Origin of the sequence: Specibacter sp. NPDC078709 (assembly GCF_040686795.1) — a bacterium.
GTDB lineage: Bacteria > Actinomycetota > Actinomycetes > Actinomycetales > Micrococcaceae > Specibacter.
Window position 1 is genome coordinate 55878 of sequence record NZ_JBFBLU010000006.1, and the last position, 111858, is coordinate 167735.

A 111858-nucleotide genomic window follows, 5' to 3' on the forward strand; every position below is an offset into this window, starting at 1 on the left:
GCGGTGACTTCGAAGAGCGCCTGAAGAAGGTTCTCAAGGAAATTCGCACCCGAGGCGACATCATCCTCTTCATCGACGAAATCCACACCCTTGTCGGTGCCGGTGCCGCCGAAGGCGCTATCGATGCTGCCTCGATCCTCAAGCCCATGCTGGCTCGTGGAGAACTGCAGACCATCGGCGCCACCACCTTGGATGAGTACCGCAAGCACATTGAGAAGGACGCCGCACTCGAGCGCCGCTTCCAGCCCATCCAGGTGCCAGAACCCACGGTTCCGCTGACCATTGAGATCCTCAAGGGCCTGCGCGACCGCTACGAGGCACACCACCGCGTCTCGATCACCGACGGCGCCCTGACGGCAGCTGCCACCTTGGCTGACCGTTACATCTCTGACCGCTTCCTGCCGGATAAGGCCATTGACTTGATCGATGAGGCTGGTGCGCGTTTGCGCATCCGCCGCATGACTGCTCCGCCGGAGCTCAAGGCCATGGATGGTGAAATTGCTGCCGTCAAGAAGCGCAAGGAAGACGCCATTGACGCCCAGGACTTTGAGGGTGCCGCGTCGTTGCGCGATGACGAGCAGAAGCTCATCACCGCCCGTGTCGACAAGGAACGCCTGTGGAAGTCCGGCGGACTCGATGAGATCTCCGAGGTAGACGAGGAACTCATTGCAGAAGTTCTGGCGAACTCCACCGGTATCCCGGTCTTCAAGCTGACCGAGGCCGAGTCCACGCGTCTGCTGAAGATGGAAGACGAGCTGCACAAGCGTGTGGTGGGTCAGAATGAGGCCATCAAGTCCATCTCGCAGGCCATCCGCCGGACCCGTTCGGGTCTGAAGGATCCCAAGCGTCCCGGTGGCTCGTTCATCTTTGCCGGCCCCACAGGTGTTGGTAAGACCGAGCTGGCCAAGGCGCTGGCCGAGTTCCTCTTCGGTGACGAAGATGCCCTCATCACCTTGGACATGTCCGAATACTCGGAGAAGCACACGGTTTCGCGTCTCTTTGGTGCGCCTCCCGGATACGTAGGCTACGAAGAGGGTGGACAGCTGACCGAGAAGGTCCGGCGCCGTCCGTTCTCCGTGGTGCTCTTCGATGAGGTGGAGAAGGCTCACGCCGATCTGTTCAACTCACTGCTACAGATTCTGGAAGACGGTCGCCTGACCGACAGCCAGGGCCGCGTGGTGGACTTCAAGAACACCATCATCATCATGACCACGAACCTGGGTACCCGCGATATCTCCAAGTCGATTGCCACTGGTTTCCAGTCCGGCACTGACACGCAGACCGGGTACAACCGCATGAAGGCCCGGGTCTCGGAGGAGCTCAAGCAGCACTTCCGCCCCGAGTTCCTGAACCGTGTGGATGACGTTGTGGTGTTCCCGCAGCTGACCCAGGACGAGATCATCGAGATCGTTGACCTCATGGTTGCACGCCTGGAGACTCGCTTGGCAGATAAGGGCATGGGCATCGAGCTCACGCCTGCCGCCAAGATTCTGCTCGCTACCAAGGGCTACGATCCCGCAATGGGTGCCCGGCCATTGCGCCGCACCATCCAGCGCGAGATTGAGGATCACCTCTCCGAGAAGATCCTGTTCGGTGAACTCAAGGATGGCGACATTGTCACCGTTGGTGTTGAGGGCGAGGGTGATGACGCAAAGTTCACCTTCGTAGGCAACACTAAGCCGAACATCCCCGAAGCCATCACGGCGGCCTCGGCCTAAGGCTCCAGCAGTTCTGAAGCTCTAGCTCCAACGCTCAAGCTCGACGGCGGCATCCACCCTTTGCGGGGCGGGTGCCGCTTTCGCGTGGGGAGGGGTGTGGTGGGCCCACCGCCGCACCGAGAGTTTCGGCTGACCAACGGTTTCTCTGCCCCAACGGTTCCTCTGTCCCAAGGCGCACTGGCGCAGTAGCGGATTCGGGCATAGCTTGGAAGACGTGGGCAACTTCCTGCGTCGCAAAGGCTCGCCGATTTCAGATCGGGTGGTGCCCCATGCCCACAGCTTGCGCCGGGGATCTGAAACCGAAAGGACTATGTTCTTTAGCGACGCAGTATTTGCCATCGCCATGACATTGCTGGTGCTGGATTTAGAACTGCCCGAACTGGATCCAAAGATGTCGGCGGCAGAGTTTCAAGCAGTGCTGGCGGATCAGGCGGAACCGCTGGCGGCGTTCATTCTGAGCTTTATTCTGGTGGGCAGGTTGTGGATGAATCATCACCGGAAATTTGTGGCTATCAAGAACTACGATTCCGCCTTGCAAAGCATCAACCTGTTGGCCCTGTTCTTTGTTGTCTTCCTGCCAGTACCGACCTCTCTGCTCTTCCAAGCCAGCACCCAGAGCCCGTGGCCACCCATCATTTATGCGCTGACCATCAGCGGAAGTGTTGTGAGCCTGAGCATTTTGTGGGCCCACGCGCACAGGGCCAAATTGATGCATGGCTGGGTTGATGCCGCCTTGTACAGGTTGGTGCTCCACGGCACCGACCCGGTTGTGGCCGTGTTTGCGCTGTCCATTCCCGTGGCATTCATCAGCCCCGAGTGGGCCATGTATTCGTGGCTCCTGATTTGGCCCCTGTCGGTGGTGCACGGGAAGTGGCGGCTGGCGGAATGTAACCGGGCGGTGCAGGTCCAGGAAAGCGGTGCTTCAAGGAATGACGTTCAAGAGTCATAGACTAAAACGGTGAGTTCACAAACTACTGCCCCCGTCATTGTCCTCCGGCCTGCCCGCACGGCAGACGTTCAAGCGATCAAACGCCTCGTTGCACCGCTGGCAGAGCGACGAATCCTGATCTCCAAGGAGTCGGTCACGTATTTCGAAGCCATCCAGGAATTTCTCATTGCCGAAATTGACGGAGAGATTGTTGGCTGCGGTGCACTCCACGTCATGTGGGAAGATTTGGCCGAAATTCGGACCCTGGCCACGGCAGATTCGTGGCGCGGCAAGGGAGTTGGCCGCGCCGTCGTGGAGAAACTGCTGGACAATGGCAGGGCCCTGGGCGTCAACCGTGTCTTCTGCCTGACCTTTGAGGTGGACTTCTTTATCCGCAACGGGTTCACCGTCATGGCCAATCAGAGTCCCGTCGATCCTGAGGTCTACTCAGAGCTGCTACGTTCCGCCGATGAAGGCGTCGCAGAATTCCTAGACTTGGCACGGGTCAAACCCAATACGTTGGGGAACACCAGGATGATCTGCCAGCTCTGATTCTCTCTGGAATCGCCCTACCATCTGCCGTTTTCCCCGGGTAGTGTTCAAAGTGGGCGGCAGTGAGGCCGGCCCGCACTAGCCGCTGTGATTTCGGAGGGTTCCGTCATGAAAAAGCTCATCAATGATCCCAAGACTGTAGTCAATGAATCGGTGGAAGGGTTCGGTCAGGCGCACGCCGATCATGTAACCGTCCACCCCGACCCGTTGTTTGTCACGCGCAAGGATGCACCCCGAGAAGGCAAAGTGGGTCTAGTGTCCGGCGGTGGCAGTGGGCATGAGCCGCTGCACGCAGGTTACGTGGGCTTCGGTATGCTCGATGCGGCTGTCCCGGGTGCCATGTTCACCTCGCCCACACCGGATGCGATCATCCCCGCCACCATCGCCGCAAACGCAGGCGCCGGAGTGGTGCACATTGTGAAAAACTACACCGGCGACGTGCTCAACTTTGAGACCGCCGCCGAAATGGCCGAGGCCGAAGGGGTCTCTGTGCGAACCGTCCTCGTGAACGACGACGTCGCCGTGGAAGATTCGCTGTACACGGCCGGGCGCCGCGGCGTGGCCGGCACCGTCCTGGTCGAGAAGATCGCCGGGGCAGCGGCAGAGCGAGGGGACAACCTCGACGCCGTCGCCGCCATTGGTCAGCGCGTCGTGGACAATGTGCGTAGCATGGGTGTGGCACTGTCCGCCTGCACGGTTCCGCACGCAGGTGTCCCCAGCTTTGAACTTGCCGATAACGAGATTGAGATTGGCATTGGCATCCACGGTGAGCCCGGGCGGCGCCGCATTCCGATGGAAAATGCTGACGCCATCACCGATCACTTGCTGGAACCAATTCTGGCGGACCTTAAGCCAAGCCCAGGCGAGAAGGTGCTCCTGTTCGTCAATGGCATGGGCGGCACCCCCACCAGCGAGCTCTACATTGTCTACCGCCACGCAGCCAAGGTGCTCGAAACGGCTGGTCTGGTGGTGGAGCGCTCGCTCGTGGGCAACTACATCACGGCACTGGAGATGCAAGGCTGCTCCATCTCGGTGCTGCGTTTGGATGATGAAATGACCGAATTGTGGGACGCTCCGGTGAACACTCCGGCGTTGCGATGGGGGATGTAAATGAGCCAAATTCTTGATGCTGCCTGGGCCGAGCGCTGGTTGCGGCTCTCCGCCGCGGTGATTGCGGAAAACCGGATGGCCCTGATTGAACTGGACCGAGCCATTGGCGACGGCGATCACGGTGAGAACATGGACCGTGGCTTTAGTGCCATTCTTGAAAAGCTCGACGCCGAGCCGCCCGCCACCCCCGGTGCCGCCTTCAAACTGGCGGCCATGACCTTGATGTCGAAGGTGGGAGGGGCTGCTGGACCACTGTACGGTACGGCGTTCTTACGTGCCGGAACGGCTGTTGGTGACGCCACCGAACTGGACGGGAGCATCCTCGCGGAGGCTCTGGCCGCGGCGCGCGACGGTGTTGTTGCCCGCGGTAAGGCTGAGGTGGGTGAGAAGACCATGATTGATGCGTGGACGCCTGCCGTCGACGCCGCTGCCGCCGCGGTGGCTTCCGGTTCGGAGCCGATGGCCGTATTGGAGGCTGCCGCGACGGCCGCCGAGGCAGGGGCGCTCTCCACCGATCCGCTGATTGCGCGCAAGGGCCGGGCCAGCTATTTGGGGGAGCGGGCCATTGGGCATCGCGATCCCGGCGCCGCCTCATCGGCACTCATTCTGCGTGCCGCCGTTCATGCTGCCCAGGACGCAGCATGAGCGTGGGGCTGGTGATCGTCTCGCATAGCGAAAAGTTGGCGGCCGGAGTGGTTGAACTGGCGGCCCAGATGGCCCCCGACGTGGTCTTGGCTGCTGCCGGAGGAATGGACGACGGCGGCATTGGGACCTCGCTGGAAAAGGTCATGACCGCGATGGGGCTGGCGGATACCGGTGCCGGTGCCGTGGTGCTGACCGACCTCGGCTCGGCTGTCATGACCGCCGAATCTGCCTTGGAGTTCTTGGGGAGTCCGGCAACTGTACTGCTGGCCGATGCGCCGTTGGTCGAAGGGGCCATTGCGGCAGCGGTTTCAGCCCAGTCGGGCGCTTCGGCTGACGTTGTGTGCAAGGCTGCCGAGACGGCGCTTGCCCGCACCAATCCGGTGGGCGAACCCCAGGATGCCGGGCCCCAGGATGTCGGGCCCCAAGATGCCGGGACCGATAGTGCCGTGACGGCACTACTCACTTTGATCAACCCCATGGGGCTGCACGCCCGTCCGGCGGCATCCTTGGCTGGTGAGCTGGGAGCCATGGATGTGGAAATTGAGATCAACGGTGTGGATGGGCAGTCGGTCATGATGCTGATGACGCTCGGCGCAGCGCAGGGCACGGAGCTCAACATTTCAGCCACGGGTCCCGATGCGCAGCGCGCCGTGGACCTGGTGCGTAGCCACGTGGAAGCCGGCTTCGGCGAGATCTGAGCCCGCGGCGAGCGACTCCCTCGCAGCGCTCTATCCCGGCAGGTGGTAGCCGGTTTCGGAGAGTTGGGCGAGGCCGTCGACGACTAGGCCAGCGAGAGCGCGCTCTAGCTGGGGTGCGTGGGTGTTCAGCTTGTGCAGTTTGCCCAATTCAGGGGCCACTTCGGCGTGGAGCTCGGCCGCCTCCGCATCCCACAAGAGGTCGGCATGGATGGGCGAACTGGCTGCCCGCAATACTGCCATGACAGCACCGCGCACTTGCCTGTCCGTGCCGGCCCAGGGCTGACCTTTCGGGATGTAGGTGGGCTCGGGCTGGCCGGCGGCAATCCAGGCGCACTGCTCGAAGACTGGGCATTGCCCGCACTTGGGGCTGCGGGCCGTGCAAATGACAGCGCCTAGTTCCATCACAGCGGCATTCCAGAGGACCGATTCGGCGTCGTCCTCGGGCAGCAAATTCGTTGCCAGCGTGGTCTCAGCAGCCGTAAGAGCCGGGGCGGCAAGGGCCTGGCCGATGATGAGTCGGGCGTGCACGCGGCGAATATTGGTATCCACCACCGTGGTGCGGCGGCCAAAGGCAAAGGCGGCAACCGCGGCAGCCGTGTACGTGCCAACGCCGGGAAGCGCCAGAAGTTCCGGGTAGTTGTCGGGGACGGCGCCGTCGTGCTTATCAACAATTTCCGCGGCTGCAGCATGCAAGCGCAAGGCCCGCCGCGGATAGCCGAGCTTGCCCCAGGCGCGCAGCACATCGGCGGCCGGCGCTGCGGCGAAGTCAGCAGGGGTTGGCCAACGCGCCAGCCATTGCTCCCACACCGGTTGCACCCTGACCACCGGCGTTTGCTGGAGCATGATCTCGCTGACCAGGACTCCCCACGCTGAACAGTTGCGGCGCCACGGCAGGTCCCTGGCCTCGTGCTGGAACCAGGTATTGATGATTTCGTGCAGACCGGCTGGCGGCACCTTGGGTGAAACAGCGACGGTCATGGGTTTCCTTGCAGCATGGAAAGGTGGGCGCAGTGGAGCAGTAGATTCGACGGCGGTGGAGCCTGGGTCGGTCACGCACGCTTTAGCGCCTCCAGAGTATGTTCTTCCTCCCAGCGAAGGCAATTGCAACAGTGGTATCCACTGCCGCGTCGAGGCAGGAGCGGGGGGACTGTCCTGCTCGGCTAATAAAAGAACTTGGACGTTGGCATATCTCCCGTCCAACGCTGCCTCGAATTGAGCGCGGAGACTCGGGCGTGCGTCTGGGCAGCTTCCTGGCTCTCGCAATGACACTGAATCTCAACGAACGACTCACCGCAGCAACAGAGCCGCTCAACACTGATCTGGGCCACGGCAAGGTGGTTGACGGCGTGGTTGGTCTGGGTAGGCCCCTTGCTTCGCTAGGCTTGAGTTTATGGGCACAACAGGCAACTCCGGACGCGGCAAGGGATCCTCTTCCGCGCCTGCGGGTAAGCCCGTGGCCAAGCCAGCAGGCCAAGCTACCGGGAAGCCCAAAGTTTCCGCCAAGGTGTACCGACGGCGCCGCATCGTAGCGGGCGTGATGGCACTGCTGGTCATTGCCGCCTTACTGGTTGGTGGATTCTTTGTGGCGGGATTGTTTGGTGCCAACGCCCAAGATGACACCCAGAGCGGTGCGGCAGGGAACAATAGTACCCAGCAAGCCAAGCAGCCTGCAAAGGTGGGGACACCGCCGTCGGCCGTGTGCGACGAGGCCGGGATCAAGGTCAGCGCCAGCATGGATAAGGAAAGCTACGCCGCCGAAGAACTGCCCGTCATGACATTGCAAGTGACCAATTCCGGCAAAGCCCATTGCGACATCAACGTGGGCACGAGCCAAATGGAATTCGTGATCACCAGCGGCGATGACATCATTTTCAACTCCAAATTTTGCCAGACAGAAGCCACAGATTTGGTAAAAAATCTGGCCCCGGGCGCATCGGAAAAAGCCAATATGGTGTGGCACCTGAAACGTACGGCACCGGAGTGCGCCAAAGTGGTCTCTGAACCAGGCCGTGGCGGGGCCACTTACGTTCTTGTGGCGACGTTAGGGAAATGGTCTAGCCAGAAGGTACCGTTCACACTGCAGTGACGGACAACCTGCAGTAATGGGACCGGCCTTAGCTGCGTGTGCAGTCTCGGCATCGGCCGCCGGTGGCAGTTAGAGGAAGCGGTCCAAGAGGCTGGCCTCGGCGATGCGGGAGAGGCCTTCGCGCACATTGCGGGCCCGCAGTTCGCCAATGCCATCAACCATCATGAGCTCATCAATCGTGGCTGCCATCAGATTCTGCAGGCCACCAAAGTGGTCAACAAGACGCCCGGCAATGGCGCGCGGGACAGCCTTGAGGCCCGAAACCAGACGGTAGCCGCGCGGCTGAATGATGGCGTCGAGAGAATCATGGCCAGTGATCAGGCCAACCACGCCAGCAATCAAGCTCAGGTCAATAAGATCGGCCTGATCGATCTCCTGCAAGGCGGCAACAGCTGCATCAACATCCGTTGTTTCCGGGTCAGTGTAGTCGCGGATCACCATGTCAGCGCCGGAGCCGCGCGTTGTGGAAAGCTCTTCTAGCTGGAGCGACAGCAGCCGTCCGTCAACGCCGAGTTCCAGCACGTACTGGGCAATCTCTTCGGAAATGCGTCGCACCATCTCGTGACGCTGCAAGGTGACAGCCACGTCGCGGACCGTGACCATGGCCTCGATTTCAAGTGCCGACAATGAGCTGGTCACCTGATCCAGCCGGGCCCTGTACCGTTCCAAAGTGGCCAGTGCCTGGTTGGCTCGTGCCAGCACCTTTTCTGACCCTTCCAGTACGTAGCGCAGGCCGTCAACGTAAAGGGCAATGATCTGCATGGATTGGCTGACGGAAACTACCGGGACGCCCGTCTGGATAGCGACTCGTTCAGCCGTACGGTGCCGGGTGCCGGACTCTTGGGTTTCAATGCTGGGGTCCGGGACCAATTGCACTGCCGCCCGGATGATCTTGGTGACGTCCTTGTCGCAGACAATGGCGCCATCCATTTTGGCCAGCTCACGAAGACTCGTGGGGGCAAAGTCTATGCCGATTTCAAAACCGCCAGAGCATAGGCTGTCAATGGTTTTGTCGGAACCGAGCACAATGAGTGCTCCCGTGCGGCCTCGAAGAATGCGTTCCAAACCATCACGCAGCGGAGTACCAGGCGCGACACGGGCAAGCGTGGCTTTCAAGGCCTCTTCGGGGCTGCGAATCATGGGCGGTTCCTTCTTTTCAAGCGCGGGAATCCGCACAAGTCACTGACTCTATAATACTGGGCGCCCTACACCTTTCTGGCTCGCAGCGCTGCTGGACGCGCGCATCTTGACCTATCCGTGTCTTTTCGACCAATAAAAGCTCCTAAAGGTGCAGCAGCAGCTCCGTTGCCTCGGCTATGTGCTCGATCTGCTTCACCGTGAAGTCTGGGGGAATTGGGCCGGGACCGGCAGTGCTTAGCGGTACCAGTGCGTGGGTGTAGCCCAAACGGCTGGCCTCTTGGATGCGTTGATTGATCCCTGGCACCGGGCGCACCTCGCCGGCCAATCCCACCTCACCGAAGGCGACCATCTTGGGGTGGACAATCTTGTTGGTCTTTGCCGAAACAATGGATAACGCCACCGCCAGATCCATGGCCGGTTCACTCAGTCGTGCTCCGCCAACCGTGGCCACAAAACTATCGTCAGCGTCCAACCGCAACCCGGCCCTCTGCTGCAGGACGGCCAACAACATGCCCACTCGAGTGGAATCCAGACCGCTGACCGTGCGCCGCGGCTGGGATCCCAGAGCCGGGGTCAGCAGCGCCTGTACTTCGGCGAGCAAGGGACGGCGTCCTTCCATAGTGACGGTGATGCAGGTCCCGGAAACAGGTTGCGAGGTACGGGAAGTGAAGAGGCCGCTGGGATCGGCCAGCCCCTCGATGCCGCTGTCCGTCAAGTCAAAGCAGCCCACCTCATCGGTCTGCCCGTACCGGTTCTTCACGGCACGCAACAGGCGTAGACGGGAGTGGCGTTCGCCGTCGAACTGGCAGACAACGTCCACCAAATGCTCCAGTAGACGGGGGCCGGCAATGGAACCGTCCTTGGTCACATGGCCCACGAGGAGAGTGGTCATATTCAGGCGTTTGGCGGCGGCAATGAGCGAGGCCGCCACCTCGCGGATCTGCGACACCCCGCCAGCGGCACCGTCGATCATGGCGCTACTGAATGTTTGCACCGAATCCACGATCAGCAAGGCCGGCTGTACCGCTTCAACCTGACCCAGTGCGGTGCCAAGGTCCGTCTCGGCCCCCAGATACAGGGTGTCCGCGACTGCGCCAATGCGTTCGGCCCGTAACTTCACCTGGGCTGCTGATTCCTCACCCGTCAGATATAACACCTTCTGCGGTGCCTGGCCATGGTCATTGCGGGCAAACTTTGCCGCCACATCCAGCAACAACGTGGACTTGCCGACGCCGGGTTCCCCCGCCAGCAAGATGACGGCGCCGGGCACCATGCCGCCGCCCAAGACGCGGTCCAGCTCGGGTATGCCCGTCAGATTGTGGGCGGCTTGGGAGGCGTCGACCTCGGAGATCAGCTGGGCCGGCCGCACCACCGTGGTGGCAGCGGTGGTCCTGACAGTGACGGTACCGATCTCTTCCAGGGTGCCCCAGGCCTGACATTCGCCACAGCGTCCCACCCATTTAACAGCGCTCCAGCCACATTCTGTGCAGCGGAAATTCTGTCCCGAGTTAGTTTTTGCGTTCTTTGTTGCCATGGTTCCAGCCTACTGCCGGGGGCTGACACTGGCTGGCTAGATGGCTGGCGTAGCGAGGGAGAGGGCTGGGGAAGCGGCTGGCGCATCGGGGCACACGGGTGAGGTGCCCGGCGTCGAACTTTCAGGGGCGGCTAGAGATCCGGCAGCACGGAGCGGGCCTCGGAAGGCTCCATATCTGCAGCCTCCAGCAGGTCCACCATGAGGGTTCGGAACAGCAGCACCACCGCTTCGCCCTCCATGCGCGTAATTTCCAGCGTGGAGGGGTGCAGGCGGGTGGCGATATCGGCCAGGGCGTCCCGAGCGTGGCTCAAAGTGGAACGGGACTTGGTGTCAGAGAGGGCCGCGCCCAGCTCATCCACAGCGGAAGCGGTCTCGCTGAGGACATCGGCCAGGTGCATGGATCCGGCGTCGGACAACGCTGCATTGTTGATGACACTGGCTAGCCGCCGAGCCAAGACCCGGCTTGAACGCATGGCGTAATCCACCCGCACCATCAGCTTCGCCAAGCCCTCCACTTCCTCCCGGTGACGGCGGTACATGGGTGAGAGTCGGGCGATTTCAACGGAACCGTGCAGGCCCTGGCGCATGGCGTCGATGCGGGTTTGCTGGCTGCGGGCGCGGACCAGGGCATGCCACGCGGTAGTGGAATCGTTGTAGGAAACGGCGGAGGCGCACTCCCGCAGGACGAGGGAGAGCTCGCTGAGGACTTCCTTGAGATCGTCCTTGGGCTCGCGGCGTGGATCCCGGGGGAGCAAGAATGTGGCAGCTAGCGCGAAGCAGCCGCCCACAACCGCGTCTAGGCTGCGCGTAAACGGTCCGCCAGTCGGGATGGGCAGCAACACCACAAGGAGGGATTGCAAGGCCAACTGGGTGGTGAAAATGGCGCCGCTGTCCAGGAATCGAGCCAACAGGATGGATAGGAACAGTACCAAGGCTGCCTGCCAGATGCCGGCACCGAGCCAATGCAGCAAAAGATCACCAACGGCAATGCCAATAGTGCAACCCAAGCCGACTTCCAGCACTCGGCGCAGGCGCGGGTCCCGCGAGAATCCCAACGCAATAATGGCACTGGTGGCCGCAAACAGGGGGCCTTGGTGGCCCAGCACCAATTCCGAGAAGTAGTAGGCAGACACGGCGCAGACGGCCATCACCAACGCCGGCAGAACAGAGTTGACGCTTCGGCGCAGGCCCAAGCGGGCGCGCCGCTTCAGGAAAATGACTGTTTCGGCAGAGCGGGTTGACGGTGCCTGGGCTGACTCTGGCATGGTGCCTAGTCTATGCGCCAAGAGCGGCCACCCGGTTGCAGCTACTGGCTGCTACCGGGTGCCCGCTCCCTGATTAGTGCATGATGCGCTTGGTCTGTGTGCTCAGTCCAGATCTTCGTTGAAGCGTGCCATGACAGCTGCGAATTGGCGGACCTCGCTCACCTCCCACTGGGACAGCCGGTCGAACAGTTTTTGGCGGGAACTATCCTGTGCCATTTCGAAGCGTTCGTAGGCTTCGGGAGTCAGCGCCACAATCATCGCCCGCCCGTCAGCGGGATCTGCCGTACGGGTAATCAGTCCCAGCCCTTCCAGCTGTTTCAACAGACGGCTGACGACGGCCTTGTCGGCGTCCAGAATCTGCATCAGCGTTAGCTGATGCACGGGGCCGCGTTGGGAGAGGACCATCATTGCCGAAAAGCCCATTGGCTTGAGCTCGGGATGGATGATTGCCGCTCGGGTGGCAATGCTCTTCCTGGCTCGGACCAGCAACGTTCCAATTTGTTGCTGGACGGACTTGACAGCCTCGGCCATGCTTTCCTCGTTTACTTCCGCACCGACTGTGTTGGCCGTTTTTTTTGTTTCATCCGGTGCGACGCCGCCTGATGCGCTGGGGCCGGTCATTTGCGAGCCGTGAGTTCTTCAGCGTTTGGCGTGACGGCCACGGAGGCTTCACTGACATCGACCAGCACCTGCTCGGCTTCCTGCACGAGGGAGAGGGCGGTGGCAGCTTCGGCGTCGCTCTTGGTGCGTTCCTCACGGGTCTGGCTGCTCAGTTCGAGGTTTGGCAGGAAGGCAATGGCGAGGATTGTCAGAATACTCAAGGGTGCGGCGATGAAGAATACATGTCCCACGGCATCTCCGTAGGCCGATTCGATAATGATGCGCACTGAGTCCGGCAGGCTGTGCACGGCAGGGATGTTGCCGCTGGCCAGAGCCGTAGCAATGTCCTTGCCCTTTTCGCCAAGCCCGGCGATGGCTGCCTGAAGTTCGGCAGATTTGCCGACCAACAGGTCCGCGACCTTCGTGGCCATGAGGGCGCCCAGAACCGAGACGCCGATGGTGCCGCCCAAGGAGCGGAAGAAGGCGATGCCCGAGCTTGCTACGCCGATTTCCTGTGGGGTGACAGCGTTCTGAACGATCAGCACCAGGTTCTGCATGACCATGCCCAGGCCTGCGCCAAGGATGAACATGTACAGGGATACCAGGATGAAGTTGGTGTCGTAGTGAATGGTGCTGAGAGCAAAGAGGCCCACGAGCTGCAGGATTGAACCCACCACCATGATGGCCTTCCACTTGCCTCGTTTGGAGATCATGGCACCGGCAATGGTGGAGATGATCAGCAGGCCGGCCATCATGGGGATGGTCATCAGACCTGACTGGGTGGCATTGGCGCCGCGGGCAAGCTGCATGTACTGGGCTAGGAAGACGGAGGTTCCGAACATGGACACGCCTACCGAGATGGAGGCGATTACGGACAAGGTGAAGGTGCTGTTCTGGAACATGGTCAGCGGCAAGATCGGCTCGGCGGACTTGAGTTCCACGATAACGAAGGCAATCAGTGCCACGATGGCGCCGCCCACCATCAAGAAGCTAGGCGTACTAAGCCATTCGAACTGGGTTCCAGCTAGTGTTACCCAGATCAGCAGCAGCGAGACGCCAGCGGTCATAAGGACGATGCCCGCGTAGTCAATGGAGACCTTGCGTTTGGGCTGAACCGGCAGACGCAGGGTCTTTTGAATCAAGATGATCGCGATCACGGCAAACGGCAGAGCAACGAAGAAGTTCCAGCGCCAGTTGATGGCGTCCGTGATGAAGCCGCCAATCAGTGGGCCACCCACGGTTCCCAGTGCCATGACGGCACCGAACAGGCCCATGTACTTGCCGCGCTCGCGGGGAGAAATGATGTCGGCCATGACGATCTGGGTCAAGGCCGTCAAGCCACCGGCACCGAGGCCCTGGAAGACGCGCATGGTGATGAGCATCGAGGTGTCTTGGGAGAAACCTGCAATGGCTGATGCGATGACGAAGATCAGCAATGACAGTTGCAGGAGCAGCTTGCGGTTGGTCAAGTCAGCGAGTTTGCCCCAGATGGGGGTGGAGATGGTGGTGGCCAGCAAGGTTGCGGTAACCACCCAGGTGTAGGCAGTCTGGCTGCCATTGAGGTCCGCAAGGATGACGGGCAGTGAAGTGGAGACGACGGTTCCGGCGAGGATCGAGACAAACATGCCCATGAGTAGGCCCGTCAGTGACTGCATCACCTGACGGTGGCTCATCCCTGATTCGCTCAGCACAGGAGCTGCCTTCGCGATGGATATTTTCTGAGACAAAAAAGCTCCAAAAAGTGAAGAAAATGGTTGATTGGTGTCAACTATATATAAGTGGTTGCTTCAGGACAACTACTTTTGAAGTGAGCTGCGTCAAGTTCCTAGGGCTCCGAAGGTGATGATGCCTCAAAAATGTTCTGAACGTGACCGACATCGCACGTGATTTAGGAGAATCCGCGGATCGTTAACCCTCCGTTCACCTAAGCGGGGCCATGGCTTTACCTCGGCCTCCTACTCTCGAAGAGTAATGAATCGAAATGCAACCCATCGAAGAGGTAAAAGCGTGAAGTCACTTCACATTGGCCGCGTGGCAGCAGTACTCACCGTCGGCGCACTGGCACTTACAGCATGCGGCACGGACAACGTAGTGGAATCGGGCAACGGCGGCAGCTCCTCTGCACCTGCCGGGCCCTCCGTTACCGGAACCTTGACCGGAACGGGCGCCAGCTCCATCTCAGCAGCCATGGATGCTTGGAAGGCCGGCTTCGAGTCCACGAACTCCGACGCCAAGATCCAGTACTCCCCTGAAGGCTCCGGCGCAGGCCGCAAGGCCCTCATTGCAGGCGCAGTACAGTTCGCTGGCTCCGACGCTTACCTGAAGGACGAAGAACTCGCCTCCGCCCAGGAAAAGTGCGGCCCCGATGGCGCCATCAACATCCCTTGGTACATTTCCCCGATCGCTGTCGCGTTCAACATTGAAGGCGTCAAGGAGCTCAAGCTCGATGCCGACACGATCGCCAAGATCTTCCGCGGCGACATCAAGAACTGGAACGACGAGGCCATCAAGGCCGCCAACCCGGACGCTACCCTGCCGGATCTGGCCATCACCCCCGTGCACCGCTCGGATAACTCGGGCACCACCGAGAACTTCACCGATTACTTGGCAGCAGCTGCCTCCACGGTCTGGACCGACAAGAAGTCCGGCGACTGGCCTGCAGCACTCCCGGGTGAGAACGCCAAGGGCACCTCAGGTGTCGTCAAGACCGTCACCGAGACCGCTGGCGCCGTCACCTACGCCGATGACTCAGCCGTCACCGACGCACTGGGCAAGGTTGCGCTGAAGGTTGGCGACGCATTCGTTCCTGTTTCTGCAGATGCAGCAGCCAAGGCCGTTGACGCGGCAACGATCGTTGAAGGCCGTTCGGCTAACGACCTCTCCTTGAAGTTGGACCGCGCGACCACCGTTGCTGGTGCTTACCCGGCCATCCTCGTTTCCTACGGTATCTTCTGCGCTCACTACCCTGATCAGGCGACCACCGACCTGGTCAAGGCCTTCGGCAGCTTTGTCCTGAGTGATGAAGGTCAGAAGCAGTCCGCAGAAGCCGCCAAGAGCGCGCCCCTGTCGGCTGAACTGGCTACCAAGGCCAAGGCTTCGATCGATTCCATCAGCGTCGCAAAGTAAGCGTCAGTAACTAAGCTTCAATAGAAAGTACTGAATTGTCCACCACAAAGCTCGTACCCAAAACGGGAGCTGGGCAAGCCGGGTCAGGCCGCATCGGAGATAAAGTTTTCTCCGGTGCGGCCTTGACCGCGGGTGCGCTGATCGTTGCCGTGCTGTTTGCCGTGGCCCTGTTCCTCGTTGTCCAGGCCCTGCCGACCTTTGGCGCGGCATCTGCCGACATCACCGGAGGTGAGGGGTTCTTCTCCTACATCTTCCCGATTGTCATTGGTACTCTGATCGCCGCCACGATCGCCTTGCTCATCGCTACGCCCATCGGAGTGGCGGTTGCGCTGTTCATCTCGCACTACGCTCCGCGCAACTTGGCGCGTGTCTTGGGCTATGTGGTGGACTTGCTGGCTGCTATCCCCTCGGTTATCTACGGTGCTTGGGGCGCGAGCTTTCTGGCCTCCTCACTCAAGGGACCGTACGCCTGGCTGGCCGAGAACGTCGGCTGGATTCCGATTTTTGCTGGACCTGCTTCCGGTACCGGAAAAACCATTTTGACGGCAGGCATTGTTCTTGCCGTCATGGTACTGCCCATCATTGCCTCATTGACTCGGGAGATTTTCCTGCAGGCACCCATGCTGCACCAGGAAGCCGCGTTGGCATTAGGTGCTACCCGGTGGGAAATGATCCGTATGGCTGTCCTTCCCTTCGCCCGTGGCGGCATCATCAGCGCCGTCATGCTGGGCCTTGGCCGTGCACTCGGTGAGACCATGGCGGTCGCCTTGGTGCTTTCCTCCGGACCGCTGATCGCATCCTTGATCCGCTCCGGAAACCAAACTATTGCCGCCGAAATTGCCCTCAACTTCCCTGAGGCTTTCGGATTGCGCATGCATGAACTCATCGCCGCCGGCCTGGTGCTGTTCCTCATCACTCTGGCGGTCAACATGGTGGCCCGTTGGATCATCAACCGCCACAAAGAATTCTCGGGAGCCAACTAATGGCCACGCTCATGACCGAACGCAAACGGTCCGCCCTCACCCGCGGCCGCCTGCCACGCTACACCCCCTATGTGATCGCAGCGGCGGCTATCATCATCGCCGCCGCGCTCATGTCACTCATTGGTTTCAACGCCTTTGGGTGGGGCGTACTCTCAGCTATCTTCTTCGCTGCGGGCAACGTCATCAGCTCAGCCCTAGTTGAAGGACGCCGCAAGGCTGTCGACAAGCTGGCCACGTCTCTGGTGTACGGGGCCTTCCTGATCGCTTTGCTTCCGTTGGTCTCAGTGATCTGGACCGTTCTAGTCAACGGTGTTCCCGGCTTGCTGACCTCCGGCTTCCTCAGCACCTCAATGAACGGCGTGACGGGAGCCGTCGACAATGCCGCCGTCGCGAATGGCACACCGGTTGTCGGTGGCGTTTACCACGCGTTGGTTGGCTCCGTGCTGATCACCCTCTGGGCCACCCTGATTTCGGTGCCCGTGGGTCTGATGACAGCCATTTACTTGGTGGAATACAGTGCAGACAACAAGTTCTCCAGGGTCATCACGTTCCTGGTTGACGTCATGACAGGCATCCCCTCCATTGTCGCCGGCTTGTTCGCAGCAGCCTTCTTTGCCCTGATCATGGGGCCAGGGACCAAAACCGGGTTCGTGGCCGCCGTCGCACTTTCAGTGCTGATGATCCCGGTGGTAGTGCGCTCCAGCGAGGAAATGCTCAAGATTGTGCCCAACGAACTGCGCGAAGCCGCCTACGCACTGGGTGTGCGCAAGTGGCGGACCATCACCAAGGTGGTCATTCCCACGGCGATCTCCGGCATTGCCTCCGGCGTCACTTTGGCCATTGCCCGAGTCATTGGTGAGACGGCTCCGCTGCTGGTCACCGCCGGGTTCGCCAGCAGCATCAACATGAATGTTTTTGCCGGATGGATGTCCTCGCTGCCCACTTTTATCTACACTCAGATCATGACGCCCACCTCGCCGTCGAACGCTGACCCCTCAACTCAGCGTGCCTGGGCCGCAGCTCTTCTGTTGATCATCCTTGTTATGCTCCTCAACCTTGGTGCCCGCCTGGTCGCGCGTATCTTTGCGCCGAAGACCGGCCGCTAAATTCTTCTGAACGGAAAACCCACCATGTCAAAACGCATTGACGTTAGCGATCTGAACGTTTACTACGGCGACTTCCGCGCCGTTGAGGACGTCAACATCACCATCGAAGCAAAGTCCGTCACGGCCTTCATTGGCCCCTCCGGCTGTGGCAAGTCCACCTTCCTGCGCACCCTGAACCGCATGCACGAGGTCATCCCCGGTGCCCGTGTGGAGGGCAAGGTCCTGCTCGACGGCGACAACCTGTACGGCGACGGCGTTGACCCGGTGACGGTCCGCAGCCAGATCGGCATGGTCTTCCAGCGCCCCAACCCGTTCCCCACCATGAGCATCCGCGACAACGTGCTGGCCGGCGTGAAGCTCAACAGCCGCCGCATGCCCCGCTCGGATGCCGATGACCTCGTGGAGAAGTCCCTGCGCGGCGCCAACCTGTGGAACGAGGTCAAAGACCGCTTGGAGAAGCCCGGCTCCGGCCTGTCCGGCGGCCAGCAGCAGCGCCTGTGCATCGCTCGTGCCATCGCCGTATCCCCGGACGTGATCCTCATGGATGAGCCCTGCTCCGCCCTGGACCCCATCTCCACGCTCGCCATTGAGGACCTCATCAACGAGCTCAAGGACGAGTACACGGTGGTCATCGTGACCCACAATATGCAGCAGGCCGCCCGCGTGTCCGACAAGACCGCATTCTTCAACATCGCCGGCACCGGCAAGCCCGGCAAGCTCATCGAGTTCGCTGACACGGCCACCATCTTCAACAACCCTGCCGAGAAGTCCACCGAAGATTACGTCTCCGGCCGCTTCGGATAAGCCTTCTCGCCGGGCTGACAAATCGCTCTGCGGCACTCCCACGTACGACGGCGACACGCACCACACAGGTGAGTGTCGCCGTCGTACTTGGTTAAGCCCTAGCTAGGCGGGCTACCGCCGAGCTTCCCTTTTGCGCTGGACCTAGCGTGGGTTCGGCGCAGAGTCTGTTGTGCGTCAGATCCGGCGTGAGTTTGGCGCATAAGGGAAGTGGCGCACAGGGAGACCGTGCGGGTTGCCTGGCGGCTAGGGAATGCCCGGCGGTTAGGCCAGCGGCGAGAGAGCCAGGAAGAACAATGCGCCTAGGGCCAGGCAGACCACGGGGGTGGCGATCCAGGCCCTCGCAATATGGATCAATACCCGCCCATTGGTGGCCGCGAAGCGCTGATTCGCGCCGGCCCCCGCAATGGCTGCGGTGACCGCGTGCGTGGTGGACAACGGCATGTGGAGCACCATGGCACCAATGAACAACAGCCCGGCGCTGAGCATCTGGGCCACGGAACCGCGCATCGGATCCACCCGTACCAGCCGGTGGCCCAGGGTGTAGGAGATCCGCCAGCCGCCAAACAAGGTGCCCAGCGCCAACAACACCGCAGTGAAGATCGGGACCCACATGGGCAGTTCGCCAGCCCCAATGGAACCAGCGGCCACCAGCGCGAACAGGACAACCGCCGTCGTGCGTTGGCCGTCTTGGAGTCCGTGCCCAAACGCCACAGCAGCCCCAGCTACTGACTGAAGCTGCCGGGCGCGCCGGTTGACCCTGTTCGGGGCCATGTTCCGCGCCGCCCAGGACGTGGGGTAAACCGCCACGAATCCCAGCACAAAGGCGATCAGCGGGGAGATGAGCAGCGGCAGCACAACCAGCGTGAACATGGTGACGTTGATGCCATCGAGGGGACGGTGACCAATAACGACCGAGCCCAATGATGCGCCCACCAACGAGCTGATCAGGGCATGGGTCGATGACGACGGAAAGCCCCGCCACCACAGGTAAATACCCCACAAAGAGGCAGAGATGAGAGCCGCTAGCAGCAGGATCAGACCGTCCGTGCCATTCGGGACGTTGAAAAGTTTTTCCGCAAAAATAGTTGTTAGCGCCACGCTGGCCAGGGCGCCCAGGCAGTTGAACAGGGCAGCCAACAGGACCGCGACATTCGCTGTCAGGGCGCGGGTGCGCACGGAAAGGGCGACGGCGGCAGAGGCATCGCGGAAACCGTTCAGAAACGCAAAAACTGCGGCCGAGACGATCACGGCACCGAGCAGGAACGCGATCAACCTTAGGATTCCTTGACGATGATGCTGCCCACTTGGGCAGCTACCGTCCGCATCTGACGGCTGGCTGCCGCCAATTGGTCAGACAGGCTGCGATATTTTGTAAACGTTGTGGCGCTGTGGGAATCCAGCAATTCTGCGACGACCACTCGGTGGGTGTGGTCGGCTCGTTTGGCTAGCCGCAGCACCTCCAGCCAGTAGTCCTCAAGGCCGTCCAGATCGTTGAGGGATTTCATCGCAGCGGTGGTTAGTTCCGCCTGTCGGGCGAGGATTTCCAACTGATCACTCATGCGGGTGGGAATGCGGTCAAGGACGTAGAGCTCGATCAGTTCCCCTGCTCCTGTGAGAAATTCACTGGTTTCATTCAGGAGCTGGCCCAGCGTGTAGAGGTCTTCGCGGGGGAGCGGGTTCACGAAGCTGGTGCGCATGGTGGTCAAGAGGGTGGAGAAATTTGCGGTTGATTCCGCTTCTTGCTTCCGCAGCGATTCAGTCAAGGGGCCGAAGCCAGCCCTGCCAGCGCCCAGCAGCTCTGCCAGGGTCTGTGTACCTGCCAAGATATGCTCTGACATTTGGGCCAGTGCCTGCAACCCTGCAGTCTCTTGGGGGAAAAGTCGCAACTTCACGGCGAGACCTTTGTTTTAGCGGATTGATGAGGGAAAATCCGGGCATCTCCAGGGCAAAAAAGTGGTGTCGAACCGGGAGCGCCTCTCGGCACTGGGCCGCTCTAGGCGGCTATAAAATGGAGCCCGGGGGTTCCACGGTTCGACACCGCTTTCAGTCTTCTACGTCCGGCCCCGGCTGTCAACCGGGGTATCAACCAGAGACAGTTTCAGAGAGCTGATTAGTCTAGTTCGCCCTTGCGCCACGAGGTGGCGGCACCCTCGAGATCCTCCGCGGTTCGCACCAATTGGTGGGCTTTTTTAGTCAGTGCCGAGGCATGCTCGGTGTGGGCGGCTTCACGTTCGGCGGCGAGCGTGGCTTGTCCCAAGGCGACAACTCGGCAGAACGCCGCGGAACGGTCAAGCGCAACGTCGAAGTCGCCGTCGAACGCGCCGGAAAGAATGGCGTTAGCCATGACGGTGATTTCTTCGGCGCCGGGCGGCTCGGCAACACCTGCCACAGCATTGGCCACTTGGGCTCGCTGCTGCCCGGCACGGAAGAACACGCTGATGCCTTCAGGGTCTTGCAGTGTTGCGGCCCGCAGCGCGTAGAGACGCCAGAGGGCGCCAGGGAGTGAGCGGGCCGGGCTGGCTGCCCACAATTCAGCGATGGCTTCCAGGCCCTGCTTATCTGCCAGCTTGACCAGACGCCTGGTGACGGCAGGATCGTTGCTCTCCCGGCCGCCGCTGACCAGGGCGCGGGCGGCAAGATGGGCCGCCTCGGAGACACGGGCCGGATCGATGCCCCCGGCGTAGCTTTCAAAGTCGGCCGGTGAGAACGGCACCGGCTTGTGCGGGCGGGGGATGTTGGTGGCTGGTCGATCATTCATGACACGACACTACCCCTCGCCGCCCGGCCGGGTCGAGAGAATGGGGTTCGCTAGCCAGCAATCTGTGGAAGTCTGTGGAAGACGGTGATCCCAACAGTGGCTGTGAGGAAGTAACCGTGGCGCGATTGCATTCTGGTGCTTGCCGTGCGGTAGTCTAATATGCGTCAACTTTTGCAGGGATGGAAACATTACTACGCTAGTTGTCGTTAGGTCGGGCCTTTAGCTCAGTTGGTAGAGCATCGGACTTTTAATCCGTGGGTCGCGGGTTCGAGCCCCGCAGGGCCCACCGACTTAGCCGCAGGTCAGAACCACTTTTAGTGATTCTGACCTGCGGCTCTTTTTTGTTTTGGCCGCTAACCCGGGGTTAGCGGCCAAAATGTGTGTACAGCCCGGACGTGTCAGTGGTTTCTTCTTCGAAACAGCAGATGATGCGCCGAACCGGTTCGAGACTGCAGTAGACGCGACAAATTCGCGATGTTCATCGCATTATCTGCGTTTTCAAATCCGCAATCTTCGAGTCGCCATATCTGGCCCCGAAAATGCGATTAAACAGGCCGGCTAACCCGCCAACCCGTTATCCGGCGTTTTGGTGGGGTCGGGGCCAGGTCCCGTTAGTAGCCTCGCGAAGAGTCCTCGAGCGTGCCGGCAGAGTCGAGCGCAGCGATGAACTCATCCGATGTGGTTGGCGTGGAGAACATGGGGTAATCGAATTTGACCGCGGACTCGCCCTCTTCAACGCTGGTGGCGGCTACGGCGTCGGTCAAGGTCACCACGTTGTAGCCACGCTCGTACGCTGTGCGCATCGTGGATTCCACGCAGCAGTTGGTGAGGAATCCGGCCAGTGCCACGGTCTTGATGCCTTTGGCTCGCAGGATGAAATCGAGGTTGGTGCTGCCAAAGGCGTCCAGGCCTCGCTTGCCTTCAATAACAATGTCGGATTCCTCCGGAGCAAACCTGTCCATGATTTCAGCGCCCCAGGCTCCCTTTACAAACGCCGTGGCGTCTACCACGCCCTTAAGGATGCCGTAGGGATGCTTGGCGATCTCGTTGTAACCAGGTGCAAAGCTGATGGGGGAGTGGATCACCGTGGCTCCGGCTGCCCGGGCTGCGGCCAGCACTTTCGCTGCATTGTCGAGGGTGCCGTTGGCTTCCATGGAGTCCTTGACCGCCCCGTGCAAAACACCTCCCTCAGAGGTGAAATCATTCTGGAATTCAATGAAAACTACAGCTGTTGAATCGGTGTCCACGGGGCGCTCCTTGGGCTGAGGGGAGAATTTCTCACGACATTCCTGAATCTACCGCCGTAACGCGAACATTGGTAGAGCGCGGCGAAGTGGCAAGATAGTTCCATGACTATCCATGCCCCCGCTCTTGCCCTGACCATCGCCGGTTCCGAAGCGACAGGCGGTGCCGGCGCCCAAGCCGATCTGAAGACCTTCCAGGAACTGGGCGTCTTCGGCATTGTGAACCTCACCTGCATCGTTTCCTTTGATCCCAAGAACAACTGGAACCACCGCTTTGTGCCGGTGGAGCAGCAGGTCATTGCCGACCAGCTGGAAGCAACGACGGCGGCCTATGGTGCCGCTTCCGGTGCACCCACCACGCTGGACACGGTCAAGATCGGCATGATGGGCAGCCCTGCCACCATCACCACTGTGGAGACGGCGCTCAAGGCTGCCGCGTTCAAGAGCGTGGTCCTGGACCCGGTACTGATCTGCAAGGGCCAGGAGCCGGGCCACGCACTGGACACCGATCAGGCGCTGAAGGCCCAGATTCTGCCGTTGGCCACTTTTGTCACGCCCAACCACTTCGAAGCCGAGTCCCTCTCCGGCTTGAAAATCAGCAATGTTGAAGACCTCAAGGCTGCTGCCCGCAAGATCCACGAACTTTCCGGCGCGGTAGTCCTGGCCAAGGGTGGGGTGCGGCTGGAAGGTGATGACGCCGTCGACGTTTTCTTTGACGGGGAAACGCTGGAAGTGCTCTCCGCGCCGAAGGTTGGCGAAGTTGCTGTCTCAGGTGCTGGCTGCTCGCTCGCCGCAGCCGTGACGGCCGAGCTTGCCAAGGGCGCAACCCCGCTGGAGGCGGCCCGGACTGCCAAGGCTTTCGTCACCGAGGGCATCAAGAACCGTGTGGCGTCGGGCGCACCGTTCACCGCTCTGTGGCAGGGCGGCGCGCGCGCCTAAGGAGGACCCTTTAGGAGATCGGAATTGGGCGCCGGCCAGCTGTTGCCACGGCTTGTCCGGTGTGCCAAGCTCGCTCTATGAGTGTGAACGAAACCCTGGAATCCGATCCTTTCGACGCCACCGTGCGCATGAGCCGCAATGACGCTCTGCACCGCTATGAGCTGTTCGCGGCGGAGGAATTGGCCGTGACCATAACCTTCGCGGATCTGCCCGGCCATATCGATCTGCTCCATACAGTTGGTGAGCCCGGTTTCGAAGGAAAGGGCCTGGCTAAGGTCTTGGCGCGCTATGCCTTGGATGACGTGGTGGCGTCCGGAAAACGCATCATCCCGCACTGCAGTTATGTGGCGAGGTTCCTGGCTAAACATCCGGAACCGTACCTGCAGTACACCGACTTCCCCGATTCCCTTGAGGAGGCCTAAATGGACCGCCCCGTGGCACTGATTACCGGCGCAACGTCCGGGCTGGGTGCTGAATTTGCCCAGCAGCTTGGCCGTTCCCAGCATGATTTGGTGCTGGTCTCCCGTGATGCCGCCCGCCTCGAGGTAAAGGCGGTGCGCCTGCGCAACGACTTTGGTATTGATGTTCAGATTCTGCCAGCTGACCTTGTTACGGACGACGGCGTCGCTTCCGTCAGCGCTCGGCTGACGGACCCGCAGCGGCCAGTCTCGATGCTGGTGAACAACGCCGGCTTCAGTCTGGTGAAAGCCTTCGAGAAGAACTCTGTTGAAGAAGAAACAGCGCACCTGCGTATCTTGGCTCAGACTCCTATGGAACTCACCCATGCCGTGCTGCCCGGAATGTTGGAGCGCGGGGCGGGGCGCATCATCAATGTTTCAAGCGTTTCAGCGTTTATCCCGCGCGGCACGTACGGGGCGGCTAAGGCTTGGGGTGTCAGCTTCAGCCGTTTCGCGAACCTGCGTTACGGCCCGCGCGGCGTGAAAGTAACCGCCGTGTGCCCCGGTTTTGTGCACACCGAGTTCCACCAACGCATGGGCGCTGATATGAATGGTGTGAAGCCGTGGATGTGGCTCAACGCCGAGCAAGTGGTGCGTGAAGGCCTCGCCGATAACGCAGTGGGCAAAGCGGTGTCGATCCCGTCCAAGCGCTACGCCACTCTCATGGCGTTGGCCAAGTTGGTCCCCGACAGCGTGGCTGCCGCAGCTGGCAATCGCGGGCGCTGATTAAACCGAGTTAAATCGAGAGCGTGCCATGGTGGCGAGGACCCCGAACTCTTGGGGCACTCGGCACCATGGCACGCTCTCGGCCATGAACTCCGGGGTGAACCGGGTGGGGACTACTCCTCAGACTCTGGGCGGCCCACGGTGACCGGGATACCTGTGCCTGGGGTGGGCGGCTCGTAGGATTCGTCAAAGGGCAGGTAATCCATGTCGAGCAGCGGATTCTCGTCCTGCGACTTCACCAGTTCCTGAGCTTCCTGGACAGTGGCCACGCTTGGCATGGAGCCAGGCAGGTGCTTTTGTGCAGATTCACGCAGGAAGTAGATACCCACAACGCCAATGGCGGAGGTCAGCATCAGATAGTAGGCCGGCATCAGTTCGTTGCCGGTGAGGGTGATTAGGCCCTTCATGATGAACGGAGCGGTACCGCCAAAGATGGCCACGGCAAAGTTGTAGGAGATTCCCATGCCACCGTAACGGCTGGACGTGGGGAACAACGCTGGCAAGGATGATGCCAGGTTGGAGACGTAGAAGGTTACCGGGAAGGCAATCAATGCCAGACCAAGCATGGTGGTCCAGACGGGGCCCACGGCAATGAGCATGAAGGCAGGGACGGCCAGTACCACGGTGCTCACAGCGCCAACCCAAAGTACCGGGCGGCGTCCAATACGGTCCGACAATTTACCGGTCAGTGGAATACACAAGGCCATGACGACCAAAATGGGGATGGTCAGCAATGTTCCATGGACTGGATCGTAGCCCATTGAATCCGTCAGGTAGGTGGGCATATAGGAGGTGAGAGCGTAGCCTACCGTGTTGGCTGCTGCCACAAGAATCATGGCCAGCAGCACCTGCCGCCAGTAGACCTTGACCAGATGAACCGGCCCGTTTGAGGAGTCCTCGTCGCTGGCTGCAGCGGACTTGGACGCCTCCTCATTAGCATCCAGAGTGGCCTGGAACTGAGGTGATTCCTCGATCTTCATGCGGAAGTAAATGGCAATCAAGCCCAAGGGCCCTGCGATGAGGAACGGCACACGCCAACCCCACTGCTCCATGACCTCCTGGCCCAGAGTCAACTGCAACACCGAGACCATGGCGGCACCAATGGCGAATCCCAGGTAACTCCCAAGATCCAAGATGCTGGCAAAGTAGCCACGGCGCTTGTCCGGAGCGTATTCGCTCACAAAGGTGGTGGCGCCAGCATACTCACCACCGGTGGAGAAGCCTTGAACCAGTTTGAGCAGGACCAGCAGGGCCGCAGCCCAGATGCCGATTTGCGCGTATCCGGGCAGGAGCCCCACGGCGAAAGTTGAAGCAGCCATGACCATCAAGGTCGTGGCGAGCACCTTTTGACGCCCGATTTTATCTCCGAGCCAGCCGAAGACCACGCCGCCGAGCGGCCGGGCCAAGAAGGTGGCCGCGAAGGTCCCCAGCAGGAACAAGGTCTGAACATCTGGGTCTGCCTCAGGCAGAAATACTGGTCCCATGGTGGCGATGAGGTATCCGAAGACACCGACGTCGTACCATTCCATGGTGTTTCCAACAACGGTGCCGCCCAGTGCTTTTTTGAGCATTGGGGCATCAACAATATTGACGTCATCGACGCCGAGCCGGCGTTTTTTGAGTTTGGGCACACGGGACCTTTTCGGCCGGGTATGCGGGTGATCTGCGGTGTCCTTAACACCTGGTTCCGGTTGAGTCATGCTTCGGTCTATGGGCATTTGTTCATCCCCTTAAAGGAGTTCATTTGCTTGCGACTTCCTGCTGCATCGCTACGGGCAGACCATAAATTCTAGCAGATGGGACATTCTCACCCCTGAAACGGGGTGCTGTCAAGGGCAAAAAACCCCGCCATTGCAACCAAAAATGGTTACAGTGGCGGGGTCCTTGGAACGTCCGGGCCCACGCGTCCGCAGGGGGAGGGCGTGGGGACTAGGCGTCGTGGTTTGTCTCGAGGATGGTAACCAAGGAGTCCAAAGCGGCGCCTGCAGAGTCGTCGTCGGTGCGGAGCACAACAACTTCGCCGAACTCCATGCCGAGGCTCATCAATGCGAGCATGCTGTCGGCGTCCACCGCGTCCTCGATGGGATCGCCCACGCGCGCAATGGTCACTTCGGCGTCCAGCTCGCCGGCGGCCTCGGCAAAGATCGATGCCGGGCGGGCGTGCAGTCCCACGGTGCTGGCAATGGTGGCGGTTCGTTCAATCATGATTTTCTCCTCAAGCAGGTAATGAATAAAACAAATACTGAATAAAAGTCGCTTAGAGCCCCAGCTCAGCGAGGGCCGGCAGCCCTGCCCTAACCAGCTCGCGGGCCTCGGCAGCGGAGGAGGCCCCCACCGCCCGGTATGCCAACACTTTAGCCTCGGCGAGCGAAACGGTGCGCAACACGGCAGCCACGGCCGGTAGCGCCCGCGGCGTCATGGACAAGGAACTGACTCCCAAACCGGCAAGCACGACGGCGAGGGCCGGGTCTGCGGCCGACTCTCCACACACACCAACCGGCTTGGGTGCCGACGTCTCTAGCGATGCTGAGTGCTTAGCCTGCTCGACAGCCCCTTCGACAGTTGCCTGAATCAGGGCCAGTACGGCTGGCTGCCAGGGATCATTCAGGGCCGCGAGCGGCCCCAGTTGCCTGTCGGCCGCCATGGCGTACTGGGTTAGGTCGTTGGTGCCGAGGCTGGCAAATTCCACATTGTTCAGAATGTGCCGGGCCGTGAGGGCTGCGGAAGGAACTTCCACCATGACCCCCGGAACGCGCAGTCCGGCTGCGGTGCACAGCGCGGCGAAGTCAGCTGCCTCGGCAGGTGTTGAAATCATCGGTGCCATGACCCACACCTCGGCCTGAGAAGACCCAGCGGCATCGGCTATAGCAGCCAGCTGGCGGGCCAAAACGCCCGGAGTGGTGATATCTGTGCGGTAACCACGCACACCCAGGGCAGGGTTGGGCTCGGTGGTGTCAGTGAGGAACGGCAGCGGTTTATCCGCGCCAGCGTCGAGCGTGCGCACAACAACTTTTTTGCCTGGGAAAGCCTCGAAGACACCCTTGTAGGCGGCCACCTGATCCTCGTGGCTGGGCTCGGTGCTGTTGCCCAGGAAGCAAAATTCTGTGCGCAGCAGACCCACACCTTGGGCGTTGGTGGCAGCAGCCTCCTGGGCATCTTTCGCCCCGCCAACATTGGCCAGTAGCGGGATCAGCGTACCGTCGGCAAGCTGTCCCACACCGTCAAAGACGTTCAGTAGCGAAGCCTTTTCCTGCCATACCGCTACGGCAGCATGTTCGGCATCGGCTGGTTCAGTGCTCACGATCCCGGCAGAGCCGTCCACAAAGACCACGGCGCCGTCGGCAACGCCGAGCACCCCAGCAGCGGCAACAACCGCCGGCAGCCCTAAGCTGCGAGCAATGATGGCGGTGTGTGACTGCGGCCCACCTCCTGCCGTGACCAGCGCAATGACCTTGGTGGGATCAAGGGTGGCCGTGTCAGCAGGGGCCAGGTCCTCGGCAAACAGAATGAACGGTTCGGCGGAATCAGGGATTTCCGGTGCGGGCACACCTCGAAGCACGGCCACAATACGCGAACGCACATCCAACACATCGTGGGAGCGTTCGGCCATGTAACCGCCCAAGTTGGTGAGCATCTGGGCTACCGAATCGCCGGCTTCCCAGATGGCCCGCTCTGCCGAGGTGCCGGTCTTGACCAACTTGATGGCGGCCTTGATCAGCATGGGATCGGTCGCCATCAAGGCTGTGGCCTCAAGGACGTCCTTCCCGGCACCTTCAGCCCGGCCAGCACGCTCCAGGAGCTGCTCTTTCACGCTTGCCCCAGCAGCCTTGAGGGATGCAGCGGCAGCCTCGGGCGTCGTCGAACCTTCCAACTTTTCACCAGCGGGAGGCTCGGTGAGGGCTGGCGGCATGTGCCGGACCGGGCCAATGACCCGGCCGCGGAAGACTCCGACTCCAACAAAGTTCTGCACAGTAGCTCCTTCGACAATCATGGCCAGGGCCTAGGCGGCCTGGGTGGCAGGCTGCGTTGCTGCAAGGGTATCAACGGGCTTGCGAACAGCCCAGCGTTTCAGCGCTACGACAGCCAGCGCGGCGATCACGGTGCCCACCAGGATGGACACGGCGAACATGGCCAAGTTGCCGATGGCGAAGAAGACGAAGAATCCGCCGTGGGGAGCCTGCGAGGTCACGTGGAAGGCCATGGTCATGGCGCCGGTGACCGCGCCGCCCAGCATGGATGCCGGGATGACGCGCAGGGGATCGGCAGCGGCGAACGGGATGGCGCCTTCGGAGATGAACGATGCTCCCAGCAGCCAGGCCGCCTTGCCATTTTCGCGCTCGGCGAGGGAGAAACGCTTCTTGTCGAGCACGGTGGCCAGGGCCATGGCGAAGGGCGGGACCATGCCGGCAGCCATGACGGTTGCCATGATTTCCCACGGCGCCTGGGCGGCAATGCTGCCCGCGCCGAGCCCTGCAACGGCGAATGCGTAGGCAACCTTATTGACGGGGCCGCCGAGGTCGAAGCACATCATGAGGCCAAGAATAATGCCCAGTACGACGGCGGATGTTCCGGTCATGCCCGTCAGCCAGCTGTTCAGGCCTTCAGAGAGTGAGGCAATCGGTGAGCCCAGGAACAGCAGCATGGCGCCGGAGGCGATGATGGAGCCCAGCAGCGGGATGATCACCACGGGCATGAGGCCGCGCAACCAGCGGGGGACCTTCCAGCTGCCGATCCAGTAGGCCGCGAGGCCTGCCAAGATGCCGCCCACTAGGCCGCCGAGGAAGCCGGCGCCCATGAACACGGCGACGGATCCGGCCGTGAAACCGGGTGCGATGCCGGGGCGGTCGGCGATGCCGAAGGCGATGTAACCGGCCAAGGCCGGGACCAGGAAAGCCATGGACAGGCTACCAATTTTGAATGCTACGGCACCAAGGTAGGCGCCGACGGGGCCCAGCGCTTGTTCAGGGTAGTCCGTGGGCAGATTGGCCAAGCTATTGCCGGTCAGGATCTTGTCCGCGAAGTCTGGAATCTGGAAGCCACCCAGCAGGAAGCCAAGTGCGATCAGCAGGCCGCCACCAGCCACGAACGGGATCATGTAGCTGACGCCTGTCAGCAGGACCTTCTTGACCTTGGAGCCCAGGCTTTCGCTGGAGGCCTCAGCCCTGTTTTCTGCATTCTCTTCCGCGCCAAAATGCGGCACGCGGTGGGCATTCGGGTTGTCCGAGGCGGCAATTGCCTCCTGAATCATCTTGGCTGGCTCGTCGATTCCGCGCTTCACGGGCGAACTGACGAGCGGTTTGCCGGCAAAACGTTCCTTGCCGCGAACATCCACATCAACAGCAAAGATCACAGCATCTGCGGCCGCGATTACGGCGGGATCCAACGGAGTCACAGCACCGGAACCCTGGGTCTCCACCTGCAGGTCAACACCGGCTTCCTGAGCGGCCAAAACCAGTGAATCGGCGGCCATGTAGGTGTGGGCAATGCCCGTAGGGCACGCCGTCACAGCAACAAGGCGCTTCTGACGGGTTGCGGGGGCAGCGGCGGCCCCGGCGGCGCCGGGATCGGTGGAACCGGCTGCGCCCTGAGCGACCGGGGCCGGTGTTGGCGTTGCCGCCTTAGGCTTGTCCGCCAGGGCGCCTTCGACCAGGGCAACGATCTCTGCCGGGGATTTTGCTGCGCGCAGGGCCGCGGTGAAGTCCTTCTTAATGAGGGAGCGGGCCAGCTTGGAGAGCAGCTTGAGGTGTTCGTTGTCGGCGCCTGCGGGGGCGGCGATGAAGAAGATGATGTCGGCCGGGCCGTCCTTGGCGCCAAAGTCAACAGCCGGGTTCAGGCGTGCCATGGCGAGGGTCGGTTCAAGCACAGCCTCGGAGCGGCAATGCGGGATGGCGATGCCACCCGGGACGCCGGTTGCGGTCTTTTGCTCGCGGGCGAGGGCGTCGGCGAACAGGCCTTCTACCTCGGCGGCACGGCCGGTTTTTGCGATGAGCTCGGCCAAATTGCGGATGACCGAGGTGGTATCAGTGCCGAGATTGGCGTCAAGAAGCACCAGATCATCGTTGATAAGGGTTGTCATATCAGTTCTCTTCAGCTGGGGCCAGCACCGTCACAGCGACGGTTCCGGGGGTTGTTTGTGCGAGGGAGGGAACCATGGTTCCGGGGAGGGAAGCTGCGGCCGCGCCATGCGCCACTGCTTGCTGCAGGCACGCTTCGGGGGAATCCCCACGAAGCGTTGCCAGCAGATATCCGGACAGTGCGGAGTCACCCGCACCGACGGTGCTTTTTGCCTTGATGGCGGGGCCGCGGCCATGGAAGCTGCCGTGGCTGGTGGTCAAAACTGCGCCCTTGGAACCGAGCGTCGCCAGAACAGCACCCACCCCGTTCTTGAGCAGAGTAACGGAGGCCGCTGCGGCCGCCGCCGGATCTGCCTCAAGCTCAGGTCCGGTGGAAAGGCCCGTCAACTCGGCCAATTCCTCACCGTTGGGCTTGAGTAAGTCAGGGGCTGCGCGTAGGCACTCTTTGAGTGGGGCGCCCGAGGAATCGACGGCGATGCGTGGTGCCCGCGAACCATGCGCGGCACGGACGGCCTCAATCACCAACGCATAGAAATCACTCGGCACCCCCGGCGGAAGTGAGCCGGCCAGCACGAGCCAGCCCGCGCCGTCGGACTTCTCAACGGTGAGCGCCAGGAGCTCGTTGAGCTGGGTCTGGGTGAGGACGGGGCCGGGCTCGTTGACCTTGGTCGTGGTGCCGTCGGGCTCGGTGATGGCCACATTGCTGCGCAGGGGTGCCCCGATCGGCATGGCCAGGTGGGGGATGCGCTCGAGATCCAAAGCCAGGACGACGGCGTCACTTGCGTCCCCGGGCAACAGCGCCAGCGCCTCGATTCCGGATGCGGAGAGGGCCCGGACAATGTTCACGCCCTTGCCGCCGGGATGCGCAGAGGAGGCCGTTGCGCGCTGAACCTCGCCGCGCTGTAACGGAGCAGCCAGATCGATGGTGCGGTCCAGGCTGGGGTTGGGCGTCAGGGTGAGGATCATGCGATCACGACCTTTATGTCGGCGCCGGCCAAGGCTGCGGCAAGCTCGCCGGTGGGTTTTGTGGTGGTGACCAAGATATCGATCTCCTCGAGGGTTGCGAAGCGGACAAGTGTTTCGGCGCCGAGTTTGGAGGCATCGGCCAAGACCACCACCTGCCGGGCCGCCTTGACCATGGCGGTTTTGGTGGCGGCTTCGACAGGGTCTGGGGTGCTCAGACCAAAGGCGGCGTGGATGCCGTTCGCGCCGAGGAAGGCGATGTCGGGGCGCAGTGCGCTGAGCTGTTCCGTGGCGCGAGCTCCGACGACGGCGCTGGTCAGGGCTCGGACGCGGCCACCAACGATGTCCAACAGCAGATGCGTGTTGGTGCTCAGTGTCCCGGCCATGGGGAGTGAATTGGTGATGACGAGCAGTTCATCGCCAGCGTTGGCGGGGGTCCAGGTGGCCAGCCTCTCGGCCAACGCCGCCGTGGTAGTGCCCGAATCCAGCAAGATGGAGGCCGTTGGGGCGTGCGGAATCAAGGCCAGTGCAGCTGTGGCAATGCGCTGCTTCTCTTCGAGGTGTTGGCTCTGGCGTTCGCTTAGGCTGAGCTCTGTACGCGTCAACCGGTCCACACTCACCGCCCCGCCGTGCACGCGGCGGAGCTTGCCCACTTCTTCCAGCGCAGCCAGGTCGCGGCGAACCGTCTCTTGGGTAATGGAAAACAGTTCTGCCAAGTCATTGACGCCAACCCTGCCTTGGGCGCTGACGAGTTCGGCGATCCTGCGCTGCCGTTCCTCCGCAAACATGTCATTTCCTTCCGGTGGTGGGCGGCCAGCCTGATTTTTCTTGGCTGCCCTACTCCCGTGATCCGAATCACAGCTGTTGTTTCAGATGACTTTATCTGTGTTTATCTTCGATTGTCAACATCATTCCCACATAAACACAGATGCGGGTCTGTTTTGGGGTTTATGTTTGCTGTGGGTGGGCCTGTTGGGGGCCTGTTGGACTGGTCAGGCCCACGGGGCGCTTCGAACCGTTAGAAAAGGTCGTTTTGAACCGTCAAAGCGACCTTTTCTAACGGTTCGGCGAGGAAGCCCAATGAGGGAACCTGGCGAGCGGGTAGTCTGACCGCATGGAAACTGTTCTCTGGTCCCACCCGGAAGCTGAGCGAGCCGGGAAGCCGTTGCTGCTGATGCTGCACGGGTACGGTTCGGATGAGTCCCGCATGAGCGCGGTATTCAAGGACCTGCCACGGGGATTCGTGTGCGCCGCGCCGCGCGCACCCATGGACATCGCTGGGGATTACGGCTGGTTTTTGCTGGACTATTTTCTGGTCAACGACTTCGCCGCGGTGGTGGGAGCCGCTACGAAAGTCCTCGCATGGCTGGATACCGAGATGGTCCGCCACAAATTCAGCTCGGTCTCAGTGCTGGGATTTTCACAGGGCATGGCCATGGCAACCACATTGATCAGGCTGCGTCCGGACATGTTCATGACCGGCGTAGGACTTTCAGGCTTTGCTCTGAATAATGAACTGCTCGCCACCATGGAGCCGCTTGAGCGCAAGTTGCCGTTTTTCTGGGGTCGCGACGTTGCGGATCTTGTCATCAACCCCGACGCTACGGAGTTCACCTCCGAATGGTTGGCCGCCAACACCGATCTGCAACAGGCGCGCTACGACGCAATGGGCCACACTATGCGGGCGGACGAACTGGCCGATGTCTCCTCCTTCCTGACAGCGAACGTGCCCGGCTCCTTCACACCGAGCAGCTAGGAGAAAATCATGACCGGTCAGGCAAACGGTTTTGAGCACATCATCGGTCCGGGTGGCGAGGTCACCATCACCCATCATGGCCGCAAAGCCACCACCCTGCGCGGGCCGATGGCCCAAAAATTCTTGGTTGATCTACTCACCGCCGAGCCTCAGGAGCTCAGGGCCCGGCTGACCGGAAACTATCGCCGCGGCAATGAACGCACAGCAAAGAACCACCCGCGGAACTCGGATAACCGGCGCTAAACCTGACCCGCGCTGACGCCCCCAACAGTAAAAGCAGCCGAATGTCGGTGCGCAGTCAATCAAAAGGTTGATGGCCGGCGTCGTGCGGGTCAATACGCTTCAAAGAAAGGCCCGAACTGGGGCCCAGTAGCGAAGGAAACCTCATGAAGAAGCTCTTTTACTCGGCGTTTGCGTACATGGTTATCGGGGTCCTCTCCGGCCTGTTCTACCGCGAATTCACCAAAGGCAAGCAGTTCGACGGCTTCACCCAGCTCTCCGTAGTCCACACGCACCTACTCACCCTCGGCTTCATAGTCCTGCTCATTGTGCTCATCCTGGAAAAGTTGTTCACGCTGTCCAAATCGCGCCTGTTCAACTGGTTCTTCTGGCCGTACAACGTCGGCCTGATCCTGACCGCGGCCATCATGGTGGTCCACGGCATGCTGCAGGTCAACGGCACCACCGACGTCTCCGCAGCCATCCCCGGTATCGCGGGCCTGGGCCACATCCTGCTCAGCGCCGGCATGGTGTTCATGTTCCTGGCCCTGCGCACCCGCCTGTTCGCCCCGGCCGTGAAGGTCCCCACTGTGAAGCACGACGACGGTACTCCCGTAGCGCTCGCAGGCTAAGTCTGCGCGGGGCTGGCTGCGAATCCTGGGCCTAGAGTGGATTTCCTGACGGTTTGGTTTTCCTGACAGTGAACTGCCGCAAAGATCCGCAGAGGGCCGTTACGCTGGAGGCAAAGAGTTGGGGGCAAAAGAGGCAGGGGAGAACATGGCCAACAAGGATCTCAATCACGGGGTCATGGCGCAATCGCCGGGCTTCGCTAAACAACGTGGTCCGGTGAACCCGGCCGTTCAGATGGCAGCGGGTGCTGCATTCGATCCGAGTGGAAAGCCCACGCCTGCCGTCCATGGCATGCTACTTAAGGCTGTGGAAGTGCAGCGGCCGCTGGTGCTGGCCAACTTGCGCCGGCTGCGCAAACGGTACCCAAACGCCACCGCCTACGAGCTCAGCCAGCGTCTGGAACGGGACTTCCTCAATGGTGTCAGTAGCGGCGGGGCTGCCGTTGGTGCCACTGCCATCATCCCTGGCATAGGCACCGTGGCGGCGTTGTCCATTTCCGCCGCGGCAACCGTGGTCTTCCTGGAAGCCACGGCGCTTTACGCGCAATCCATTGCCGAACTTCACGGAGTGCGCCTGGCGAATCCGGAAAGCGCTCAGGTCACGGTCATGGCCATTATCTTGGGCGAAGAAGGCCAAGCCATGCTGCAGGGATTGACTGGGCATGCACTGGGAACCGGCAAGACACCCATGCAAGCTTGGGGCAAGACCGTCAGCAAGAACTTGCCGCTGAACACCATCAAGGGTCTCGTGGCACCTATGCAGAAAATGTTCCTGAAGAAGATGGCGGTCAAGGGCAGCGCCTCGGTGGTTGGCAAAGCTCTGCCCTTTGGCATTGGTGCAGCCGTGGGTGGCGTGGGCAACTACATGATGGGCAAGGCAGTTATTGCCTCGGCCACCCGTGCCTTTGGCCCGGCGCCCATGATGATTCCGCAGGAACTGCTAGCCGAGCTTGAATCCACAGCCAAACTCCCCAAGCCGCCGAAGGAACCGAAGCCCCCCAAGGAACCGAAGCCGCTCAAGCCCGGCAAGGCCCCCAAAGCCCTGAAATCCCCCAAAGCCCCGAAAGCACTAAAGCTGCCGAAGCGGTGACTGCTCCGCTAGCCGAACACCAGCGTGGCTACAGTGAAAATCGCCAGCCCTGCGAGTGAACCAACCACGGTGCCGTTAATACGGATGAACTGCAGATCCTTGCCCACCTGAAGTTCGATCTTCTCGCTGGTCTCCACAGCGTCCCAGCGTCCAACTGTGTCGGTGATCAAGGAGGTGATCTCGTGCTTGTAGGTGCCCACGAGGTAGGCGGCAGCGTCGGCAATCCACTTGTTGACCTTGTCCCCAAGGTCCATGTCGGAGACCAGACGGGCTCCGAAGTCCTGCACCGCCGAGGTGAATTTCAGGCGAAGTTCTGACTGTGGATCATCCACGGCGTCCGTTAGCGCCGTCTTGATGGTCTCCCAGGTTCGTCCAGCCAATTCCCGAACCTCAGGATCCCCGAGAACCTGGGCTTTGATACCTTCAGCCTTGGCGATCATGGCCGGATCATGCTGCAGTTCCTGGGCGAGGTCCTTCAAATAATTATCGAGCTGCTGGCGGACCTCGTGGTGAGGATCGTTCTGGACTGCGCGGGCAAACTTGTAGATTTCCGCGTGGATCTTATCCCCTACCAGGCCGTCCACAAAGACCGGAACCCAACTGGGGGAGCGGTCGGTCACCAGACCGGAAATGGTGTCGTGGTTGGCTTGGATCCACGTGGTGGACCGGTCAACGAGTAGGTCCACTAGGGCATGGTGGTGGCCTTCGGCAAAGATCCGTTCCGCGAGCTTGCCCACGGGTGGGCCCCACGGTGGTTCCAACACATGTTTGCGGACCATAGACTCGATGACGTCTTGGATGTCCTCGTCCTTCAACACCGAGATGGCGCCTCGCAGCGCGGCAGCACCCTCGGTGGTCACCCGCTCGGCACTGGCCGGTTTGGATAGCCAGCTGCCCACCTTCTGGGCGATCTGTGTGGAGGCCAACTTCTGCGAGACTACCTCTTCGGAGAGGAAGTTAGTTTCCACAAAGTCAGCAAGAGAGGCACCAATCTCATCCTTGCGGTTGGGGATGATGGCGGTGTGCGGAATCTTGATACCCATGGGGTGTTTGAACAGAGCCGTGACCGCAAACCAGTCGGCCAGCGCACCAACCATGCCGCCTTCGGCAGCGGCCCGAACATACGCCAACCAGGGAAAACGGGGCTGTAGGGCAAAGGCGAAACAGAACACCACAGCCATGAACAGCAGCAGGCCCAGCGCAATATTCTTCATACGCTTGAGCGCTGCGGCCTTCTGAACGTCCGGATGCTGGGGTGGAACTGACTGCTCGAGCCTTCGTGTTTGCGCCATGGAGTAAGCGTAGCGTGGAGCCATGACAGTTCAGATCTACGCGCACCGCGGTTCCAGCGCCGCCTTCGCCGAGCATACTCGCGCCGCGTATTTGCAGGCCCTCGCTGACGGTGCTGACGGGGTTGAATGCGACCTTCACCTCACGGCGGACGGGGAACTTGTCCTGCTACATGACGATGATGTGGCGAGGACGTCCAACTCGGCAGGGTCGGTGGCAGAGCTGACACTGGCCCAGTTGCGAACCCTCGATTTCAGCAGCTGGCACGGCGTCGTCATCCCGCCCGACTACGGCACCATTGCTACCCAGCTCCTGACCTTGCCTCAGCTTTTGGAGCTGCTGGCCGCTGCCGGGCGCCCCATTGCCTTGGCGCTGGAATTCAAATACGGGGCCACGTTCAAACCGCAGCTGGTCGATGCCGCGCTCAAGACGTTGCGCAGCTTCGGCTGGGACTCTGAAAAATCCAGTGCCGGAAACATTCACGTTTCCTTCATGAGCTTCCACCCCGACGCCGTGAAGCACCTCGCCGCGCAGATCCCCGCCGCGCACCTCTGCCAGTTGCTCGAAAACGTCCAGGTGGCCGGTGTCCGTGAGGAGTTGGACATGGGTGCCATCACCGGGCGCACCGCGGCTTTTCTGATGCGCCGAGCCATGGCCGAAGGCGAAAGGTTAATTGACGACGGCGTAGCTCAACTCGCCGGACCCGGCGTCGAGTACCTGCGTGCTCACCCGGGCAACGCTGCTCGTTGGGTTGCCGCCGGACGGGTGCTGCGGGTGTGGACCGTGGACACAGCGGAGGATCTAGCCTTGTGCCTGGCAGCCGGGGTTGAACAGGTCACCAGCAATAGGCCACGCGAAATTCGGGAGCTGCTGCGCTGATCCCTGAGCGAGTCCCTGAGCTAGTCCCTGCGCTGATCCCTGAGCTGATCCTGCGACAGGCCCGACAGGCTTGGCTGACTCGGCAGACCTTGACGCCATGTGATTGCATGGAAGCATGGCATCGCGAATTGAAGACTATGCACTGTTGTCCGATCTGCACACCGGGGCCCTTGTGGGCCGCGATGGGAGCATTGACTGGTTGTGTTTTCCGCGCTTTGACTCACCGGCGGTCTTTGCCGCCCTGCTGGGTACGAGCGACCACGGCCGGTGGCTCATGGCGCCCACACACCCGGAAGCCGCTGTGGCGAAACGCTCCTACCGGGGGCGAACCTTCGTGTTGGAAACGCTCTGGGAAACCCCTGAAGGCACCGCCCGCATCACCGATTTCATGCCGGTGGGAGACCGCCGGGCTTCCATTGTCCGCCGGATCGACGGGGTCAGTGGCCGAGTAGAAATCGGCCAGAAAATCACCGTCCGTCCCGGCTACGGCAAGGTTTTGCCGTGGGTTAGGCGCATTGACGAAGCTGATGGAAGCGAAGCAATCGTGGCCGTTGCCGGACCAGACGCACTGGTGCTGCGCGGCGCTGAGCTGCCCCACGCCGTCGACCATCAGCACAGTGGAACTTTCTTAATCGCTGCCGGGGAGAGGGTGGAGCAGGAACTGATTTGGTACCCGTCGCACCGCCCCGTCCCCACGCCCATCGACACGGAGCGGGCGCTGGCCGAGACCGTGAATTACTGGGACAAGTGGGCCGCCCGCTACAACCAAGACGGCAAATATGCGGCCATTGTGGAGCGCTCGCTGTTGGTTTTGCGTGCGCTGACGCATGAGGATACGGGTGGGATTGTCGCGGCACCCACCACCTCGTTGCCGGAAGATTTTGGTGGCGCACGGAACTGGGATTACAGGTTCTGCTGGCTGCGTGATGCAGCGTTGACGCTCGAGGCCATGCTCACCCACGGCTATGCCGAAGAGGCGCTGAAATGGCGCGACTGGTTGCTGCGCGCCGTGGCCGGAGATCCGGAAGATCTGCAGATCATGTACGGGCTCGGCGGTGAACGTGATCTCACGGAGGGCGAGTTGAGCCATCTGCCCGGCTACGAGGGTGCGCTGCCGGTGCGGATTGGCAACGGCGCCGTGGGGCAATACCAGGCAGATGTTGTAGGTGAGGTGCTGGTGGCGCTGGAGAAGCTGCGTCTGGCCGGCGGGCATGAGGACCACTTCTCCTGGCCCTTGCAGCAGGCCATGCTGGGATTCGTGGAGAAGCACCTGAATGCCAAGGATCACGGCATTTGGGAAATGCGCGGGGACCAGCTGCACTTCACACATTCGCGCGTCATGATGTGGTCCGCCTTCGACTGTGGCGTGCGGGCAGTCCGCGACCACGGCTTGTCCGGCCCTGTTGAGCGCTGGGAGGAACTGCGCAGTCAGCTGCATGCCGAAATCATGGAGTTCGGCTTCAACAAGGAACTCAACACGTTCACCCAAACCTATGGTGGCACAGCTACCGACGCCTCATTGCTGGTCCTGCCACAGGTCGGTTTCGTAAGCTATAGCTCCCCGGAAATGCTGGGCACGGTGGATGCTCTGGAAGCGGAACTGGTAGATGCTCATGGTTTGATCCTGCGCTACCGAACGGAAACCGGGCTGGACGGGCTGGCACCCGGCGAGCACCCGTTCCTGGCCTGTTCCTTTTGGCTGGTTGAGCAGTACGCCCACACTGGCCGCCGCAAGGACGCCGTGAAACTGATGGATACTTTGGTGGGACTGGCCAACGATGTGGGCCTGCTCAGCGAAGAGTACGACATGGGGCAGGGTCGCATGGCGGGAAACTTCCCGCAGGCTTTCTCCCATCTGGCTTTGGTCCGTGCCGCAGATGCCCTCCACGGCACCGAGCACCTGAGCTTGTCCGACGAGCCGATCGACACCCACACCATGCCCATCGTTGTGCCGTCATGATCATGCCGTTATGAGAGGAGCTTCGGGGCGGGCTCTGGGGGCACGGTCGTCGTTCTTGCAAGGGTGCTTGACGTTCTTGCCATGCGGACCAGGGTGAAGCTGTGAGCTGCAGCGTGACACTATGGGCTCATGAAACTTAGCGAGTCACCGGCGGCCAAAATTGGTGCGTCGATCTCGATCGCCACAGGACTGTACGGGATCTCCTTCGGCGCACTTTCGGTAGCCTCAGGGCTGACGCTCTGGCAGACCATGGCGCTGAGCCTGCTGCTCTTTAGCGGTGGCTCTCAATTTGCGTTCATCGGTGTTGTGGCGGGCGGTGGATCGGCCGTGGCGGCCATGAGCGCCTCGGCCCTGCTGGGCATTCGCAACGGGGTTTACGGTATGCAGATCAATGCGCTCCTGCGGCCCACCGGCTGGCGGCGTTTTGCCGCTGCCCACGTCACGATTGATGAATCCACCGCCACGGCCACCGGGCAGAGCGATCCGGTCGAACAAAAGCGCGGCTTCTGGGTGGCTGGGCTGGGTATTTTTCTGCTGTGGAACATCATGACCTGCGTGGGAGCTCTTGTTGGTGCCGCGCTGGGAGATCCCAAACAGTGGGGGCTCGACGGTGCAGCCGTGGCAGCGTTTCTGGGCCTGTTGTGGCCTCGCATCAAGTCATTCCAGCCCGCAGCCATTGCCGTGGTGTGTGCGCTGGTGACCCTTTTAGCGGTTCCTTTGGTGCCGGCCGGGGTGCCCATTTTGGTGGCTGCTGTGGTGGCCGGGCTTATTGGCTGGTTCCGCCCCGCTAAGGATAGCGGTCATGACGATGACGGCATGGAGCCGGACCTTGACCCATATAAGCACGACGCCGGAACCTTGCCCGTGCACGAATCTGGCCTTCGTAGACACAAAAGTGGACACAAAGAGAGCCACAAAGGGATGGAACTATGAGCCTGTGGTTTTGGCTGTTGGTTGCGGCAGTATTGGCTTACGCCACTAAGTTACTGGGCTATTTGGTGCCGGCAAAAGTGCTGGATAATCCCCGAATGTCGCACGTGGCCGGGACGCTGACCATTGGCCTGCTCGCCTCACTGACCGTGGTGAATGCGGCCGCAACTGGTACCTCTGTGGTGCTTGACGCCCGAATAGGCGCGTTGCTTGCGGCGGCAGTGGCGCTCTGGCTCAAGGCACCATTTTTGGTGGTGGTCCTGGCTGGCGCTGCTGCCGCCGCGGGGCTTCGATTACTTGGTTGGCCCTGAACCGTACGGGTTCTGGTTGGGATCCTGCGGCTGGCCGTAAGGCTGGTTGGGATCCTGGCCGTACTGAGGCTGCGCCTGGGCCTGACCGTACTGCTGAGCGTTAGGATCCTGGCCGTACTGAGCGTTGGGGTCCTGCTGGCCGTACTGCTGAGCGTTAGGATCCTGGCCGTACTGTGGCTGCGCCTGGGCCTGAGCGTATTGCTGGTTGTACTGCTGGCCGTACTGGTTGGCGTACTGCTTCTGCGCCGGGCTCAGATAGGACGGGCCGCGGTACTGGGCATCGCCGTAGGAGAGGATAGCGGCAAAAACCACCGGGAGGAAGATCAAGCCAACGGTGAAGCCCGTTTCCTTGCCGAACGACTTGGACATGTCGTTCAGGATGACAATCATCATGTAGATGTTGAAGTAAGGGATAAGTAGGAACCAGAAGTGGGACTCCGGGCGACCCACCATCTTCACCATGATCCACGTGTTGTAGAACGGGATATAGGCCTTCCACTTTGGATGCCCTGCCTTGGCAAAGGCGCCAGCCCAGACAATTCCGTTAACCACCAAGGCGATGACAAAGAAGAGGAAGTAGAGGCCCATCATGAGCATGATGACGGCCATAGCTTCAGAAGAAGTCATGGTGCTTTCGTAGTTGTAATCGTAGTTGTAGGTGTCCGGTGTTGGCGCCAGCGGAAGGGCGCTAAGAAGAGAGGCAAGCATGCCAGCAACTTTATCTGCATCCAGACAATGCACCAATGGGGTGAAGTACCCATAATGGAAGCTAACCCCAAGTTCCCTAGAAAGCCCCATCAACTCTTAGCAACCCCCATCGATTTCAAGACACTCCCAGAACGGAAACTTTCATGATTGTGGCCTTTTCAGTAGCGCCTAGCGGCAACCCCTTGGATGCCCCTGCAGGAACAGGCGACGAGGCATCCGTCCATACGGCTGTTGCAGCCGCAGTCAAAGTGGTCCGCGAGTCCGGTCTGCCCAACCGCACGAGCTCCATGTTCACCGAAATTGAGGGTGAGTGGGACGAGGTCATGGACGTCATCAAACGTGCCACCGAGGCGGTAGGGCGTTACGGATCCCGAGTTTCCCTGGTACTGAAGGCAGACATCCGTCCCGGCCACACCGGCGAACTCACTGGCAAAGTGGATCGGCTGGAAGGCGCGCTGGACGCTCTGGGCGAGTGACCGGCGTCGTACGTGAGCAGGTGCATGAACAATGCGAAGGGCAGTCCATGACTGAGGCTCGAGAAGTGGCCCGGCGAGAGCTCTGGGCGGCGGTCGCTGCAATCCCGGGATTGGCCGAGGGGTTGAAGCTAAGCCAGGAGGAGCTGTGGACCGAAAATCCCTGGTTGTGGCACGTCAACGGGGACGTTTCGTACACGGTCGCAATTGATGACAACGGTCTTTTTCTGCTCACAAGATTCGATCGAGGCCAAGGAGAGCCGGCATTTCGGAGCAATGATGCGCGGGCGTGCGTTGCCAGCATGGTGCTCCAGTGGCTCAGCGGTTCCAATGATTTCTATCCCGGCCATTCTCCCTACGAAGAAATTCCTCGGATTTTTGAGGTCTCAGAACACCATGAGATCGACGAATTTGGCCGTGATTGCTCCGTCATTCGTTGGCACTGGGGTGAGGGATCCTGGGCGCAATCCTGCGGGGCTTACTCGTTGCTCAACGGACTAAAGTGGGCGTGGATCTTCACCGCTAGTGACAAGACGATTGCCAATGCGGCTTCCTTTCCGGACGGCTTTCCACTGTTCCTGCCTCATCCGGGGCCCAGGCTGGAAACTCCCCCGGGAGATCTCTCGAACTTGAGCCTTGAACGGTGGCAGGCGTGGCGTTCAGCTCGGACGGCAGCTGGGGAGGTGCAAGGCGCCGGGCCGGAGCAAGGTGCTGGTGCCGGTGAAGCGCAGCTTTGACTGCGGCTACGCTGGCAGGGTGACTATTTTGCCGCACGCCATGCACTACCTGAGCGAAGTGACGCCCTGATGGGACGTAAACGAGTACCCAAAAATGGTGCTGTCGAACCCGAATCGGCGCTCAAGGGAGCGCCGAAAGGTCCCGTAGCCGGTAAGTTTCAAACGGACACCGGCACGGCCGAGCTGATCCCCGACGGCGACAATCCCAATGGCTGGCTGCTCATGCTCAACGGGGTCCAAAGCTCCCACGTGGACTTGGCAGACCCCCTGCGTCTGGACTTTGAGTACATGCGGTGGATCATGGAGCTCGTTCACGACAGGTGGCCGGCTGGGGAGAAGCTGCGCACCCTAAGTCTGGGTGGTGCTGCGTGTGCCATGCCGCGCTACCTTGTAGCGGCCTATCCCAACTCTCGCAATGTGGTGGTGGAGATCGACGGCGCGCTGGCCAGTTACGTCCGCGACTGGTTCGATCTGCCCCGGGCACCGTTGCTGAAGATCCGTGTGGGTGAGGCCCGTGAGGTGACTGAATCTCTGACCGAAGCCAGCCGGGATCTCATCATTCGGGACGTTTTTAGCGGCTCCAAGACACCGCATGCACTGACCACAACCGAGTTCACAGAAGCGGCCCGAAAGGTACTTATTCCTGGTGGCGTATATGTTGTGAACTGCGGTGACGCGCCAGCATTGACTACCGCACGGCGGGAAGCTGCCACCATTGCAGCAGCGTTTGAACACACCGTCATCATTGCCGATCCGGCCATGCTCAAGGGGCGGCGCTCAGGCAATATCATCATCGCCGGTAGCGATGCTCCACTGGGCGACGGCGCGGGACTGCCACGAAACCTGCTCGGCGGAGCCATGCCCGCCCACCTCTGGGACGATGCCAAGGTCCGCCAGTTCGGCCGCAGCTCTGTGGTGCTGAGCGACGATGTCTTATAGGCCGGGATTCTGGCTCTGAACACTCACCGGTGGCGGGCGGTCAGCGGGAGGAGGAGACCGGCGTCGAACGTGTCTGTTCTGTCGAGTCTGTAGCGCCGGCCGCAGAGGGGCTTTCGTCAACGAGCACGGCGCGCTCCTTGCCCTTGCCGCGTACCCCGAGTTTAAAGGCGAGCGTCAGCAGGACCAGCCAGAGGGCGCCAACATAGAGGGCCACGCGGGTGTCGGCGTACACGCCCAGGAGCACGATCACGCCCGCCATGAAGAGTGCCGTCAGGATTGAGGCGAGCGGCCAGAGCGGGACCGGGAATGCGGAGGGGGCCAGCGCGTTGCGGGCGATCTCGCGCTTCATGGCCACGTGCGACGCCAGGATCATGATCCACACCCACACCGTGGCGAAAGTGGCGATCGAGGCTATAAGCAAGAAGACGTCCTCGGGGATGGTCGCGTTCAAAACCACGCCCACCAACAGTACGGCGGTCATCAGCAGCACGGTCATCCACGGTACACCGCGCTTAGAGATGCGGCCAAAGGCGGCGGGTGCGTGACCTTGCGCAGAGAGGCCGAAGAGGACGCGACCGGCACCGAAAATATCGGAGTTGATCGCCGAGAGTGCGGCGGTGATAACGACGGCGTTGAGGATGTGCGCGGCCAGTGGGATGCCCAGAGAGTCAAAGATTTGCACGAACGGACTGGTTTCGCCGGTAATTTCGTTCCAGGGGATTAGGCTCATCAACACGCCCAAGGTCAGTACGTAGAACAGCAAGATACGGACCGGAACGGTGTTGACGGCTGCCGGGATGGACTTGCCGGGGTCCTTGGCTTCGCCGGCCGTCACGCCGATGGTTTCAATGCCGCCAAAGGCAAACATGACGACGGCGAACGCGGCCAGGAGCCCCACCCACCCGTTGGGCATGAAGCCGTCGTTGTTCACCAGGTTGCCCAATCCTGAAACGGCCTGCGCGCCTTCCATCTGGAAGCCGAAGACAATGATGGCTGCGCCACCGGCGATCATGGCGATAATGGCGGAAACCTTGATGAGTGAGAACCAGAATTCCAGCTCACCAAAGACCTTGACGCTGAGTAAGTTGATGGCGGCGAGGAAGAAGATGATGGCCAGAACCCAGATCCAGCGCGGCACGTCCTGGAACCAGAAGCCCATGTAGATGCTGAAGGCCGTCACATCGGCGATGGCGACGATGGCCATTTCGAACACGTAGGTCCAGCCGGTGATGAATCCGGCTAAGGGGCCCAGGTAGCGGCTGGCATATTGGCCAAAGGAGCCGGAGACGGGGTGCCGGACAGCGAGTTCACCCAGAGCGCGCATCACCATGAACACGGCTGCGCCGGCAATGATGTAGGCCAGCAAGACCGCGGGGCCTGCCTTTTGGATGGCACTTGAGGAGCCGTAGAACAATCCGGTGCCGATGGCTGAGCCCAACGCCATGAAACGAATGTGGCGGGCAGTCAGGCCGCGGGTCAGGACGGATCCTTGGGAGTTCATGAGTGGGCTTTCTCACGTAGCACAGCAAGTGGGCTACGACACTGTTAAGGCAAAAGGGGTGGCGATGGTCACGAATTTGCCGAATTTTAGGCTGAAAGTGCCCGATAAATCCCGAGAATCTGGGATTTCAGACTCCAATATTCTATATTGTTCAAAGAACTATGGCGATTTGAGCCAATGATGAGGGGACCATGACAACCAACGACCGCAAACCCTCCAAGGTGCCAGCTGCAGAGAACACTTTGCGCATTCTGAAGCTGCTTTCATCCAAGCGCGGACCCTTGGCAGCCTCCACCATTGCCACCACTTTGGAGCTGCCCCGCTCCAGCGTCTACCACCTGCTCGGTGTCATGGAGCAAAGCGGCTTCGTCATGCACCTGCATGAAGAGCAGCGCTACGGGCTCGGCGTCGCAGCCTTTGAGCTCAGTAGCGCCTACTCTCGGCAGGAACCTCTGTCCCGGTTGGGTCGCCCACTGCTTGCTTCGCTCGTGGACAAGATTGGCGAAAGCGCGCACCTGGCCGTTCTGCATGGGCGCGATGTTTTGTACATTGTGGAGGAGCGGGCCAAGAACAGGCCGTCTCTGGTGACCGATGTAGGGGTGCGGTTGCCCAGTCATCTCACAGCCAGTGGTCGGGCAATTCTGGCGGCCCTACCTAAATCACAGGTCCGGGCGCTCTATCCCAATGCGGCCGCGTTCAGCTCGCTGACCGAGGTGCCCAACCCCATCATCAAGTACTCCACCTTGTCCGGTCACTTGGATCAGGTGCGGATTCGCGGTTACTCCACTGAGAGTGGGGAAGTCAGTGACGGCTTCGGTTCGGTTGCGGCTGCCGTGACCGATCACCTCGGCTGGCCGGTTGCTGCTGTCGCCGTGACATTCCTGGACGAAAAAGTGCCGGTAGAGCAGCGGATCAAGTTGGCTGAGCGCGTCGCCAAGGTGGCCGGGGAGCTTTCCACAAGGATTTACGGCCGCCGCGAGGGTTGACGCGCTGCTGGGCCGGCGGGCCAGGCTGCTCGGGGTGCGTCGGGAGTAGTGCGAAGCCGCGGCGGCATGTCTGGAATCCCGGATACCCCGAGCTGAATAGCGCTGATTTCCATGCGGATAGGGGGAATAGTGGGGATCAAGATTGCCACAACAAAAGGATCCGCAATGACTGCCGCCCAGCCCCAAGAAGTCACCCTCTCCGCAACAGGGGTCACCCCCGAGGACGTCATCGCCGTGGCCCGCCACAATGCCAAGGTGGTGATCAGCGCCCAGGCGCTGGCCGGCGTCGAACGCGTCAGGGAACATATTGAGAAGTTGGCGCACTCCGAGACGCCCGCCTACGGTATTTCCACGGGCTTCGGGGCGCTGGCAAGCCGCCATATTCCGGCGGAGATGCGCACACAACTGCAAAAATCGCTCATCCGCAGCCACTCTGCAGGCATGGGGCCGGCCGTGGAACGCGAGGTGGTGCGCGCGCTGATGTTCCTGCGCGCCAAAACTCTGGCCAGCGGCCGGACCGGCGTGCGCCCGGTGGTCCTGCAAACCATGGTGGACGTGCTCAACGCCGGCATCACGCCAGTGGTCCGCGAATTCGGCTCGCTCGGCTGCTCGGGTGACCTGGCGCCGCTCTCACATTGCGCCCTAGTGCTCATGGGTGAGGGCGAGGCGGCAGGGCCCGACGGCGTCATCCGCCCCGTCCCGGAACTCCTCGCCGAGGCTGGCATCACGCCGGTGGAACTGGCCGAAAAGGAGGGCCTGGCGCTGGTCAACGGCACCGACGGGATGCTTGGAATGCTGCTCATGGCGATCGCCGACCTGCGTCTCCTGCTGACCACCGCTGATATCACCGCCGCTCTCAGCGTCGAAGGGCTGCTCGGCACCGATCAGGTGTTCGTGCCCGAGCTGCACATGGAACTGCGCCCCCATCCCGGCCAGGCCGCCAGTGCCGTGAACATGCTGGCTGTGCTGGCCAATTCGCCGATCGTGGCCTCGCACCGCGTGGGGGATTCCCGTGTGCAGGACGCCTACTCGCTGCGCTGCGCCCCGCAGGTGGCCGGCGCCGCTCGCGACACCGTGGACCATGCGCTCATGGTGGCCACCCGCGAACTTGCCGCCGCGATCGACAATCCCGTGGTGCTGCCGGATGGCCGGGTGTCCTCCAATGGCAACTTCCATGGGGCGCCGGTGGCGTACGTGCTGGACTTCCTTGCGATCGTCTCGGCCGACGTCGCCTCCATCGCCGAGCGCCGCACCGACCGCATGCTGGATCCCGCCCGCTCGCACGGCCTGCCCGCCTTCCTCGCAGGCGATCCCGGCGTCGATTCGGGCCTCATGATTGCGCAGTACACGCAGGCCGGTCTGGTCTCTGACTCCAAACGCCTGGCCGTCCCCGCTTCCGTGGATTCCATCCCCAGCTCTGCCATGCAGGAGGACCACGTCTCCATGGGCTGGCACGCCGCCAGGAAGCTGCGTAAGTCCGTAGAAAATCTGCGCCGCGTCCTCGCCATTGAGCTCGTCACGGCCACCCGCGCCATCGATATGCGCGCATCCATGTCCGACGGCGTACTGGTCCCCGGCCCGGCCGGCGCCGCTGTGATTGAGCTGCTTCGTGCCACGGTTCCCGGCCCGGGCAGCGACCGTTTCCTCTCGCCGGAACTTGAAGAAGCGGACCGTCTGGTGGGCTCTGGCGCCATCCGCGACGCCGCAGAGACAGCCACCGGCCCGCTTAACTAGCCCGTGCTCGCGCGGTTCTAGTCCCGCCGCTCATCGAGTTGCCTCTAAACGTTGATGTTGCGGCGGCAAAATATCAACGTTAAGTGTCACATCGATCTGGCGGAGCGGCGCCCGCCCCTGTAAAAATTCCCCTTCGATTACTCTCGACAGTCCAAGCCCTGCGGTGTTTAATGTTTGGTACGTTGTGATTCAAACGTATATTCGAATGGAATCTTTTCTTGAAACTCTTCCGTCTGGCCATCCACCACGCAAAACCATACTGGGCCTGGGTTGTGGCCGTGCTGGTGCTGCAACTCATTTCCACCATCGCGGCACTGTACCTACCCAGCCTCAATGCCCAGATCATTGATCAGGGCATCTCCAAGGGCGACACCGACTTCATTTGGTCAACCGGCGTCACCATGATCGTGGTGTGCTTTGTCCAGGTAATTTCGGCCATTGGCGGCATTTATTTCGGTGCCCGCACGGCCATGGCCATTGGCCGGGACCTGCGCCGTGAAGTCTACTATCGGGTCAATGCCCTCGGCGCCCTGGATGTGAGCCGCTTTGGCACGGCCACGCTGATCACGCGCAATACCAATGACGTCCAGCAAGTCCAGATGCTGGTGCTCATGGCGTTGAACTTTATGGTTTCCACGCCCATCATGTGCATTGGCGGGATCATCATGGCCCTGCGCGAGGATGTGGGCTTGTCGTGGCTGCTGTGGGTGTCCGTGCCGCTGTTGTTCATTGTGGTGGGCTTCCTGGTGGTCAAGTTGCTGCCGCTGTTCCGCGAAATGCAGGACCGGATCGATACCGTCAATGGCGTACTGCGTGAACAGATCACCGGCATCCGCGTCATCCGTGCCTTTGTTCGCGAGAAGTTTGAGGCGCAGCGCTACCGCGAAGCCAACTTGAACCTGACCCGTGTTTCGGTGCGTGTGGGCAACTTGTTTGTGCTCATGTTCCCCGTCATCATGATGATCCTGCACCTGGCCACCGCCGCCGTGCTGTGGTTTGGTGGGCACCGGGTCGACTCCGGATCCATGCAGGTGGGTTCGCTCACCGCGTTCCTGCAATACCTGCTGCAAATCCTGGTCGCCGTCATGATGGGCGTCTTCATGGTCATGATGATTCCCCGCGCTGCCATCTCCGCAGAACGCCTCGATGACGTGCTCACGGCCGAGCCGAGCCTGACCGTGCCCTCGGCTCGAGAGCTCCCGGTGACTCACGCCGTCGAATTTTCATCGGTGTCCTTTGGCTATCCAGGGGCCGAGCGGCCCGTTCTGAATAACGTTTCGTTTACCGCTGAGGCGGGAAAAACGACGGCGATTGTCGGCTCCACCGGTTCCGGCAAGTCCACGTTGTTGAACCTCATACCCCGCCTTTTTGATCCGCAGGACGGTTCGGTGCGCATTGGTGGCGTGGACGTCAACGAGCTCAGCCGCAAGCAGTTGGCGGAATTGGTGGGCCTGGTGCCGCAGAAGCCGTACCTGTTCTCTGGATCTGTGGCGTCCAACCTGAAGTTTGGCCGCCCCGACGCGGACGATTCCGAGCTGTGGGAGGCCCTGCGGGTGGCCCAGGCCAAGGACTTTGTGGAGGAGAAGCCCAAACAGCTGGCCTCACCTATCGCCCAGGGCGGCACCAACGTCTCCGGAGGGCAACGGCAGCGGTTGTGCATCGCCCGTGCGCTAGCGGCCCGCCCCCGCATTTACCTGTTCGATGATTCCTTCTCGGCGCTCGATGTGGCCACCGACCAGAGGCTGCGTGAATCCCTGCATGGCGCCACAACCGGGGCCACCATGATCATTGTGGCTCAGCGCATCTCCACAATCCGGGAGGCCGATCACATCATTGTGCTCGACGGCGGCGAAATAGTGGGCGCTGGCAGCCACGAAGAACTGCTCGAGAGTAATGAAACGTACCGCGAGATTGTTGAATCTCAGCTCAGCATTGAAGGAGTTTCCTGATGGCGCGCAAAGCAAAGGACACGAAGTCCTTGGAGCAGGCGCCCGAGCCAGACGCGCTGGACGAAGAGCTGGTCCCCGAGTACAAGCCCAGCGAGGCTGACGGGGACATGTTTGGGGGCACTCCCGCCAAGAAAGCCGAGCACTTCTGGCCGTCAGTGAAGCGGCTCGTTGGGTTGCTGCGCCCCGAGCGATTCATGTTTTCCGTGGTCATCGCCCTGGTCACAGCCTCCGTGGTGCTGACAGTCATTGCCCCCAAGATCCTGGGGCAGGCCATGGACGTCATCTTCAACGGAGTGATCGGCTCGCAGTTGCCGGCGGGCGTTCCGCTCGAGACGATTATTGCGGGGATGCGCGCCGAGGGCAACAATCAAATGGCTGACATGCTCGCCAAAACCAACCTAGTGCCGGGCGCCGGCATCGACTTTTCCCAGCTGAGCCGGCTCATCATCATTGTGTTGGCACTGTATATGGTGGCCTCAACACTCATGTGGCTGCAGGGCTACCTGCTCAACGCCCTCGTGATGCGTGTGGTGTTCCGCCTCCGCGAGGACATTGAACGCAAGCTCAACCGCCTGCCGCTGGGCTACTTTGACACCCGGCAGCGCGGGGACTTGATGTCCCGGGTGACCAACGACGTCGACAATATCCAGGCTGCACTGCAACAGGCGTTCTCGCAGCTGGTGCAATCCGCACTGACGGTCATTGGCATCGGTGTCATGATGTTCATCGTCTCGTGGCAGCTGGCCCTGATTGCGCTGATTGCCCTGCCGCTGTCGGCCATCATTGCCGGTGTCATCGGCACGCGCTCGCAGAAGCTCTTCGCTGCCCAGTGGAAACACACGGGCTCCCTCAACGGTCACATTGAGGAAACCTTCTCCGGTCTGGAACTGGTCCGTGCTTACGGCCGCGACGAGGAAATGCTGGCCGAATTCGACGACCGCAACGATCACCTGTACAAGGCAGCCTTCGGTGCACAGTTTGTCTCCGGCATGATCATGCCAGCCATGCAGTTCGTCTCCTACCTCTCCTACGTGCTGGTCGCCGTCGTGGGTGGATTGCGCGTGGCAACGGGCGGCATGACGCTCGGTGATGCCACCGCGTTCATCCAGTACTCGCGCGAGTTCTCCCAGCCCATTGGCGAGATAGCCGGCATTGCCAACATGATCCAGTCCGGTGTGGCATCGGCCGAACGAACCTTTGAAATTCTCGACGCCGAAGAGCAGGAAGCAGAGGAGGACTCGGAGCTATTGCCCGCTCAAACCGACGGTCAAGTGCAGTTTGAGAACGTCTCCTTCAGCTACTCGCCTGACACCCCGCTGATCCGTGATGTCTCCTTCACGGTGCAACCGGGCCAGACAGTGGCCATTGTTGGTCCCACCGGCGCCGGAAAGACCACACTGGTGAACCTCGTGATGCGCTTCTATGAGCTCACCGGTGGGCGGATCATGCTCGACGGTGTGGACACCCGTGAGCTGTCCCGCGAGCAGGTGCGAGCCCAGGTGGGTATGGTGCTGCAGGATGCGTGGCTGTTCGAGGGCACCATCCGGGAAAACATCCGCTACGGACGGCTCGACGCCACGGACGAAGAAATCGTGGCCGCAGCCGAGGCCACCATGGTGGACAGGTTCGTCCGGCAGCTGCCCGACGGCTATGACACCGTGATCGACGCCGACGGGGGCACCGTCTCGGCCGGCGAACGCCAGCTGCTCACGATTGCCCGCGCCTTCATCGCGAAGCCATCACTGCTGATCCTAGACGAGGCCACGTCCTCGGTGGACACCCGCACGGAGCTGCTGGTCCAGCACGCCATGGCGGCACTGCGCACGGACCGGACCTCATTCGTCATCGCCCACCGGCTCTCCACTATTCGCGACGCCCACACCATCCTGGTCATGGAAGACGGCGACATCGTCGAACACGGCAACCACGAGGAACTGCTCAAGCGCCGCGGCGCCTACTACAAGCTGTACATGACCCAGTTCCAAGGCGGTCACGATCTGGAAGACGAAGTCGCGGCCGAGGTCCACTAGTAGCCGGCGGCCCCGGCCAATTTTCGCGCCCGTCCCCCATAAATGCGCCCCGTCTACCGGGCGCATTTATGGGGGACGGGCGCATTTCTTGGTGGGGAGTCGCCTTAGCGCAGCAGGGTGTCGATCAGGCGGGCCGCTACTTTGGCTGTGCGGTTGTCGATGTCGAACTCGGGGTTCAATTCGGCGACGTCGAAGTGGAAGAGTTTTCCGCTCGCGGCCACTTGGCGGCACACAGCGGTGATGACTGGCAGCGGCACCCCGTAGGCCGCGGGGGCGCTGACGCCGGGGGCCACGGCGGATGGCAGCACGTCCAGGTCAATGGTCAGGTACACGATGTCCACGGTCTCCAGGAATGACGCCACGAACGCCTCTGTGCGCTCGGCCGAACAGTCCTCATCCAGCAAATACTTCACGTCTAAATCGTCTGCCGTATCGAACAGAGCCCCCGTATTGTTCGGTTCACTGATGCCCACGACGGCGTAATTGAGTTCCCGACCAGCGGCGGCTTCGGCGCGGGCCATCTGCAGAAACGGTGTGCCCGAGCTGGGTGCCGGGGCGTCGCGCAGGTCAAAGTGGGCGTCCAGGTTCAGCACACCCAGCCGTGCACCGTTGGCTACCGCTGCGGTTCCGGCCACACCCAGATAGCTGGCAAACGCGGTTTCGTGGCCCCCGCCCAAGACCACGGTGAGGTGTCCGTCGTCGAGCATGGCGGTGACGGCAGCGCCCAAGCGGGTCTGGCCATCCTCCAGCGCGTCGCCAATGACCACCATGTCCCCGGCATCGGCCACTGAACGGGTGCCGTGGTAGGCGAGTGAGCCCAGTGCAGTGCGGATCGCGGCCGGGCCAGTGGCCGCGCCGGTACGCCCTAGGTTGCGGGCCACGCCGGCGTCGGAACGGAAACCGATGAGCGCGGCCGGGCCGGGAAGTGTGGCGTCCAAGGAATCATCCTGGGCGGGTGCGGCTGTGGTGGATACCGCCTGCCACCAACGGCGGTGGGCGGGGGAGTCGCCGTCGTTCCTTCCAGCCCAAGGGGTGGGCGGCACATCAACGGCAAATGAAGAAAGTGAAGAAAAGGTCATGGTTCCAGCGAACAGCACCGGGGCGCACAATGCCAGCCCGGGAGTAAAGGCAGCGTCTGGCATGGCAGAAAAAACGAAAGGTGAGCAGTGCGCAATGGTCAAGAAAAACATTGTGCACTGCCCACCTTTCGAGGCGGCGGAGCGGGGGGAGGAGCGGGTTAGTTGACCCCGAACATGTCCTCAATGACGCCGATGCCGAAGAACAGCATGAACGCTGCGGCAACGGCCCACATCAACGGGTGGACTTCCTTCGCGCGGCCCTGGAACAGGCGGATCAACACGAACGCGATGAAGCCGGCGCCGAGGCCGTTGGCGATCGAGTACGTGAACGGCATGAGCGTGAATGTCAGGAAGGCCGGGATGCCGATGCCCCAGTCGGACCAGTCGATCTTGCCCACCTGGGAGACCATCATGAAACCAACCACTACGAGGGCGGGGGCCACGGCTTCGAAGGGGACCAGTTTGATCAGCGGGGTGGCGAACATGGCTAGCAACAGGAGCAAACCGGTGACAATTGAGGCCAGACCCGTACGGGCGCCTTCGCCAATGCCGGCGCCGGATTCTACGTAGATCTGGTTGGAGGAGGCAGCTGCGCCACCGCCGGCGATGGCACCGAAGGCATCTACGAGCAGGACCTTGTCCACGTCGGGGATATTGCCGTCCTTGTCCATGGTGCCAGCCTCTGCGGCCAGACCAACCATGGTGCCCATGGCGTCAAAGAAGATGCTCAGCAATATCACAAAGGCCAGCAGCACAGCAGCCAGGGCGCCGAGTTTGGAGAACGCACCGAAGAGGTTGACATGGCCGATCAGGGACAGATCGGGCCAAGACCAGGCTGAGAGCTGCGGGGAAACCAATGACCAGCCCTGCGGGTTGTTGGTGGTGCCGTCGAAGGACGGGCCAATGTGCAGCGTCATCTCAAGGATGTTGGCCAGCACAGTGGAGATGAGGATTCCGATCAGAATGGCGCCCTTGACCTTGCGCACCACCAAGCCGATGGTCAGGATCAAGCCGACCAGGAACACCAACGTGGGCCAGCCCATGAGCTTGCCGTCAAAGCCCAGACCAACGGGAACTGTGGTGCCGGCAACGTCGGGGATGCGACGCACAAAGCCGGCGTTGACCAGACCGATCAGCGCAATGAACATGCCGATGCCCACCACAATGGCCGTCTTCAGTCCCTCCGGAACAGCCCGGAAAACGGCTGTGCGGAAGCCTGTCAGCACCAGAATGAACATGGTGATACCGGAGAGGACCACCAAGCCCATAACGTCAGGCCAGGTCAGGCCCGGGTTGGTGGCAACGGTGACGGCGATGAACGCGTTGACGCCCAAGCCGGCGGCCAGCGCGAAGGGGTGTTTGGCCCAGGCACCCATGAGGATGGTCAAAATACCGGCCACGAATGCTGTCACTGCGGCAACGCGTTCCAGACCCAGCACTTCACCGGTGGAGTCGGCGCCGCCGAGGATCAGCGGGTTGAGCACCACGATGTAGCTCATCGCGAAGAACGTGGCGAAACCGCCTCGGATCTCCCGCGAGTAGTTTGAGCCGCGCTCAGTGATCTTGAAATATTTGTCGACCGCTGACAGCCTGACATCCGTTTTGGTAGCCATGTAAAGAGCCCTCCGGGCAAAGTGATATGAAATTAAGTTATTCGAGGAAATACTAGCTGGTCATGCGGTGCTGCAAGATAGTGGAGCAGCTGAATTTCTGCCATGCCAGGAAGTACGACGCCGGCCCGCACCGTAGCGTCGATTCCGCGCCTGTGTGCCGCCCTTGTTGGGCAAACTCCCATAATGGTGGGATAGCGTGAGGTGGCATTCCCCAACGATTTAAGGACGATCTGCTGTGATTTCTCCCGTCAGCCACCGTGTGGATGAGACGAACATGACATCAAAAAAACTGCTGCGCCGCTCTTTGGCGGGTATATTGGCGCTTTTGCTTGTTTTCTTCGGCACGGCCACGGCAGCTTTTGCTCACGATGCCGTGACAGAAACGTCCCCGTCTGATGGTTCTACTGTGGCTACCGTTCCGGCTGAAATTCAGATTACCCTGAGCAACACCCCGGCCGTGATTGGCTCCCAAATCCTGGTGCTCGATGAGGCTGGCACTAACTGGGCTTCTGGTGATGTGCAGGTTCTGGATAAGGCGGCCACTCAGGCGCTGCGTTCGGGAGCTCCGGCAGGCAAATACACGGTGCAGTGGCGTTTGGTGTCTTCCGATTCCCACCCCATCGAGGGAACGTTTAGCTTTACGGCGACCGCTGCCGGATCCGGCTCGGCTGCGAGCACAGGCGCGGGTGCAGGAGCTGGACCGGTTGTGTCCGTCCAGGCCCAGCCGGAACCACAAGCGGAACCCGTTCCGGATAGCTCAGCGGTGCCGTGGAGCATTGTTGGGTTGGTGGTTGTGCTGCTCGGCGTGGTGGTGGCCATGGTGGTTGTTGCCCGGCGCCGGCTTTCGAGCGAGGACTAGTTTTGCCACAATAAATTCTCAACGTATAGGCCAGTGGCCAGCCCCGAGGCTTGCCGCTGGCCTATTTGATGTGTGAGTTGTTGTGTGAAAGCTCAGGCGGTCGCGGCCAAGGAACCCGGTTCCAGTGCGGCAATGCGGGCAGAAATGGACTGGCTGGCCCGCTTGGCCTGATGCAAGATTTCCTGGGTGGTGGGCAGGGCAAGATCGCCCACGCCCACGAGGTAAAGGCCAAGAGCATGCATACCCGTGCGGACCTCGGTGGCGGTGGTGACACCTGCACCATGCAGAACTTTGCGCAATTGGCTTAGCGCACCCCGAGTAAAGACAATGCTGTGAGCGGTGAGGGTGCCCGAAGTTGTCAGTATCCGCCATTGACGCTGGGCCATCTCGTCGCCGTTGTGGTGGGTGAAATCCAGGGCCTGAGTTGCCGGGCGGATATCCATCTCATGGCGCCGGGCATAGTGCTCCAGAAGCCGAACGATCTCGCTACGTTCGTTCAAGGCAGCCAAGCTGATGCCACCTGTGGTGGGCGGCGTAGCGGAGTGTTTCAGAGGGACGGAGCTGTCCACCACAATGGTCTCAACGCCCTGCCTGTTGAGCTCGGTTGCAATGGCTAGAGCAGAGAATCCAGAACCAATCACTACGGTGGTGGTACTTTCAGCGGTGGTTCCCCGCGGAGCAACCGCGTTTGTGGTAGCTGCGCCGGCGGTTTGACCCGGCATTGTCATGGCCCGGGGCAGGGCAGTTTTTATCGCAGCCATCATGGCAAATGCCTCCTCGAACGGTAGGAGAATTCACGGGCGGCACAGGCCAAGTAGGGCTGCGCCGAAGGGCGGTTGAAACGATGAAACGTCTAGGGCTCGTCCTGAAACTTGAGGCCTAAAATCAGGGCAGCACTCGATCTAAATAGGCGTTGCGAAACACCTTTTTGGGATCCAGAACATCCCGAACAATACAGAACTTTTCTAGATCTGGGTAGAGCTCTATAAAGTCCTTCGATTGGAGGAAATGCCACTTGCCCCAGTGCGGTCTGCCCGAGTGTGCTCGGAAGATTTCTTCGGCGGCTCGGAAGTACTCGAAGGGCGAGGATTTTACGTGCTGGTGGATGGCGATGTAGCCACTGTCGCGGTGATTGGCCGTGGATAGCGCTATGTCATCTGCCGCCGCACTGCGAACCTCCACAGGGAAGGAAATCTGCAGGCCGCGGCGGGCGATCATGGCCTCGAGCTCAGCCAGTACCGTTGGGATTTGTGCCAGTGGCACGGCGTACTCCATCTCCCTGAAACGCACCGTCCGTTGCGTGGCAAACACCTTGTGTGAGGCATCGCCAAACTCCCTGTTGCCTGTCAGTTTGGCGGCCATCTTGTTGATCCCGGGGATCGCCGAGGGTACCTTCGCAGAAAAATTGCACAGGGCCGAGAACGCCGTGTTGGAGACCAACACGTCATCCACCAAACGCGAGGCCGGGGACAAGGAGCCCACCCCCTGCGGCAGCCCGCCTGGTGGATAGCGGGTATTGGTCTTGGTCAGGGCCAGCTCGGTGTGCGGAAACCAATAGAACTCAAAGTGGTCGCGGGTGGCGTTGCGTTCGGCGAGTGACTCCAGAACGGCTGGAAGCGGCTCCGGCCTTTCCACGGCATGGAGCATGAAGGAGTCCACACAAGCCAAGGTGACTTCAACAATGATTCCAAGTGCGCCAAGCCCCACCCGGGCCACCGCGAACAAATCTGGATTCTCGGTGGCGGAACAGCGCTTGAGTTCACCTGTCCCGGTGACAATCGTCAGGGCCCGGACCTGGGTGGCAATGCCGCCAAACTTCAGGCCGGTGCCATGAGTACCAGTGGAGATGGCGCCGGAAATGGATTGCTGGTCAATGTCACCCAAATTCTCCATGGCGAGCCCATACGGTGCCAACAGAGCAGGGATCTCGTGCAGCCGGGTGCCGCCTGCCACGGTGGCCAGTTTCGCCTCCCTGTCGACCCGCAGCAGTCCGCTGATGCCGTCGAGGCGCAGCTGGACGCCAGAGGTCAGGGCAATATCGTTAAAACTGTGCCCGGAACCCACAGCTTTGATGGTGACACCGCTTTTGGCCGCAGCCATGACCAGGGCCGAGACCTCGGCCACCGTGCTGGGCAGGGCCACGGTGCTGGGTCGGCAGCGCTGGTCCCCGGCCCAATTCCGCCACTCACTCATACGAACGTTTTCCCTTCCCCGCGATAGGTGAGCGCCCTGCCCACCCTTTGGCCGCCGTCGAGCATCTCAAGAGCGTCAACATGCTCACAGATCTCCCCAGACTTTGCGTGCCGGAACCACACCTTCTCACCCAGGCTCAACGTGGCGGCCGCTGCCCCGCGCAGAGGTGTCTGAACTTCACCGGCGCCCTCTGTGCCCACGAGCGACAACCCGGCCGGGTAGACGGCCACGGGGGAGCGGTCAGGGCCTGCGGGACCGGAGGCAATCCAGCCTCCGCCCAGAACGGTCACCATGTCCGGTGCCGGGCGCCTGACCACAGGCACGGCAAATCCGACGGCGTGGGCTGGGGTGAAGCGCGAATAGCCATCGAAGAGGGTGGGGCCGAAGAGTCCCGACCCGGCTGCCAGCTCTGTCACGGAAGGATCGCCGGCGGTCAGTTCCAGGCTTCCGGTGCCGCCGCCGTTGACGAACTCGAGATCGTACACATTGCGTACAGCAGCGACAACGGTGGCGCGGCGGTCCATGATCTCGGCCATGGACGAACGCTGGATTTGTTGGAGGAGCTGCGACTTGGCCACATCTGCCACCTTGTTGCCCGTGTGTGGGGTGTCCTGCAGGCCAGCAATTTGGGCCTCATAGGCCATGATGCCCACGAGTCGGAAGAGCTGGGCGCCGCCAGCACGGTGGCCGGCGATCGCCAGTGCCAGGCTGATGGCATCGGCGCCGGTCCGCACGGGCGAGCGGTACACGCCAATGTGCCCCAGGGCTCGCCCTGCGACCTTGGGCCGCCAAGAAGCATCCAGATCCAGGCAGAGGCGGAGCGGGAGTACTGGGTGCAGGTCTGCCAGCGTTGCCACCATCCAGTCCAGTTGCTCAGTGGAATCCACCATCAGTGTGATGCGGGCGCAGGCTTGGGGATTGGCCGCGAGGGCGAGCAGGGCTGCGGCGTCGGAAGTTGGGTAGGCCACCACAATGTCGGTGAAAGCGTCAGAGGGATCTGCGGCGAGCCACAACGCCTCCGGCAGGGTAAATCCGAGGATCCCGGCAAAGCCTGGCTGGGCCAGTACGGCTCGCAAAATCTCTTTACTGCGGATGGATTTGCTGGCCACCCGGATAGGCTTGCCCGCAGCGCGACGCAGCAGGGAGCCGGCGTTCAGGGATAGCGCGGGAACATCCACAACAGCTAAGGGCGCCGACAACTCGGCGCAGGCAACATCAGCCTGCGCCCAGAGAGCATTCTGGGTGCCGGAATCTGCCTCCGGCTCACCGCGCAGACCGCGCGCTACCGCCGATTCAAGCAGTTTCAACATGGTTAACCACCCTCCTACTCGCGAGTAATGCCCACTCTGTCACATGTGCGCGGCCAGATGTATAGATGGCAGATGATGTCATCTTCGGCGCTCGCCGCACCGCAACTTGACGTGCATCACTGAACCCGCAATAGTCACAAGTACAGGCCGCGACGGTGAGGCAAACGATGATTCTTTGTCTCTCCTGTACGTATGAACTAGGAGGCGCACGATGACCAGTCAAGAGCAATCACCGCAAGGCGCAGCGCACCAGCCCATCCCCGCACCGACAGGGATTGTGGTCGGGATCGACGGCTCCCAGCAGAGCAACTGCGCCCTGATCTGGGCTGCCCGGCAAGCCAAATTGCGCAAAGTTCCGCTGCATCTTGTCACCGCCTACACCGTCCCTATCTTCGCCGCCTCAGGCCTGGATGGCGGCTATGCAACTGTTGACGATGACGTCATTCGCCAAGGTGCCGAGGCTGTCCTTCGCGAATCGGCTGCCAAGGTAGCCCACCTAGACATTGAGATGGATGCCCGGGTTGAAAATGGCGACGCCGCAGGCGTGCTGCTGGACCTGAGTGAAACCGCTGAACTGTTGGTCTTTGGTTCACGCGGGCGTGGCGGTTTCATTGGCAGGCTTCTGGGTAGTGTTAGCTCCGCCCTGCCGGCCCACGCAAAATGTCCCACCGTTACGGTGCCCCTGAGCTGTGCCCCACGGTTGGAAGAAGAGCTAGAGCCAGGAACAGCTAAAACCAGTGTTGAGCTGGAAAAAGTTATCACCGTGGGCGTCGATGGTTCGGACCAGGCCCGGTACGCGGTTCTCGTCGCAGCTGAACAGGCAGAGCGCACCGGCTGCATGCTGCGGATCATCTGCGCCGTCCAGCCGTACACCGGATCGTTGGCGTGGATGCCCGCTCCGGTGGACCGAGACGCCTTGTTTGCTGAAATTCAGGAACAGTTGGACGCCGGTGAAAAGTGGTTGCGCAATCACTTTCCGAAGCTGCCCATTGAGGTCAATCTGCTGGAAGGCTCTGCCGTTGAAGCTCTCGTGAAGGCCACGGAAACCACGGAACTGGTGGTCATGGGAACCCGTGGCCGCGGCGGCTTTGCCGGAATGATGCTCGGCTCCACCACGGACGGGGTGCGGCACCACGCCAAGGGTCCGGTCATGGTGGTCCGGGACAGGGAAGATCCCCGTCAAGAGGACCGTTCGGCATTTGGTCCCCTGCTGCAGGCCTAATTTGCTGCGGTCCTATGAGCCTGCAGGCCTATGGAAACTGGTAGATGCTTAAAACGCCGTGGGGCCCTTCCGAATTGGAAGGGCCCCACGGCGTTTTTGGTGAGCTAGCTGCGCTACTGCTAGATGATCTAGTTGCGTTAGTACCTAGCAGCGTACGGGTACAGGCTCATGTAGTTGGGGACCATGTCCGACAACCTTGTGACGGCCACGGGCTGGCTTTCGTTCAGTGCCTGGACCACCTGGCCGTTGCCAATGTAAATGGCCACGTGGCTGAAACGGCCGTTGCCATCGTGGTTGAAGACCAACAGGTCACCGTACTGCATCTGCGACAGCGGAACCCGCACTGGGGCAGCCCAGAACTGGTCTGAGCCTTGGCGCGGCACATACTTTCCAGCTGCAGCGAAGGATTGCTGCACCAAACCTGAACAGTCAAAGGCGTTGGGTCCGTTGCCACCCCACTGGTACGGGCTGCCAATTTTAGACATGGCGTAGTTGACCATGACCTGGGTGTAACTGCCTGTTGGGGGAGCAACGGGCGGAGCGACAGGCGGCTTGACCGGTGCGACCGGTGCCGGAGTGGTGGGTGGCGGTGTTGTCGGTGCGGGCGGTGCTGGCGGCCTGGGCGCATTTGTGGCAGGCGTGGTGGGGGCTGGAGGCCTCGGTGCGCTCGTGGCCGGAGTTGTGGGAGTTGCAGTGACCGGTGGCTTAGGTGCTGACGGCGCTGGCACTGCAGGAATGACCGGCGGATTGCTTCCGGACACTGGTGGGCGGGCGGGCGCCGGCGTGTCCCCGGATGACTCAATCTGCTGTTTCAAAGCTTCCTCACGGGCCTTCTGCGCCAGCGCATCAACCCTGGCACCTTCCAGTTCCACTGTGGTGTTGTGGAGGCTGGCGAGCCTTTGCAGGAGAACATCTCGTTGCGACTGGTTTTGTGCCACGACGGCGGCCTGGGCGTCGGCGGCTCCCTGAGCTAAGGCGCGGGAAGACTCGGCGGCTGCAGTGGCCTGCGCAGCGGCAGTGCTTGCGGCCAGGGCCTGTGCGTCCAAAGCGGCAGAGGTGGAGGCGGCCGCTTCGGCTGATGCGAAGGTGTTGGCCCGGTTGGAACTCAGAGCCATGAGTGTGGAGGCCTGATAGAGGGCGTCATCACTCTCATCGCTGGTTAGCAGTGTTTGGACGCTCAGTCCTACGCCGCCGGACTTATAGAGATTGCCTGCCAGCTGCCCCAACTGCTTTTTGGCTTTGCCGTGCGCACTACGAGCCGCCTCGGATTTCGCGCTAGCGGTTTCGGCCTCGTTCCGACGCTCGTCCAGAACTACCAAAGCTTCCGTGTAGGCATCACTGGCGCCCAGGGCAGCCATACTGGTGGCCTGCAGTCGGTCATTGGCCGAGGACAGAATAGCTTCGAGCTCGGCAGCGGCTGCAGCGGTGGCCGCTTCAGACTTCTTGGCCTGAGCGATCTCATCTTCACTGGGGATGGATGGAAGGTGAGGTTGCGGCGCAAACTTTTGGAACGCCGTCGAACTTAATGCACTTGCGCTGACTGCGCCGGACACGCTGAATGATGTTTGCGAAGCTGGTGCGGCTGTGACGGGAGAGATGACTGCGGCCGAAGCCAAGGTGGCACATGCCAAGGTGGCGGTGCCGCGAAGTAAAAAGCGCATACTCATCCAAGGGCCTCACAGTGGTTAGGAGCGTTACATGATGCGGTTTTCACGCCGCGGGCCGGAGTCTGGTGACTCACAGCTCATTTACACAGCTATCCCAGACCCTACGGCCCCACAGATTGCTTTGGCAACATGAGAAACACCATTCACATGAACCACACCAGTGTCATTTAGCCCCAGCCCAAGTCGTGTAGTCGCTCGTCGCTGATGCCGAAGTGGTGGGCGATCTCGTGAACCACTGTCACAGTGACTTCGTGGATGACCTCTTCGCGGCTGTGGCAGATGTCCAAAATGGGCTGCCGGAAGATGGTGATCCGGTCCGGCAATGAGCCGGCTTCCCACCAAGAATCCCTTTCGGTCAACGGTGTTCCCTCATAGAGGCCCAGGAGTACCGTGTCTGGATGTTCGCCGTGGGCCGGCTGGTAGTCATCGGCGATGAAGATCGCCACATTGTCCATTTCGGCGCGGATATCGGCGGGAATCCGGGCAATGGCAGCCTGGACTGCGGCGTCAAACTCCTCCTCGCCCATGCTGAAAGGGAGAAAGGAGGGAATGCCTGCCAAGGGGTTGTGATGCATGACTCAAGCCTAGTGACTTATTGGTGGCTTGGCCGCGTAAATACTGGGTTTTGCGTCTGTGCGCCCACGATTCTGGTGCTTGCTGGGCGTCATTTTTTGGCTCCCGACCTCGATTGAGCGCTGCGTGGTGAATGTTCGTTTTGTGTTCTGAGCAAATAGGACCTATAGTTTTTGAAGTCCACTTCGGACCAATGCGGTGGCAACAACGCAGAGGATAAGAAGCTGACTTAGGCCCCCATCGTCTAGCGGCCTAGGACACCGCCCTTTCACGGCGGCGGCACGGGTTCGAATCCCGTTGGGGGTACTTGCGAGTGAGTGGTAAATCAGCTGGAAAAAGGCTGGTACGCTATAACTCGTGAAAATCACACGAGAGTGTTGATAGCAACAAAGGCAGTAAATGTATGGCCCTGTAGCGCAGTTGGTTAGCGCGCCGCCCTGTCACGGCGGAGGTCGCGGGTTCGAGTCCCGTCAGGGTCGCTTTGGTTTTCTTGACTAGTGCAAGAGGATCTGGTGACGAGATTTTCAGATCACCAAGGCTCTGTAGCTCAGTTGGTAGAGCGTTCGACTGAAAATCGAAAGGTCACCGGATCGACGCCGGTCGGAGCCACCAGTAAGACCCCGAGGAATCGGGGTCTTTCTCATTTAAGTGCCTTAGTGGCCGCTAACCCGGTGGCCCCTCTATCGCCATCCTCGAGTTGCCATGTCTGGCCCCGAAAATGCGATTAAACGGGCCATATCTGACGACTCGAGTGCGGCATCTGAGGACTCGCGTGTGGCCAAGGTCTCTGTGGCACCCCCAGCTAGCCAAAATGGTGTTTTATGCCACAATGGCCATTAGGGTCGGCTTCATCTTGGCTGACCGTGGGCTTCAAACTGGGGGTCTCCATGCGATCGAAACGATCTTTGCGGCAAGTATTCCTTTTATTGGTAATCCTGATTATGGGATCTTTGACCGCTACCGGCTGCTCCTTGATCCCCGGTGTTGGTGATCAGAGCAGCGACTCCGGTAGTGGCACGGATGCGGGCCAGCCCCGCGACATAGGCACGGACATAGGCACGGACACAGGCCAGTCGGACACGGGTGCAGACACTGATCCGGACACACTAGCCACAGAGCTGGGTGACTTGGGCGTCCTAGGTGGCAACGCCGAAGCCTGCGTCAGTGTGACGGCGGTGGTCATCACCGGCAGTACCTTGGCATTCCTGGCGAAGATTGACCCGAGTGGCGAGAGCTCCCAGAAAATGGCTGATCAAGTGCAAGAGTCCATGAAGAAGGTTCCGGCAGAGATTAAGGGTGATCTGGAGAATCTTCTGAAGGTCATCAATGACTCAGCCGTCGACGGCAAGACCTGGGACGATACCAAGTTTCAAAAGGCCATGGAGCCCATTGGTGCCTGGGCCAAGAAGAATTGCGGAAGCGAGTAATTGGTCCGGATAAATACGTCAGTGGCGGGGCTACTCACGGTGGCGCTTAAGGCCTGCGGCGTTGCCCCCCAACATTTGGGTGAATAGGCTTACCGTAAAGGAAACAGAAAGGGCGCGTTGATGGACTCGCACTACAAATCTTCACAAGATCCTGCCCCCGCCAATCCCGTACAGGGTGAAGGACGAACAGTCATCGCAGAGACGGCTGTCGCCAAGGTGGTGGGCATTGCTGCCCGCAATGTTCCGGGAGTTCACGCACTCGGTTCCGGAGCCTCACGATCCATCGGTGCCATTCGCGAAGTGGTAGGTGCTACGGATCTCACTCAGGGTGTCAGGGTTGAGGTCGGCGAATCGCAAGTGGCCGTAGACCTGGTGCTCATGGCTGAATACGGCTACCCCCTGCAAACACTGGCCAATTCGGTCCGGGCGGCTGTCTACACGGCGGTTGAAGAGTTGGTGGGCCGCGACGTCATTGAGGTGAACATTGAGATTACGGATGTGTTCATCCCGTCTGCGGACGCGGAGAAGCCCGCGCCACGGTCCCGTCTGACGGACCGTTTGAGCAGTGCCAAATCCGCTGTCACAGCTCCCGCAACAGCCACGGGGTTCGCCCCCGTGGCACCGCAGAACAGCGATTCAAGAGAAGCCGAGGAACAGCTGTGAATCTCAGTGTTGTCTGTGCAGCGTTTGGTGCGTTCCTAGCATTTATGGCCTTTGCCTTCGGCTTTTGGGGCTTCGTCATCAGTGCCCTCTTTGTCGCTGTGGGGGCCTTCATAGGCCGGGCCGCCAGCGGAAAACTTGATTGGCGCGGTGCCCTCGATGCGCTCACGGGCCGCCGTTCGTCGTCGTGAGTGAGAAATCGGTGCCCACCCCCGAGCGCGATCTCGCGGGACACAACCGCATCAGCACGCAGGCGTTGACCTCGGTTGCCAAGGCTGCTGCGGCAGAAGTCCTCGCCGCCCCTGCCGCCCAGGTGCGCGTGAGCTGGAATGACGACGACGGATTGTTGGCGCTGTCTATTTCCTCGGCTATGGGTGCGCTCCCCTTGAGTACGGTCGGCCGTGACCCCGTCCGTCTCGCAGCGGCAGGGGGGAGCGTTTTGAGCCGCGCGACCGCAGCCAAAGCCAGCATCCTGAAACAGGTTGAACATCTCAGTGGCTCGAGCCTGAGTCGGGTTGATGTGCGGATTTCCGGACTGCTGCTGCGCGAAGACGGGAGAGTTTCATGAGCGAGTCAGCTCAAGAACGTCCGCGGAACTTGGACCGGCAGATTCTGCGCCGGGAGACCCATTCGGCGCGATCCGGTGCCTCCGTTATCGCTGCCATCGTGGTGGCAGCCGCAGCACTGTACTTCATGTTGGAATCTGTGCTGGCCGCCTTGGGTCAGCCCACCTGGCTCGCCAGCCCAGGGACAATGCTGCAGTTGCTCGTCGATCTTCCAGGGGACATCCCGCGGGTTCTGCTTGGGGCAGCCGGTGTGCTGCTGGCTCTTTTTGGGCTGATCTTTTTCTGCCATGGGATCCTCCCCGGCCGGCGTGCGCGGCACGTGCTGAACCATCCGCGGGTTGCCATTGTGGTGGACGACGAAGTGGTTGCCTCGGCTCTAGCTAAAGCTGCCCGCATGGCTGCGGGGGTGACCCGCGAACAGGTCATGGTGGTTGTTTCCGCCCGCCAGGTGCAGGTCAATGTGCGGCCCACATCAGGGTCCCTTCTCTCGGAATCGCACATCAAGGGCGCTGTTGAGGCGCAGCTCGCTGACATGGGCTTGGATCCGGTGCCCGCCGTGAGCGTGAAACTGGCTGAAAGTGGGGTGATCGGCGTATGAACGGCACACCACGAGGACTGAATAGGTTCCTACTGACACTGATCGGCCTGATTTTCATGATTGCCGGGGCCGGTGCTGCAGTTCTCGCCGCAAGCCCCGCTGCGGCCCGCTGGTGGCAGCGATACGCGCAGGCGCAGCTGGACTGGTTGTTGGATCTGGAGGCTCGCACACGGCTGCTGTTGACCTCGCAGAGCTGGATTTGGTTCGCCGTGGCGCTCTTCTTCTTGATCGTGGTGATCGTGATGATCTCCTGGATCGGCAATCAGGGCAAGGGCCGGGCGAGCACTTTGCTGGACTACCAAGGAAACCCGGACGACGACGGAGCCGCCGGAGCGGTTAGGCTCAGTTGCGCTGTGGCTGAGCAAGCGCTCAAGAGTGCTCTGTTGGAACGCACAGACCTTGTGGGCGTCACTGTCACAAGTTATGACTTCCGTAAGCGGACCGCCATCAAGGTGAGGGTTTTGCCCCGCCAAGGAGTCTCTCCCCATCTGGTGGCCGGTGAAATCGCAGAGCTGGTGGCTGCCTTGGATGAGCTGCTGGGCTTCGAAGTTCCTGTACTACTCAGCATCGGCAGCGGCGCGAGGTCACGGTTCACTAAAGCCGAACGAGTCCGCTAGTCTCTTTTCATCATCACCCTTGGGAGTTTCTGGCTTGGGGGCCCTACCGCAAAGCATCAAGGAAGGCATCATGACCGAGAACAACGCAGCCAACGGCGGAGCAGAAGCAGTCGACAAGGCCAAGGAATTTGCGGCAGACGCTGTGGATAACGTAAAGGATTTTGCCGGAGACGCCGCCAGCAAGGCTAAAGATGTAGCAGCCGATGCAACTGAGAACATCAAGGAATTCGCCGGGGATGCTGGCGAGAACATCAAGGAATTCGCGGAAGACGCAGCCGAGAATGTGAAGGAATTCGCGGAAGACGCAGCCGAGAATGTGAAGGAATTCGCGGAAGACGCTGTGGAGCACGCCAAGGGACTTGGCGCCAAGATCGCTGGTATTTTCAAGCACGATAAGTAATAACCGCAGCTAAAAACGGCTTCACCAAGAGACCCCACCACCGCCCCTGTCGCATTGGCAGCACAGGGCTGGAGTGGGGTCTTTTGGGTTCAGTTGGAGCGTGCCAGCTGCCGCACCGGCATCCAACGGTTTGCTAGCCTGCGGTAGGCTGCCGCGGCACCGGTGAGGTCCCCGTCAGCTAGGCATTGCAAGCCCATGTGTACATCGGCGGGGGAATCGTCCGGATGGACTCGCTGGGCCACCGGGCCGTAGTCCAACTCCACCACCCCGGCGTCATTGAAACCGGCCAGCCAGTGGCCTAGATCCTGTAGCTCCTCAAAGAGATCCAGTTCTGGTGCCATGGCGGACAACATGCCCAAAGTTCGCTCCACTCGGCCTAATGCGGTGACGACTGGCACCTGGATCCGCACCGTCAGGACGCGTCCGTTGGCCTCCACCACTTCCATGCGGTCATTGGCATATACCAAAATGAACCAGCTGAACGGGATGCCCCAGGTCGAGGTTCGGGTCTGCAGGGGCAGTTCAAGATGGCTTGCCTTTGAGGCATGCTCCAGCTGCCGCCTCCACTCATCCTGTGGCAGCATCAGCGATGCCAGTTGCCTCAAGTTTCCCGAGAGTAGCTCGGTGGCGCTAGCAATGGAGCGGGCCACCATCTGGTTGGGCGCATACAAGGTCGGTTCGCCCGCGCCCATGGTGAGCACGCGCACCCGGTCTCCCGCCGGCGTCGGAAGTCGGTTGGGGTTGGGGCGACTCACCCGGCTGAGGGAATCGGCCAACTCACTGGCATCGATGCTGATTCCGTTCTGCTCGGGGACGAGCAGGCCCTCAATATATGCGAATTCAGAGAGTGTATATGCCTCACGGGGTAAGTAAATGCGCAGGCTGGAGACAAAGGGAAGCTGAACGCCGCCCAAGTACAGCCCGCTATTCATGGCTCAGCCCAGTTCAACAATGACCGGGGCATGGTCCGAGGCGCCCTTGCCCTTGCGTTCTTCGCGGTCAATTTCGGCGCCAGTCACGCGCCCGGCCAGAGCGGGGGAGGCCAGCGTAAAGTCGATGCGCATGCCCTCCTTTTTCGGGAACCGCAGCTGCGTGTAATCCCAATAGGTGTAGACGCCGGGGCCCGGGTGCAAGGGGCGGACGACGTCGGCAAAACCTGCCGCTTCAAACGCCGAGAACGCTGCCCGCTCAGGTTCGCTGACGTGGGTGAGGCCTTGGGTGCGGAAAAAGTCGATGTCCCAGACGTCGTCGTCCTGGGGCGCGATGTTGAAGTCGCCCATGAGGGCGATCTGGGCGTTGGGGTCCTGTGCCAACCAGCCGGCGGCCTGGTTTTTGAGCTCGTCGAGCCACTGCAATTTGTAGGGCATGTGCTCGTCGTCGAGGGCGCGCCCGTTGGGCACGTACAGGCTCCAGATACGCACCCCGTTGCAGGTGGCACCAATGGCCCGGGCCTCCTGGACGGGATCCTTGCCACCCTTGCCAAAGGCAGGCTGGCCGGAGAACGTCCGCTCCACATCCTCGAGGCCAACGCGGGAGGCAATGGCTACGCCGTTCCACTGGCTGAAGCCAAAGTGGGCCACCTCGTAACCGTTGTTTTCAAAGAGCTCCCACGGGAAGTTCTCGTCCTTGCACTTGGTTTCTTGGATGGCCAGAACATCCGCGTCGGTCCGGCGCAGCCAGTCCTCTACGCGGTCGGCACGGGCACGCAGGGAGTTCACATTCCAGGTAGCAATCTTCACCCCTCCAAGCTATCAAGTTAAGGGCTCGGAAGGCGCTGCTCAGCGGTGCCGTTGCGGTGGGGTGGAGGTGCCGTGGCAGTGGTGTTGCACTGCCACATCGGCGCTGTGGCGGCGGAAATTGTGGGGAGGGACACTATCCCAGGGCGGATGAAGTTGCCTAGGGTTACAAAGCTGTAACGCTTGCTTCGCCGTGCAGCTGCGGTGTCACAGCGTGTGAGATGTCGCTCGGATAGGGGCTAGAACGATCATATTAAGCTGATAGCGAAATTGTCTCTGTTAGCGTGGAAGGCGAACCAGTAGACCGACAAGCCTGCGGGCAACTGCCACAAAGCTGCGTGAACATGACGAATCATGCTCACCCGGGGAGTGGCAGCCAGACACAGGCCGTCGAACTGGCGGTAGGGATAGCTTCCCGATTCTTGCCTTGAACAGCAAGACCGTCTTTCCTTGCTGCCCCGCCGGGGCGTGCGGGGAAGCGAAGAGTTTGACGCGTAACAACGCCTGCAGCACGAGATCACCAATTGCGATCGTTTAGGCCACCGTCACAGCGGGCCCTGAACGTTCGTGTAGATGGATACTACGTGTACGAATCCACAGACAACGTGACAAGCGAGCCGAAAATTGCGTCCGAATCCGGGCGCAAGCCGGCTCAAAACGACAACCACAACGACAACGACAACGACATTGCACTGAGTGTCAGCAATGTTTACAAAGTCTTCGGCAAACGACCCGCCGAAGTCATCAAGCGACTCAAGGGCGGCAAGAAGCGCGAGGAACTGTCCGCGCTGGGAACTGCTGCCGTCATCGACGCCTCTTTCGAGGTTAAAAAGGGCGAGATCTTTGTGGTTATGGGGCTTTCAGGCTCCGGAAAATCCACGCTCATCCGCACCCTCAATGGTCTCTGGGCGCCCACCGAAGGTTCCGTTGTGGTCGGTGGCACCGATATTTCCAAGATCAGCGACAAGGAATTGCGTCGAGTTCGTCAGCAGAAAATCTCCATGGTTTTCCAGCACTTTGCACTCATGCCGCACCGAACAGTCGTCGAAAACGCCGCTTACGCACTTGAGGTGCAAGGTGTGGCAAAAGCTGAGCGATTGGCCCGGGCCGAGAAGATCCTGAACTTGGTGGGCCTTGAAGGTTGGGGCGCCAAGTACCCCGGTGAGCTGTCCGGCGGCATGCAGCAGCGCGTTGGCCTGGCCCGCGCATTGTGCGCCGAGACGGACATCCTGCTCATGGACGAGGCGTTCTCCGCACTCGATCCGCTGATTCGTCGCGAAATGCAGGAACAGCTGGTGCTGTTGCAGTCCGAGCTGGAGAAGACCATCATCTTCATCACGCACGACCTCAACGAGGCCATGTTCCTGGGCGACCGGATCGCCGTCATGCGTGACGGTGAGATTGTGCAGATCGGCACCCCGGATGAGATCCTCACCAGCCCGGCCAACGATTACGTTGCCGCGTTTGTGCAGGACGTCGACAGGACCCGCGTGCTCACCGCCGGTGGTGTCATGGAGCCTGCGCTGGCCGTGGTCAACCTGTCCGGCGGGCCCCGCAACGCCCTGCGCACCATGCGCGATCTGCAGGTTTCGGCCGCCTTTGTGGTGGACCGCCGCCGCAACTACCTGGGCACCGTCCGTGACCGCGATGTCATGAAGCAGGTTGAGGCGCACAGCGCCGATCTCTCTGCCGTGATTCGCGACAGCATCGAGCCGGTCAGCCCGGACACTGCCCTGAACGATCTCTTCGGCCGTGCCGTGGAGAGCCCCATTCCCTTGCCGGTAGTGGACGACGCCGGACGGCTGGTGGGTGCCTTGCCGCGAGTGACGCTGCTGGCCGCCTTGGGCAACGTCCCCTCCACCACGGGCGAATTCCCCGTGGTGGATACGGCCGTGGCGCCCATCCCCGAACAAGTAGTCACCGAAGCGCTGGCTAAAACCGAAGGAGACGCATAGTGGAACCGATTTTTAGGATTCCCCTGGGCGACTGGGTGGAAGTGGGCCTTGACTGGCTGATCACCACGCTGGATAGCGTATTCGTCTTTATCAGGGCAGTTTTTGTTGGCGCCTATGACAGTCTTGACTGGCTCCTGACAGCTCCGCCCTACTGGGTGGTCATCGTGGTATTCGCCGCGATTGCTTGGTGGGCCAGCGGCTGGAAGTTGGGCGTTGGTACCCTGGTGAGTTTCGCTGTCATTGTTGGTGTGAACCAGTGGGACAACGCCATGCACTCCTTGGCACTGGTCGCCATTGGCACCATTGTTGCCGTGGTCATCAGCGTTCCACTGGGTATCTGGGCAGCGAGATCAGACAGGGCATCCTCGATCATCCGCCCCGTTTTGGACTTCATGCAGACCATGCCCGCCATGGTTTACCTGATTCCGGCTCTCGCCATGTTCCGGGTGGGTGTGGTTCCCGGCATTATCGCCACGATCATCTTTGCCATGGCCCCCGGCGTCCGGTTTACGGAACTGGGCATCCGCGGTGTGGATAAGGAAGTGGTAGAGGCTGGGCACGCTTTCGGTTCCAGCCCCACACGCATCCTGTTCCAGATCCAGTTGCCCTTGGCACGGCCCACCATTATGGCCGGCATCAACCAGGTCATCATGTTGTCGCTGTCCATGGTGGTTATCGCCGGCATGGTCGGCGCCCCCGGATTGGGTGCGGAAATCGTTCAGGCGCTGAACCGCATTGATGCCGGGAAGGGCTTTGAAGCAGGTATTGCCGTGGTCATTGTGGCGATCTTCCTGGACCGGGTGACGGCCAGCTTCGGCACCAATTCCACTCGCAAGACCAACAAGGCCGACAAGGCCCGCAAGGTCGGCAAGACAGACAAGGTCGGCGTGGCCGCGTAAACGTAGTTCAACAGTTGATACAAAGCAATCGGCGGCAGCGCTTTGCAGCTGCCAATGGAAGGAATGAATCATGAAGAAGAAATTTTTGGGTGCAGTCGCCATGGCGGCAACACTGGCACTGGGTTTGACCGCTTGCGGCTCCGGCTCAGGAGAAGCAGCGACCGTCGAAAACGGTGACAAGCAGGATTTGAAGATTGTCGTGTTCAACGGCTGGGATGAAGGCGTGGCCGCATCCGAGCTGTGGAAAGCAATCTTGGATAAGAAGGGCTACAAAGTAGAGCTCGAATACGCTGACGCTGCTCCTGTCTACTCAGGCCTGTCCACCGGTGACTACGACGTGGTCCTGGACACTTGGCTGCCCATTACTCATAAGGAGTACATCGACAAGTACGGCGACAAGATGGTGGACCTCGGCGCATGGAACGAGGACGCCAAACTCACGATTGCCGTGAACGAGGACGCTCCCATTGACTCCTTGGAGGACCTGGCTGCTAACGCCGACAAGTTCGGTAACAAGATCATCGGCATCGAGCCCGGTGCAGGTCTGACCCGGGTCACCACCGAAGACGTTATCCCCGGTTACGGTCTGGACAAGATGGACTACATCACCTCTTCGACCGCCGGCATGCTGTCTGAGCTGAAGACGGCAACCACCAAGGGCGAGAACATCGTTGTCACGCTGTGGCGCCCACACTGGGCCTACGACGCTTTCCCGGTGAAGGATCTGAAGGATCCGAAGGGCACGCTCGGCGAGGCTGAAGGCATCCACAGCTTCTCCCGTCTGGACTTCGACAAGGACTACCCCACGTTGGATGGTTGGCTGAAGAACTTCAAGATGGACTCCGAAACCCTGTATTCCCTGGAGAACGTCATGTTCAACGGTGACGGCAGCGACGACTACGCTCCCATCGTGGAGAAGTGGATCGGCGAAAACCAGGATTACGTGGACGGCCTCACCAAGTAGCCCCACCCCTCCCGCGCGCCTCTAGGGACGCTATCGCACCAATGGTGTGTTTTTCAGGAACGCTATCTCACTTCAAGTGCGATAGCGTTCCTGCATTTAAAGCCATTGCTGCCCTAGCGTTTCGGGTGCCGGGCTATTTCCACCAGGTGTCGAGCAGGGACACCGGAACGGTTCGCTTGTGCCGGCTGCGCAGGAAACGGCCTTCGATGCCCGCAGCGGCTGCCTCACTGACGTCCTTACCTTCGAGGTAGTCGTCAATTTCGTCGTAGCTGATGCCGAGTTCGTCCTCGTCGGTGCGGCCAGGGACGCCGTCGAGGAGGTCAGCGGTTGGAACCTTTGCCCACAGCTGCTCCGGGGCGCCGAGCTCGCGCAGCAGTGCCCGGTTCTGACGCTTGTTCAGGGTGTACAACGGAAGGATATCGGCACCGCCGTCGCCAAACTTTGTGAAGAAACCCGTGACGGATTCTGCAGCATGGTCAGTTCCGATGACCAGCAAGTTCTCTTGCCCCGCCAACGCATACTGGGCGATCATGCGGCTGCGAGCCTTGATGTTTCCCTTGTTGAAATCAGTGACATCTTCTGTGGCCGTCGTGGCGAACTCAGCCTCGAAGCCGTCCACGGCCGGGGCAATATTGAAGGTCCGCTCAGTTTTGGCGTTGATGAACTTCAACGCTGCTTGGGCGTCATCTTCATCGTGCTGAACTCCGTAGGGGAGGCGCACTGCGATGAAGTTCGCATCAATGCCCTCCGCTGCAAGTTCTTCCACAGCTAGCTGTGCCAACCGGCCTGCAAGAGTGGAATCCAGGCCACCGCTGATACCCAGCACGTAGCCGTTAGTACCCGTCGCCTTGAGGTAGTCCTTCAAAAATTGGACCCGTCGAGTGATTTCCCCGGCCGGTTCAATCATCGGCTGGACGCCAAGTTCGTCAATGATTTGTGCTTGTAGTTCTCGCATGTGACTAAGCGTATCCCGTGCATATTTCGGCAGTGTTGCGTGCGCCCAATTAGAATGGATCCCATGACCTCCACACTTGCTGCTGACCGTGCCCGCCTGCTCGAACTCGTCAAGGAACTCGCTGTTGTCCGCGGCAAGGTAATCCTCTCCTCCGGCAAGGAAGCCGATTACTACATCGACCTGCGCCGCATCACGCTCCACCACGAAGCTTCCCGGCTCGCCGGCCGCGTCATGCTGGCCATGTTGGACGACGCCGGCATCGAGTTTGAGACGGCCGGCGGCTTGACCATGGGTGCAGACCCCGTCGGCACAGCCCTGATGCATGCAGCTGGCGACGCAGGCCGCAGTATTGACGCATTCGTGGTCCGCAAGGCGCAGAAGTCCTACGGTATGGGCCGTCAGGTTGAAGGCCCTGGCGTCGATGGGCGCAAGGTTGTTGTCTTGGAAGACACCTCCACTACCGGCGGATCAGCTCTGACCGCCGTCGAAGGTGTGCGCAAGGCAGGCGGCAACATTCAAGCCGTGGCCGTGATCGTTGACCGCGACACTGGCGCCAAGGAGCGCATCGAAGCCGAGGCCAACGTTCCTTATCTGTTCATCTTCGGCAAGGACGAGCTCGGCCTCTCCTAGTCCCCACTTGCCGGCCGGGTAAATCGTTGCGCGATTTCTCCGGTACCTGGCAAGCGTGGGCCCATCCACGCCCTCCCCATGCACAACCCAATGCACAACGATTTGAAAGGCTTCTTTTGTCGAAGCTGTATTTCCGTCATGGCGCCATGAACTCGGGTAAGTCCACAGGACTGCTGCAGGCCGCGTTCAACTATGAGGAGCGCGGCCAGCGGGTTCTGTTGGCGAAGCCGGGCGTGGACACGAAGGGGGAAAATTCCATTGTTTCCCGCCTCGGCGTCAGCCGCGAGGTCGACTTTGTCATCCCGCCGGGTTCGGATGTCCGGGCGCTGTTTGCGGCAGAAGCTGCAGGGGACGCCCCCGATGCGCTGCTGCAGCACATGGACATGGCACCGGTCGCCTGTCTGTTGGTGGATGAAGCACAGTTTTTGGACCCGGCCCAGGTCGACGATCTGTTCCGCATCGCCGTGCTGGACCGCGTCCCGGTCCTGGCTTACGGCCTCCGTACCGATTTCCGCACCAAGGCCTTCCCCGGTGCGGCGCGGTTGCTGGAAATTGCGCACTCATTGGAAGAGCTCAAAACCATCTGCCGCTGTGGGCGCAAAGCCATGTTCAACACCCGCCGCGTGGGCAGCGAGATAGTGTTCGACGGCGATCAAGTCGCCATTGAGGGTGCCGAGGTTTGGTATGAATCCCTCTGCGGCAACTGCTATTTGGAGGCTTCGGGCGGCACGTTGGGGTTCTAGGACGGGCAGGGCTCCCCATCGCGAAGAAAGATGGGGAGCGTTAGGCTCGCACCATGGCGCTGCCTGTCCGGGTTGCGCAGATGGATGGAGTCCTCATATGTCAGTGCAGCCGCCGTGGCCAGACCGGCCCGGTTCCGAATCGGGAGCAAACCACGATCAGGGGCAAGTGCCGCAGCATGATGGCTGGACCCAACCAGGACAGTATCAAGGCCAGGGTCAACAACTACCACCATCCGGACAACAACCACCGTACGGGCAGCAACAGCAGGGGCAGCCGTACGCACAGCAGCCCGGTCAATATGCTCCGCAGCAACCACCGTACGCACAGCAACAGCAGAGTCAGCCGCAGTATGGCCAGCAACAGTACGGACAACAGTCTCCTGCGGCACCGTACGGCTCGCAGCAATTCAACGCCCAACCGTATTACGGCGCACCCAACGGTACTCCCGGCGGTATGATCCCGGCTCCGAAGAAGAAGCCTCTACTGCCGTGGATCCTTGCTGGTGGCGGACTAGTGATAACGGCCGTCATCGTGACTGTGGTGATACTGGTCTCTGGACTTTTTACGGGCGGAAACAAAGCCAATATGGTGGATGCGCCCACCACGTCTGCCTCCTTCCAGTACCCCGAGGGCTGGATCCGCACAGGTGAGAACGTCACCATTTTGAACGAAGACGGCAGCCGGCCGGCTGAACATTTCAGGGCGGTCAATAAAAGCGATTCAGCATCTTCCATGATGGTTTATGAGGCTGGCGATAGGCCTACAGGTGCTGTCACCACGGAGAAGATCCATGCAGCGATAGAGCAAGGCTTGGCCGCTCAACTCGCAGCCTCACAAGAGGATCTGGTGTATTTCCGCAGCACGTCTGCCTTCGGCTGTCTGAAAGATTTTGCCTACACCGACAAACCCGTCATTGTTGAGCGCGATGGCTTGTACGGCTATAGCTACGGCTACACCTGCTTTAGTAATCAAGGCAAGATCACAGGGGAATACCTCGTTGCTTATGACACCGTTGGCGTTTCGCACAGAATGACGGTGGAAGCTGTAGATGCTGAATGGGCCAGCAATAAAGCAACGCTGACGGCCATCGTTGATTCACTGAAGCCGGCGCTCTGACACGACAAAGCTTCAACCCGCTCAGGATAGTTTTGCCCATCGCCTGATCCGCGGGAGCCTTTATAGGCTCCAAGAAATGTGTCGCTTGTCGCTGCCGCGCGGAAGAAGGAGTTCTCACATGCCAGTGCCGCGGCGCATCAGCCTCAATCCGAGCAGCCCGACCCGAGTTTGGCCAGCAAGTTCCGGCTGTGCTGTACGTGGTGCCGGATGCCGCGGCACATGACGCTTCGGCGCAATACGCCGCCCAATACGCCCAGCAGCACAATAACAAAGCTGGATCCCGCTGCGCCGGAGAGCTCCCACACCAACGCCGGCACTCCTGCCGGTGTAGTCGCAGCGACGGTCCCACCGCACAAGCCACACAAGAACAAGCCACACAAGAACAAGTGGCCACTGCCGTGGATTCTGACCGGTACCGGAGTGGTGGTTGGGGCGGCCATAGTATCCATCGTGAGTGTGACGATGGTTTCCGGACTACCCTTTGGTGGAAACAAAACCAAGATGGTGGATGCACCCACCGTTTCTGCCTCGTTCCAGTACCCTGAGGGTTGGATCCGCATCAGTGAGAGCTACACCATTAATAACAAGGACGATGACCACCCGTCTGCGGAACTTTTTGCCGCCGTTAACAACATCGGCTCAGCGACTTCCATGCTCTTTTACGAGGCCACCAAAAGGCCTCCCCGCGAACTCACCAAGGAGGAGATCCATACAAGGGTCGATCAGGGTCTGGCCAGTCAACTTGCAGCCACTCCGGAGGACCTGGCGTCTTACCACAGCGTGATTGCTTTCGGGTGTGTGGATGATTTTTCCTATACAAACAAACCTGTCATTGTTGAGCGGAATGGCCTGTACGGCTTGAGGTACGGATATACCTGCTTCAGTTCCCAAGGCGATATTACGGGGGAGTACCTCGTTGGCTTCGACACCGTAGGCCGGTCGTACAGAATGGCAGTGGAAGCTCTGGACAGCGAGTGGGACTACAGCAAGTCCGCGTTGAAGGCCGTCGTAGATTCTGTGCAACCCAACCCCTTGCCCTGAGTTGAAAAGGATCAAAACCCCACCACAATAGACATACAAAAGGGTGCCTCGCCAATCATGGCGAGGCACCCTTTACGGTTCGGGTTACGTCGTAGACGCTAAATCAGTGGAATGAGATCCGCCACGGAATTCAGGGCTTGATCCGGCCGGAACGGGTAGGCGTCGATGTCTTCGGGCTGGGTGATCCCGGTGAATACAAGCACCGTATGCAGGCCCGCTTCCATGCCCGCAATGATGTCGGTATCCATGCGGTCACCGATCATGGCGGTGGTTTCGGAATGGGCCTGGATCCGGTTCATGGCCGAACGGAACATCATGGGATTGGGTTTGCCCACAATGTAGGGTTCCCGGCCAGTGGCCTTGGTGATCAGTGCGGCAACGGCACCAGTGGCCGGCAATGGGCCTTCCCGCGAGGGGCCTGTGGCGTCCGGGTTGGTGCAGATGAATCGGGCACCGTCGCCAATCAAACGGATGGCCTGCGTGATGGCCTCGAAAGAATAAGTCCGAGTCTCACCGAGCACCACATAGTCCGGGTTCTGGTCGGTGAGAATAAAGCCTGCCTCATGCAACGCCGTCGTCAATCCAGCCTCGCCAATGACAAAGGCGCGCCCGTGCGGCATTTGCGACTTCAAGAACTGGGCGGTGGCCAGCGCAGAGGTCCACAGGTTCTCCTCAGGGACATCCAGACCAGACTGCTTGAGCCGCGCAGCCAGATCACGTGGGGTAAAGATCGAGTTATTCGTCAGCACCAAGAAGCGCTTGGACGTGTCCACCCAACGCTGGATCAGTTCGGCCGCACCAGGTACAGCCTTGTTTTCGTGGACTAGCACGCCGTCCATATCCGTGAGCCAGCATTCGATGTCGGCGGGTTGACGTTGTTGCACAGTGGTCATGATTCCTCCTGAAAGTGGGCAGATGGCCTGCCCCAAGTCTTGCAGAGAAAAGGGTGTTGCGCCGATGCCGGGCAGTTGTGCGTAAAGTTGAACGGTGAGTAAAACCGGTGAAAACCCTGCCCCAGATGATGTCATGACGCCCGAGCATCCGGAACTGCACCATGAGGTGGGCCTCGGCCCGTGGGAAGGTGAGCTGCCCGAGGGTGATCACTGGGATCCAGAATTGTTGGCTAACGGTGACCGCCGGAACGTTCTGGACGAGTACCGCTACTGGTCCATGGAGGCCATCGTGGCCGAGCTGGACACCCGCCGCCACGACTTCCATGTCGCCATTGAAAACTGGCAGCACGACATGAACATCGGCACCGTGGTGCGCACCGCGAACGCGTTTCTGGCCAAGGAGGTGCACATTATTGGTCGACGGCGGTGGAACAAGCGAGGCGCCATGGTCACCGACCGCTACCAGCACGTCCGCCACCACCCCACCGTTGAGGAATTTGTCACCTGGGCGAAGGGTGAGGGGTTGGAGATCATCGGCATCGACATTTTCCCGGACTCCGAACAGCTGGAAACGTACGAGCTGCCCCGCAATTGCGTCTTCGTCTTTGGCCAAGAAGGCCCGGGTCTCAGCGACGAAGTGCACGCCGCGGCGGAAACCACACTGTCCATTGAACAGTTCGGCTCCACCCGCTCCATCAACGCCGCCTCCGCCGCCGGCATCGCCATGCACGCCTGGATCCGCCGGCACGTGTTCAACCAGAGCGTTGGCTGACGGGGCGGCGCTTGCCTAGCACATTGCTCCACGGCGTCATTGCGAAAAATGCGCCCGCTCCCCATTAATGCACCCGCTCTACCGGGCGCATTAATGGGAGTCGGGCGCATTTTTGGTCAGGGACGTATCAGGGCGGGCGTATCAGGGCCGGAGGCACCCGCAGGGCCCGGCGTCGTGCGTGGAAAATGTCCACAGATTGAGCCGGAGCTTCATCTTCTTCGTGACTTTGGGAGCACTGGCTAAGATGGAAGTAGCCATGCGGGAGCTGGCCTGTTTCCAGACTCTTAGTACCGTTCAGCCCAGAGGAGCTTTTTATGCCCATCGCAACACCGGACAAGTATGCCGAAATGATCGACCGCGCCAAGGCTGGCGGATTCGCCTACCCCGCGGTCAACGTGACTTCCTCACAGACCCTGAACGCAACCCTGCAGGGTTTCGCCGACGCCGGAACTGACGGCATTATCCAGGTTTCCACCGGTGGCGGTGCCTACTGGTCCGGCGCCGGCGTCAAGGACATGGTTGCCGGCTCCCTGGGCTTCGCAGCATTCGCCCGCGAAGTTGCCAAGAACTACCCGATCAACGTGGCCCTGCACACCGACCACTGCCCGAAGGACAAGCTCGACGGCTTCGTACTGCCGTTGCTGGCTGCCTCCGAGGCTGAGGTCAAGGCTGGCCGCGACCCGATCTTCAACTCCCACATGTGGGACGGCTCGGCCGAAACCCTCGAGGAAAACCTGCGCATCGGCCGCGAACTGCTGGCCCGCACGCACGCGGCAAAGATGATCCTTGAAGTTGAGATCGGTGCTGTTGGTGGCGAAGAAGACGGCGTCGAAAACGCCATCAACGACAAGCTGTACTCCACCATCGAAGACGGCCTGGCCACGGTTGCAGCACTGGGCTCGGGCGAGCACGGCCGCTACATCACCGCGTTGACCTTCGGCAACGTGCACGGCATCTACAAGGCCGGCAACGTCAAGCTGCGCCCGGAGATCCTGAAGGAAATCCAGGCTGCTGTAGGTGCCAAGATCGGCAAGGAAAACCCGTTCGACCTCGTGTTCCACGGCGGCTCCGGCTCCTCCGAGAAGGAAATTGCCGACGCTGTCTCCTACGGTGTCATCAAGATGAACATCGACACCGACACCCAGTACGCCTACACGCGCCCTGTGGTTGACCACATGTTCACCAACTACAACGGTGTCCTGAAGGTCGACGGCGACGTTGGCAACAAGAAGACCTACGACCCCCGCGTTTGGGGCGCCTCGGCCGAAAAGGGCCTGGCGGCACGCGTTGTTGAGGCTGCCCAGCAGCTCGGCTCCGCCGGCACCACGTTCAAATAACATGAGCGACGAATTCCGCAAGAACCTCCTCGGCCCGGGGCCCACACTGCTCCCGGCCGAGGTGGATGTCCAGGCCCGTCTGGACGCCGGGGACGAGGCTGTCGATTTGGCTGCTTCGCACCCGACGTCGTCGCTCTTGTGGGCCATCCTGGCCGACGAGGCGTACGCCGAAGGCCGCACCATCGAGTCCTACGCCTACGCACGCACCGGCTACCACCGCGGCCTGGATTCGCTCCGCCGCAACGGCTGGCGCGGCACCGGTCCGGTCCCGTACGAGCATGAGGGAAACCGCGGATTCCTGCGCGCACTCTACGCTCTGGGCCGTGCCGCGGGCGCCATCGGTGAAGCTGATGAGGCTGCACGGATTGCCACGTTCTTGAACGACTCCGACCCGTTGGCAACTGCCGCGATCGCAGCCGCGCTCTAGCTCCCTGCTGGGGCCCGTTGTTTCCGCGGACCCCAGCTAAAAATGAAGCCGATCCCGCTTTCTGACACCGCCATGGCGAGTCTCAGAAAGCGGGATCGGCTTCATTTTTGCGTTCCGGGTGATTCCGGTTGCGTTCTGCGACGGAAATTAGTTCCAGATGTTGTCTCCGCGCAGCGTTGCGTCAACACCGCCGTCGATGTAGATGGTCTGACCCGTGGTGTGTGTGTTCTCTTCGCTGGTCAGCCAAGCAAGCAAGCGTGCCAGCACAATGGACTCCGAGTGGTAATTCAACGGCATCGGCATGTTGTCATCAACCAGCTTCCGGCCCTCTTCCGTGGAGAGGAGCTTCTCGGTCATCGGCGAAATAACCGTTCCCGGGGCCACCGCGTTGAGCGGGATGCCGGCTCCGGCCCAGCGCTCGGTGATGGATTCGCGGCGAATCCAACGGCTCAGCGCACGCTTACTGGAAGGGTAATTCAAGTAACCGGCGGGGCCCTGCGCGGCAAGTGCTGCACCAAGTTCCAAGGCTTTGGCTTCATCGCCGGCCAACAGGGCATCAACGAGTTCCGGCGAGGTGGTCTGCAGGGAAGCTGCGGAACTTACGACGGCGGCACGCGGCGCCGGGCTCTTGGCCAGGAATGGTGCCAGGTGGTCTAGAAATTCGGTGACGCCAAAGTAGTTCACGCTGACCGTGAGTGGGATGGGAGCTGAGATGCCGGCGCAGGCGATGACGGCGTCGATCTTGCCCTCAGCCACCTCGATAACGTTCTCGGCTGCTGCTTTGCGGCCTGCTGGCGTGCTCAGATCGGCTTCAATTTCAGCGCCTTTCAGGTCCACGCCGATCACGGTCTCGCCGCGCTCACGCAATAGCTGCGTAGTGGCCAAACCAATGCCGGAGCCGGCGCCCGTAACGATGTAGGTACGGGATGTTGTTGCAGTCATTATTTTTGCTCCATCGAAGACTCTGGCGCTGTAGCGTCCAAGCGGTCTTGGTTGTTTCTGAGGTGGCTGGAAAGCGTGGCCGTGGACTGTTCAAGTTTGCCCAGCAGGCGCACCAGATCGTGGCGGTCTTGTTCGTCCCAGCCGGTCAGTAAATCCTCAACCAATGAATCGCCGGCCTCTATAAAGGAGGCCGCCACTTTGCGTCCTGCGGGTGTCAGGGTGACCAGGCTGGCGCGGGCATCGGCCGGATCTGGTATGCGTTTTACGATCCCGGCCGCGGTGAGCCGGGCCAGTATCTTGCTGACATTGGAAGCTCCGGTCACCATTTTCTGAGCCAATCTTGAGGGTCGCAGGGGCCCGCCATTGGAGAGGAAAGTGATGACGGTGATGGCGCCTGGATCCAGGTCCAAGCCTTCTCGGGCCACCACTGAGGTGAGGAAATCGGGTGCGCTCCATTGGGCAATGACGCGAGTCAGGGACGTCATGAGCGCATTGCTATACGGCTTCACGGGCGGGTCTTGCTCGGTTCCGTGCGGTGTCATCGCTGCGCTCCTGAAGGTAGTGTTTGCAAGTAAATTTATTGTCCTGAAGACAGCATACTCGAGTTTTGCCACGAAGTCTGTACATTGCGCGCAGTGAAAGCCGCGCGCCTAATTGACTGATATGACAAATGCCGCCGTTCTCGTATATTGCCGCAGGTGGGCCCCTGCGGCAATATACGAGAACGGCGGCATTTCTGAGTTGTGGGTGAGGATGCAGACGCGGCCTGGGTCGCGTCCGTGGTGCCGGGGCTTAGTTGGCGGATTAGTTCCGGACCATGCTCAACTTCCACAGCTCGGGGCCGTCCTCGAGGAACTCCACCGCGAATTTGCCCGGGGAGCGCTGTTCCAATTGCGTCAGCAGCGGCAATGGTTTGTGATTGGCGATCAGCAAGATCCCTTTCCCGGCGGCGAGCCCTTCGAGCGCACCGAAGATGGTGGAGTGGCGGATGGCGTGTGGGATGACTCGGGTATCAAGTTCAGCAAGGCCGGGTTCGTCGTGCCCACCGCAGGCGCAACCGCCCGACGCCGGAGCCTGGCTCTGACCCACAGTCCCGGCTTCTGTGGTGCTGCGCGTGGGCAGGGAGTCGGCAAGTGAAACGGCCGCGTTTCGGGCAAGTTCCGGCAGGATGAGCTCGGTTGCTTCAGCGATGAAGGCTGTTGCGGCCTCTAGGAGTCGGCCGCCAGCGAGGACCATTTGGAGAGGAAGTTCCTGGACTTCCAGTGCTTTCGTGGTGGCGCTGACACGCTCATTGTGTCCGGCGGCGACCGTGGCAAGAAGGTTCACGGACGGTGATGGGGTTGCCCCAGCAAAGGCTCCGGCCAGTGCAGCGGCCATCGGAACGAGCTGCTGCTCGGCAAAGTCAACCAGAGCGCCCTGATCCGCCTGTGCCAGTTCGTGGCCTGCCGGATTACCGGCAGCGGCCACCAAGTTATTGCAGAGGGTGCCTAGTGTTCCGGCGGCTTCTGCCAGACGGGTACGGGCCTCTTCAAGGGAAGCCGCTTCTGCGGATGTAGAGGCAAGAACAAGATTATTCACGGAGAAACCTTTCAAAGTGCCACGATCTCGATGGGAATGGAGATTCTGCGATTATATTACTACACTTAATCCCGTGGAAAATAAATCTGTCACAGAACGTCCGCTTGGTCCTAAAGCAGGGCGGGCCGAAGCTGTCGCGCCCATCTCTAAAGCCCGCGCAGCCATTCTTGAGCGGTTGCGCCAGACGGATGGCTCGCTGAGTGTTGAGCAGTTGGCGGCGCAAACCGGCCAGCATGCCAACACTGTTAGGGAACATCTAGAGGCCCTGGCCGGCGACGGGTATGCCACCAAAACTGCTGCGCCCAAAGAAGGCCGGGGTAGGCCTGCTTGGTTGTACACGGCCGCGGACATGACTGCCGGTCCCGTGGGATACGCCGCACTTGCCGCGGCCTTAGCTAACCACCTCGCCGCAAACAGCGCCAGCCCCGCCGCAGAGGGTGAGAATGCCGGTCGCAGTTGGGCCAGAGCGCTGGGTGCTGGCTCGAGCGGCGAACGCTCCGGTACCGAACGCTCCGGTACCGAACGCTCAGGTACTGAACGCTCAGGCAAGACGGCGCGCCGGCGCGTGGCTACAGCGCTTGGTCAGGCCGGATTTGGTGTCCAAGGAAACCGGGACGCCACCGAACTGACACTTACCACCTGCCCCATTGTGGAGGCAGCTAGGGAAAATCCCGATGTGGTGTGTGCAGTCCATCTAGGTCTGGCGAAGGAACTGCTCTCTGGCAGTGGCCTCCCAGAGCAAGACGTGAAACTGCTTCCCTTTGCCGGACCAGGATTCTGTACACTGCACCTGCCTGTCAGCGGCACCTCATGACTGGCGTGACGCCAGCACCAAAGCCAGCACAAAAGCCCGCCCCGAACCGCAAAAGCCCGCAGAAACACAAAACAAAACTTCTGCGCAAACCAGCGTTCCGCATGCTGTTCATGCTGCCTGCCGGTGCGGCACTATTGGTGGGATTAAATGCAGGGCTGCAGCTGCTGGGCGCGGACGCACCGCTGAAGGTTGAGCGCTTCCCCCAAGTTCACGGCATGCTGTTGGTCCTTAGTTTTGTGGGCACGGTCATCGCGCTGGAACGCTCCGTGGCACTCAATAAGGCGTGGGGATACGCCTCGCCAGCACTCCTGGGAATCGCCGGGTTGCTGCTCATCTCTCCTGTGGATCTCTGGGTCGGCAAAAGCGTCATGCTCGCCGGTACCATCGCCATGACACTGGTCTACATTCCCCTCTGGCGCCGCCAGTACGACAACGTGGTCCTCATTCAAATCCTCGGGGCTGTCAGTGCCGTCGCCGCGGCAGCGCTGTGGATCCGCATCCCCAGCATCCCCGTTCTGCTCCCATTCCTAATCACCTTTGTGGTGCTGACCATCGCGGGGGAGCGTCTGGAGCTGGCCCGGATCGGCATCAGCAGCCCCAAAGCAGAACCACTCCTTCTGGCCGCCAGCTTCACACTGCTCGCAGCAACGGCCGCCACACTGCTGTGGCCTGCCATGGGCTACCCGTTCTTCGGAGTGACGCTGCTGAGCACAGTGGGCTGGCTCGTGGCCTACGACGCCGCCCGCAAAACCATCCGGTCCCAAGGCCTCCCGCGCTACATTGCCGCGTGCCTGCTGGCGGGCTACGGCTGGTTGGCGATTGCCGGCGTCGTACTGGCCATCCAGGATGGGCCGTTGACCGGGGCCGCCTACGACGTCGCGATCCATGCGGTTTTCCTCGGCTTCACCATCTCCATGATCATGGCGCACGCCCCCGTCATTCTGCCCGCCGTGCTGCGCAAACCGCTGCCTTACACCCCGGGGTTCTGGCTGCCGGCCGGGCTGCTGCACCTTTCGCTGGCCATCAGGCTAGGAATGGGCGACGGCGCGGGGAACCATGGCGCGTGGGTTACCGGCGGTGTGCTGAACGTAATTTCCATCTTGCTGTTTGCCGTCATGGCCATCTGGCAGGCCACCCATGCCACTAAGGAAAAAGCGTGAAAATCGGCTCCGCACCTGCCAGCGCATCCAAACCAACCATGGACAGGTCCCGCTGGCATCTGCGCGCCAACGCTCCGGCCGTGGTCTGGCTCGTGGCCCTGGTGGTTGTGGTGTTGTTTCATCGCAACATCCCGGTCTCCGGGTGGCTCATGGTGCACTTGTTACTGCTCGGGGCGGCCACGAATTCGATCCTCGTATGGAGCTGGCATTTCGCACAGGCGCTCTTGCGCGGGCCCACACCGAACAACCGCGCCATGGCGGCCCGGCTCATTGGCCTGAACGTCGCAGTGGTGTTGGTGGTCGTCTCGATGGTGGCCAATGTGTGGCTGTTGACCCTTATTGGCAGCATCGGGGTCGGCCTCGCGGTGGCGTTGCACGCTGTGGCGTTGGGTCGCCGCGCTCGTACGGCACTGCCGTCGCGGTTCGGCCCCACTGTCTGGTTCTACGTGGCGGCTTGCCTGCTGCTTCCCGTGGGTGCTGGGGTGGGTGCCGCACTCGCCGCAGGCCCAGCGGGGGAGCTGCATGTACGCCTCCTTCTGGCGCACATGAGCGTGAACGTACTGGGGTTTGTGGGCCTGGCCGTGTTGGGCACGCTGATGACCCTGCTACCCACCATGCTGCGCACCCGAGTGGCCGACGGCGCCGAAACTGTTGCCCGCCACGGTGCAATCCCGCTGCTAGCCGGGGTGCTGCTGATCGCCGCAGGTGCTGGTGCCGGGGCGGTATTCCTCTGCGCACTGGGCCTGCTCATTTACCTGGGTGGCGTGGTGTACATCTGCGTGCCGCTCGCCAAAGTAGTCCGATCCAAACCGCCCACAACCTTCGCCCCACTCTCGGCGCTCGCCGCCCTCATCTGGCTCCTTGTAGGTCTTGTGTGGCTGCTGGTCTTGACGCTGAGCAGCGACGGGTGGGACAGCCTGCACCGCGGCATCGAGACAGTGGTCCCGGTGTTTGCCGCCGGATTCGTGGCCCAAGTGCTCGGTGCTGCGCTGACCTATCTGCTGCCCGTGGTCCTCGGCGGTGGCCCCGCAGCACTCAAGCACAGGACCGCTGCTCTGGAGAAGGCGGGCTGGTTCCGGGTAACGCTAAGCAACGTTGCTCTGCTGGTCTCGCTGCTACCGCTGCCCAGCATTGTGCGCGTGGGGACCACCTTCCTGGTCCTAGTTGGCCTGGCCTGGTTCCTGCCATTGCTGGGTATTGCCCTGTTCTGGAAGGCTCCCGTGAAGAACGACGGCGTCTCCCGCCCCGCCGCTGGGACTGGCCCTGCCGCTGGGACTGGCCCTGCCGCTGGGGCCGCGGCGGTGGCTGGGTATGACCCGGCCCCGCGCCGGCGGTGGGGGCAGGCGGCGGCCGCGCTGACCGCCGTCGTGCTGGTCATGGTGGCAGGGGTTATGGCCGATCCGTCGGTGCTCAAGGTGGTGGATCAGGCGGGGGCGGGCACTGCGGTGGTGGCCACGGGCGAGACCACCACGGTGGAGATGTCCATGAAAAACATGCGCTTCCACCCCGACATGGTGGAGGTCCCGGCCGGCAACACCTTGGTCATCAACCTGGTCAATGAGGACACCATGGTGCACGATCTCGTCACGGAACTGGGTGCGGATTCAGGGCGACTGTATCCGGGTGAGAAAGCCACGGTTGAGGTCGGCGTGATCGGCGCTGATGTTGCCGCCTGGTGCAGCGTTGTTGGCCACCGGCAGCAGGGGATGGTGCTGAGCATTGTGGCTGTTGGCGCGCCCCCTGCAGACGGCACCGATGCCGGCACCGATGCGGGCATGGCCGGCATGGATCACGGCTCCGCCACGGAAGGGCCCGCCGCCACTTTCGACTTCATGAAGGAGCCTGCCGAGGGGTTCACCGCGCACAGTGCAGTGCTACCTCCGGCGCCCAGCGGAACCACCCATGAAATCACCATGAAAGTCACGGAGGAAGAACGCGAAGTAGCTCCGGGGGTGAGCCAAAAGCTGTGGCTGTTCAATGGCACTGCGCCCGGTCCGGTGCTGCGCGGCAAGGTGGGCGATACCTTCAAGATCACGCTGGTCAACGATGGCTCACTAGGTCACTCGATCGACTTCCACGCCGGAGCACTCGCACCCGACCAGCCCATGCGCACTATCAATCCGGGGGAGTCGCTGACGTATGACTTTACGGCCACGCGCGCCGGGATCTGGATGTACCACTGCTCCACCATGCCCATGAGTCAGCACATCGCCAACGGCATGTTCGGCGCCGTCATCATCGACCCGCCCGGCTTGCCAAAGGTGGGCAAGGAATATGTTCTGGTCCAGTCCGAGATCTATGCCGGTGCCCAGGGCGGAGTCGCGGACCTGGCCAAGATTCAGGCCGAGAAGCCGGACGCCGTGGTGTTCAATGGCTACGCCAACCAGTACAAGTTCAGGCCGCTGCCTGCCAAAGTTGGTGAGCGGGTGCGGATTTGGGTGCTCGACGCCGGACCCAACCGGGCGTCGTCGTTCCATGTGATCGGCGGCCAATTCGACACCACCTGGAGCGAGGGGCGGTACCTGCTGGACGGCTCCGATCCCACGGCGGGCGCCCAAGTGTTGCCGCTGGCACCTGCACAGGGCGGCTTCGTGGAACTGGAATTTCCGGAAGCAGGCAACTATTCGTTCGTTTCACACAGCATGGTCGACGCCGAACGCGGCGCCGCGGGATTGTTCCACATCGAAAAGTAGCCGCCGTTTGTCCATTGGAGGGCGTCAATGTGCGCCGGCACCGGCGGTGCAGTAAACTTGGGGGGTAAGACCCCCTTGGCCGTTCGCCTTCCTGCAGAACTTGCAGGATCTGGCACGTGGTTCCCAAGGGGCATTTTCGTGCCCGGACGCTGTACAGCGGAACAACCGCTGAACTATGTAGCGCCCGGCTCAACTTATGAGCAAGGGGGAGGGTCCCATGCCAGCAATCGTAATCGTCGGCGCCCAGTGGGGTGACGAAGGAAAAGGCAAGGCCACAGATCTTTTGGGTGGTTTGGTCGACTACGTAGTGAAGCCCAACGGCGGCAACAATGCCGGGCACACAGTGGTTGTAGGTGGCGAGAAGTATGAGCTCAAGCTCCTTCCCGCCGGCATTCTGAGCCCCAACGCAACACCCATCATTGGCAACGGCTGCGTGGTGAACCTTGAAGCGTTGTTTGAAGAAATTGAGGGTCTGGAGGCCCGCGGCGCGGACACGTCCAAGCTGCGTATTTCCGCCAATGCACACCTGGTAGCTCCGTACCACCAGGTGTTGGACAAGGTCACCGAGCGTTTCCTTGGCAAGCGCGCCATCGGCACCACCGGCCGCGGCATTGGCCCGGCGTACGTGGACAAGGTGGCCCGCCTGGGCATCCGTGTCCAGGACCTCTTCGATGAGTCCATCTTGCGCCAGAAGGTCGAGGGTTCGCTCAAGCAGAAGAACGAACTTCTGGTGAAGGTTTACAACCGTCGTGACGTTGAAGTGGACGAGGTGGTGGAGTACTTCCTGAGCTTCGCCGACCGCGTTCGCCCCATGGTCATCGATGCAACCTTTGTGTTGAATGAGGCCCTGGATCGCGGCGAAGTAGTGCTCATGGAAGGCGGTCAGGCAACGTTCCTGGACGTGGACCACGGCACCTACCCGTTCGTTACTTCCTCCAACCCGACCGCTGGCGGCGCCTCGGTAGGTTCAGGCATTGGCCCCACCCGCATCACCCGCTCGGTGGGAATCATCAAGGCCTACACCACGCGTGTTGGCGCTGGCCCGTTCCCGACGGAACTCTTCGATGACATGGGCATCTACCTCCAGACCACCGGTGGCGAATTCGGTGTCAACACCGGCCGTCCGCGCCGCTGTGGCTGGTACGACGCCGTCCTGGCCCGCCACGCTTCCCGCGTCAACGGCTTCACGGATTACTTCGTCACCAAACTGGATGTGCTTACCAACATCGAGTCCATCCCGGTCTGTGTCGCCTATGACGTGGACGGTGTGCGCCATGACGAAATGCCCATGACGCAGACTGAATTCCACCACGCCAAGCCCATTTTCGAGTACTTCCCGGGCTGGACCGAGGACATCACCACGGCCCGCACCATGGAGGACCTGCCTGAGAACGCGCGTAATTATGTGCTGGCTCTGGAAGGCATGTCGGGCACCCGGATCTCCGCTATCGGCGTGGGCCCGGACCGCGACCAGACGATCGTGCGCCACGATCTAATTAACGACTAGCGCTCACGCGGTCTCGGCCTACTGTCGGGGAAGCACAAGGAGGGACGACGGCGGAACTTAGCTTCCGGCGTCGTCCTTCCCTTTTGTTGGGGTGCTTGAGGATATTCTCGCAGGGGATCGACGGGCTAGGCTGGATGCACAAGTAATCAAGCGGAAGGACCCCCTGACATGAAGGTTAGCGTAGGACAATTCAACCCTGGCGCAGATGTCGTCGAGAACCTGGCCACGATGCGCAGGCTTTCCGTCGATGCGGCGCAGGAGGGCAGCAAGCTCATCCTGTTCCCGGAGGAAGCCATGTTTTCCGTAGGCCGGATCAAGGGCGATTTTGCTGCAGCCGTGGACGCGCACTGGACCACGTTTGTGCAGGGCCTGTCCATGATGGCCGCCGAGGTGGGGATCGGCGTGATTGCCGGCGGCTATGAATCCAGCGGTGAGGCCCGCCCGTACAACACGCTGGTGGCGGTTGACGATAGTGGCGAAATTCTGGGCACCTACCGGAAACTGCACCTCTACGACGCCTTCTCCTATCAGGAATCGACCCGGATCAAGCCCGGCGACAGGGGCGTCACCGTGGTGGAAATTGGCGGGTTCAAGGTTGGCATCATGACCTGCTACGACATCCGCTTCCCCGAGTTGGCCCGCACGTTGGCCGTCTCAGGCGTGGACCTGCTCTGCGTTTCGGCCGCCTGGTTCAAGGGCGAGCACAAGATCGATCATTGGGAGACCTTACTCAAGGCACGGGCCATTGAAAACACCTGCTGGGTTATGGCTGCTGGCACCTCTAGCGATCACTGCATTGGGCACTCGGCCATTCTTGACCCCATGGGTATCGCCATTGATTTCCTCAATGACGAGGCGGAGGGTGTAGCCACCGCAGACGTCACCCATCGGCGCATTGAGGAAGTTCGCGAATTTCTGCCGGTGCTTCGCAATCGGCGTTTCGAAAGCAGCACCACGGTTGTTCCTGCAGGCTAGAAAGATTCCCGTTGACGGGGCAACCGGCGGTGATTAGTGTCAAGACTATAAGCAGGCAGGATAGTCAGGGCAGGCTCTAAGGGCTGAATAGCCGGTAGGAGGACATCATGAACGACACCAGGATTTGGTCCGTGTTGGAGGGTCTGTACCCGGTTGCCCTAGAGGATGTACCGCTGGACGGGCAATGGCTTAAGCCGCCCTTTGCTGATGATCCCAGCGGCCGGGCCATCGTGTGCAACGACGGAGATTTTCAGTTCGTTGTGGTAGATAGGAAAAGCGGATCTGTGTTGTATGTCTGCGAAGATGAAGAGACCCTGATGGCCTCTTCGCTGGAGACCCTGCCCGCCATTGTTGCTGCGTGGGGAGCTATTGACCGTGACACGGTTGGCCCTGAAGACGATGAAGACTTCTCCGCCGTGAGAAAGTCCTTTCAGGAGCAATTACAGGGGATCGACCCTGCTGCCGCCGCTGCCAATGAATTTTGGGCGCTGTACACCGAGGAACTCACCAGCGAAGACTATGTGGACCTTGACGAGGACAACGCCGAAGAAGAGGAAGAGCAAAACGAGTCCGACTCTGGAGACAACGACAGGCCAAGCGCCAACGAATCATTCGTCGACGCCTGACCTGAGGGTGCGGTTGGTGCAGGCTCTCTAATGCCGTTCGCTTAGCACTTAGGACCAGCGTTGAACGGCCCATTTCTCGGCCAAGCCCAGCAAGGCATCCGTAGCCTTGCCGAGGACTGCCAACAGCACAATTGCCAGCAACAACCTGTCAGTACGGCCGTTATTCTGCGAATCGGTCAACAAGAATCCCAGCCCCATGGATGAAGCGATCAGCTCTGCCGCCACCAGGAAAAGCCACGCTTGGGCTAGTGCCAGCCGGAGTCCGGAGAAAATGGACGGGACCACGGCCGGCAGTTGCACCGTGGTCAACAGCTTCAGGCCCTTGAGCCCGAATGCCCGTGCGGCCTCGACGAGGTTCTTATCCACATGGCGCAACGCCAGAGATACCGTGGTGAATATTGGGAAGAACGCACCAATAATAATCAGCGTGACTTTGGAGTCCTCACCAATCTTCATCCAGAGGATCAACAGCGGCACCCACGCCAAGGACGGTACGGCCCTGAGCGCGCCGATGGTGGGCCCCAGCAGAACCTCGGCGACCTTTGAAAGCCCCACAAGAGCTCCCAAGGAGACCCCCAACACGGCTCCGGCCAGGAAGCCAAGGAGGACTCGCTGCGTGGAGATGGCAATGTGGCCGAACAGCTCATTGCGGGCAATGAGCTCTGTTCCGGCCTCAAATACTGCTCGTGGCGAGGGTAGCTGGACCGGAGAGAAAATACCTGCCGCGGTACTGAGCTGCCAGGCGAGCAAAATGATGACCGGAAGAATGAGGCCCAAGCCCAACTTGACCCAGCCGCCAGCACCGCGAAGGATCCGGGGTGTTGGTGTTGGAGCGCCGGGCTTCAGCGTGGTGACGCCGACGGCGGTGAAACCTTCAACAGAAGTTGGCAGCACAGCGTTGCCTGTTGCCCCGGGGTTGCCTAGGTGGCTCATGAGGATTCCTTGATTGAATCAGGATTTGCCTTCAGCGCGAAGGAATCATCCAGCAGGGTCTCCAGAGCGGTGTCCACTTCGGCCTGCGTCTTGACGTCGCCGAGCTCAACAAAGGTGGGCCCAATCTTGGCCAAGACGGCGCGCTGTTTCTCGCCCGGAACTCCGGAGACATCCAGGTTGCTGCGCTCGAGAATCACGGTGGTGGCAACTGCTGGCTTCAGACCAGCGGCATCTGCCAGGATCTGAGCCGTTTCCTCAGGATTGGCCGCAGCCCAGATACGAGCCTTTTCATAAGCGTCCACCACGGTCTGTGCCAACTCGGGCTTGTCCTTGAGGAATGATTCGGTGGCGTTGAGGAATCCGTAGGTGTTGAAATCAAGGTTCCGGTAGAAGAGGGTGGCGCCTTCCTGCTCGGCTGTGGCCATGATGGGATCCAGACCAGACCACGCGTCTACTGAACCGTTCGCCAGAGCTGCTCTTCCGTCAGCGTGCTGGAGGTTCTCCACCGTCACGTCCTTGGTGCTCAGGCCGGCTTCTTCCAGGGCCTGGACTAGGAAGAAGTAGGGGTCGGTGCCCTTGGTCGCCGCCACGGACTTGCCCTTGAGATCAGCAACTTTGGTAATACCGGAGTCCTTGTTAGTGACTAGGGCCGCCCACTCAGGCTGGGAGTAGAGCGAGATTGTCTTGATGGGGGAGCGGTTGGCGCGTGCCAACAGCGCCGCGGAGCCTGCCGTGGAACCAACGTCGATGGCGCCAGCACGCAGTGCCTCATTGGCCTTGTTGGAACCAGCCGATTGCAACCACTTCACGGTGACGTTTTTCTCGGCCAGAGTTGCCTCCAGCCAGCCCTTCTCCTTGATAATCAGGCTGAGCGGGTTGTAGGTGGCGAAGTCGATGTTGAGTGTATCGGAGCCGCCCACCTTGCCAGCAGCGTCGGTGGCTGCATTCTCACCGGTGCAGCCGGCAAGGGCCAAAGCGGAAACGGCGGCTGTGAATCCGAGGAATGAGCGTCGGTTGAAAAGAGCTGAATTAGACATGGTGGTCCTTAAAATGGGTGTGCTGAAGAGTGAAAGAGAGAAAGTAAAAAGTAGCGGCTAGTGGCCGTCGACGCCGAGGCTGGTAAGCAGTGAGCTGCGCAGCCCGGCCAGTTCTGTTGATGCCCGGTCGCGGGGGCGTGTGCCGGGCACGTCCACGGTGCGCACAATGGTGCAACCGGGCTGGTCCGTGCCGTCGGAGCCCAACAGGATGATCCGGTCCGCGAGCTGCAATGCCTCATCTACGTCGTGAGTGACCAACAGAACCGTGGTCGGTTCTGCCGAATGGATATCCAGCAGCAGGTCCTGCATGGTGATTCTAGTCAGGGCATCCAGCGCGCCAAAGGGCTCGTCAAGCAATAGAACTCCAGGGTTGCGAGCCAAGGCGCGGGCCAAGGATGCGCGCTGGGCCATGCCGCCGGAGATTTCCCGCGGCCGGTGCCCGGCGAAGGCGGATAGACCCACCAGTTCCAACAGATTTTCCACCACGAGGCGGCTGCGGGCGGAGTCGGCTCCGGCAGGAACCCCGATCGCCACGTTGCTGGCGATCGACTTCCAGGGCAGGAGCCGAGGTTCCTGGAAGGCTACGGCACAGCGTGAATCAATGCCGGTTACGGCTGTTCCATCAATGCTCACGGAGCCGCTGCTGGGAGCGTCGAGTCCGGCAACGGCACGCAGGAGGGTGGATTTTCCGCAGCCAGAAGGTCCCAGTAGGGCTACGATTTCCCCGGCCTGAATGTCAAAGGAAACATCACGGAGCACGGTGTGGGTGCCGGCCTTGGAACTGAAAGACCTGCCAAGCCCATGAAAGGAAACCGGCATGGCCGCAGTGCCCTGGGGATCAGAAACTATTGTTGGTGGCGCCACTGGTTCGGCAGACACCGAGGGCGAAAGTAAAGCAGACATCACAACACTCCATCGTTCCTGGCGGTAGCACCCTGCCGGCGATGACTCCTTCTACAAAGGTGTCAACCAGGGTTGCTGCGGCGTCAATGAGCCAGATCTCTCGGCCGCTCGGGATGGTCATCTCAAGACTAGGACGTAGTGGTGTGCGGCAGAAATCGGCAAGCGGGTGGAGTTCGCGAAGCGTAACAATCGGTGGGAGGACTAGGCTCGTAACATGGCACACCTCAATGACCCGCAGCTCATCCGCCGGCTCTTGACCACACCCGGTCGCTGGGCTGTTGTGGGCTTGTCCGGTAATCCGCTGCGACCTGCCGTCGGTGTTTCCTTGTACCTCCAGCAGCACCTGGGCCAGGAGATCATCCCGGTGAGTTTGAAAGGCGATGACGTCCATGGTGCCAAGGGGTACAAAGCCTTGGCCGAGGTCCCCGGAACCATCGACGTGGTGGACTGTTTTGTAAATTCCACCCGGGTGGGTGATGTTGTAGACCAGGCCATCGCGGAGGGTGCCAAGGCTGTCTGGCTCCAGCTGGGCGTTATTGACGAGGACGCGGCCCAACGTGCACAAGCTGCAGGACTGGACGTGGTGATGAATACCTGTCCCAAGATTGAAGCCGCAAAACTCGGGTTGTAAGCGGCGCAGGCTGTGCTGAACAACGATTTCCAGAAATAAGGAAAGCTGCCATGCCCCGCCACCTTGACCTTTCACCCAGCCGTGGCCGTTGGGTGGCATTTTCGGTGTTGCTCCTAGCGATTGCACTCGTGGCCACCGGCCTGTGGTGGGTCAACACCAACAGTTCAGCGCTGCCGGGCCCAGTAACTGCGCCAGCTACTACCGCGCCGCCCATAAGTACCCCCGTCGCAAGCAACCCGGTCACAAAAACTCCTCCCGAGAGCGCCGCTGCCTCGAGTACCCCCGCGGCGACTGGCACTGCCTCGAGTACGCAAGCTCCGGCGTCGGAAGTCCCCAGCGCTCAGCCAGCGACTAACCCGGCCACCGGGAGGGTAGACACCCTTGAAGGGCTGGTGCCGGACTATGTGCTGCCGCCCATCGTCGACGGGATGGCGCCGGTGCTGACCAAGGTGCCTACCGAGCAAAAGGTGGTGTTCGTGACGATCGACGACGGCGCCGTGAAGCGGGACTCGGACCTGGCGCTGCTGGAGCAGCACGGGATCAAGGCCTCGTTGTTTCTGGCTCACAATTTTATCGCCGGAAGTTCAGATTTCTACAGGAAATACACTGCGGCCGGACACCTCATTGAAAACCACACCATGACCCATAATCTGGGATTTATTCAGCTCAGCTACGAGCAGCAAAAGGCCGAAATTTGCGGCATGGCTGACTTCGAAGAACAGCAGTTCGGGCGCCGGCCGGTCTTCTTCCGACCGCCGGGTGGCCCATACACCATGGCCACCCGGCGGGCTGTTGCGGAGTGCGGCATGAAGGCCATTGTGGATTGGGAAAGCAAGGCAAATGCAGGGGGAATGGACTACCAAGTGGGCGCGGGGCTGCGACCTGGGGACATTGTGCTCATGCATTTTAGGAAGGAATTCCCGGAAGACCTCGCGGCCTTCCTCAAAGCGCAAAAAGCAGCCGGACTCAAAGTGGTGCTGCTCGAAGATTATCTGGCCACCCCGTAGCATCACGTAGAAAATAGAAGGAGCTTAAGCCGGTGGAAAACGAAGATCGCACCCGGGATGCCACCGAAGTTCATACGGAGCAGAGGGCGCTGGCCCAGCTACCGGTGGTGCTCGCGCTGGCCGACGCCGGAAAACTACGGGTCAGTGCTGCCACACGGAAACCCACGGCTGCCACCATGCGGTTGTTGGAGACTGTGCTGCCCGGCGGGGAATTTTATGCCAACGAACCCATCTCCGGTTTTGCCTGGCCGTTACTGCTGCAGGCCGGTGGACTGGCAGACGGTCCCAGAATGGCATTGACGTCGCGTGGCTGCACGGCACTATCCAAGGACCCTGCATTGGTTTTGAAGGGACTTTGGGAACGGTGGTTGAAGGCGGGGATCATCGATGAGTTCAGCCGAATAGAAGCCATCAAGGGCCAGCGCTCCGCCAACGTCTTGAGTGCCTTGAAACCTCGGCGGCAGCTGGCAGCCGAGGGACTGCGGCTATTGACCGAGGATTCATGGACGCCAGTGGACGCATTGTTTGCAAAAATGCAGGCGTTGGGCATGGACCCGAAAATTGAACGCACAGAAATGCGATTGTGGAAGCTTTACATCGAGGACCCGCAGTACGGCAGTCTGGGGTACGAAGGCTACAGCGACTGGTCTTTGTTGCAGGGGCGGTACGTGCTGGTGCTGCTTTTCGAGTACGCGGCAACGCTTGGTCTGGTGGATGTGCGTTACGTTCCGCCCGAGGGTGCGCGCAGCGACTACACAAACCAGTGGGGTGGGGAATGGTTGGGCCGGCTCAGCCGCTATGACGGCTTGCAGGAAGTGCGTCTGACCCCACTCGGCCGCTTATGTCTGGCCTGACGCCTGGTTGCGCCGGTACGGTGTGCGCCGGTACGGCGGGGCACACATACTGCCGGTAGCCTTGAATCCATGACGAAGACCGTGTACTACACCGCATCAACGTTGAACGGCTTCTTGGCAGATGAAAACCATTCCTTGGATTGGCTCTTTGCCGTGGATAATTCCGGCGGCCCCGACATTGCCGCCTTCATGGAGACGGCGGGTGTTTTTGTGGAGGGCTCTGCCACCTATGAGTGGGTACTCAAGGCCGAAAATCTCCTAGCGGAGCCAAGCAAATGGCAGCAGTTCTACGGCAGCAAACCCACCTACGTGTTCACCTCGCGTAGTCTTCCCCTGCCCGACGGTGCCGACGTCCGCTTCGTCAGTGGTTCCGTGCCGGAGGTCTTGGAGGAGATTAGGGCGGCAGCCGGCGAGCTGGATATTTGGGTGGTAGGCGGCGGAGATGTGGCCGGCCAGTTCCTGGATTGCGAGGCGCTGGATGAACTGGTTATCACCTTCGCCCCGGCAGCGCTGACAAGCGGGGCACCACTGTTGCCGCGCAATGTGGGAGCCGAACGGCTGAAACTACGCAGCGCCGAGCAGCACGGCGAATTTGCTGTGCTGAGCTATTGTGTGCTCAAGGATGAGGCACCGAAGGGTGAGGCACTGGCGTCAGAAATCGGGTTGCCGTGAGTATCGCCGCTACGGTTCTGCGTGCCGCGGCACTGGCCATGACAGGCGCCTATGAGGATTTCCCCTTCGGGCCCGAAATCAGCGTTTTCAAGGTCAAAGCGCCTAGCAGCGGCGGGACTGTGCGGGTGGGCAAAGTATTTGCGCTGGGCGATCTGGAAGCCGAGCCACTAAAAATCAGCTTCAAGTGTGATCCCGAGCTGGCCCCGGCACTGCGCCAAGCCAACCCTGGAATCACCGCCGGATATCACTTGAACAAGCAGCACTGGAATACCGTGGATACCTCTGCGGTGGAGGAACAAATGGTGCTGGAAATGATGGAAGATTCCTACGATCTTGTGGTGGCTGGGCTGCCCAAGAATCAGCAACAAGCATTGGAGTGGAGCGCATATGTCGCCAAAAGCTAGTCGTGGCGCCTTAGATTACCCGTTTCTGGGTCTGACCAGGCTGGCTGCCCAGAAAACCGCCGAGACGATCGAATGGCCCAAAGGTTTTGACCATGTGGATAAAACACTTGCCGTCGGAGCAGGTCAGGAAGCGTTTGATGCGCTGGCCGAGGGCATTATGAGCTGGGAAATCCAGCGCCGAGCCGGCCTCCAGGTCAAAGCCCCGCCACGGGCCGTAGTGGGAGCTCACGTAGTGAGCGGTTTTGGCGTGGGCAATCTGCGTCTGCCGGTGCCGTGCGAGGTCGTCTGGGCCCTGGAGCCTGCGTTAATGCCCGGCCCCGACGGGAAGGAACTGCAGATGGCGGGCTTTGGTTACGGCACACTCCCTGGCCACCCTGCCCTAGGTGAGGAAGCGTTCATCGCCATGATGAAGCCCGACGGCGGCGTGTACTTCAGGCTGCTGGCCTTCAGTAAACCTGCGGGTCTGATCTATGCCTTGGGTGCTCCGGTCACCAAGCTCACCCAGGCCGGTGTGACCCGCTCCTACCAGCAGGCAGCACGCACGCTTACGGGCGGTTTTTAGTCACTTTCCTTCCGCCGTTCCAGGGTGCTCAGCTCATACGAAAAGACTGTGTCCGGCGCAAGGGACGCGCCGGACACAGTCTTCTTAGTGGTTACGGGCGCTTGCCCCGACGGCGGCAGGTGAAGATCAAACCCTGAAAGTACTGCTCCAAAAACAAAAACCCCGGCCGACTCCGTGAAGAGTCGGTCGGGGTTTTTTGAGGGAGGGTGTGGGGATTAGCCGAAGTACTTCGGCAGGGTTCCCTCGTGTGCTTCGCGAAGTTCATCCAGTTCAGCGGCGAACAGGCCCTGGATGTCCAGGGCATCGCCGGCTGCGTCAACAACACCAATGCGGGCCACCGGGAAACGGCGGGCAGTGCACATGTCGTTGAAGCGGACCTCTTCGCTACGGGGCACGGCCACGATGGCGCGTCCCTGCGTCTCGGAGAACAGCATGGTGAAGGTGTCGACACCGTCACGGGCCGCAACTTCATCCAGCGCCACGCGGGCACCGGTGTTGAAGCGCAACGCAGACTCAACGAGGGCTGCTGCGAGGCCGCCTTCGGAGAGGTCGTGCGCGGAGTCGATCATGCCGTCGCGTGAGGCATTGATCAGGATTTCGCCCAATTCGCGCTCGCGCTCCAGATCAACCTTCGGCGGCAGTCCGCCGAGGTGGCCGCGCATGTTGGCCCACTCGGAACCGTCAAGGTCATCCGCGGTGGTTCCCAACAGGTAGATGGCCTGGCCATCCTCCTGCCAGCCCGACGGCGTGCGGCGCGCAACGTCGTCGAACTTGCCCAAAACGGCCACAACAGGGGTGGGGTGGATCGGCGTGGTGCCGGTCTGGTTGTACAGCGAGACGTTGCCGCCGGTGACCGGGATGCCCAACACCATGCAGGCGTCGGAGAGGCCGCGGATGGCTTCGGCCAGCTGCCACATGACATCAGAATCCTCGGGGGAGCCGAAGTTCAGGCAGTCCGAGACGGCCATCGGAATGGCGCCGGAGGTGGCGACGTTGCGGTAGGCCTCGGCCAGGGCGAGCTGCGCGCCGTGGTACGGGTCCAGGAAGGTGTAGCGGCCGTTGGCATCGGTGGCCACGGCGAAGCCGAGACCGGTTTCCTCGTCAACGCGGATCACGCCGGCGTCGTCGGGGAAGGCTTGGGCGGTGTTGCCGCCAACATAGCGGTCGTACTGGTTGGTGATCCAGTCCTTCGAGCACATGTTGGGGGAGGCCACGAGTTCCAGCACGGCGGCCTTGAGCTCATCGGCGGTGGCCGGACGGTTCGCATCGGCGGTTGAGCCGTTGAACTTGTCGGCCTGCAGCGCATCCTGCCACTCGGGGCGGGCGTACGGGCGGTCATAAACCGGGCCGTCGTGCGCAACGGTGCGGGGATCGACGTCGACAATTACCTCGCCGTCCCACTTGATGATCAAGCGGCCCGTCCCTGTCACTTCACCCAGCCAGGAGTACTCCACGGCCCACTTGTCCATGACGGCTTCAAACGCGGCGACGTTTTCCGGCGTCACAACAGCCATCATGCGTTCCTGGGACTCGGACATCAGGATTTCCCCAGGTGTCAGGGTGGGATCGCGCAGCAGGACGGAGGTCAGCTCAACTTCCATGCCGCCGTCGCCGTTGGAGGCCAGTTCGCTGGTGGCGCAGGAGATGCCTGCGGCGCCAAGGTCCTGGATGCCCTCAACCAAGGAACCCTTGAAGAGTTCCAGGCAGCACTCGATCAGCACCTTCTCGGCGAAGGGGTCACCCACCTGGACGGCGGGGCGCTTTGACGGCTTGGTGTTGTCGAAGGACTCCGAGGACAGGATGGAGGCCCCGCCAATACCGTCGCCGCCGGTGCGGGCACCGAACAACACAACCTTGTTGCCCTGGCCGGAGGCGTTGGCCAGGCGGATGTCCTCGTGGCGCATGACGCCAACAGCGAGTGCGTTGACCAGCGGGTTGCCCTGGTAAACGGAATCGAAGACCATTTCGCCGCCGATGTTCGGCAGGCCCAGCGAGTTGCCGTAGCCGCCGATACCGGCCACGGCACCGTGCATGATGCGGGCGGTGTCGGGGTGGTCGATCGCGCCGAAACGCAACGGATCCATAACGGCAACCGGACGGGCGCCCATGGAGATGATGTCGCGGACAATGCCGCCGATGCCGGTTGCGGCACCCTGGTACGGCTCAACCATGGTGGGTGAGTTGTGGGACTCGATCTTGAACGTCACGGCCCAGCCGTCGCCGAGGTTGGTGACACCGGCGTTCTCGCCGATGCCCACCAGCATGTCCTTCTTCATCTCATCCGTGACCTTGTCACCAAACTGGCGCAGGTGGTTCTTGGAGGACTTGTACGAGCAGTGCTCGCTCCACATCACCGAGTACATGGCGAGTTCAGCGGCGGTGGGGCGTCGCCCCAAAACCTTCACGACGTCGTCGAACTCGTTTTGCTTCAGGCCAAGTTCGGCCCAAGGCAGCTCAACCTCGGGGGTTGCGGCGGCGTTCTCAACCGTGTCGATGTTGAATTTCTTCGCGGGCTCTGTTGAAATCTCGCTCATTTATTTGTCTCCCAGAAGAGTGTTCAAAACTGAGGTGAAGAAGCCCAGTCCGTCGGTGCCCGTGTGGCCGGGGCCGTAGCCGTGCTCAACGGCGTGCTCGGGGTGCGGCATGAGGCCCACCACGTTGCCCGCGGCGTTGGAGATGCCGGCAATGTCGCGGCGCGAGCCGTTCGGGTTGCCACCCATGTAGCGGAACACGACGCGGCCCTCAGCCTCAAGAGCGTCAAGGGTCTTTTCGTCCGCGATGTACTGGCCGTCCTGGTTCTTCAACGGCACCGTGATGTCCTGGCCCTGCGTGTACGCGTTGGTCCAGGCGGTGTTGTTGTTCTCCACGCGCAGCACCGTATCGCGGCACAAGAACTTCAGGTGATCATTCTTGATCATGGAACCGGGCAAAAGGTGCGATTCGGTCAGGATCTGGAAACCGTTGCAAATACCCAGAACGGGCAGCTTGGCACTCGAGTTAGCGGCGTCGATGATCTGTGACATCAGCGGCGCGAAGCGTGAAATGGCGCCCGCACGCAGGTAGTCGCCGTAGGAGAATCCACCGGGGATGATGACGGCGTCAACGTCGGCCAGGACGGTGTCGCCATGCCAAAGGTCGACGGCGGTCGCACCGGAGAGACGGACGGCGCGGCTTGCGTCGCGGTCATCGAGGGTGCCCGGGAAGGTCACCACGCCGATGCGGGCGCCGGCCAGACGCGAATCAACGGGAGCCAGGACGGCTCCGCCAATCAAGGGGGTTTCACTCATGGCTAGTCCGCCACAACTTCAACGTTGACAACGTCTTCGATGACCGGGTTGGAGAGCATTGTTTCGGCGGCTTCGCGTGCCTGGGCCAGGATCTCCTCGGTCACCTCGCCGTCCACGCTCAATTCAAAGCGCTTGCCCTGACGGACAGCGGAGAATGCGGTGAAGCCCAGGCGGGGGAGTGCGCCAACAATGGCCTTCCCCTGCGGGTCCAGAATTTCGGGCTTGAGCATGACGTCGACAACGATCCGAGGCATCGAAGGAACTCCTGGTGTTTAAGAGAGGGTGCCGCGGAGGTGCCGTCTTACGCCAACTTCTCGGGTCACTTGTTGCTGACCTGAAATGTTATGAGAAGGCGCTCCGCGAGCTTGCCATTCCATTCTACGCAGTGATTGCAAACTCTGGAATTTGCGTGGCGCGGGTCTCATCCACCTCCGGGGGTGAACGGTGGTAACCGCCGGGCGGGGTTTTATGCAAAGTCGCATTGTGACCCGCGACACGCTAAGGTGTAGGACATTCCATGTCTGATGAGTAATGGTCCGGCAGGAAATGATTTGTGAATTGGGGACAGCCACGCGGTCAACGACGGCCGCTTCGAAAGGACCACATGAAATCCACCAACATCCAACACAGATGGAAGAAGCCCCGGACTGCAGCCATCGCCGGGGCACTCACCGCAGGCCTCCTGGCCAGCATGGTCGCCCCGGCAGTTGCGGAAGGAGTCCAGGCAGCTGACTCACCCAGCTACGGGGAGCAGGTCTTGGCCAAGAGCGGTGACAACGCCATTGATCCGGTACTGGGCCGCTACTACCGCATCCCGGCACTTGCCCACCTGGGCGACGGTGTTGTGCTGGCCTCCTACGACGGTCGCCCCGATGGCGGGGACTCCCCGTCCCCGAACTCCATCATCCAGCGCCGCAGCACCGACAACGGGCAGACGTGGGGCACCCCCACCTACGTGGCCAAGGGCCAGCCCGCCAGCGATGGCAAGCTGCGCTACGGCTTCAGCGACCCCAGCTACATTGTTGATGAAGAGACCGGGGATGTTTTCAACTTCTTCGTCTACTCCAAGGACGTCAGCTTCCAGGGCAGCGGCTTCGGCAATGATGACGGCGACCGCAACATCACCAGTTCCGCCGTCGCCGTCTCCAGGGACAAGGGCCAGACCTGGTCCATGGATCCGGCCAACATGCCGGTGCTGCCTCCCGTTGACTACACTGCCGATTCTGAATTTGCCAGCTTTGACGGGCCGTTGATCACCGACGTGGTCAAGCCTGTAGGCGATTCCAACAATGTGGGCGGCGTGCAGGGTGTCTTTGCCGCCTCCGGACAGGGCATCCAGCTCAAGTACGGCCAGTACGCAGGCCGCCTCATCCAGCAGTTCACCGGAAAGGTCAAGCAGGCCAACGGCACCATCCAGTACCAGGCCTACAGCGTCTACTCAGACGACCACGGCAAGACCTGGCAGCGCGGCGAGTTCACCGGCACCGGCATGGATGAGAACAAGACCGTTGAGCTCTCCAACGGGGACGTCATGCTCAACTCACGTGCCAGCTCCGGCGGTAACGGCGGACGCAAGATTGCCATCTCCAAGGACGGCGGTCACAGCTACGGTCCCGTCACTGTAGACACCCGCTTGGCTGACCCTGTCAACAACGCCTCCATCACCCGCATGTTCCCGGACGCAGCCGAGGGCTCCGAAGAGGCCAAGATGCTGCTGTTCTCCAACGCCAACAGCACCTCCGGCCGCCAGAACGGCACCATCCGCTACTCCTGCAACGACGGCGCCACCTGGAGTGCAGGCAAGCAGTTCAAGGCCGGAGCCATGAGCTACTCCACCGCCACCGCACTGGGCGACGGCACCTTCGGCGTGTTCTACGAGGGCGACGGCAACACCATGACGTTCGGCAAGTTCAACGCGGCATGGCTGGACATCGAATGCGGCGTCGAGGCCACAGCCAAGGCCATCACCGGCGCCAATGGCGCAACGGTGGACGCCGAAATCACCCTGGTCAACGGCAGCAGCAAGACCATCTCCGGCGCCAAGGCCTCCTTCGCCCACCAGAATGCCTGGACCTTTGGTTCCGCGGCATTCGCCGACATCGCAGCGGGCGCCTCGGCCACCGTCACCGTTCCGGTGACCATCCCGGCCAGCGCCAAGGCAGGCAACTACTCGGTCACGGCAAAGGTCAGCTACGGCACCAGCGAATTCAGCGCAGTTGTCCCCGTGACTGTCACCGGCGGCGCCGCACCCACTCTCGGCCTGGACGTTGTCGGCTCCCGCACCGACCTCAACCGCGACCTGGCCACCACCCCCTACACGGTGGGCGAAAAGCTCCCGTACCAGTTCAAGGTCACCAGCCTGAGCAACGTGACCTCCAACGTTGCGCCAACAGCTGGCAACTTCGATCCTCTCCTTCCCCCGGCCGGTGGCAACTGCCGCTGGAACAACCTCGCCATGTGGGCCAACTACACCTGTGGGACTCCGCGCCACGCGGTCACAGCCGATGAGCTCGCCAACGGTTTCTTCGTCCCGCAGACCACCTGGCAGGTTACGGCCAGCGGCATGGAAACCCTGGTCCTGAACGTCACGGGCACAGAGGTTGACGTCCTGGCACGCAACCCCGAACTGACGGCTTCCGCCACGGCCGTCTGGAACGACGTTGACGGCAACGGCCTGGCCAACACCGGCGACACCGTCACCACCACCGTCACCGCCACCAACTCCGGCAACGTCACCCTGACGAGCGTCGCAGGATTCGGTACCGAGCACGGCACCCTGGCTGTTGGCGAATCCGCCACCTTCACCCAAACCCGTGATCTGACGACGGCGGAGCTCGCCGCAGGTATTGTGGCGGAGACTTCCGCCGCGGTTGCCGCAGCCAACGGCGCCAAGGATGCCGCGGCTGACGCCGCAGTGCCTGCAGTTGAACTGCCTGTGCAGCCGGCCACCCCGGAGAAGCCGGCCTTCGAGCCGGGCGTTGAGCGCCAGCAGCTGAAGGGCCAGGAGCCTGTCGACCTGGGCCTGAAGGCTGGCAAGTACAGTGTTGGCGACACGGTCACTATCAAGAACCTGCCGGCCAATGAGTGGGCCTATGTGCACCTGAACCAGCACGGTGCCCGCATCGGCTGGTTCCTGGCTGATGCGCAGGGCACGCTGACCTTCGAGGTGCCTGCCGGGACCAAGAACGGCAAGGACACCCTGGTAGTTTCCGGCCAGGACGGCACGATGCTGTCCTTCGGAACCTTCCACGTCACGCCGAACTAGTCAAAAGGACAGTTCCTGCCGCTGGTTGGACTGGTCGAAATCTTATCTCGACCAGCCCAACCAGCGGTTTGGCGTTAACCACGCCAGCCCATTTCAGCTTCGCGGCCCGTTGGGATTCAACCATGGTTTAAGTTGCCGCCCAGTGGTCCGTGATGTTCGCCGTCCAGCAGGAATTGGACGGTTCCCAACGCTTTAACAGGCTGGATCCCGCGGCCCTCCTCAATTCCTAGGCCGGGACCATGCCCTGCGGCGTTGGGAATCAGGCGCCGGTCAGGGCGGCGACAGCCACGGCCAGACGCCCGCGCAAAACAGCGGCCTCGGCACCAAAGCCCCGCTGGTGCGCCACATAATCCGCCTTGCCGGCAGGCGTCTCGATCTGGATGGGCGGGTAGCCCCACTGCGCCAGGTCGTACGGCGAGGCCTGCATGTCCATGGCCCGGATCCGCCACGACAGCTCAAAACAGTCCATGACGAGCTCACTCGGCAGCGCGGGGGACAGCTTGTACGCCCATTTGTAGAGGTCCATATTGGCGTGCAGACAACCGGGTTGCTCCAGATCGCGCTGGTTCTCCCGCGTGGGCCGCAACTCATTGAGCCCCAAGGCTTGGGGAGTATAAAAACGGTATGCATCGAAATGCGTGCAGCGGATCCTGTTGTCCTCCACGACCTGATCCGTGCCACTCGAGCCTAGCCGCAGCTCGAGGTATTCATGGCGCACCTCGTTGGCTTCCTGCTGGTACACCATTGCCCATTCATGCAGCCCGAAGCAGCCAAATTGTGCGGGCCTGGCTGCCGTTCGGCCCAGGATGATCCGCGCAAAATCCACAGCCTCCTTGCGCTGGAGTAGAAAGTCCTCCAGATCAAGTACGACGCCGGAACGTGAATCAGGTGCCTCGCTCGCCGACAATTCGGCGGGAGTCGCCGCCCGGTAGAATTTCCAGCCCAAGCGCTCGGCTGCCGCGGCCCCGGTCAGAATCACGCCCGGTCCCGGGTGCCAACGGGACAGCTGACCAGGCTTTTGTGTGTAATACGTGAAGAGAAAGTCCTCCACGGGATGCTTTTGGCCGGCAGATCTGCGGGCCAAATATGGGGCGGCGTACCGCTCAACGCGGTTCCGGTGCGCAGTGGCGCGGCCTTGCCAAGCGTCCTCGGTGAGGGAGAGTAGGGCAGAGGTCATGCGCTCAATTATCCGCTATGCCCACAGAAGCCAGATCCGCAGACGGGGAGGTGACGGCGGATGGTGAGGTCCCGGCGTCGTCCGCGTGAATGTCATCTGCGTGAGTGGCGGCATCGATCAAGATCATCATGCTGTGGTGCAGGGCCATGGCACCCTCGCGATCGAGGCCGAGCCTGGCCATCATGGTTCCAGGCACTTTCAACGCCTTTTCGCGCAGGGCGGCACCGGCAGCGGTGAGATCAATCGCCAAGGCGCGCTCATCGGCGCTGTCCTTGGTGCGCGTGAGGTAGCCCAGAGCCTCGAGGCGCTTGAGCAGCGGGGAGAGGGTGGCCGATTCCAACAGGAGGGCGCTGCCAATATCTTTGACGCGGCGCGGAGACTGTTCCCATAAGGCCAGCATCACCAAATATTGCGGATGGGTCAGCTGAAGATCGGCCAGGACAGGTTTATAGGCAGCAATGACGCTCCGTGCAGCGACGCTGAGGCCAAAGCACAATTGGCGCTCCAGCAGCAGATCGTTCTCAGCGGCAGTCATGAAGTTGCTTCCTTTGTTTCAGATACTTGGCGGGCACATAGCGCCAATTAGTTAGTGCACTAACTATCACTGTACTATGGATACTATTGCCATGATCACCCGGGTGTTTTCCGCCCTTGCCCACGAGGATTGCAGCCATGCCGAAGATGAATCCAGCCCAACGGTTGATGCGCTTTACCGGACGACTGCGCTACATCCTGGGCCCAGCCAGCAGCAGCCCGCTGGATCACGAGATGACCCCGGAAAATAAGGCTCTTTTGACGAGTCAACAAGCGGCGAGCCAAGCTTTCGTCACCGTCACCCGGGCCGATGGCAGCACGTACCTGGTACCCAAGGACCCCAACGACCAGTCGCTTCGCTAGCGTATCTTCACAAAACATCCCGTGCCTTTGGTGGCCTTCCGGCGTAAACTGGGGAAGGTCACCCACACAAGGTTTTCCTGTGGAGAGGGGGTGTTGATGATGACGAGCGGTGAAAAGTTCGTAGATAAATTAATGCATGCAACCGAGAAGTTCCAGACGGTTTTCGGCCCTGCTGATCAGGGCGATATGGATTCTCCTGTGGTGCATCGCCATGATGACTTCGAAGACAGTAGCGATGAGCAACTGTCCCATTTTGAAGAGCGGACCGATTCAGACGGCCACCATTACGCAGTCCGCAAGGATGAAGAACCAGCCGAGGAACACTAGCCCCGCTACTAAAAAAAGCTGACCCGCAGAAATTCTGCGGGTCAGCTTTTTAGTGTGTACGCCCGTAGTTTTGGGCCCACGCTCACCAGGTTCCCAGGAAATCGCGTCAGCGATTTGCTGGGCCGGTGAGTGGGGATTAGCGGCCGGTGCCGCCGTACACCGTTGCTTCATCGTCAGTGTCCAGGCCAAAGGCCTGATGTACTGCGCGAACAGCAACGTCAAGCAGGTCCGCGCGGGTCACTACCGAGATGCGAATCTCGGAGGTGGAGATCAGATCGATGTTCACGCCGGCGTCGGACAGGGCCTTGAAGAAGCGGTAGGAAACGCCCGGGTTGGAGCGCATGCCGGCACCAATCAGGGAAAGCTTGCCGATCTGGTCATCGTAGATCAGGTCCTCGAAGCCAACGTCTTCCTGGCGGGCGCGCAGTGCGGCCAGCGCGTCCTCGCCCTCAACCATGGGCAGGGTGAAGGAGATGTCCGTCTTGCCAGAACCCTTGGTGGAGATGTTCTGCACGATCATGTCGATGTTGGTGTGTGCGCCGGCGATGATGCCGAAGATCATGGCGGCCTTGCCGGGGATGTCCGGCACGCCAACAACTGTGACTTTGCCTTCGGACCGGTCGTGGGCCACGCCGGAGATGATTGGCTGCTCCAAGGCAACTCCCTCTGAGATTTTGATTTTGTCGTTGGGGCTGGGAAGGACCCAGGTACCCTCATTGTCGCTAAAGGATGACCGCACGTGGATGGGCAGTCCAAAACGTCGGGCGTATTCCACGCAGCGCAAGTGCAGGATCTTGGCGCCCGAGGCCGCCATCTCCAGCATTTCCTCGCTGGAGATCTTGCTGATTTTCTGGGCGCTGGGGACGACCCGGGGATCGGCAGTGTAAACGCCGTCGACGTCGGTGTAAATTTCGCAAACGTCAGCGTTCAGGGCGGCAGCCAAGGCAACGGCGGTGGTGTCGGAGCCGCCGCGGCCCATGGTGGTGATCTCGTGGGTGGTGCGGCTCATGCCCTGGAAACCGGCCACAATGGCCACCTTGCCCTTGTCCAGGGCGGTACGGACACGGTGCGGGTCCACGTCAATGATGCGGGCCTTGCCATGGATTCCGTCGGTGATCATGCCGGCCTGGCTGCCGGTGAAAGACTGGGCCACACCACCTTGGGCGCTGATGCCCATGGCCAGCAGTGCCATGGAAATGCGTTCGCCGGCGGTCATGAGCATGTCCAGCTCGCGGGCCGGAGGATGCTCGGAGACCTGTGCGGCCAGATCTAGTAGCTCATCGGTGGTGTCGCCCATGGCGGAAACGACGACGACGACCTCATGGCCGGCTGCCTGGGTGCTGACAATCCTGCGGGCTACACGGAGAATGCCTGCGGCGTCGGATACGGAGGAACCGCCGTACTTTTGAACAATCAGGCTCATGGATGCACACTCATTGACTTACCTAACGCAACACTAGGAGAGAAAAAATATCGCTGCCGCTCACGCCGGGCCGCGACTCGCGCTGGGCCAGTGCGGCATCATCAGCGCGGAAGGCAGTTGACCAAGTTTAGCGCGGCAGGGTGCCAACGTGGAATTGAAGTGTCCACATGTTGGTCCATTACGGGCCGCACTATGGCCAAGTCGGGGTGAAGGCGCGGCCAGGGTGCGGTGAAGCTGCCATGAACGCGCGGAGGGTTTGCCGCGGACCACTTGCAATGTCCGGCTGCGGGATGATGACTCAGGTGCCCGGCGCACCCTATGCTGGGGCCACGATCTCAATTGGGGCCTATAGGGAGGTAACGATGACCGAGGACCAGCCACCACCGCCCGGAGGGCCATCCGCGCCTTCACCGATGCCGCACATTCCGGAGGGTTTCCGTGGGCTGTCCGCCACCGGGCTGTCCCGCAGCTTTGGTGCGGTGAACGCCGTCGTGGATATGACACTGCACGCTCCGGCCGGGCAGGTCACAGCCCTCATTGGACCCAATGGGGCCGGTAAAACCACGCTGCTGCTCATGTTGGCCTCGCTGCTGGCACCGGACGCCGGAAGCATCAGCATTATGGGGATCGACCCGGTCAGGGATCCGGCCGCGGCGCGGGCCAAGATCGGCTGGATGCCGGACACCTTGGGGGTGTGGGAGGCCCTGACGGCCCGGGAAATTCTCACCACGATGGCCAAGTTTTACCACCTGCCCAAGGCAAGGGTGCCGGGCCGGGTGGAGGCGCTGCTGGAGTTGGTCAACCTCTCCTCGCTGGCCGATCAAAAGGCGCGTGTACTCTCCAGGGGGCAGCAACAGCGGCTGAGCCTGGCGCGTGCGCTGATCCACGATCCGGAAGTGCTGCTCCTGGACGAACCCGCGTCGGGGCTGGATCCGGGATCGCGCGTGGCGTTGCGCAGAATCCTGCGGCGGCTGGCCGCCGAGGGCAGGGTGGTGGTGGTCTCCTCGCACGTGCTGGCGGAACTCGATGAGATTGCCGACGGCGCGGTATTCGTCAACCAGGGCCGAACGGTACTGGCCCAATCCGTGGAGCAGGCCTCCGGGCAGGGCCGGCGCTACGCCATCGCGGCGCTCGACCCGGCCGCCCTGGCCTCCGCACTGGCCGCCTTGGGCGTGCCTTTTACAGACGGGCCGGGCCGCCGGGCCTCCGTGAGCGTTGCTGTTGAGCGCGAGGACCAGGCGGTGGCGCTGCTGCGCGACCTGGTGACTGCCGGCGTGGATGTGTGTTCCTTTGCCCCGGCCGTCGGCGCCTTGGAAGAGACTTACATGAGCATGAAGGTGGAGCAGTCATGACAACTGTGCAGAATCCTCCGGCCCCGCAGGCTTCCGCCGGGGCGCCGGCGCCCGGCCCCGGCCGGATGGGCCGCTACACATCAGGTGTGGCGGCGATGGTGGGCATGGAACTGCGCCAGCGCCTGCGATCGCGTGGCTGGTACATCATGCTGGGCATCTGGTTTGCGCTGATCTGGCTGGTGACGGCCTTGACCTGGATCAGCTGGAAGGCGCAGTCCGGCTACGCCTTTGACCCCGGGTTTGGCAGGGTGGGCCCGGGGCCGCTGATTTTCGAAGCGGTGTGTGCCTTTGTATTGCTGTTCGGGCTGCTGGTGGCTCCCGCCTTCTCGGCCAACGCGATCAGCGGCGACCGTTCCGCCGGAACCTTGGCCATCATGCAGGTGACGTTGCTGCGGCCCGGCCAGCTCCTGTGGGGGAAGTTCCTCGCTTCCTGGGTTGTCAGCCTGGCGTTCCTGGTGGTGAGCGTCCCGTTCCTGATTTTCGGCATCGCCCAAGGCGGTCTGGGTGCCGGCTACATTCTGGTTGCCCTGCTCATGCTGGCCCTCGAACTGGGCGTGGTGTGTGCCCTGGGCGTTGGCATTTCGGCGTTGGCCAACCGGCCGCTCTTTTCCATTGTGGTCACCTACCTGACCGTGGCAGCCCTGGTCTTTGGCACTCTGATTGCCTTTGGCCTGGGCGCTGCCGTCAGCAACGGCACAGTGGAGGCCAATCAGACCTTCTACAAGGGTATGGAGATGTACACGGAGGAGGAGGCCCCGGACCAGGACACGGAGATTTTCCCACCGGTGCCGCTTCCTCCCGACATCACGGATGAAAACGACGAATATGCGTGCTACGGGCCGTTGCAGGAACAGCGGGCCACGTGGACCGAACGGGTCGCTTGGCTGCTGGCCATGAACCCGTTCGTGGTGGTGGCCGACGCCATTCCCTACCCGGCGCGGACAACTCAGGAGCAGCCCTACGGTTTGAACGGCGTGTTTGAGACCATCAGTCAGGGAGCCCGCTACGCGCAGGCGGGGCCGGATGCAACGTATCAGTGCGCGGGAGGCAAGGTCACGGCGTCGGAGTTCGAACAGCAGGTGCCACTCTGGCCGTTGGGATTGGGCCTGCAATTGCTGGTGGCAGCCGGCATCCTGGCCCTTGGCTGGCGCTCCCTGCGCACCCCGGCCGGCAAGCTGCCGAGGGGGACGCGCGTCGCCTGAACCTCTGCCTCGAAGGACGAAGGACGAAGGGCGAAGGGCGACGGCGTCCGGCTGCGGCCACCCATCGAAAAATGCGCCCGCCCCCCATTATTGCGCCCGGTAGACGGGGCGCAATAATGGGGGGCGGGCGCATTTATTGCACCAGGTCCGGAAATACGGCCGGACGGGGACCGGGCGGTGCGGACTACGCCACAGGAACCTGGGTCCGCGGCGCCTTCATCAGGACTACGTCCGCCGGGACCTGGCGGATGGCGCCCTTGTCGGCGCTCGTGGCCATGGCGGCGTAGGCCTTCAAAGCGGCGGAGACTTCCCTCTCGCGGCCCACAGGCTGGTAGCCGGTGGTCGATTCGAGCAGGTCACGGCGCGCATCGAGCTCAGCCTCGTCTACCAGCAGTTCCATGGAGCGGTTGGGGATGTCGATGCGGATGCGGTCCCCGTTCTTGACCAGGGCGATGGTGCCGCCGGCCGCAGCCTCGGGGGAGACGTGGCCAATCGACAGGCCCGAGGTGCCGCCGGAGAAGCGGCCATCGGTGATCAGTGCGCAGACCTTGCCCAGCTTCAAGCCCTTCAGGAAGGACGTGGGGTAGAGCATTTCCTGCATGCCGGGGCCGCCGCGGGGACCTTCGTAGCGGATGACAACCACGTCGCCGGCCTTGACCACCTTGGACAGGATCTTCTCAACGGCTTCGTCCTGAGATTCGCAGACCACGGCCGGGCCTTCGAACGTCCAGATGGATTCGTCCACGCCGGCCGTCTTGACCACGGCGCCGTCGATCGCGATGTTGCCGCGCAGCACGGCCAGGCCGCCGTCCTTGGAGAAGGCGTGCTCAACATCGCGCAGGCAGCCTTCAGCGGCGTCGGTGTCCAGTGAAGTCCACTCGGCTGACTGCGAGAACGCGGTGGAGGAACGCTGACCGCCCGGGGCTGCGGTCCAAAGTGCCTGGGCTTCATCGGTGGCCTTGCCGCCGCGAATGTCCCAGTCATCCAGCCAATCGGTGAGGCCCTCGGAGTGGACGGACTTCACGTTTGTGTGCAGCAGTCCGCCGCGGTTCAGCTCGCCCAACAGGGCGGGGATGCCGCCGGCGCGGTGCACATCCTCCATGTAGAAGGTCTTCTCGCCTGCAACGTTCGGGGCGACCTTGGCCAGGCACGGCACCTGGCGCGACTTCGCGTCAATGTCCTCGAGATCGTACTTCAGCCCGGCTTCCTGCGCTGCGGCGAGCAAGTGCAGGATCGTGTTGGTGGAGCCGCCCATGGCAATGTCCAGAGCCATGGCGTTATCGAACGCCTCGAAGCTGGCGATCGAGCGCGGCAGCACCGATTCGTCGTCGTCCTCGTAGTAGCGCTTGGCGATCTCGACGGCGGTGGCGCCAGCACGCTCGTACAGTTCCTTGCGGGCGGTGTGCGTGGCGAGCAGCGAACCGTTGCCCGGCAGTGACAGGCCGATGGCCTCGGTCAGGCAGTTCATCGAGTTGGCGGTGAACATGCCGGAGCAGGAGCCGCAGGTGGGGCACGCGTTGGCCTCGATGAGGTCAATGTCCGCGTCCGAGACCGAGTCGTCCACGGCGTCGGAGATGGCGTTCACCAGATCCAGGGAGCGGATGGAGCCGTCGGTCATGGTCACCCGGCCGGCTTCCATGGGCCCGCCAGAGACAAACACGGTGGGGATGTTCAGTCGCAGCGCTGCCATGAGCATGCCGGGGGTGATCTTGTCGCAGTTGGAGATGCAGACCAGCACGTCGGCGCAGTGCGCGTTCACCATGTACTCGACGGAGTCGGCGATCAAATCGCGCGAGGGC

General features: G+C 61.3%; 109 protein-coding genes, 4 tRNA genes, 1 pseudogene and 1 riboswitch (2 of these 115 running past the window's edge). Of the genes and pseudogenes, 69 read left to right on the forward strand and 45 right to left on the reverse strand.

What is annotated here, in order from left to right; all coding sequences use genetic code 11:
* The 6 genes from AB0P14_RS12140 to dhaM all read left to right on the forward strand — a co-directional run.
* Positions 1-1718 carry the 3' portion of an ATP-dependent Clp protease ATP-binding subunit gene (locus AB0P14_RS12140; protein ID WP_363842356.1) on the forward strand. The gene continues 778 nt to the left of window position 1, outside the view, so 1718 of the gene's 2496 nt are visible here — the last part of the coding sequence; the start codon falls outside the window, past its left edge; its stop codon occupies positions 1716-1718.
* A 310-nt stretch (positions 1719-2028) separates the two neighbouring features.
* A complete protein-coding gene (locus AB0P14_RS12145; RefSeq protein ID WP_363842359.1) occupies positions 2029-2667 on the forward strand; it encodes a TMEM175 family protein in 639 nt (212 codons plus the stop codon).
* 9 nt (positions 2668-2676) lie between these two features.
* Positions 2677-3198: an amino-acid N-acetyltransferase gene (locus tag AB0P14_RS12150; RefSeq protein ID WP_363842362.1), complete on the forward strand. Its 522-nt coding sequence runs from the start codon at positions 2677-2679 to the stop codon at positions 3196-3198.
* Positions 3199-3306: 108 nt separating this feature from the next.
* Complete coding sequence (gene dhaK / locus AB0P14_RS12155) at positions 3307-4308, forward strand: dihydroxyacetone kinase subunit DhaK (RefSeq protein WP_363842365.1); 1002 nt, start codon at positions 3307-3309, stop codon at positions 4306-4308.
* Positions 4309-4953 (forward strand): dihydroxyacetone kinase subunit DhaL, encoded by a 645-nt coding sequence (gene dhaL, locus AB0P14_RS12160; protein ID WP_363842368.1) that lies wholly within the window; start codon positions 4309-4311, stop codon positions 4951-4953.
* Positions 4950-5651 carry a dihydroxyacetone kinase phosphoryl donor subunit DhaM gene (gene dhaM, locus AB0P14_RS12165; protein WP_363842371.1) on the forward strand — a complete coding sequence of 234 codons (702 nt, stop codon included), beginning with the start codon at positions 4950-4952 and terminating at the stop codon, positions 5649-5651. The genes dhaL and dhaM overlap by 4 nt, the downstream gene beginning before the upstream one ends.
* A 30-nt stretch (positions 5652-5681) precedes the next feature.
* Here dhaM and AB0P14_RS12170 read toward each other — a convergent pair whose 3' ends face one another.
* Complete coding sequence (locus AB0P14_RS12170) at positions 5682-6629, reverse strand: A/G-specific adenine glycosylase (protein ID WP_363842374.1); 948 nt, start codon at positions 6627-6629, stop codon at positions 5682-5684.
* A 412-nt stretch (positions 6630-7041) separates the two neighbouring features.
* On the opposite strand from AB0P14_RS12170, the gene AB0P14_RS12175 reads away from it, so the two are divergent.
* Positions 7042-7737: a hypothetical protein gene (locus AB0P14_RS12175; protein WP_363842377.1), complete on the forward strand. Its 696-nt coding sequence runs from the start codon at positions 7042-7044 to the stop codon at positions 7735-7737.
* Between the two features lie 69 nt (positions 7738-7806).
* Here AB0P14_RS12175 and disA read toward each other — a convergent pair whose 3' ends face one another.
* From disA to AB0P14_RS12200, 5 genes are all read right to left on the reverse strand, one after another.
* The gene (gene disA / locus AB0P14_RS12180; protein ID WP_363842380.1) at positions 7807-8877 is read right to left on the reverse strand and encodes a DNA integrity scanning diadenylate cyclase DisA; all 1071 of its coding nucleotides are present in this window, start codon (positions 8875-8877) and stop codon (positions 7807-7809) included.
* 142 nt (positions 8878-9019) lie between these two features.
* On the reverse strand, positions 9020-10411 hold the full coding sequence (radA, locus tag AB0P14_RS12185; protein ID WP_363842383.1) for a DNA repair protein RadA: 1392 nt from the start codon (positions 10409-10411) through the stop codon (positions 9020-9022).
* Positions 10412-10542: 131 nt separating this feature from the next.
* Positions 10543-11676 carry an FUSC family protein gene (locus AB0P14_RS12190; RefSeq protein ID WP_363842386.1) on the reverse strand — a complete coding sequence of 378 codons (1134 nt, stop codon included), beginning with the start codon at positions 11674-11676 and terminating at the stop codon, positions 10543-10545.
* Positions 11677-11778: 102 nt separating this feature from the next.
* Positions 11779-12297 carry a MarR family transcriptional regulator gene (locus AB0P14_RS12195; RefSeq protein WP_363842389.1) on the reverse strand — a complete coding sequence of 173 codons (519 nt, stop codon included), beginning with the start codon at positions 12295-12297 and terminating at the stop codon, positions 11779-11781.
* Positions 12294-13949, reverse strand: coding sequence for an MDR family MFS transporter (locus AB0P14_RS12200; protein WP_363842900.1), 1656 nt, complete (start codon positions 13947-13949; stop codon positions 12294-12296). Before AB0P14_RS12200 ends, AB0P14_RS12195 begins: the two co-directional genes overlap by 4 nt.
* A gap of 334 nt (positions 13950-14283) precedes the next feature.
* Between AB0P14_RS12200 and pstS the strand changes: the two genes are divergently transcribed.
* The 4 genes from pstS to pstB are packed head-to-tail and all read left to right on the forward strand — an operon-like array spanning position 14284 to position 18295.
* Positions 14284-15402, forward strand: a complete 1119-nt coding sequence (pstS, locus tag AB0P14_RS12205) for a phosphate ABC transporter substrate-binding protein PstS (RefSeq protein ID WP_363842392.1) — start codon at positions 14284-14286, stop codon at positions 15400-15402.
* A 35-nt stretch (positions 15403-15437) separates the two neighbouring features.
* Complete coding sequence (pstC, locus tag AB0P14_RS12210) at positions 15438-16385, forward strand: phosphate ABC transporter permease subunit PstC (protein WP_363842395.1); 948 nt, start codon at positions 15438-15440, stop codon at positions 16383-16385.
* Positions 16385-17491, forward strand: coding sequence for a phosphate ABC transporter permease PstA (gene pstA / locus AB0P14_RS12215; RefSeq protein ID WP_363842397.1), 1107 nt, complete (start codon positions 16385-16387; stop codon positions 17489-17491). The genes pstC and pstA overlap by 1 nt, the downstream gene beginning before the upstream one ends.
* Positions 17492-17515: 24 nt before the next feature.
* The gene (pstB, locus tag AB0P14_RS12220) at positions 17516-18295 is read left to right on the forward strand and encodes a phosphate ABC transporter ATP-binding protein PstB (protein ID WP_363842400.1); all 780 of its coding nucleotides are present in this window, start codon (positions 17516-17518) and stop codon (positions 18293-18295) included.
* Between the two features lie 261 nt (positions 18296-18556).
* On the opposite strand, the gene AB0P14_RS12225 is transcribed toward pstB, so the two are convergent.
* From AB0P14_RS12225 to AB0P14_RS12235, 3 genes are all read right to left on the reverse strand, one after another.
* Positions 18557-19567 carry an inorganic phosphate transporter gene (locus tag AB0P14_RS12225; protein ID WP_363842403.1) on the reverse strand — a complete coding sequence of 337 codons (1011 nt, stop codon included), beginning with the start codon at positions 19565-19567 and terminating at the stop codon, positions 18557-18559.
* Between the two features lie 2 nt (positions 19568-19569).
* Complete coding sequence (locus AB0P14_RS12230) at positions 19570-20187, reverse strand: nuclease PIN (protein WP_363842406.1); 618 nt, start codon at positions 20185-20187, stop codon at positions 19570-19572.
* A gap of 218 nt (positions 20188-20405) precedes the next feature.
* Complete coding sequence (locus tag AB0P14_RS12235; RefSeq protein ID WP_363842409.1) at positions 20406-21053, reverse strand: hypothetical protein; 648 nt, start codon at positions 21051-21053, stop codon at positions 20406-20408.
* Between the two features lie 213 nt (positions 21054-21266).
* Here AB0P14_RS12235 and AB0P14_RS12240 point away from each other — a divergent pair.
* Positions 21267-21339 (forward strand) — tRNA-Lys (locus tag AB0P14_RS12240).
* Between the two features lie 325 nt (positions 21340-21664).
* Here AB0P14_RS12240 and AB0P14_RS12245 read toward each other — a convergent pair.
* Positions 21665-22300 carry a cysteine hydrolase gene (locus AB0P14_RS12245; protein ID WP_363842412.1) on the reverse strand — a complete coding sequence of 212 codons (636 nt, stop codon included), beginning with the start codon at positions 22298-22300 and terminating at the stop codon, positions 21665-21667.
* Between the two features lie 102 nt (positions 22301-22402).
* Between AB0P14_RS12245 and AB0P14_RS12250 the strand changes: the two genes are divergently transcribed.
* The 3 genes from AB0P14_RS12250 (at position 22403) to AB0P14_RS12260 (ending at position 24420) form a co-directional block, all read left to right on the forward strand.
* The gene (locus tag AB0P14_RS12250) at positions 22403-23236 is read left to right on the forward strand and encodes a hydroxymethylpyrimidine/phosphomethylpyrimidine kinase (protein ID WP_363842415.1); all 834 of its coding nucleotides are present in this window, start codon (positions 22403-22405) and stop codon (positions 23234-23236) included.
* A gap of 77 nt (positions 23237-23313) precedes the next feature.
* A complete protein-coding gene (locus tag AB0P14_RS12255) occupies positions 23314-23658 on the forward strand; it encodes a GNAT family N-acetyltransferase (protein ID WP_363842418.1) in 345 nt (114 codons plus the stop codon).
* A complete protein-coding gene (locus tag AB0P14_RS12260; RefSeq protein WP_363842421.1) occupies positions 23659-24420 on the forward strand; it encodes an SDR family NAD(P)-dependent oxidoreductase in 762 nt (253 codons plus the stop codon).
* A gap of 113 nt (positions 24421-24533) precedes the next feature.
* On the opposite strand, the gene AB0P14_RS12265 is transcribed toward AB0P14_RS12260, so the two are convergent.
* From AB0P14_RS12265 to AB0P14_RS12290, 6 genes are all read right to left on the reverse strand, one after another.
* Positions 24534-26120, reverse strand: coding sequence for an MFS transporter (locus AB0P14_RS12265; RefSeq protein WP_363842424.1), 1587 nt, complete (start codon positions 26118-26120; stop codon positions 24534-24536).
* A gap of 229 nt (positions 26121-26349) precedes the next feature.
* Complete coding sequence (locus tag AB0P14_RS12270; protein ID WP_363842427.1) at positions 26350-26625, reverse strand: HPr family phosphocarrier protein; 276 nt, start codon at positions 26623-26625, stop codon at positions 26350-26352.
* A 52-nt stretch (positions 26626-26677) separates the two neighbouring features.
* Positions 26678-28390, reverse strand: coding sequence for a putative PEP-binding protein (locus tag AB0P14_RS12275; protein ID WP_363842430.1), 1713 nt, complete (start codon positions 28388-28390; stop codon positions 26678-26680).
* A 30-nt stretch (positions 28391-28420) separates the two neighbouring features.
* Positions 28421-30496: a fructose-specific PTS transporter subunit EIIC gene (locus AB0P14_RS12280; protein WP_363842433.1), complete on the reverse strand. Its 2076-nt coding sequence runs from the start codon at positions 30494-30496 to the stop codon at positions 28421-28423.
* 1 nt (position 30497) lies between these two features.
* Complete coding sequence (locus AB0P14_RS12285; RefSeq protein WP_363842436.1) at positions 30498-31460, reverse strand: 1-phosphofructokinase family hexose kinase; 963 nt, start codon at positions 31458-31460, stop codon at positions 30498-30500.
* Positions 31457-32245, reverse strand: coding sequence for a DeoR/GlpR family DNA-binding transcription regulator (locus tag AB0P14_RS12290; protein ID WP_363842439.1), 789 nt, complete (start codon positions 32243-32245; stop codon positions 31457-31459). Before AB0P14_RS12290 ends, AB0P14_RS12285 begins: the two co-directional genes overlap by 4 nt.
* Positions 32246-32571: 326 nt before the next feature.
* Here AB0P14_RS12290 and AB0P14_RS12295 point away from each other — a divergent pair, with 326 nt between their 5' ends.
* The 4 genes from AB0P14_RS12295 (at position 32572) to AB0P14_RS12310 (ending at position 35151) form a co-directional block, all read left to right on the forward strand.
* Positions 32572-33213, forward strand: coding sequence for a phospholipase (locus AB0P14_RS12295; protein WP_363842442.1), 642 nt, complete (start codon positions 32572-32574; stop codon positions 33211-33213).
* 9 nt (positions 33214-33222) lie between these two features.
* Positions 33223-33456 carry a hypothetical protein gene (locus AB0P14_RS12300; RefSeq protein ID WP_363842445.1) on the forward strand — a complete coding sequence of 78 codons (234 nt, stop codon included), beginning with the start codon at positions 33223-33225 and terminating at the stop codon, positions 33454-33456.
* Between the two features lie 143 nt (positions 33457-33599).
* Complete coding sequence (locus AB0P14_RS12305; RefSeq protein ID WP_363842448.1) at positions 33600-34064, forward strand: DUF2871 domain-containing protein; 465 nt, start codon at positions 33600-33602, stop codon at positions 34062-34064.
* 145 nt (positions 34065-34209) lie between these two features.
* Entirely contained in the window at positions 34210-35151 is a 942-nt protein-coding gene (locus AB0P14_RS12310; RefSeq protein ID WP_363842451.1) for a hypothetical protein, read from the forward strand.
* Positions 35152-35159: 8 nt separating this feature from the next.
* Here AB0P14_RS12310 and AB0P14_RS12315 read toward each other — a convergent pair whose 3' ends face one another.
* Positions 35160-36443 carry a DUF445 family protein gene (locus AB0P14_RS12315; RefSeq protein WP_363842454.1) on the reverse strand — a complete coding sequence of 428 codons (1284 nt, stop codon included), beginning with the start codon at positions 36441-36443 and terminating at the stop codon, positions 35160-35162.
* Between the two features lie 22 nt (positions 36444-36465).
* On the opposite strand from AB0P14_RS12315, the gene AB0P14_RS12320 reads away from it, so the two are divergent.
* The 4 genes from AB0P14_RS12320 (at position 36466) to AB0P14_RS12335 (ending at position 40521) form a co-directional block, all read left to right on the forward strand.
* Complete coding sequence (locus tag AB0P14_RS12320; protein WP_363842457.1) at positions 36466-37320, forward strand: glycerophosphodiester phosphodiesterase family protein; 855 nt, start codon at positions 36466-36468, stop codon at positions 37318-37320.
* Between the two features lie 115 nt (positions 37321-37435).
* Positions 37436-39280 (forward strand): glycoside hydrolase family 15 protein, encoded by a 1845-nt coding sequence (locus AB0P14_RS12325; protein ID WP_363842460.1) that lies wholly within the window; start codon positions 37436-37438, stop codon positions 39278-39280.
* Positions 39281-39409: 129 nt separating this feature from the next.
* Entirely contained in the window at positions 39410-40213 is an 804-nt protein-coding gene (locus AB0P14_RS12330; RefSeq protein ID WP_363842463.1) for an AzlC family ABC transporter permease, read from the forward strand.
* On the forward strand, positions 40210-40521 hold the full coding sequence (locus tag AB0P14_RS12335) for an AzlD domain-containing protein (protein WP_363842466.1): 312 nt from the start codon (positions 40210-40212) through the stop codon (positions 40519-40521). Before AB0P14_RS12330 ends, AB0P14_RS12335 begins: the two co-directional genes overlap by 4 nt.
* Here the strand turns inward: AB0P14_RS12335 and AB0P14_RS12340 are convergent.
* Positions 40504-41229, reverse strand: coding sequence for a DUF5684 domain-containing protein (locus AB0P14_RS12340; RefSeq protein WP_363842469.1), 726 nt, complete (start codon positions 41227-41229; stop codon positions 40504-40506). The genes AB0P14_RS12335 and AB0P14_RS12340 overlap by 18 nt on opposite strands.
* 143 nt (positions 41230-41372) lie before the next feature.
* Here AB0P14_RS12340 and AB0P14_RS12345 point away from each other — a divergent pair, with 143 nt between their 5' ends.
* The 3 genes from AB0P14_RS12345 to AB0P14_RS12355 all read left to right on the forward strand — a co-directional run bounded on the left by AB0P14_RS12345 (position 41373) and on the right by AB0P14_RS12355 (position 43378).
* Entirely contained in the window at positions 41373-41705 is a 333-nt protein-coding gene (locus tag AB0P14_RS12345) for a thiamine-binding protein (protein WP_363842472.1), read from the forward strand.
* 47 nt (positions 41706-41752) lie between these two features.
* On the forward strand, positions 41753-42439 hold the full coding sequence (locus AB0P14_RS12350) for a hypothetical protein (protein WP_363842475.1): 687 nt from the start codon (positions 41753-41755) through the stop codon (positions 42437-42439).
* Between the two features lie 69 nt (positions 42440-42508).
* Complete coding sequence (locus tag AB0P14_RS12355) at positions 42509-43378, forward strand: fused MFS/spermidine synthase (protein ID WP_363842478.1); 870 nt, start codon at positions 42509-42511, stop codon at positions 43376-43378.
* 40 nt (positions 43379-43418) lie between these two features.
* Here the strand turns inward: AB0P14_RS12355 and AB0P14_RS12360 are convergent, their stop codons facing one another.
* A complete protein-coding gene (locus AB0P14_RS12360) occupies positions 43419-44879 on the reverse strand; it encodes an amino acid permease (protein ID WP_363842481.1) in 1461 nt (486 codons plus the stop codon).
* 191 nt (positions 44880-45070) lie between these two features.
* Between AB0P14_RS12360 and AB0P14_RS12365 the strand changes: the two genes are divergently transcribed.
* The 4 genes from AB0P14_RS12365 to AB0P14_RS12380 all read left to right on the forward strand — a co-directional run bounded on the left by AB0P14_RS12365 (position 45071) and on the right by AB0P14_RS12380 (position 51578).
* Entirely contained in the window at positions 45071-45865 is a 795-nt protein-coding gene (locus tag AB0P14_RS12365; protein ID WP_363842484.1) for an IclR family transcriptional regulator, read from the forward strand.
* A gap of 165 nt (positions 45866-46030) precedes the next feature.
* Positions 46031-47599, forward strand: a complete 1569-nt coding sequence (gene hutH / locus AB0P14_RS12370; RefSeq protein ID WP_363842487.1) for a histidine ammonia-lyase — start codon at positions 46031-46033, stop codon at positions 47597-47599.
* A 218-nt stretch (positions 47600-47817) separates the two neighbouring features.
* Positions 47818-49548, forward strand: coding sequence for an ABC transporter ATP-binding protein (locus AB0P14_RS12375; RefSeq protein WP_363842490.1), 1731 nt, complete (start codon positions 47818-47820; stop codon positions 49546-49548).
* On the forward strand, positions 49548-51578 hold the full coding sequence (locus tag AB0P14_RS12380) for an ABC transporter ATP-binding protein (protein WP_363842493.1): 2031 nt from the start codon (positions 49548-49550) through the stop codon (positions 51576-51578). The genes AB0P14_RS12375 and AB0P14_RS12380 overlap by 1 nt, the downstream gene beginning before the upstream one ends.
* Before the next feature lie 104 nt (positions 51579-51682).
* Here the strand turns inward: AB0P14_RS12380 and hutG are convergent, their stop codons facing one another.
* Positions 51683-52657 carry a formimidoylglutamase gene (gene hutG / locus AB0P14_RS12385; protein ID WP_363842903.1) on the reverse strand — a complete coding sequence of 325 codons (975 nt, stop codon included), beginning with the start codon at positions 52655-52657 and terminating at the stop codon, positions 51683-51685.
* A 158-nt stretch (positions 52658-52815) separates the two neighbouring features.
* The gene (locus tag AB0P14_RS12390; protein WP_363842496.1) at positions 52816-54270 is read right to left on the reverse strand and encodes an NCS2 family permease; all 1455 of its coding nucleotides are present in this window, start codon (positions 54268-54270) and stop codon (positions 52816-52818) included.
* A gap of 274 nt (positions 54271-54544) precedes the next feature.
* On the opposite strand from AB0P14_RS12390, the gene AB0P14_RS12395 reads away from it, so the two are divergent.
* Positions 54545-55129: a copper resistance CopC family protein gene (locus tag AB0P14_RS12395; RefSeq protein ID WP_363842498.1), complete on the forward strand. Its 585-nt coding sequence runs from the start codon at positions 54545-54547 to the stop codon at positions 55127-55129.
* Between the two features lie 92 nt (positions 55130-55221).
* Here AB0P14_RS12395 and AB0P14_RS12400 read toward each other — a convergent pair whose 3' ends face one another.
* The 3 genes from AB0P14_RS12400 to AB0P14_RS12410 form a co-directional block, all read right to left on the reverse strand.
* Positions 55222-55893: an FAD-binding protein gene (locus AB0P14_RS12400; protein ID WP_363842501.1), complete on the reverse strand. Its 672-nt coding sequence runs from the start codon at positions 55891-55893 to the stop codon at positions 55222-55224.
* Between the two features lie 121 nt (positions 55894-56014).
* Complete coding sequence (locus AB0P14_RS12405) at positions 56015-57322, reverse strand: D-arabinono-1,4-lactone oxidase (RefSeq protein ID WP_363842504.1); 1308 nt, start codon at positions 57320-57322, stop codon at positions 56015-56017.
* Positions 57319-58632 (reverse strand): amino acid deaminase/aldolase, encoded by a 1314-nt coding sequence (locus AB0P14_RS12410; RefSeq protein WP_363842507.1) that lies wholly within the window; start codon positions 58630-58632, stop codon positions 57319-57321. Before AB0P14_RS12410 ends, AB0P14_RS12405 begins: the two co-directional genes overlap by 4 nt.
* Before the next feature lie 211 nt (positions 58633-58843).
* On the opposite strand from AB0P14_RS12410, the gene AB0P14_RS12415 reads away from it, so the two are divergent.
* Positions 58844-59854 carry a universal stress protein gene (locus AB0P14_RS12415; protein ID WP_363842510.1) on the forward strand — a complete coding sequence of 337 codons (1011 nt, stop codon included), beginning with the start codon at positions 58844-58846 and terminating at the stop codon, positions 59852-59854.
* Positions 59855-59991: 137 nt separating this feature from the next.
* On the opposite strand, the gene AB0P14_RS12420 is transcribed toward AB0P14_RS12415, so the two are convergent.
* Together AB0P14_RS12420 and AB0P14_RS12425 are read right to left on the reverse strand one after the other, a co-directional pair.
* On the reverse strand, positions 59992-61521 hold the full coding sequence (locus AB0P14_RS12420) for a C40 family peptidase (protein WP_363842513.1): 1530 nt from the start codon (positions 61519-61521) through the stop codon (positions 59992-59994).
* A 167-nt stretch (positions 61522-61688) separates the two neighbouring features.
* On the reverse strand, positions 61689-62096 hold the full coding sequence (locus AB0P14_RS12425; protein WP_363842516.1) for a metallopeptidase family protein: 408 nt from the start codon (positions 62094-62096) through the stop codon (positions 61689-61691).
* Positions 62097-62327: 231 nt separating this feature from the next.
* Here AB0P14_RS12425 and AB0P14_RS12430 point away from each other — a divergent pair.
* From AB0P14_RS12430 to AB0P14_RS12475, 10 genes and pseudogenes are all read left to right on the forward strand, one after another.
* A tRNA-Glu gene (locus AB0P14_RS12430) sits at positions 62328-62400 on the forward strand.
* A gap of 99 nt (positions 62401-62499) precedes the next feature.
* Positions 62500-62573 (forward strand) — tRNA-Asp (locus tag AB0P14_RS12435).
* Positions 62574-62630: 57 nt separating this feature from the next.
* Positions 62631-62706, forward strand: a tRNA-Phe gene (locus AB0P14_RS12440).
* A gap of 329 nt (positions 62707-63035) precedes the next feature.
* Complete coding sequence (locus tag AB0P14_RS12445; protein WP_363842519.1) at positions 63036-63521, forward strand: hypothetical protein; 486 nt, start codon at positions 63036-63038, stop codon at positions 63519-63521.
* A gap of 120 nt (positions 63522-63641) precedes the next feature.
* Positions 63642-64031, forward strand: a pseudogene (locus AB0P14_RS12450) (Asp23/Gls24 family envelope stress response protein); the annotation flags it as partial.
* A 149-nt stretch (positions 64032-64180) separates the two neighbouring features.
* Positions 64181-64372, forward strand: a complete 192-nt coding sequence (locus AB0P14_RS12455) for a hypothetical protein (RefSeq protein ID WP_363842522.1) — start codon at positions 64181-64183, stop codon at positions 64370-64372.
* On the forward strand, positions 64369-64749 hold the full coding sequence (locus tag AB0P14_RS12460) for a hypothetical protein (protein ID WP_363842524.1): 381 nt from the start codon (positions 64369-64371) through the stop codon (positions 64747-64749). The genes AB0P14_RS12455 and AB0P14_RS12460 overlap by 4 nt, the downstream gene beginning before the upstream one ends.
* Positions 64746-65345: a DUF6286 domain-containing protein gene (locus AB0P14_RS12465; protein ID WP_363842527.1), complete on the forward strand. Its 600-nt coding sequence runs from the start codon at positions 64746-64748 to the stop codon at positions 65343-65345. The genes AB0P14_RS12460 and AB0P14_RS12465 overlap by 4 nt, the downstream gene beginning before the upstream one ends.
* Positions 65342-65962 carry a hypothetical protein gene (locus AB0P14_RS12470; RefSeq protein WP_363842530.1) on the forward strand — a complete coding sequence of 207 codons (621 nt, stop codon included), beginning with the start codon at positions 65342-65344 and terminating at the stop codon, positions 65960-65962. Before AB0P14_RS12465 ends, AB0P14_RS12470 begins: the two co-directional genes overlap by 4 nt.
* 70 nt (positions 65963-66032) lie before the next feature.
* Positions 66033-66362: a hypothetical protein gene (locus AB0P14_RS12475; protein ID WP_363842533.1), complete on the forward strand. Its 330-nt coding sequence runs from the start codon at positions 66033-66035 to the stop codon at positions 66360-66362.
* An 89-nt stretch (positions 66363-66451) separates the two neighbouring features.
* Here AB0P14_RS12475 and AB0P14_RS12480 read toward each other — a convergent pair whose 3' ends face one another.
* Complete coding sequence (locus AB0P14_RS12480; RefSeq protein ID WP_363842536.1) at positions 66452-67294, reverse strand: hypothetical protein; 843 nt, start codon at positions 67292-67294, stop codon at positions 66452-66454.
* Between the two features lie 3 nt (positions 67295-67297).
* Positions 67298-68101, reverse strand: a complete 804-nt coding sequence (locus AB0P14_RS12485; protein ID WP_363842539.1) for an exodeoxyribonuclease III — start codon at positions 68099-68101, stop codon at positions 67298-67300.
* A gap of 689 nt (positions 68102-68790) precedes the next feature.
* Between AB0P14_RS12485 and AB0P14_RS12490 the strand changes: the two genes are divergently transcribed.
* The 3 genes from AB0P14_RS12490 (at position 68791) to AB0P14_RS12500 (ending at position 71916) form a co-directional block, all read left to right on the forward strand.
* On the forward strand, positions 68791-70053 hold the full coding sequence (locus tag AB0P14_RS12490) for a glycine betaine/L-proline ABC transporter ATP-binding protein (protein WP_363842906.1): 1263 nt from the start codon (positions 68791-68793) through the stop codon (positions 70051-70053).
* Positions 70053-70952, forward strand: a complete 900-nt coding sequence (locus AB0P14_RS12495; RefSeq protein ID WP_363842542.1) for a proline/glycine betaine ABC transporter permease — start codon at positions 70053-70055, stop codon at positions 70950-70952. The genes AB0P14_RS12490 and AB0P14_RS12495 overlap by 1 nt, the downstream gene beginning before the upstream one ends.
* A gap of 70 nt (positions 70953-71022) precedes the next feature.
* Complete coding sequence (locus AB0P14_RS12500; protein WP_363842545.1) at positions 71023-71916, forward strand: glycine betaine ABC transporter substrate-binding protein; 894 nt, start codon at positions 71023-71025, stop codon at positions 71914-71916.
* A gap of 133 nt (positions 71917-72049) precedes the next feature.
* Here AB0P14_RS12500 and nadE read toward each other — a convergent pair whose 3' ends face one another.
* On the reverse strand, positions 72050-72871 hold the full coding sequence (gene nadE, locus AB0P14_RS12505) for an ammonia-dependent NAD(+) synthetase (protein ID WP_363842548.1): 822 nt from the start codon (positions 72869-72871) through the stop codon (positions 72050-72052).
* Positions 72872-72934: 63 nt separating this feature from the next.
* On the opposite strand from nadE, the gene pyrE reads away from it, so the two are divergent.
* Complete coding sequence (pyrE, locus tag AB0P14_RS12510) at positions 72935-73501, forward strand: orotate phosphoribosyltransferase (protein WP_363842551.1); 567 nt, start codon at positions 72935-72937, stop codon at positions 73499-73501.
* Between the two features lie 116 nt (positions 73502-73617).
* Positions 73618-74244: a thymidine kinase gene (locus AB0P14_RS12515; protein WP_363842554.1), complete on the forward strand. Its 627-nt coding sequence runs from the start codon at positions 73618-73620 to the stop codon at positions 74242-74244.
* On the opposite strand, the gene AB0P14_RS12520 is transcribed toward AB0P14_RS12515, so the two are convergent.
* On the reverse strand, positions 74241-74633 hold the full coding sequence (locus tag AB0P14_RS12520) for a hypothetical protein (RefSeq protein ID WP_363842557.1): 393 nt from the start codon (positions 74631-74633) through the stop codon (positions 74241-74243). The genes AB0P14_RS12515 and AB0P14_RS12520 overlap by 4 nt on opposite strands.
* Positions 74634-74698: 65 nt before the next feature.
* Here AB0P14_RS12520 and AB0P14_RS12525 point away from each other — a divergent pair, with 65 nt between their 5' ends.
* The gene (locus AB0P14_RS12525; RefSeq protein ID WP_363842560.1) at positions 74699-75361 is read left to right on the forward strand and encodes a hypothetical protein; all 663 of its coding nucleotides are present in this window, start codon (positions 74699-74701) and stop codon (positions 75359-75361) included.
* Positions 75362-75504: 143 nt separating this feature from the next.
* Here the strand turns inward: AB0P14_RS12525 and AB0P14_RS12530 are convergent, their stop codons facing one another.
* Complete coding sequence (locus AB0P14_RS12530; protein ID WP_363842563.1) at positions 75505-75801, reverse strand: hypothetical protein; 297 nt, start codon at positions 75799-75801, stop codon at positions 75505-75507.
* 10 nt (positions 75802-75811) lie between these two features.
* On the opposite strand from AB0P14_RS12530, the gene AB0P14_RS12535 reads away from it, so the two are divergent.
* A complete protein-coding gene (locus AB0P14_RS12535; protein WP_363842566.1) occupies positions 75812-76402 on the forward strand; it encodes a hypothetical protein in 591 nt (196 codons plus the stop codon).
* Positions 76403-76500: 98 nt separating this feature from the next.
* Here AB0P14_RS12535 and AB0P14_RS12540 read toward each other — a convergent pair whose 3' ends face one another.
* Positions 76501-77295, reverse strand: a complete 795-nt coding sequence (locus tag AB0P14_RS12540; protein ID WP_363842569.1) for an HAD-IIA family hydrolase — start codon at positions 77293-77295, stop codon at positions 76501-76503.
* A gap of 133 nt (positions 77296-77428) precedes the next feature.
* Between AB0P14_RS12540 and AB0P14_RS12545 the strand changes: the two genes are divergently transcribed.
* The 3 genes from AB0P14_RS12545 to AB0P14_RS12555 all read left to right on the forward strand — a co-directional run bounded on the left by AB0P14_RS12545 (position 77429) and on the right by AB0P14_RS12555 (position 79831).
* On the forward strand, positions 77429-78067 hold the full coding sequence (locus AB0P14_RS12545) for an RNA methyltransferase (protein WP_363842909.1): 639 nt from the start codon (positions 77429-77431) through the stop codon (positions 78065-78067).
* A 314-nt stretch (positions 78068-78381) separates the two neighbouring features.
* On the forward strand, positions 78382-79404 hold the full coding sequence (gene fbaA, locus AB0P14_RS12550) for a class II fructose-bisphosphate aldolase (protein ID WP_363842572.1): 1023 nt from the start codon (positions 78382-78384) through the stop codon (positions 79402-79404).
* Between the two features lies 1 nt (position 79405).
* Positions 79406-79831: a DUF3151 domain-containing protein gene (locus AB0P14_RS12555; RefSeq protein WP_363842575.1), complete on the forward strand. Its 426-nt coding sequence runs from the start codon at positions 79406-79408 to the stop codon at positions 79829-79831.
* A 147-nt stretch (positions 79832-79978) separates the two neighbouring features.
* On the opposite strand, the gene AB0P14_RS12560 is transcribed toward AB0P14_RS12555, so the two are convergent.
* The 3 genes from AB0P14_RS12560 to AB0P14_RS12570 form a co-directional block, all read right to left on the reverse strand.
* A complete protein-coding gene (locus tag AB0P14_RS12560) occupies positions 79979-80773 on the reverse strand; it encodes an SDR family oxidoreductase (protein ID WP_363842577.1) in 795 nt (264 codons plus the stop codon).
* The gene (locus AB0P14_RS12565; RefSeq protein WP_363842580.1) at positions 80773-81315 is read right to left on the reverse strand and encodes a MarR family winged helix-turn-helix transcriptional regulator; all 543 of its coding nucleotides are present in this window, start codon (positions 81313-81315) and stop codon (positions 80773-80775) included. Before AB0P14_RS12565 ends, AB0P14_RS12560 begins: the two co-directional genes overlap by 1 nt.
* A 262-nt stretch (positions 81316-81577) precedes the next feature.
* Entirely contained in the window at positions 81578-82351 is a 774-nt protein-coding gene (locus AB0P14_RS12570) for a DUF2249 domain-containing protein (protein WP_363842583.1), read from the reverse strand.
* 73 nt (positions 82352-82424) lie between these two features.
* Between AB0P14_RS12570 and AB0P14_RS12575 the strand changes: the two genes are divergently transcribed.
* The 6 genes from AB0P14_RS12575 to AB0P14_RS12600 all read left to right on the forward strand — a co-directional run bounded on the left by AB0P14_RS12575 (position 82425) and on the right by AB0P14_RS12600 (position 90126).
* Complete coding sequence (locus AB0P14_RS12575; protein WP_363842585.1) at positions 82425-83165, forward strand: helix-turn-helix domain-containing protein; 741 nt, start codon at positions 82425-82427, stop codon at positions 83163-83165.
* 5 nt (positions 83166-83170) lie between these two features.
* Positions 83171-84325 carry a hypothetical protein gene (locus tag AB0P14_RS12580; RefSeq protein ID WP_363842588.1) on the forward strand — a complete coding sequence of 385 codons (1155 nt, stop codon included), beginning with the start codon at positions 83171-83173 and terminating at the stop codon, positions 84323-84325.
* Complete coding sequence (locus AB0P14_RS12585) at positions 84322-87018, forward strand: multicopper oxidase domain-containing protein (protein ID WP_363842591.1); 2697 nt, start codon at positions 84322-84324, stop codon at positions 87016-87018. The genes AB0P14_RS12580 and AB0P14_RS12585 overlap by 4 nt, the downstream gene beginning before the upstream one ends.
* A gap of 217 nt (positions 87019-87235) precedes the next feature.
* Positions 87236-88525, forward strand: coding sequence for an adenylosuccinate synthase (locus tag AB0P14_RS12590; protein WP_363842594.1), 1290 nt, complete (start codon positions 87236-87238; stop codon positions 88523-88525).
* 168 nt (positions 88526-88693) lie between these two features.
* The gene (locus AB0P14_RS12595; RefSeq protein WP_363842597.1) at positions 88694-89500 is read left to right on the forward strand and encodes a carbon-nitrogen hydrolase family protein; all 807 of its coding nucleotides are present in this window, start codon (positions 88694-88696) and stop codon (positions 89498-89500) included.
* Positions 89501-89607: 107 nt separating this feature from the next.
* Positions 89608-90126 (forward strand): SUKH-4 family immunity protein, encoded by a 519-nt coding sequence (locus tag AB0P14_RS12600; RefSeq protein WP_363842600.1) that lies wholly within the window; start codon positions 89608-89610, stop codon positions 90124-90126.
* 48 nt (positions 90127-90174) lie between these two features.
* Here the strand turns inward: AB0P14_RS12600 and AB0P14_RS12605 are convergent, their stop codons facing one another.
* The 3 genes from AB0P14_RS12605 to AB0P14_RS12615 are packed head-to-tail and all read right to left on the reverse strand — an operon-like array spanning position 90175 to position 92915.
* Positions 90175-91059 (reverse strand): ABC transporter permease, encoded by an 885-nt coding sequence (locus tag AB0P14_RS12605; RefSeq protein WP_363842603.1) that lies wholly within the window; start codon positions 91057-91059, stop codon positions 90175-90177.
* Positions 91056-92096 (reverse strand): aliphatic sulfonate ABC transporter substrate-binding protein, encoded by a 1041-nt coding sequence (locus AB0P14_RS12610; RefSeq protein ID WP_363842606.1) that lies wholly within the window; start codon positions 92094-92096, stop codon positions 91056-91058. Before AB0P14_RS12610 ends, AB0P14_RS12605 begins: the two co-directional genes overlap by 4 nt.
* Before the next feature lie 57 nt (positions 92097-92153).
* Complete coding sequence (locus AB0P14_RS12615; protein ID WP_363842912.1) at positions 92154-92915, reverse strand: ABC transporter ATP-binding protein; 762 nt, start codon at positions 92913-92915, stop codon at positions 92154-92156.
* A gap of 90 nt (positions 92916-93005) precedes the next feature.
* Positions 93006-93119: riboswitch (SAM riboswitch) on the reverse strand.
* Positions 93120-93213: 94 nt separating this feature from the next.
* Between AB0P14_RS12615 and AB0P14_RS12620 the strand changes: the two genes are divergently transcribed.
* From AB0P14_RS12620 to AB0P14_RS12645, 6 genes are all read left to right on the forward strand, one after another.
* Complete coding sequence (locus AB0P14_RS12620) at positions 93214-93630, forward strand: CoA-binding protein (RefSeq protein WP_363842609.1); 417 nt, start codon at positions 93214-93216, stop codon at positions 93628-93630.
* Positions 93631-93680: 50 nt separating this feature from the next.
* A complete protein-coding gene (locus AB0P14_RS12625) occupies positions 93681-94637 on the forward strand; it encodes a polysaccharide deacetylase family protein (RefSeq protein WP_363842612.1) in 957 nt (318 codons plus the stop codon).
* Positions 94638-94669: 32 nt separating this feature from the next.
* Positions 94670-95491: a hypothetical protein gene (locus AB0P14_RS12630; RefSeq protein ID WP_363842615.1), complete on the forward strand. Its 822-nt coding sequence runs from the start codon at positions 94670-94672 to the stop codon at positions 95489-95491.
* Positions 95492-95560: 69 nt separating this feature from the next.
* Entirely contained in the window at positions 95561-96163 is a 603-nt protein-coding gene (locus AB0P14_RS12635) for a dihydrofolate reductase family protein (protein WP_363842618.1), read from the forward strand.
* On the forward strand, positions 96160-96567 hold the full coding sequence (locus AB0P14_RS12640) for an MmcQ/YjbR family DNA-binding protein (protein WP_363842621.1): 408 nt from the start codon (positions 96160-96162) through the stop codon (positions 96565-96567). The genes AB0P14_RS12635 and AB0P14_RS12640 overlap by 4 nt, the downstream gene beginning before the upstream one ends.
* A complete protein-coding gene (locus AB0P14_RS12645; RefSeq protein WP_363842624.1) occupies positions 96551-97129 on the forward strand; it encodes a DUF1990 domain-containing protein in 579 nt (192 codons plus the stop codon). The genes AB0P14_RS12640 and AB0P14_RS12645 overlap by 17 nt, the downstream gene beginning before the upstream one ends.
* 215 nt (positions 97130-97344) lie before the next feature.
* Here the strand turns inward: AB0P14_RS12645 and purL are convergent, their stop codons facing one another.
* From purL to purS, 3 genes are read right to left on the reverse strand one after another with little or no spacing between them, the layout of a single operon-like run.
* The gene (purL, locus tag AB0P14_RS12650) at positions 97345-99654 is read right to left on the reverse strand and encodes a phosphoribosylformylglycinamidine synthase subunit PurL (protein WP_363842915.1); all 2310 of its coding nucleotides are present in this window, start codon (positions 99652-99654) and stop codon (positions 97345-97347) included.
* Between the two features lie 9 nt (positions 99655-99663).
* A complete protein-coding gene (gene purQ, locus AB0P14_RS12655; protein ID WP_363842627.1) occupies positions 99664-100416 on the reverse strand; it encodes a phosphoribosylformylglycinamidine synthase subunit PurQ in 753 nt (250 codons plus the stop codon).
* 2 nt (positions 100417-100418) lie between these two features.
* Positions 100419-100670, reverse strand: coding sequence for a phosphoribosylformylglycinamidine synthase subunit PurS (gene purS, locus AB0P14_RS12660; RefSeq protein WP_363842630.1), 252 nt, complete (start codon positions 100668-100670; stop codon positions 100419-100421).
* 350 nt (positions 100671-101020) lie between these two features.
* Between purS and AB0P14_RS12665 the strand changes: the two genes are divergently transcribed.
* Positions 101021-103681, forward strand: a complete 2661-nt coding sequence (locus tag AB0P14_RS12665; RefSeq protein ID WP_363842633.1) for a sialidase family protein — start codon at positions 101021-101023, stop codon at positions 103679-103681.
* A gap of 259 nt (positions 103682-103940) precedes the next feature.
* Here AB0P14_RS12665 and AB0P14_RS12670 read toward each other — a convergent pair whose 3' ends face one another.
* Both AB0P14_RS12670 and AB0P14_RS12675 read right to left on the reverse strand, forming a co-directional pair.
* A complete protein-coding gene (locus AB0P14_RS12670; protein WP_363842635.1) occupies positions 103941-104858 on the reverse strand; it encodes a 3-methyladenine DNA glycosylase in 918 nt (305 codons plus the stop codon).
* 4 nt (positions 104859-104862) lie between these two features.
* Positions 104863-105393: a MarR family transcriptional regulator gene (locus tag AB0P14_RS12675; RefSeq protein ID WP_363842637.1), complete on the reverse strand. Its 531-nt coding sequence runs from the start codon at positions 105391-105393 to the stop codon at positions 104863-104865.
* Positions 105394-105530: 137 nt separating this feature from the next.
* Here AB0P14_RS12675 and AB0P14_RS12680 point away from each other — a divergent pair, with 137 nt between their 5' ends.
* The gene (locus AB0P14_RS12680) at positions 105531-105755 is read left to right on the forward strand and encodes a hypothetical protein (protein ID WP_363842639.1); all 225 of its coding nucleotides are present in this window, start codon (positions 105531-105533) and stop codon (positions 105753-105755) included.
* Positions 105756-105776: 21 nt separating this feature from the next.
* Positions 105777-106082, forward strand: coding sequence for a hypothetical protein (locus tag AB0P14_RS12685; protein WP_363842642.1), 306 nt, complete (start codon positions 105777-105779; stop codon positions 106080-106082).
* Positions 106083-106218: 136 nt separating this feature from the next.
* Here the strand turns inward: AB0P14_RS12685 and AB0P14_RS12690 are convergent, their stop codons facing one another.
* The gene (locus AB0P14_RS12690) at positions 106219-107505 is read right to left on the reverse strand and encodes an aspartate kinase (RefSeq protein ID WP_363842645.1); all 1287 of its coding nucleotides are present in this window, start codon (positions 107503-107505) and stop codon (positions 106219-106221) included.
* A gap of 362 nt (positions 107506-107867) precedes the next feature.
* On the opposite strand from AB0P14_RS12690, the gene AB0P14_RS12695 reads away from it, so the two are divergent.
* Both AB0P14_RS12695 and AB0P14_RS12700 read left to right on the forward strand, forming a co-directional pair.
* Positions 107868-108857 (forward strand): ABC transporter ATP-binding protein, encoded by a 990-nt coding sequence (locus AB0P14_RS12695; RefSeq protein ID WP_363842648.1) that lies wholly within the window; start codon positions 107868-107870, stop codon positions 108855-108857.
* Entirely contained in the window at positions 108854-110059 is a 1206-nt protein-coding gene (locus tag AB0P14_RS12700) for an ABC transporter permease (protein WP_363842651.1), read from the forward strand. The genes AB0P14_RS12695 and AB0P14_RS12700 overlap by 4 nt, the downstream gene beginning before the upstream one ends.
* Positions 110060-110243: 184 nt before the next feature.
* Here AB0P14_RS12700 and ilvD read toward each other — a convergent pair whose 3' ends face one another.
* On the reverse strand, positions 110244-111858 hold the 3' portion of the coding sequence (gene ilvD, locus AB0P14_RS12705; protein WP_363842654.1) for a dihydroxy-acid dehydratase. It continues 281 nt past the right edge of the window; 1615 of the gene's 1896 nt are visible here — the last part of the coding sequence; its start codon lies off the right edge, out of view; it ends in the stop codon at positions 110244-110246.

What these genes read in the sequence shown, in the direction of transcription:
- AB0P14_RS12380 (WP_363842493.1), top strand. Translation starts at nt 49,548, where the DNA reads ATGGCGCGCAAAGCAAAGGACACGAAGTCCTTGGAGCAGGCGCCCGAG.
- AB0P14_RS12195 (WP_363842389.1), bottom strand. Translation starts at nt 12,297, where the DNA reads ATGACCGGCCCCAGCGCATCAGGCGGCGTCGCACCGGATGAAACAAAA.
- AB0P14_RS12325 (WP_363842460.1), top strand. Translation starts at nt 37,436, where the DNA reads ATGGCATCGCGAATTGAAGACTATGCACTGTTGTCCGATCTGCACACC.
- AB0P14_RS12595 (WP_363842597.1), top strand. Translation starts at nt 88,694, where the DNA reads ATGAAGGTTAGCGTAGGACAATTCAACCCTGGCGCAGATGTCGTCGAG.
- AB0P14_RS12695 (WP_363842648.1), top strand. Translation starts at nt 107,868, where the DNA reads ATGACCGAGGACCAGCCACCACCGCCCGGAGGGCCATCCGCGCCTTCA.
- AB0P14_RS12665 (WP_363842633.1), top strand. Translation starts at nt 101,021, where the DNA reads ATGAAATCCACCAACATCCAACACAGATGGAAGAAGCCCCGGACTGCA.
- AB0P14_RS12605 (WP_363842603.1), bottom strand. Translation starts at nt 91,059, where the DNA reads ATGAGCCACCTAGGCAACCCCGGGGCAACAGGCAACGCTGTGCTGCCA.
- AB0P14_RS12280 (WP_363842433.1), bottom strand. Translation starts at nt 30,496, where the DNA reads ATGACAACCCTTATCAACGATGATCTGGTGCTTCTTGACGCCAATCTC.
- AB0P14_RS12265 (WP_363842424.1), bottom strand. Translation starts at nt 26,120, where the DNA reads ATGACTCAACCGGAACCAGGTGTTAAGGACACCGCAGATCACCCGCAT.
- AB0P14_RS12145 (WP_363842359.1), top strand. Translation starts at nt 2,029, where the DNA reads ATGTTCTTTAGCGACGCAGTATTTGCCATCGCCATGACATTGCTGGTG.
- AB0P14_RS12320 (WP_363842457.1), top strand. Translation starts at nt 36,466, where the DNA reads ATGACAGTTCAGATCTACGCGCACCGCGGTTCCAGCGCCGCCTTCGCC.
- AB0P14_RS12500 (WP_363842545.1), top strand. Translation starts at nt 71,023, where the DNA reads ATGAAGAAGAAATTTTTGGGTGCAGTCGCCATGGCGGCAACACTGGCA.
- AB0P14_RS12590 (WP_363842594.1), top strand. Translation starts at nt 87,236, where the DNA reads ATGCCAGCAATCGTAATCGTCGGCGCCCAGTGGGGTGACGAAGGAAAA.
- AB0P14_RS12425 (WP_363842516.1), bottom strand. Translation starts at nt 62,096, where the DNA reads ATGCATCACAACCCCTTGGCAGGCATTCCCTCCTTTCTCCCTTTCAGC.
- hutG (WP_363842903.1), bottom strand. Translation starts at nt 52,657, where the DNA reads ATGACCTTTTCTTCACTTTCTTCATTTGCCGTTGATGTGCCGCCCACC.
- AB0P14_RS12170 (WP_363842374.1), bottom strand. Translation starts at nt 6,629, where the DNA reads ATGACCGTCGCTGTTTCACCCAAGGTGCCGCCAGCCGGTCTGCACGAA.
- AB0P14_RS12680 (WP_363842639.1), top strand. Translation starts at nt 105,531, where the DNA reads ATGCCGAAGATGAATCCAGCCCAACGGTTGATGCGCTTTACCGGACGA.
- AB0P14_RS12465 (WP_363842527.1), top strand. Translation starts at nt 64,746, where the DNA reads ATGAGCGAGTCAGCTCAAGAACGTCCGCGGAACTTGGACCGGCAGATT.
- AB0P14_RS12200 (WP_363842900.1), bottom strand. Translation starts at nt 13,949, where the DNA reads ATGAGCCACCGTCAGGTGATGCAGTCACTGACGGGCCTACTCATGGGC.
- AB0P14_RS12415 (WP_363842510.1), top strand. Translation starts at nt 58,844, where the DNA reads ATGACCAGTCAAGAGCAATCACCGCAAGGCGCAGCGCACCAGCCCATC.
- AB0P14_RS12620 (WP_363842609.1), top strand. Translation starts at nt 93,214, where the DNA reads ATGGCACACCTCAATGACCCGCAGCTCATCCGCCGGCTCTTGACCACA.
- nadE (WP_363842548.1), bottom strand. Translation starts at nt 72,871, where the DNA reads ATGCGAGAACTACAAGCACAAATCATTGACGAACTTGGCGTCCAGCCG.
- AB0P14_RS12365 (WP_363842484.1), top strand. Translation starts at nt 45,071, where the DNA reads ATGACAACCAACGACCGCAAACCCTCCAAGGTGCCAGCTGCAGAGAAC.
- AB0P14_RS12420 (WP_363842513.1), bottom strand. Translation starts at nt 61,521, where the DNA reads ATGAGTATGCGCTTTTTACTTCGCGGCACCGCCACCTTGGCATGTGCC.
- dhaM (WP_363842371.1), top strand. Translation starts at nt 4,950, where the DNA reads ATGAGCGTGGGGCTGGTGATCGTCTCGCATAGCGAAAAGTTGGCGGCC.
- purQ (WP_363842627.1), bottom strand. Translation starts at nt 100,416, where the DNA reads ATGAGTGAAACCCCCTTGATTGGCGGAGCCGTCCTGGCTCCCGTTGAT.
- AB0P14_RS12540 (WP_363842569.1), bottom strand. Translation starts at nt 77,295, where the DNA reads ATGACCACTGTGCAACAACGTCAACCCGCCGACATCGAATGCTGGCTC.
- dhaK (WP_363842365.1), top strand. Translation starts at nt 3,307, where the DNA reads ATGAAAAAGCTCATCAATGATCCCAAGACTGTAGTCAATGAATCGGTG.
- AB0P14_RS12625 (WP_363842612.1), top strand. Translation starts at nt 93,681, where the DNA reads ATGCCCCGCCACCTTGACCTTTCACCCAGCCGTGGCCGTTGGGTGGCA.
- AB0P14_RS12175 (WP_363842377.1), top strand. Translation starts at nt 7,042, where the DNA reads ATGGGCACAACAGGCAACTCCGGACGCGGCAAGGGATCCTCTTCCGCG.
- AB0P14_RS12560 (WP_363842577.1), bottom strand. Translation starts at nt 80,773, where the DNA reads ATGACTGCAACAACATCCCGTACCTACATCGTTACGGGCGCCGGCTCC.
- AB0P14_RS12270 (WP_363842427.1), bottom strand. Translation starts at nt 26,625, where the DNA reads ATGATTGAACGAACCGCCACCATTGCCAGCACCGTGGGACTGCACGCC.
- purS (WP_363842630.1), bottom strand. Translation starts at nt 100,670, where the DNA reads ATGCCTCGGATCGTTGTCGACGTCATGCTCAAGCCCGAAATTCTGGAC.
- AB0P14_RS12235 (WP_363842409.1), bottom strand. Translation starts at nt 21,053, where the DNA reads ATGAATGATCGACCAGCCACCAACATCCCCCGCCCGCACAAGCCGGTG.
- AB0P14_RS12555 (WP_363842575.1), top strand. Translation starts at nt 79,406, where the DNA reads ATGAGCGACGAATTCCGCAAGAACCTCCTCGGCCCGGGGCCCACACTG.
- AB0P14_RS12405 (WP_363842504.1), bottom strand. Translation starts at nt 57,322, where the DNA reads ATGAGTGAGTGGCGGAATTGGGCCGGGGACCAGCGCTGCCGACCCAGC.
- AB0P14_RS12295 (WP_363842442.1), top strand. Translation starts at nt 32,572, where the DNA reads ATGGAAACTGTTCTCTGGTCCCACCCGGAAGCTGAGCGAGCCGGGAAG.
- AB0P14_RS12250 (WP_363842415.1), top strand. Translation starts at nt 22,403, where the DNA reads ATGACTATCCATGCCCCCGCTCTTGCCCTGACCATCGCCGGTTCCGAA.
- AB0P14_RS12525 (WP_363842560.1), top strand. Translation starts at nt 74,699, where the DNA reads ATGATCCCGGCTCCGAAGAAGAAGCCTCTACTGCCGTGGATCCTTGCT.
- AB0P14_RS12690 (WP_363842645.1), bottom strand. Translation starts at nt 107,505, where the DNA reads ATGAGCCTGATTGTTCAAAAGTACGGCGGTTCCTCCGTATCCGACGCC.
- AB0P14_RS12390 (WP_363842496.1), bottom strand. Translation starts at nt 54,270, where the DNA reads ATGGCTACCAAAACGGATGTCAGGCTGTCAGCGGTCGACAAATATTTC.
- AB0P14_RS12700 (WP_363842651.1), top strand. Translation starts at nt 108,854, where the DNA reads ATGACAACTGTGCAGAATCCTCCGGCCCCGCAGGCTTCCGCCGGGGCG.
- AB0P14_RS12330 (WP_363842463.1), top strand. Translation starts at nt 39,410, where the DNA reads ATGAAACTTAGCGAGTCACCGGCGGCCAAAATTGGTGCGTCGATCTCG.
- AB0P14_RS12340 (WP_363842469.1), bottom strand. Translation starts at nt 41,229, where the DNA reads ATGCTTGCCTCTCTTCTTAGCGCCCTTCCGCTGGCGCCAACACCGGAC.
- AB0P14_RS12610 (WP_363842606.1), bottom strand. Translation starts at nt 92,096, where the DNA reads ATGTCTAATTCAGCTCTTTTCAACCGACGCTCATTCCTCGGATTCACA.
- AB0P14_RS12300 (WP_363842445.1), top strand. Translation starts at nt 33,223, where the DNA reads ATGACCGGTCAGGCAAACGGTTTTGAGCACATCATCGGTCCGGGTGGC.
- AB0P14_RS12350 (WP_363842475.1), top strand. Translation starts at nt 41,753, where the DNA reads ATGACTGAGGCTCGAGAAGTGGCCCGGCGAGAGCTCTGGGCGGCGGTC.
- AB0P14_RS12395 (WP_363842498.1), top strand. Translation starts at nt 54,545, where the DNA reads ATGACATCAAAAAAACTGCTGCGCCGCTCTTTGGCGGGTATATTGGCG.
- AB0P14_RS12545 (WP_363842909.1), top strand. Translation starts at nt 77,429, where the DNA reads ATGACGCCCGAGCATCCGGAACTGCACCATGAGGTGGGCCTCGGCCCG.
- AB0P14_RS12410 (WP_363842507.1), bottom strand. Translation starts at nt 58,632, where the DNA reads ATGTTGAAACTGCTTGAATCGGCGGTAGCGCGCGGTCTGCGCGGTGAG.
- AB0P14_RS12255 (WP_363842418.1), top strand. Translation starts at nt 23,314, where the DNA reads ATGAGTGTGAACGAAACCCTGGAATCCGATCCTTTCGACGCCACCGTG.
- fbaA (WP_363842572.1), top strand. Translation starts at nt 78,382, where the DNA reads ATGCCCATCGCAACACCGGACAAGTATGCCGAAATGATCGACCGCGCC.
- AB0P14_RS12445 (WP_363842519.1), top strand. Translation starts at nt 63,036, where the DNA reads ATGGGATCTTTGACCGCTACCGGCTGCTCCTTGATCCCCGGTGTTGGT.
- pyrE (WP_363842551.1), top strand. Translation starts at nt 72,935, where the DNA reads ATGACCTCCACACTTGCTGCTGACCGTGCCCGCCTGCTCGAACTCGTC.
- AB0P14_RS12475 (WP_363842533.1), top strand. Translation starts at nt 66,033, where the DNA reads ATGACCGAGAACAACGCAGCCAACGGCGGAGCAGAAGCAGTCGACAAG.
- AB0P14_RS12315 (WP_363842454.1), bottom strand. Translation starts at nt 36,443, where the DNA reads ATGGCGCAAACACGAAGGCTCGAGCAGTCAGTTCCACCCCAGCATCCG.
- AB0P14_RS12600 (WP_363842600.1), top strand. Translation starts at nt 89,608, where the DNA reads ATGAACGACACCAGGATTTGGTCCGTGTTGGAGGGTCTGTACCCGGTT.
- AB0P14_RS12355 (WP_363842478.1), top strand. Translation starts at nt 42,509, where the DNA reads ATGGGACGTAAACGAGTACCCAAAAATGGTGCTGTCGAACCCGAATCG.
- AB0P14_RS12530 (WP_363842563.1), bottom strand. Translation starts at nt 75,801, where the DNA reads ATGGCCGCCCCAACCACCACTCCGGTACCGGTCAGAATCCACGGCAGT.
- AB0P14_RS12675 (WP_363842637.1), bottom strand. Translation starts at nt 105,393, where the DNA reads ATGACTGCCGCTGAGAACGATCTGCTGCTGGAGCGCCAATTGTGCTTT.
- AB0P14_RS12290 (WP_363842439.1), bottom strand. Translation starts at nt 32,245, where the DNA reads ATGTTTGCGGAGGAACGGCAGCGCAGGATCGCCGAACTCGTCAGCGCC.
- AB0P14_RS12190 (WP_363842386.1), bottom strand. Translation starts at nt 11,676, where the DNA reads ATGCCAGAGTCAGCCCAGGCACCGTCAACCCGCTCTGCCGAAACAGTC.
- AB0P14_RS12360 (WP_363842481.1), bottom strand. Translation starts at nt 44,879, where the DNA reads ATGAACTCCCAAGGATCCGTCCTGACCCGCGGCCTGACTGCCCGCCAC.
- AB0P14_RS12335 (WP_363842466.1), top strand. Translation starts at nt 40,210, where the DNA reads ATGAGCCTGTGGTTTTGGCTGTTGGTTGCGGCAGTATTGGCTTACGCC.
- AB0P14_RS12635 (WP_363842618.1), top strand. Translation starts at nt 95,561, where the DNA reads ATGACGAAGACCGTGTACTACACCGCATCAACGTTGAACGGCTTCTTG.
- pstA (WP_363842397.1), top strand. Translation starts at nt 16,385, where the DNA reads ATGGCCACGCTCATGACCGAACGCAAACGGTCCGCCCTCACCCGCGGC.
- AB0P14_RS12480 (WP_363842536.1), bottom strand. Translation starts at nt 67,294, where the DNA reads ATGAATAGCGGGCTGTACTTGGGCGGCGTTCAGCTTCCCTTTGTCTCC.
- disA (WP_363842380.1), bottom strand. Translation starts at nt 8,877, where the DNA reads ATGATTCGCAGCCCCGAAGAGGCCTTGAAAGCCACGCTTGCCCGTGTC.
- AB0P14_RS12310 (WP_363842451.1), top strand. Translation starts at nt 34,210, where the DNA reads ATGGCCAACAAGGATCTCAATCACGGGGTCATGGCGCAATCGCCGGGC.
- AB0P14_RS12285 (WP_363842436.1), bottom strand. Translation starts at nt 31,460, where the DNA reads ATGATCCTCACCCTGACGCCCAACCCCAGCCTGGACCGCACCATCGAT.
- dhaL (WP_363842368.1), top strand. Translation starts at nt 4,309, where the DNA reads ATGAGCCAAATTCTTGATGCTGCCTGGGCCGAGCGCTGGTTGCGGCTC.
- AB0P14_RS12345 (WP_363842472.1), top strand. Translation starts at nt 41,373, where the DNA reads ATGATTGTGGCCTTTTCAGTAGCGCCTAGCGGCAACCCCTTGGATGCC.
- AB0P14_RS12260 (WP_363842421.1), top strand. Translation starts at nt 23,659, where the DNA reads ATGGACCGCCCCGTGGCACTGATTACCGGCGCAACGTCCGGGCTGGGT.
- AB0P14_RS12670 (WP_363842635.1), bottom strand. Translation starts at nt 104,858, where the DNA reads ATGACCTCTGCCCTACTCTCCCTCACCGAGGACGCTTGGCAAGGCCGC.
- hutH (WP_363842487.1), top strand. Translation starts at nt 46,031, where the DNA reads ATGACTGCCGCCCAGCCCCAAGAAGTCACCCTCTCCGCAACAGGGGTC.
- AB0P14_RS12305 (WP_363842448.1), top strand. Translation starts at nt 33,600, where the DNA reads ATGAAGAAGCTCTTTTACTCGGCGTTTGCGTACATGGTTATCGGGGTC.
- pstB (WP_363842400.1), top strand. Translation starts at nt 17,516, where the DNA reads ATGTCAAAACGCATTGACGTTAGCGATCTGAACGTTTACTACGGCGAC.
- AB0P14_RS12470 (WP_363842530.1), top strand. Translation starts at nt 65,342, where the DNA reads ATGAACGGCACACCACGAGGACTGAATAGGTTCCTACTGACACTGATC.
- AB0P14_RS12615 (WP_363842912.1), bottom strand. Translation starts at nt 92,915, where the DNA reads ATGCCGGTTTCCTTTCATGGGCTTGGCAGGTCTTTCAGTTCCAAGGCC.
- AB0P14_RS12645 (WP_363842624.1), top strand. Translation starts at nt 96,551, where the DNA reads ATGTCGCCAAAAGCTAGTCGTGGCGCCTTAGATTACCCGTTTCTGGGT.
- AB0P14_RS12565 (WP_363842580.1), bottom strand. Translation starts at nt 81,315, where the DNA reads ATGACACCGCACGGAACCGAGCAAGACCCGCCCGTGAAGCCGTATAGC.
- radA (WP_363842383.1), bottom strand. Translation starts at nt 10,411, where the DNA reads ATGGCAACAAAGAACGCAAAAACTAACTCGGGACAGAATTTCCGCTGC.
- AB0P14_RS12400 (WP_363842501.1), bottom strand. Translation starts at nt 55,893, where the DNA reads ATGATGGCTGCGATAAAAACTGCCCTGCCCCGGGCCATGACAATGCCG.